Below are 115,343 nucleotides of genomic sequence, written 5' to 3'. Positions count from 1 at the left end.
AAAAATTGGTTAGCCGTCAGTCCTCAAAAGCACATCCATTTAAAACAAATCGATTCCACTTCAGAACATATGGAGCAATTATCGATACAGGCGTTTTTTCCTAAAACCAGTCGTTCAAGATTTTTAAATGCAAATCGAACCGTTGAATTTTTTCTATTAGAAGTTATAAAGGAATTAGAATGAGAAAAGCGGAAGCGCCCTCGGACCAAGCCAAAGTGCAGCTTGGTCCTGCGATGATTATTCGAAGTAGCTTTCCATAGTGTTCAGCGGCGTATGGCCTCCTCGAAAAAGCTAACGCTTTTTCTTCGTGCGAAGCCCATGCTGCCGAGGCCTTCCTTGTGGAGCGCTCCAACTGTGATAAAGGAAACACGAAGAGCGTTAGCGATTCGATGTTGACTTATCGTAGGTAGGTAAAAATCCTGAAGGGATTTTTACTCGCGGAGAGTGAAGGACACTAGCCGCTAGGGCGCTGGAGCTAGACAGTAATAAAAAAGAGATGCATTTCTGCATCTCCTTTGGAGTTTTTCTAGCTGTATTGTATCCTTTTATGCATTTTCGATGAGGGAGTCTTCATTAAAATCGTCAGGAATCATAGCGCCCTGAGCTTCGAGTTCGCGAACAACGAGACGGTATTCCTTAATGTCAATCTCATTGTGAATATAAGCCTTCTTAGCAAAATCCAATAATGCGTTAACGTCATCGGTGTTGTAGTCCCGACTTTGATTAAATTTGCTTTTAAGTGAGCGTATGACCATATGTAACTCCTCCTTCATCATTTTTTTAATAGTACCATGAAAATAAGGAATTCCTAGTTTTTAAAATATTTAAACTTTAGACAAAATTCTCGTGATTTTGACATTGAAATTTATTTCGTTTTATGCACCATTTCCTCATTTTAACCATAGTGTGTAGTGATGAAAACGCGGAGGAGATGTTTGCCCATGTTTGGTAAAAATAGATCAAATCATTTTATAAATCATGGATACTCGGGGCAAATGAATTACAGGAGACCGATATATGATTCAGCGAATTATCAAGTGTTTCCTCGTAATCAGCCAAATCCTTACCAAGCAGTGCAAGGTATGGAATGGCACCCATATCAACAACAAAACCCTTACTATCAGCAGCCTTATCCACAATCATATCAATCATATGAACCGGCCTATCATCCTGTGGGAATACCTCAGCAAGTGCCAAAATCAACTGGTCAATATTCTCCTAAAGATGCACAATTTCTCTTTCAAAATCCACTGCAACCCAAAGAAGAAATGGGACCAAATCACTACATGCCGCAAATGAATGATTACTCTATCATGAACCCTTATCCGAAACCAAATGCAATGCTAAAGCACCCTGGGGGAATACAATCGATTATGAATTCATTTAAATCACAAGATGGCACAGTGGACGTAAATAAGATGGTAAATACGGCGGGGCAAGTGGTTAATGCAGTAACACAGGTATCCTCATTGGTGAAGGGGCTCGGAGGAATTTTTAAAGCATAAAAAAGTAGAAAGACGGCATAAAAGCCGTCTTTCTTATTGGTATTTGTCGAAATTTTTTTGTTCGAGCATTTTTATTTTATGATTTAATCCTCAATATTTATCGTTTTCCCTCTTATGATTGGAATTCGTATGTTGAGTAACCCATCTCGATAGGAGGCTTTAACCATTTTTTCATTAATCACGATAGGTAATGGGATTGTTCGTGACAGCCTTTGCTGTGAAACTCTTTTTTGAAAAAGGTGGTTGTTTAGATCCTCTTTTGTTTCAATTTCTTGATTTTCGATGGAGATGTTTACTTGATTAGGTAAAATATTTAGTTGTATTTGCTCCTTTTTAACTCCAGGCAGCTCCGCGGAAATAATATACTCATCTGCGGTTTCCCGTACTTGGACAGGAAAAGCTCCCGCAGGAAACGGACTATTAAAAAATTCATCAATTGATTTTAGAAATCCTTTAACTGGTTTTTCATGAATGAAGTCATTCATAGTTCTAAGTAAATCCCGAAAATTTTCAGGTTTTTCCTTATTATTGTTATTTTGGCCACTCGGAGGCATGGATGACATAATGCTTTCCCTCTCTTTCCGAATTTTCTCACCATATCATATGCTCTTACCCCCTTTTGGTGCGCGTCATAAAAATGAGATAAAGTTATGAACCTTTTATAACAACTCTATGACTTGTGACAAATATCACATGAATATTTTTATAGGATTTGTATCCTTAAGCAGTAAATAAAAGGAAGGAGGAAGAATCATGTTCTGTAATCAATGTGAACAAACTCCATCAGGAGGATGTACAGTGGTGGGGGTTTGTGGAAAAGACGAAACGATTTCAAGTTTGCAGGATACCATTATCTATGGGTTGAAAGGAATTGCTGCATACCGGACTCATGCCAATCAATTAGGGTATAGTGATTCATTTGTGGATACGACCACACAAGAAGCACTTTATATGACGCTAACAAATTCCAATTTTAATGTTCAAGAACATATTGAAATGGCGATGAAAGTGGGGCAGGCAACAGTTCGGGTGATGGAAATGCTTGATGAGGCTCATACGAAGCGGCTGGGTATTCCTGAGCCAATTCGCGTAAGCCAAAACAAAATAGAAGGAAAAAGTATTGTGGTCTCTGGACATAACTTGTTTGCTCTTGAAGAATTATTAAAGCAAACAGAGGGTAAGGGAATTAATATTTATACGCATTCTGAAATGCTGCCAGCCCACGGATATCCAGCATTGAAAAAATATACTCACTTAAAGGGAAATATCGGAAAAGCATGGTATGACCAACGCCGTCTTTTTGAAAATTTCCCAGGAGCGATTTTGGAAACAACAAATTGTGTAATGCCAATTAAAGGTACATATGCTGATAGAATGTTCAGTTATGAAGTAGCTGGTCTTGAGAATGTTCAAAAAATAATGAATGATGATTTTTCACCATTAATCGAAAGAGCACTTGAACTACCAGAAGCCAATATTCATTCAGAAGAAACTCTGCTCACAGGTTTTCACCATGAAACTGTTCTTGGCCTAGCACCAGAAGTAATTGAAGCTGTAAAAGCAGGGAAAATTAAGCGCTTCTTTGTGATTGCAGGCTGTGACGCACCTGGAAATGGGGGAGATTATTATCGTGAACTTGCAACATCACTCCCACAGGAAACGGTAATTTTGACCACGTCATGCGGGAAATTCCGTTTTAACGCTGTGGACTACGGTGTTGTTCCCGGGACAAACATCCCTCGTTATATTGACTTAGGACAATGTAATAACTCAGGATCTACGGTAAAGATAGCGATGGCACTAGCAGAGGCATTTGGCTGCGAAATCAATGAACTTCCTGTAAGTATCGTCTTATCCTGGTTTGAGCAAAAAGCAGTAGCCATCCTTTTAGGATTATTCAGTTTAGGAATTCAAGATATACGTATTGGACCAAAGCCCCCTGAATTCATCTCTGAAGGTGTTTTGCAGGTTCTCCAAGACACATTTAACTTAAAATTAATCGGTAACGCACAAGAAGACATGGCGGATATGCTTCAGCTAACTAAAGCATAGAGAACAGAAAAACCGCAGCACCCAATGTGCTGCAGTTTTAAATTAAATTAATTTCCTCCATGAGGATTTCAATATCAAGTATCATATCCCCACGATCATCCACTTCAATCAATTTATCTTTTTTCATTTTTGTCAGTGTCCTGCTGATGGTTTCCCTCGTTGTGCCAATCATACTGGCAAGATCACGATTGGTAAATTCAGATTTCAACAGAATCGTTCCATCTTCTAATTCCTTGCCATGTTTCTGAGCAAGGCGAATTAAAAGTTTAATAATTTGCTCGTATGTATTGTTTAAAATTTGTTCTTCTAGTCGGTTTTGTAAATCAACGATCTTTTCACCTAATACCTTAAATACCTTAATACATAACTCAGGGTACTCAATCAGAACACTTTCAAATTTAGAAATAGGAACTGCGATAAGTGTTGATGGTTCAAGAACTTCAGCATAAGCCGGGTAATCACCCTTTCTAAAAAAGCCAACATGTGGAAACATTTCGCCCTTTTTCATAATGGCGACAATTTGTTCCTTGCCGTGGATATCACTTTTGTACACCTTGATTTTTCCATCATAAATAAAATATACATTTTCTAGGGGATCACCTTGAAGAAAAACATGGCTTTGCCTTTTCCACTCTCTTGCTATGGAAATATTTGCAATCTTTGTTAATTCATAGTTATCTAATTCCTTAAAAAGCATGAATTCAGAAAGTACTTTCTTAATCTCTTCAATCCTCATGTTCCACCTCCACAGATGAAATAAAATATCTTATACTATTGTAACAGACAAACAAATAATAATTAACGGCGGTTTTGTAAAAATAGTTGTTAAAATCCTAAAGCCGATTTTAACGTGGAAATAGTAATTTTGCCCTTTGGAATGGAGTTTGTAGCTCTTTTCTTATTAAAAATATGTTATTTTCTGCGGAAACTTTATTATAATTATTAAATTTTGTTTCAAAAACAACGAAGTATAAGAAAAGAGCCTAATTAATAGACTATTTCTGCGAACGTTTATTCGGTATAATAGAGTAATGAGGTGATCCCATGAAATTGAAAAAAAATCTGCAGGAAATTCTTGCTGATTTAAAAATAAAGGAAGATTTTAAAGAAAATATTGTTACGTGGAAGACATTAGAAGCAAAGGAAGCACAAACCGTTTCACTACCAGAAAACTTGCATATGGCATTAATACAGGCATTAAAAAGAAAGGGGATAGAAAAGCTTTATTCACACCAAAAATCCGCATTTGAGAAAATTATCGCTGGAAATAGTGTTGTTGCCGTGACGCCAACTGCCTCAGGTAAAACCCTTTGTTATAATCTTCCAGTTTTGCAAAGCATTCTATCAAACCCGAATGCTAGGGCGCTATATATGTTTCCAACAAAAGCTCTTGCGCAAGACCAAAAAAGTGAAATAAATGAAATCATTCAAGCTGCTGGTGTTGATATTAATAGTTATACCTATGATGGTGATACACCTGCGAACATCCGCCAAAAGGTCCGCAAGGCTGGGCATGTGGTCATTACCAATCCAGATATGCTCCACTCAGCAATACTGCCTCATCATACAAAATGGGTTTCCCTCTTTGAAAATCTTAAATTTGTTGTCATTGATGAGCTTCATACGTATCGAGGCGTTTTTGGCAGTCATGTTGCCAATGTTATTCGGAGATTAAAACGGATTTGCCGTTATTATGGCAGTAATCCTGTTTTTATCTGTACTTCCGCTACGATCGCCAATCCGCTAGAGCTTGCTGAAAACCTAACAGAGGAAAAAATGATCCTTATTGATAATAATGGTGCTCCTAGTGGAACGAAACATTTTCTTTTTTATAATCCGCCAATTGTTAATAAACCCTTAAACATAAGAAGAAGTGCAACACTTGAAGTTCGAAAAATCGCGGGTGAATTGTTAAAAAATAAAATTCAAACCATTGTCTTTGCTAGAAGCAGAGTAAGGGTTGAAATTATTTTAACGTATCTTCAGGAATTAGTGAAAAATCAATTAGGATCCAAATCGATCATGGGGTATCGAGGCGGCTATCTGCCTACAGAAAGAAGAAAAATTGAAAAGGGGCTACGCGCGGGGGAAATCTACGGAGTGGTAAGTACGAACGCATTGGAGCTGGGAGTAGATATTGGTCAGCTGCAGGTATGCATTATGACTGGATATCCAGGAACCATTTCCAGTGCTTGGCAGCAGGCAGGCAGAGCGGGAAGGCGGCATGGGGAAGCTCTTGTCATTATGGTGGCAAGTTCAAGTCCTCTTGACCAATATATAATACAGAACCCGGAGTATTTTTTTAATAAAAGTCCGGAGACGGCAAGAATTAATCCTGATAATCTGATCATTTTGATCGATCATATGAAGTGTGCTTCGTTTGAGCTTCCTTTTAAAGTTGATGAACAGTTTGGGAAAGTTGGAACGGAAGAGCTGCTTGAATATTTAACAGAAGAACGAATTCTCTATAAGAACGGTGATAAATGGTATTGGATGAATGATTCATTTCCTGCTCATAATATCAGCTTGCGCTCTGCTTCTCAGGAAAATGTGATTATTATTGATCAATCAGATATTGCGAATGCAAGAGTAATTGGAGAAATGGATCGATTTTCAGCAATGACTCTTCTTCATGATGAGGCCATTTATCTCCACCAAGGAACCCAATTTCAAGTAGAAAAGCTTGATTGGGATGAGAAAAAGGCATTTGTAAGGGAAGTCGATGTTGATTATTTTACGGATGCCAATTTAGCTGTTCAATTAAAGGTATTAGAAGAAGACAAGCTGAACAAACTTGAGTATGCCGAAGTTGGATACGGGGATGTTAGTGTTCGGGCGATGGCAACCATTTTCAAGAAAATCAAATTTGAAACACATGAAAATATCGGTTCTGGCCCCATTCATCTCCCTGAGGAAGAACTGCATACAAGTGCGGCATGGATTTCATTAAATAAATCATTCTCAGAAATGGGACAAGACCGATTAGAACAGGGGCTAGTTGGGACGGCACATGCTTTAAATCATATCGCCCCATTATTTGTTATGGCAGATCCCCAAGATATACATGTTATTCCACAGGTAAAAGCGGATCATAACGAAAAACCAACAATCTTCTTTTATGATCGTTATCCAGGTGGAATTGGTTTAAGCGAGAAAATTCATTCTGGAATGACCGTCGTATTCTCAGAAACAAAGAAGATGATCGACAATTGTAAATGTCAAACCGGATGCCCATCCTGTATCGGGGCAGAAACTGTTGGTGATACGGCTAAAAATGATACACTAAAAATTATTGAGGCATTTATAAATTCTTTTTAATAAACGAGGTAGGTAAACCATGTCATTGAAAAGTAAATTGAATCGCTTAAAACCACATATATCAGGTGGAGGACAAGAGACAGAGAGCAAGGTTTCTCATGAAACAGCAAAAATTGAGATTCCTTTCCTTCCAAAATGGGAAAGTGAAAATGTGACCCCTTATTTTTTGGACCAGGATTACTGTCTGATTCGTGAAGTAAAATTTCCTTTGTCACAAAAGCATGGTCTTTACCATTTTCATGATTTTCTTAAGGCGGTTGATATCTGGAATAAAAGTCCTGTTAACCATCCATTATCTGCAGAAGGGCACCGTCCGGAAGAATTATTCTTTTTTGATACAGAAACAACTGGGCTTGGCGGGGGAGTCGGTAATACCATTTTTTTACTTGGTTATGCGAGCGTAATCGGCGAAAATCTCGTTTTAAGGCAGCATATTCTCCCACATCCAGGTGCAGAAGTGCCTTTATATCAAAGCTTTCTAGAGCAGGTGAACTACAAAACATTAGTCACCTATAACGGGAAATCCTTTGATTGGCCACAAGTGAAAACTAGGCATACACTTGTTAGGGAGCATGTTCCTAAACTTCCAGCATTTGGTCATTTTGATTTATTTCATGCTGCTAGAAGACTTTGGAAACACAAATTGGATCGTCTAAAGTTAGCAGTCGTCGAAAAAGACGTATTAGGTATAACACGGGAAGATGATATCCCTGGGTATTTGGCCCCAATGATTTATTTTGATTTCATCGAAAGTAAACAACCGGATGGCATGTTAGGGATTATTAAGCACAATGAAATTGATATTTTGTCTCTAGTGACGTTATATACGCATCTAACCTTTCAACTCTGTGGAATGGATGACAAACAAACCCGTAAGGAATCGTTTGAAGTCGGACGGTGGTATGACTCCTTAGGAGAAAAGGACGAAGCAGCTAAGGTATTGACCAAGCTTGTAGAAGGAAGTGATACGACATCGTTAAAAGCAAAGCTGGCGTTAGCCTATCAGTCTAAAAAAGCACAAAACTGGGAACAAAGTTTACGATTGTTTTTAGAGGTGGCTGAGGGAGGAAATGAAGAATTGAGTCTGGAAGCGTGTATAGAAGCTGCTAAAATATATGAGCATAAAATAAAAGATTATAAGCTTGCTTTGGATTATTGTTTAAAGGCTTTAAATGTCTTGGATTATAAAAAGGTTCAAGCCGAAAAAGTTCAGCAGCAGTTTGAAATCAGACGGAAAAGATTGGAACGAAAATTCACTAAATTACCCAGGTAAACGGAGGATTAGGCAACTATTTTGGACTATGTAATTATTTTGATTAATTTTCGAGTATTTGTAACAAAATTTTAACATTTCATTCGATAATCCATATTGTTTCTTATAGGTGAAACATGTAAAATATTAAACTGTGAGTAAAAAACGACTATAATACAATAATGGGGCAGATACTATGTATAAAGCAATCTTGTATTTATTTTTTATTGTCGTTTGTTTGACTGCAGTACTTTTTTCAAGCTTAAAAGATAACTTATATTCCATGCTATAAAGAAAAAAGCGTAGAACTAAAAAGGAAATTAGACACGTATCACGAAGCTTATGAGCTGGACAGTTGTCTAAGTGAAGTTAATCTTAATTAGATTTATGAAAAATAGGTATTTTCCTTAGTACAAGAATTTCCCTTCTAACATAGGCTGTTAATGTAAACAGAATAAATATTTGAAGGGAGAGCTTAAATTGTATCTTGGAACTAATTTTGCACCGCCAGTCATTCATCCGACGCAACAATTCGTTAACCACACTTTTTCAACAACGGTAGTACCACATATTCACCCAAAACATTTAACAACTATTAATCATCATATGTTCCAGCATAAACACTATTGTCCAACTACAGCTTCTTGCGCTGAAGAATGCTGTAATCAGCACATCGACTGTTGTGGTGGGGGTATGCCAGCACCTATGCCAGCACCTATGCCAACAGCTGTTGCAGGAGCACAAAGCAATGCTTTACCAAACATGCCAAACATGCCGCAAATGGGTATGGGACCAGGCATGGGAGGACCGGGCATGATGGGACCAGGCATGATGGGTCCAGGCATGGGAGGACCAGGTATGGCTCCGGGTATGGGACCAGGCATGGCACCAGGACAATTCCCACGGCCTCGACGTTTCTTTGGATAAAAACCTAACAAGGGCAATTTTTGCCCTTGTTTTTTTCTTAAAGCAATATTGATCTATTCTTCTCTAAAAAGGTAAGATCATTTCAATCATCGTTCCCTTTTCATCACTCCAAAAATGAACCGTTCCTTTATGATTTTCAATGATTTGTTTAGAAATCATAATGCCTAAACCAGTCCCGCCTTGTTTAGTTGTAATGAATGGCTGACCGATTCGTTTTAATATATGTTGAGGAATTCCGATTCCTGTATCTTTTATAAGGATTCTAGCTTTATCCTCACTAAACTTTTTTATTTCAATGATAATGTTTCCGCCATTCGGCATTGCTTCAATGGCATTTTTCAAAAAATTAATGAAAACTTGCTTTAATTGGTTCTTATCACACCTAATGGTCAAATCCCCATTTTCATATACAATGTCTATTTGAACATTATTTAAAATCGCCTGGGTATCAATTAAGGTTTTTACATTATTGATTAATGCATTCATATTTTCACTTTCAAACTTCGCATCCAGTGGTTTGGCCAGAACCAATAATTCACTTAGAATAAGTTCGATCCTGTCCATCTCGGATTTTATAATATCGAAGTACAAGTTGTTAGTAGATTGTGCCTCCATAAGCTGGAGAAATCCTTTTATAGCAGTCAATGGGTTGCGAACCTCGTGTGCGATTCCAGCTGCAAGCTGTCCTGCAATATTCAGCTTCTCTGAGTTGATCATAAGTTCTTCTGTCATTCTTCTTTCCGTAATATCACGAAAGACTGTTACCACTTCTAATAGATTTTGCGTATCACTATCAATGATTGGCTTACATACTGATTCCATCCAGATGAAATCGCCATTCTTCTTACAGAACCGATATGAGCCTCTTGTGTTCTCATAATTGGTTAACAGCTTTTCTCTTTCCAAAGAAGCTCTTTCCAAATCATCCTTATAAAAAAGTATTGATAAATGTTTTCCTATTAGTTCTTCTGGTTTGTACCCAAGTACATACTCACAAGACGGGGAGACATAAATTATTTTTCCTAAACGGTTGGTGTTTAAAATAATGTCTACAACATTTTCTGTTAGGACTCGATAAAATTCCTCTATTTTTCTTATTTCAACTTTTTTGCGTTTATAATGAGTAATATCTTTCGCTACGACATAAACTCCTACAATTGCATCTTCTACAATAATGGGAACAATGATGAAGTTTGTATCAATTATATTCCCCGCTTTGGTTGATATTTTGCAATCGAAAGTTTGAATTTGACCTAAGACAGCCCTGTGAAAGTAATTAAATACCTTGTCCAAACTTCCGATATCAACGAGAAATTGAATTTTCTTTGTCATTAATTCTTCTTCTGCGAATTGTGTTAATTTCTCAAATCGTGAATTGACAAAAACAAATTGACCATGAAAATCCAGAACAAAAATGGCATCTGGATAATTGGTCAAAAATTTCCACCTTTTCTCAATACCTTCATTTAAAAGTTTTTTTAGTAAAAGTTTTCTCTCGTTCTTAATTTCTTCAACAGGACTGTTCATCTATTTTTATCAGTTCCTTTCCGCCGTTGAACATTAAAAAAATACCAGGAGAGTATCCCTGTATCAACTTCCGTTCAGTTCATATATTAAGTTAATTTTAAATGTAATTGTCAAAACTTTCAATATTTTTGATGTGTTTACCATTGACAAATTAATTACCCATCCTTACTGATATAATGTATAGGAGTTTATTAGCCATTTACAGGAGGAATTATATTGCTTGAACGACTATTAATTTCTGGCTACAAGTCACACGAGTTAGGAATTTATAAGGACAATCATCAAAACGTAAATTACATAAAAAAGGCTATAGAAAAAGAACTAATTACACTTTTGGATGCTGGATTAAACTGGGCCATTGTAAGTGGACAATCGGGGGTGGAACTGTGGTCCGCAGAAGTGGTCTTATCTCTAAAAAGAAGATATCCCCACCTTAAATTGGCTGTTATTACTCCATTTCTAGGACAAGAAGAGAATTGGAATTCTGAGAGACAGGAGTTATATCAAAAGATTATTTATCAAGCAGACTTTACCACAGCAATTTCAAAGCAGCCTTATCAAGGGCCATGGCAATTTGTCCAAAAAAATAAATTTTTAATAAAAAATTCAGACGGATTATTAATCTTGTTTGACAGTGATAACGAAAACGGGTCACCAAAGTATCTATTACGAGAGGCAGAAAAATTTGCTCAAACAACCAATTACAAAATAATAACCATTACACCATATGATCTTCAAATGGTCGTTGAAGAAGAAGAAGAATTAAAGCGGTCAGATTTTTATTAAAATCATAATTACGTTTGTATTTTATTCTAAAGAGAAAAGAAAAATTGACAAAACCACATATATTTGAGTAAATAATAGGTAATGATTGGCGAATACTGAGGTGAAATTGAATGTTAAGCGATAAGGTGAAATTAACAGCTAAGGATATATTAGAGAAAGAATTCAAGACCGGCGTCCGAGGCTATAAACAAGAAGATGTAGATAAGTATTTGGACTTAATTATTAAGGATTATGAAACGTTCCATCAAGAAATTGAAGAGTTGCAGCAGGAAAATCTTCGCTTACGTAAGCAATTGGAAGAAACATCTAGAAGACAGCCGGTTACACAGCCGGCAGGCACTACAAACTTTGATATCTTGAAGCGTTTATCAAATCTTGAAAAGCATGTTTTCGGAAACAAGCTATATAACGATTGACAGATTGTACCTATGCTTCCAAATTAATACCATTGATTAATAAGGATTAAATGCATATAATAAAAAAGTACTCATTAATTACGTTCGGGTAATCGCTGCAAGGAGCATTTGCTTCCTTGTAGAGGAAAGTCCATGCTCGCACGAGCTGAGATGCTCGTAGTGTTCGTGCCTAGTGAATTCATAAGCTAGGGCAGCCTGAGGGCTGACGGCCGGGAAAATACCTAAGTCCTTTTAGGATATGGTATGAATACCTATAAAAGTGCCACAGTGACGGAGCCTTTTCAGAAATGAAAAGGGTGGAACGAGGTAAACCCCACGAGCGAGAAACCCAAATAATGGTAGGGGCACTTTCTCTTAGGAATTCAACGAGGAGAAGGACAGATTCATTACGAATCTGTAGATAGATGATTACCACCTAGGTACGAGACGTCTAACGTCGTTTGCAGTACCATGGTACAGAACATGGCTTACAGAACGTTATTAATGTAAATAAAATCAATGGTATCGACTCTCCCATGAGGAGAGTCTTTTTACTTTTTTGAGAATATCGTTCTTGCATGGGCTTACCGATATTAGTCTATAATGGTATGATAGGCAAGCATACATAATAAGGTAAAAAGTTAAGGGTGGACGAAATGGGAAAATATCAATTAATTGCAACTGCTGCAATGGGTTTGGAAGCTATTGTAGCAAAAGAAGTACGGGCGCTCGGTTATGAGTGTGAAGTAGAAAACGGTAAGGTCATTTATACAGGTGATGAAAATGCGATTGCCCGCAGTAATCTGTGGCTTCGAACAGCAGATAGAGTGAAAATTAAGGTCGGTGAATTCAAAGCCTATACTTTTGATGAATTATTTGAAAAGACAAAAGCTTTACCTTGGGAAAAGTATCTACCGGAGGATGCTGAATTTCCCGTTACGGGGAAATCGGTAAAATCCAAACTTTTCAGTGTTTCAGATTGCCAAGCGATTGTGAAGAAAGCTGTTGTTGATCGGATGAAAAGCCATTATAAGAGAAATTCTTGGTTTGAGGAGTCCGGTGCCTATTTTCGAATTGAAGTTGCATTATTAAAAGACGTTGCAACCATCACGATTGATACGAGTGGTCAAGGTCTTCATAAACGAGGATATCGGGTTGATCAAGGGGAGGCTCCATTAAAGGAAACTCTTGCGGCAGCATTGGTTTCACTGACCAATTGGAAGCCTGACAAACCGTTTATTGATCCATTCTGTGGTTCTGGTACTATTCCCATAGAAGCTGCTATGATCGGTCAAAATATTGCACCAGGCTTTAACCGAGAATTCGTCTCAGAGTCTTGGAATTGGATTCCTGAAACGGTCTGGGATCAAGCAAGAACAGAAGCAGAGGATTTAGCAAAGTATGATCAGCAACTCGATATTACAGGGACAGATATTGATCACCGAATGGTTAAGATCGCACAGGAAAACTCTTTTGAAGCAGGTCTTGGAGACCTCATTCAATATAAGCAAATGCAAGTGAGAGATATCACCACGAATAAGGAATATGGTGTCATTGTCGGAAATCCTCCCTATGGAGAGCGGCTCGGTGAGAAAAAAGCAGTTGAGCAAATGTACAGTGAAATGGGACAGGCTTTTAGTAAGCTGGATACCTGGTCAATTTATATAATGACGTCAAATGAACAGTTCGAGCAATTTTATGGCAAACCAGCTACAAAAAAGCGGAAGTTGTTTAATGGTTTTATTCGTACAGATCTTTATCAATATTGGGGGAAAAGACCTCCCCGTACAATTGAATAATAATTAAAATTAAATTTGGAGCCTATCAAATAGGGCTCCATTTCATTCGTTTCTAGGAGGGGCTATATGCAAGACCGCATTCCATTTGTTGTTTCTAAAACTGAATCTTTTTATGACAAGCTGAGTGAGTGGATTGGTGACTTATTTTATGACACTTTGCCCGAAGCAGGGTTTGAATTACGTGATGAACAAATCTTTATGGCCTTCCAGCTGGAAAAGGCCTTTAAAGAAAAAAAAGTCATGTTTGCTGAAGCAGGGGTTGGAACTGGAAAAACAATTGTTTACTTGCTTTACGCGATTATGTATGCCAGATATACAAATCGGCCGGCTATAATTGCTTGTGCAGATGAGACATTAATTGAACAGCTCGTTAAAAAAGAAGGCGATATTGCCAAGCTTGAGAAAATACTAGGGCTCAATATCGATGTTCGATTGGCAAAATCAAGAGATCAATATCTCTGTTTGAAAAAGCTTGATTATGTGAGGCATGAAGACTTTAATGATGATATTGTCAGAATTTATGAGGAATTACCAGATTTTGTACATAGTGATGGTTCTATGCAAAAGTTTGAACGATATGGAGATCGCAGGGATTATCCTTCGTTGTCTGATGATACTTGGGGAAAAATCAACTGGGATATGGTTCAGGACTGTTTCTCTTGTGAAAAAAGACACCGTTGCGGACTCACATTAAATCGTGATTACTACCGACATGCAAAAGACTTAATCATTTGCTCCCATGATTTTTATATGGAACATATCTGGACAAAAGAGTCACGGAAACGTGAAGGGCAGCTTCCGTTACTACCTGAGCATTCTTCAGTTGTTTTCGATGAAGGACACTTACTTGAATATGCAGCACAGAAAGCGTTAAGCTATCGTTTTACCGATTCCACCCTTGAAACGCTTTTGACAAGATTAATGGAAAATGAAGTACGTGAAAAAACGTTATATACCATTGAAGAAGCCCTTTTGGAAAATGATAAGTTCTTTAGTGCGATTTCACAGCATGCGGTACCATCAGAAGGGTCAGAAAAACAAATGATTACCATGAGCCCTGTTCTCATAGAGTATGGTAAAAAGCTGCTAAATAGGCTGCAAGCAATAGAGGAAGAGCTTGTCTTTGAAAGTGAATTGTACGTTATTAATGATTATGATTTAAAAATTGTTGAAGAATATTTAGAGCAAATCACTTACTCGTTATCACTTTTCTTGAAAGAAATGAACGGAATTACTTGGTTTGAAGAAAAGGGCTATGAACGGACACTTGTCATTATGCCGAAAATGGTGGAAGAAGTAATGAGAGATGAAGTATTCTCTCAGAAAAAACCATTTATTTTCTCTTCTGCAACCTTATCAAATGACAAGAAGTTTGATTATATTGCCAATAGCTTGGGGATTAAAGAGTATTTATCCTTTTCTGTTAATTCACCATTTGATTATCAGGAAAAAATGGAAGTCTTTCTGCCAAAATTTAATATGAGCACAGTGGAGGAGAAACTTGACTATGTTGTCAGCAAGATTGTCCAATCAGAGGGTCGGGCACTGATTCTCCTAAATAATCAAAATGAACTAAAGAGTCTTAAAGTAAGGCTTTCAGGAAAGGTTCCCTATCCAGTTTATTTCGAAGGAGACGAAGAAATTAGTACGCTTGTTTCCAAGTTTCAAAATGACGAGCATGCGATTCTATGTACGATTCATCTTTGGGAAGGTTTAGATATCCCAGGAAGATCGTTAGAAAATGTAATGATTTTTTCGCTGCCATTTCCACCAAATGATCCGGTGTTCACAGCAAAGAGAAATGGGGTTACGAACGCATTTGAAGAGGTAGACTTACCTTATATGCTCCTTCGACTAAGACAGGGGATAGGTCGATTGATTCGAAGTGAACAAGATCAAGGTACGGTTCATATCATGTTAAATGAGGACATCAATCCATCGCTGTTGCAGAAAATTAAGGCTGTGCTTCCTACAGAGGCAGTCGAAGTATAGAAGAAAAAGTCAGCCAGAGCGGCTGACCTTTTTCTTTATCTTCCTAATAATCGAAGACCATCAGCTGTCATCTTCTCAGGTGACCATGCTGGTTCCCAAACAAGATTAACTTCTACGTTTTTTGTTTCTTCAATTCCTTCAATACTATAACGTACACCTCTTGTGATACTGTCATGAAGAGGGCAGCCAGGGGTTGTTAACGTCATCGTAACAGCAACATCATTCTCATCCGTTACATTAACATTATAAATCAATCCTAGGTCTACAACATTTATATTCAATTCAGGATCATATACAGTTTTTAACGCATCGATTACCTTATCTCTTAAATTCATCCTAAACACCTCATTATTTTTTTAATACTTTTAGAATACTAATAGCAATTGCGATAAATACAATGGATAGTACAAATTGTCCGATATTAAAAAGTAGAATGGTTTCTAAGATGATTGATAGAAACACAGCGATTACAGCTATTACAAATGTAGAAAATAAGGGAACAACAATTTTTTCGTTCATCATGTCTTTTAAGGATGGAACTAATTTCTTTCCAATTTCCTTACTATACTTATATGTCCACCAAAGGAATGGAACAATTTTATATAAATAACCCATAATACTAAGGACAATCCACAGCAATAAATATAAGTAAACGAACGGACCCAATAGGACTGAATTTTCTTTACTCCATAATGAGATAAAAGCTGCAAGGTGGATAATATTTCCTAACCCAATTGCCACTAAGGCAAATGTAAACGAATTATCGAGCTTTTTCTTTAACCTCTTTTTAATAATGATAGAGATATGCCAGCTGAAAACTGAAAACCCCGCAAGCAATAAGAAAAATCCTGCTTTTAATAGAAATGGACTCCCATTAAAGAATGATAGTAATGTAATGACAAGACCGGAAACATAAAGTCCATATACATAACGTGCATGTACCATTGGAAACCCGTGTGATAATGAAAACATCGGTACCATTTTATAAGAAAACCCAAAAATTAATAGTGTAAACCAGCCGGTTACCCCCATTAGAAGATGGCTCTTAAAGATAGCTTGGTAGTATTCTGCTGCAAAGCCTGTTTGAAGAGAATAAATTAAGGTAATTCCCAAGAATATTGTTAAGAATAAGCAAATAAGAGCACTGCCAACAAAGGCTGTAAGGATCTTTGGTTTTGCTTGTGTTCTTAATGTCATGAACATTTGAAATAAAAACATTAAGATTCCCAGCAACATTAAAATGCCTGGCAGGAGTGCGTTCTGCGGCGAAACATATAGCAACCATGAGAACGATCCAATTCCTATAGCAGTCACAAAAAACTGAATAAAGCCAAATTTTTCATTCCATATCTTTGTTAAGAATGCTACAGGAACAAGCTGATACATTGCACCCATCGCTGCCATTAGTGCCCAGCCTAAGACAAGCATGTGGGCTGCTGACCAAATCGCGGGTATCCGGAAACTGCCATTCACAAGCATTTGGCCATTTACCAACACAAGAAACTGTGATATCACGAGCGCAAATAAACTAAAAATAATAAATGAAAAAGGAAGCTTTATGTTTGTTTCACTTCCCGTAGTCTGTGGAACCATATTTGTACACCTTCTTATCGGAAGATTTCAATTTTAAAACTTCCGTCGTTTTGTGGTTCTGTTCGTTGCTTAAACCCGAGTTCTTCTAGCTGTTCATACAAAAACATCGGTCTGCGGTCATTGATGATTGTTAAGACTTCACCTTCACCAAGGTTTTCTAAAGCTGCAAGAGTCCTCATCATTGGCTGTGGTGGTTCTAAACCTCGATTATCTAATACCATTCTAATCACCCTTCATTATTCTGATTTCTCATTCTTTGTAAAGGTAACTTTCCAGTGCTTAGCTTCAATTTCCTTTGCTTCATGGCTAAAACCTTTTGCTTTCAATACCGCAAACAATGGAACAGGCTTGAAAGGAGCGTGGAGGATAAAAATATCATTATTCTTTACTTCCTTTATGGCCTCCATAATTTTTTGGAAAGGTTCAATCTTATTTTTTAAATCTTCTCTAACATCAAGCTCAATAATTTTTTTTTCCATTTCAAACATCTCCTTTTTTAATAAAATAACTCTTGCTTAAGACCCTCGCGGTCGATTAAATAAAAACCTTCTTCACGTTGATGAACATAGTCTTTCTTTTTTAAAAGGTTGATGGTTCTGCTGACTGTTTCTCTTGAGGTTCCAATCATATTGGCCAATTCGCGGTTCGTAAATTGTGTCGTTAGCTGAAACCGGCTGCCTGCTTGTTCACCATTTGATTGGCAAAGTCTGATAAGTAGTAATACAATTTGTTCAAACGTATTATGAAGGACCTGAGCCTTCAATCTTCCTTGGAGGTCAACAATCTTTTCACCTAACACTTTGAAAAGCTTTATACAGAGCTCTGGAAAAGCAATAAGCGTTTCTTCAAATTGATCAATCGGTATAACAATAAGATTTGCCTCTTCTAAGACCTCTGCATGCGCTGGAAAGTTTCCATCTCGGAAAAAGCCGGCATGTGGAAACATCTCTCCCGGTTCTAGCACGGAAACAATTTGTTCCTTCCCCGAAAAATCAGTTTTATAGATTTTAATTTTTCCAGAATGGATAAAAAATACCCTGTCAAGTGGATCATCCTGCATAAAAACATACATCTTCTGCTTGTAGAAACGTGTCAATGCGATTTTTATAAAAGGTTCCAGTTCCACATCGGATAGTTCTTTGAATAGAGGAACATCTGATAATCGCTTTTTTATGTCCTCTTGTTTCATTAACATCACCTTCATATTAGTAATTCTTGATACCATTTTATCAATGATTGGCTGAAATGAATGTGACCTCCATCATAGATGTGAAAATTATTCTCAATGAAAAAATCAAGTAAAAAAAATCCGCAAGAGCTAACTTTGCGGATTTTCCTCTTCACTCGATTCATAGCAATCAAAGCAATATAACTTTCGCTCATCAGATTGGACTCCGTTTAGGAAGCCGTCTAAGCAAAATATCTCTTTAGAGCAAGTCGAGCATATACCTACTAATTCTTTCATCGTAGTTTCTCCTTCCAGATATACATATAAGCAAAATCATCCCAAAGGTGTGATGATAAGCACTAAAGCATTACTATCAAATTTTTATAATGAAAAAGAAGTTAAACAAATAAAAGGAGTGAAAGCATTGCAAACTTATGCAAAGATTATTCACGTACCAGATTTCCCGCCGCGAGAAAAACACCCAACCATTTTCAATGGTTTTGATGAGCTAAAACCAGGTGAATTTATGCAAATTGTAAACGACCATGACCCTAGACCACTTCAATATCAGTTTATGATGGAAAGACCTGAACAATTTACATGGGAATATGAAGAGCAGGGCCCAGAAGTTTGGAAAGTTACAATCGGTAAAAAGTAAAATGCTAGTTTAATTTGAGAAACAGTCTAAACCTCTCTATAATATTTTTTAATTTTGTTATTCCGAAACATCCTCTTTCCCTATAAATACTTTACAACAGAATTTAGTTTCTGTTGTTTTTTTTATCCATTAATTCTCAGAAAAATGTGATAAAATGGGATGGTTAGGAAAAAGGAGGATTTATTATGAGCCTTACACCAGAGCAAATAGAAAAGAAGTTTTTAGAATACGTAAAAAAAATGAGTGCCTATAATGAGGCATTAGGACTAATCTTTTGGGACCTGAGGACAGGTGCGCCAAAGCAAGGGATAGATCAACGGTCAGAAGTAATTGGTGTTCTCTCATCTGAGGTCTTTAAAATGTCAACATCTGAAGAAATGGCAGCATACATAGCAATTTTATATAAGAACAATCTACCTGAAACTACTAGGAAAATTCTAGAGGAATGCAAAAAAGAATACGAACGAAACAAAAAGATTCCAGCAGAGGAATATAAAGAATATGTTATACTCCAATCAAAAGCTGAAACAGTTTGGGAAGAGGCAAAAGATAAGTCTGATTTTGAAATGTTTAAACCTTACTTAGAAAAGCTGGTCGAAACGACAAACAGATTCGTAGATTATTGGGGATATGAAGGAAATCGATATGATGTTTTGTTGGACCTATATGAGCCAGGAATTACCGTGGAAGTTCTTGACAACGTATTTGGGGATTTAAGGGATAAAATCGTCCCACTAGTGAAACAAATCGCAGAATCGCCGAATAAGCCGAAAACAGAATTTTTATTTGAAACATTTAAGAAGGAAAAACAACGCGCATTTAGTTTGGATATTCTTGAAAAAATGGGCTACAATTTCAATGCCGGCCGACTGGACGAGACGGTGCACCCCTTTGCGACAGGTCTAAATCCAGGGGATGTCCGGGTTACCACAAATTACGATGAACAGGATTTTCGTACAGCCGTTTTCGGTACCATCCATGAAGGCGGGCATGCCTTGTATGAACAAAATATTTCAAAAGAGTTAATTGGAACGCCATTGTGTACGGGAACTTCAATGGGCATCCATGAATCACAATCGCTATTCTATGAAAATATGGTAGGACGCAGTTTTTCTTTTTGGAGGAACAATTATGAGCTTTTAAAGAAATATTCAACCGGTCAGTTTGATCAAGTTGCAATTGAGGATTTTTACAGAGCCATTAATGAATCGAAACCTTCACTTATTCGAATCGAGGCAGATGAATTAACGTATCCACTTCATATTATTATACGTTATGAAATTGAGAAAGGGTTATTTAATGGGGAGATAAAGGTTAAGGATCTCCCAGAAGTTTGGAATAAATTATATCAAGAGTACTTAGGCATCACACCGAAAAATGACGCCAGTGGCGTTCTTCAGGATGTTCACTGGGCGGGAGGAAGCTTTGGGTATTTTCCATCCTATGCATTAGGATACATGTATGCGGCACAGTTTAAGAAGAAAATGCTCGAAGACCTGCCAAACTTTGACCAACTGTTAGAGGAAGGGAATCTGCTGCCTATTAAAGAATGGCTAACCAAAAACGTTCATCAATATGGTAAGCTTAAAAAACCGCTTGAAATTCTAAAAGATATAACAGGGGAAGGCTTAAATGCCCAGTATTTAGTTGATTATTTGTATGATAAGTATGGAAAGGTATATCAATTAAAATAACAATAATGAAAAGAGGGTGTCCAAAAGTTAGACTTTTGGGACACCCTCTTCTTTATAATTTACCAAGAACTCCAAGTCTTAAAACCTTCTGATCCCGGAGGTGCATTTTGAATAATATCAATAAACGGTATTGTGTAAGCGAACAAGATAAGTGCAGCTGTAATTCCAAGCCACAGCTTCCAGTTTTCAAAAATCATTGGTGCTTTTTCCTCCAAATTCTCTGCTTCGCCAACAGGGAATTCCTCGTCTCCCTTTGGTGCAAAGAAAGCAAGATTAACAAAAATGATAATCATTAGTATGATTCCAAGGAATAGAATGGATCCGCCAACCGCTTGCGCGATTTGGTATGGAATCCATTCCATAGCCTGAGCTGAGTCGCCATAAGTAGAGAAGGCAGAACGTCTAGGACCACCTAGTAAACCTTGGAAGTGCATGGCACCTGACATAAAGACCATACCGATAAACCAAACCCAGCCTTGAATAATTCCTAACTTGTTCATTGCTTTCGTTAATTTGCGTCCAGTTAAGTGTGGGACAAGCCAAAAAGTAATTCCAAAGAATGTCAACACAACAGAAGTTGCAGCAGTTAAATGGAAGTGACCTGTTACCCAAATCGTGTTATGAACAACTTGGTTCATTTGGTTGGAGGCGTTGATGATACCGCCTGCACCGGCAGGGATAAAGCTGGCCATCCCAATGAATGGAACTGTAAAACGAGCGTCATTCCATGGAAGAACCTTGAACCAGCCAAACAGTCCAGTAGCCCCTTTAGAGCGTCCATATCTCTCAAACGTTGCAAATAAAGAAAATGCCGTCATCAGCGATGGAATGATAACCATAAACGTTAAAACGACCTGTAAAAACTTCCATGCTGGATCAATTCCGGGCTCTGTCAATTGATGGTGGAAACCAACTGGAATTGAGAATAGTAAAAACAGAATAAAGGATAGACGTGCTAATGAATCTGAGAAAATTTTACCGCCAATAATTTTTGGTATGATTGCATACCAGCACATATAAGCGGGAAGAAGCCAGAAATAAACGAGCGGGTGTCCGAAATACCAAAACAATGTACGGCTGACAAGGACATCAACTGTATCTACCAAGCCAAGTGACCATGGAAGTAACTGGAATAATACGGTTGCAGCTACTCCCAATGTTGCTACAATCCACATGACTGTATTTATGATGGCCATAAAGCTTAACAATGGACTAGGTTTACCTGGATTATTTTTACGCCATCTGGAATAAGTCATAATCTGGGCAGCACCATCAAACCAGCTTCCGATTACTACGAATGTCATACCTAAGTAAAAGATCCAGTGAGCCTTCAGTGGTGCGTAGAATGTATAAAGAACAGATGCTTCTTTAAGTAAAACCATGGTTGCAGCCATGATGGTACCGATGGTCATCACCCAAAAGCCAATCCAGCCAATCCGTCTTGCAGCTGGTGAATGGGTTCCTGCAGTTCGGCTGACAGCTGCATATTGGAATCCCATGATGAAGAATGTTGTTAATACTAGCCCCATCAAAACACCATGTACAGTTAAAACTTGATAATAATCAATACCCCATGGAAGCTCGAATTTACCTGAACGGACGAGGGTCTGTAACAGCCCCATTAGACCGCCTAAAGCAAGAGCAATAAAGGCAACATAAAAGTGTGCCATCGCAAGCTTTCCATCACGTGGATCAACTTTTAATTTTGTTGTTTGGCTAGTCATTTTATTTAACCACCTTTATCTTAGAACTCATTAAGTGGTGACCGGTACCACAGTACTCGTTACATACCACTAAGTATTCGCCTTCTTTATCGAACGTTGTAACAATTTCGTTCACATATCCTGGCTCAAGCATCATATTGATATTGGTTCCTGCTACTTGAAAGCCGTGAATAACGTCCTTTGTGGTGGCAATAACTTTTACCTTCGCTCCCAGCGGTACTTCTACTTCTCCAGGATTATAGAAGAATGCAGAAGCAACATACACTAATTCATAATCCCATTCTTTTCCTTCTACTTTGTTTAATCCAGGTTTGTCAAACGGAGCCTCTGTATCTACCTTTTTTGGATCAATGGTTGTTAAACAACTAGGCGGCTTGTTACCCAAGTAAAAAGCGCTTACCCCTACAACGGATAAAAAAACAATAAGTGCGCCAACACCGAAGATCAACCAAATTTTTTCAAACTTATGCATATGCATGGTTTTTTCCCCTTTCTCTCTTTAAGGCTCTTTTCTTAAACACTGTTTCTTTTTGGAACAATTGTTCTAAGTTATCTTGGGATAATAGAAAATTGAATAAATTTAATTAGAAAAGAGCCTGCAAACTAACTCTAAAGCGCAAAATAACTATTTCCACGTTAAAATCGGCTTTAGGATTTTAACAACAACTTTACGAAAACAGTTATTATTAAAAACGGTCTAAAAATAAGAAATAGACACTTATCCATGTGACAACTATAAAGATCCCCAAAAAGAAAACGGATGCTAAAGTCCCTTTAAGAGAAGAGCTGTCTTCAATTTCTGTTTTTTTGTTTGTTTTAAGTTCCGCTTTCGCCATCCCACAAGACTCCCTTCAGAAAATTAAAATTAAATAATAAGTTCTCTTTCATAATACAAAACAATTGTGAAGAAAAAATAACAAAATTGACAGTTCACAAAAGGTTCATTCCTTATATATCCACTATGTTAATGTTATAAAATTGATATATCAGTGATATATATCACAATAGTAGTAGGGTAGTTGTGGATAAATTGTGAACTGTCACTTAGTGCCTGTGATATAAGTAATTGATTATGACTTATTTGATGAAAAAGCTTGTTTTTTTAGCTGTTGTCACAATTATGAAAATTTTAAATAGAATAAAAGAAGCATATGAGTTTTCCGAGAAGCGAGCGTGTTATTGATGGAAAAATATTATTGTGAACCATGCCGTCTCCTCTATGACAAAATACAAGATTGTAAAATCTGTGGGGTCTTGGCAGATAAAAAGATTAAGATTGAGGTTCAAACACAATCAGAAAAAAAATAAACGATTGTGTAGACGATGGTTGAGGTGATGTCGAATTTTTTGAAATTGGAAAAGTTTTCGTAATGAATACATCCACTATCCGGGTTATAATCAAAGAGCACAACAACAACAACCTTCAAAACGTTTGCTTCCCTCTCGCAGGGAAGCTTTTTTTTATACATAAATCTCCTTTATTTGGTAAAAATACCAATACATACATTAAAGGAGTTAGAACGAATGCCTTCGATTCTTTCAATTGCAGAAGCAGTTCCCCCTTATGAAATTAAACAAGAGCAAGCGATGGACTTTGCCAGAGAGCTTTTTACTGAGAGGTTCAAGGATATCGAAAGATTGCTTAAAGCCTTTCAAAATGGACAAATCGAAAAAAGGCATGTGGCAAAAAATATCGATTGGTATAAAGAAGAACAATCATTAGCAGAGAAAAACAATGCTTATATTGAATCGGCTGTCACTCTCGGTAAGCAAGCCATTGTTAACTGTCTAAAAAATGAGACATTTTTGTCTAGAGAAATAGATTGTCAAGAAATAGACGCCATCATCTATGTCTCAACAACGGGTATGGCAACTCCGAGTATTGAAGCTAGAATCATGAATCTATTGCCATTTCGAGCACATACAAAAAGAATACCAATATGGGGTCTTGGTTGTGCGGGAGGTGCTGCTGGCTTATCCAGGGCATTTGAATATTGTAAGGCATACCCTGAAGCGAAGGTATTAGTGCTCTCTGTAGAACTTTGCAGCTTGACTTTTCAACGGAATGATTTCTCAAAGAGCAACTTAATTGGGACGTCTCTATTTGCAGATGGAGTCTCCTGTGCATTAGTTTGTGGGGACGAAGTAAATCTTCGTTCCTCAAGTGCAAAAAAGACTGTACCCGAAATAATAAATACTCAATCTACCTTGATGCCCGATTCATTAGATGTTATGGGATGGGATATTCGCAATCAAGGACTGTTTGTTGTATTTTCAAGAGATATCCCAAGTATTATCGAAGAGTGGTTAAAACCTAATGTAAGTAATTTCTTAACAGAAAATGGGCTGGAGCTAGAGGATATTGAACATTTTATTGCTCATCCTGGCGGAAAAAAAGTCATAGATGCCTATATAAAATCCTTGGGAATTCCTGCGTCCATGACAGACATATCACTTGAAGTATTAAGGAATTATGGGAATATGTCTTCGGCAACGATTTTGTATGTTCTTAAACGATTTATGGAAAACGGTGGTGAAAAGAATTCATATGGACTCTGTACCGCTCTTGGACCTGGATTTAGTTCAGAATTGCTATTACTGAAATGGGGGTAACAGATGATTCTTTTTATTATTTTTGTTTCAGTGTTAATTATTCAGCGTTTACTTGAGTTAGTGATTGCTCGAAGAAATGAAAAGTGGATGAAAGAGCAAGGGGCCATCGAATATGGAAGGGGTCATTATCCTTTTATCGTGCTGATGCATGTATTGTTTTTTCTAGTTTTATTTTTCGAGACTTTTACCTTTTCACGTGAAATATCACCTATCTGGCCTTTGTTTGCGCCTGTGTTTGTTGTTGCTCAACTGATTAGAATCTGGGCCATTTCTTCTCTCGGTCGTTTCTGGAATACAAAAATCATTGTCTTGCAGAACGTGGAGGTCGTTAGAAAAGGACCTTATCGTTTTATCAAACATCCCAACTATTTAGTCGTGACGATTGAACTTTTGGTGGTTCCATTACTTTTTGGCGCATACATAACAGCCGGTCTGTTTACGCTATTAAATGTATTGATGTTGTCAATCCGCATACCAGCAGAGGAAAAAGCACTGCAGGAGCTAACAGAATATGGCGGCAACTTTGAAAAATGTAATCGATTTCTGCCGAAATTGTTAAATAAATATGACAATTAACTTTTTGTATTGAAAATGATTATCACCTGTGATATCCTATTTTTAAAGGTAATGAAAATCATTCTCATTCAATTTGAGCGGATAGGAAGGTGTATCTTATGGCTTTTGCATTAGTAGGTGGAACGGTAATTATATACGCATTTGTCATGAAACACGTCTTAAAAAATGTAACGCATTAATAGGATGTTTTTTTGAAGCCAAGGCGAGTGCCTTGGCTTTTTTTGTGTCTTTGGGAGCTGGAGTGACTGAATAGAATTCAGAGAGAGCATTTAGGTAAATGCAGGAGGGTTGGAGTGACCGAGCAGCAATCAGAAAAAGCATGTGGGTAAATCCAGAGGAGCTGGAGTGACCGAAGAGCATTCAGAAAAAGTATTTGGGTAAATGCAGAGGAGCTAGAGTGACTGAAGAGCATTCAGAGAGAGCATTTGGGTAAATGCAGGAGAGCTGGAGTGACCGAAGAGCATTCAGAAAAAGCATTTGGGTAAATGCAAGAGAGCTGGAGTGACCGAAGAGCATTCAGAAAAAGCATTTGGGTAAATGCAGAGGAGCTAGAGTGACCGAAGAGCATTCAGAAAAAGCATTTGGGTAAATGCAAGAGAGCTGGAGTGACCGAAGAGCATTCAGAAAAAGCATTTGGGTAAATGCAGAGGAGCTAGAGTGACCGAAGAGCATTCAGAGAGAGCATTTGGGTAAATGCAGAGGAGCTGGAGTGACCGAAGAGCATTCAAAAAAAGCATTTGGGTAAATGCAAGAGAGCTGGAGTGACCGAAGAGCATTCAGAGAGAGCATTTGGGTAAATGCATGAGAGCTGGAGTGACCGAAGAGCAATGTGAAATGCATTTTCGGTCACTCCACCATATATCAAATATTATTTATAATAAGTAGAATGTCTTGCCCCCATTACTTGATAATGTTCCTTCAAAATCCGCCGGATCTGTTTCCTAGATTCAATCACCTGACACCACTCAAAAATCAAATTTGTGGTTATTTTTATATTTGGAAAAAGTAGCTGAAGCTCCTTAACAGCCCGCAGTATGGCTTCCTCCACTGTCTCCACACACCCACATGAATGGCAGACTAATATATTTCCATCATACGAAATAGAAAAGGAATGGCATAACATGCAGCATGTTCCCTTTTTCAACTGTTGATAGTCGTATGGCGGTAATCGAGTGTATGGAGAAACTGTTTTATGGGCCTTCACTAAATCCTCGGCAAGCCTATAGTGGTCATCGTTAAGTATAGAAGTTCTCCCATTTAATTCATCAAAAAATTTATCGAGCTGAGTGGGATAAATAATCGGCTTGTTCAATGGTGCCTGATAGAGGGTGAATGCGGGATTGACAAAGAATACATTTGATTTTATAGAAGTAGAGTATTTTTTCTTTTGGAGAAACTGGCGAAGCAAGGTGTCACTTCTTTTAATTTGGTCCAGTGGATTCTGAATCTCCGTATCATTCATTGCGAAAAACTGATCGGACTTATAATAATAATCGCCCTCGAAGTTTTTCACTTCACAAGGAAAATGGGTTCCTTGGCTGATTATAAACGAATCTATTTGAAAATTGGTAGAATTCTTCTCCAGCAATAAATCATTTAAAATCAGAAACTTATTTGAATCAAGCCCTTCAGTAATTTGATCAAACATCAGCTCACCTTTGAATCCTTTTTCTAAGTTAGAAAAAATTTGTTTTGCTTTGCTTGGTAAAGTCATATGGTTATCCAAAATCCGAAAAATCTTCATCTCATCTGACTCAATACGCTCTTTATATGCCATAATCCACTTCCTTTCGTCATTCTTTAATCATAACTGAGTGGAAAAAATAAATGCGTGAATATTATGTTAACAAATTAAGAATTCACGATAGGAAAAGTTTGAATTATCGTATAAAATATAAAATATTACAAAGTTGTGAACAAGGGGAAGAAATCATGGTGCAAACAGCTAATAAAACAGAAACGATTCCATCGCTTAAAAATAAGATTCTTGCTTTATATGAATACCTTAATAAAGCGGGGGACGCAGAAAATGCAGAGAAGACAAAGCAATTAGCTAAGAAGCTTCAAAACCGAGAGTTTATGATTGCTTTTTGCGGTCACTTCTCAGCGGGAAAATCGACGATGATTAACAAAGTAGTTGGCGAAAATTTGCTGCCATCAAGTCCGATTCCCACTAGTGCAAACCTTGTGAAGGTTAAAACAGGTGAGGAATATGCGAAAGTTATTTTTAAAAATGAAAAGCCTCGGATGTATTTGGCACCGTATGATTATGAATTAGTTAAGAATTACTGCAAAGACGGCGACCAAATCGAGGAAATTGAAATCAGCCATGCGGACTCCCAGCTGCCCGCAAATACAGTGATTATGGATACGCCTGGAATTGACTCGGCTGACGATGCCCATAGGGTTGCAACTGAATCTGCCATCCACCTTGCTGATTTAGTTTTATATGTAATGGATTACAATCACGTCCAAGCAGAACTGAATTTCTTATTTACGAAGGAATTAACGGAAGCCGGAAAAGAAGTGTATCTTGTGATCAACCAAGTGGATAAGCACAAGGAAGAAGAGCTTACTTTCGGCAAATTTAAAGAAAGTGTAAAGGATTCTTTTGGTGCATGGGGCGTTAAGCCAGCGCGAATCTTTTATACTTCCTTAAAGTTTCAAGATCATAAATTAAATGAATTTAAGGCACTAAAGGCATTTATCGCGGAGAAATTACAGAATAAAGATCAACTTCTACAGCAATCTATTTTTCATTCCTTAAAAAAGATCGCTCAAGACCATCTTGACCATCAACGCAAAACAAGGGAAGACGAACTTCAGCCAATCTTTGATGTATTAGAGGAGCTTTCTGAGGAAGAAAAAAAACAGCTAACACAATCGTACCAATCACTTACCGTGAATCTTCTGGCCCTTAATAAAGGGGTAGTAGAAACGGAAAAGGAAATGGACGATGAAATCGCTAAAATTATGAAGAATGCTTATTTAATGCCGTTTCAAACCAGAGCATTAGCAGAATCATATCTTGAAGCTGCACAGCCTGAATTTAAGGTGGGATTCCTCTTTTCCAAACAAAAGACCTTAGAAGAGAAGAATGCCCGTCTTGACCGACTTTATCAGGACCTAGTCGATAAAACAAAATCACAGCTAGAATGGCATTTACGTGAATATTTAAATAGTGTCCTTAAAAATAATGGACTTGATAACCAAGAGCTGTTAAGTAAAGCTCAATCATTTTCCATCGATGTTCCTGTCGAATTGATTGTTCAAACGGTTAAACCAGGAGCTATGGTTTCGGGCGAATATGTGCTTCATTACACAGAGGATTTAGCGAATGGAATTAAAAAAATAGCGCGGGAAGGCATCTCAGAGTTTAAAGCCTCACTTATGCCTGCATTAGAAGAGAAAACAAATCAGTTAACAAAAATGTATCAAGAGGAGTTTGAAAATCTAGAACAGTATGTGACGGCGCTCGGTGAACGAACGAAATTTGAACAAGAGACTGCGAGTACGGAAGCCTCCGTATATAAATTGTTAAATGAAACCGTTGAAAACAAGTCAGACACTTACTTGCTTTTTCAACAGGAGGAAGAAGAAGCTGAAGTAATTCATGGTCAACACCGTTCTGAAACAAAGGAAATTCAGAAAAACAAGACGCTTCAGTCGGAAGCAAAGGTCAATTCTAATGTAACGAGGAAAAGTGAAACGAAAGAGGCAAGAAATCATTTGCAGAGTATGGTTGCAAGATTGAATCAATCCGCAATGCTGATTGACGGCCTGCCAGGTTTTCATAAGATGGCAAAGGAATTGGAGGAAAAAGCAGACCGGTTAGAACATAAAGGGTTTACAGTCGCATTGTTTGGTGCCTTCAGTGCGGGTAAGTCTTCATTTGCCAATGCCTTGATGGGAGAAAAGGTACTACCGGTATCCCCAAATCCAACAACTGCAGCGATTAATAAAATTAAGCCAGTAACTGCAGAGTACCAACATGGAACTGTGCTTGTGAAATTTAAAGAAGCCAACGCGATGCTTGAAGACGTAAATCGTTCATTAAAACTATTCGACCTTCAAAGCCCCAATTTACAAGCAGCTCAAGGCGAAATTGATAAAGTAATGCTCGAAAAGGGTCAAGAGGGTGTATCAGAAAAGACTCACTACGCATTTTTACAAGCGTTCAAAAAAGGATTTCATCTTCACGGGGACCAACTTGGAAGTGTCTTGGAGACGGATTTAAAGGAATTTGCAGACTTCGTTGCGTTAGAAGAAAAATCGTGTTTCGTGGAATGGATTGAGCTTTACTATGATTGTGAATTAACCCGCAAAGGAATCACACTCGTCGATACTCCTGGAGCCGACTCCATCAATGCCCGTCATACTGGAGTAGCTTTCGATTATATTAAAAACTCAGACGCGATATTGTTTGTTACCTATTATAATCATGCCTTTTCAAAAGCAGACCGAGAGTTTTTAATCCAGCTGGGAAGGGTAAAGGAATCATTCCAGCTTGATAAGATGTTCTTTATTATTAATGCGATTGATTTAGCTGAAAACGAGGAAGAAAAGGATACGGTTGCCGATTACGTAACAGAGCAATTAATAAAATATGGGATTCGAAATCCGCATCTGTATCCGTTATCGAGTTTATTAGCACTAAAAGAAAAGCTCGAACCAAACACAGACATTCAGTCAGGCATGGGGAATTTTGAAGGGGATTTCTACCATTTTATATCAAATGATTTAACAGAAATGGCCATTACCTCTGCTGGGAATGAATTAAATCGTGTTCAAGAGCTGATCGGTAAATTAATTCAAAGTTCAAAAGAGGATCATTCTGTAAAAGAACAAAGACGCATTGAATTAGAAAAACAAAAGTCCATAATGAAAGCTATACTGGAAAAACAAAGTTCAGACGGTTTACAAAAACGGATGACGCAAGAAGCAGAAGAACTTCTGTACTATATTAAACAGAGAGTATTTTTCCGTTTTGGTGACTTTTTTAAGGAAGCATTTAATCCAGCTGCCTTAAGAGACGACGGAAGAAATTTAAAGAAGGCATTACAGGTTGCATTGGATGAAATGCTAGAAAGTTTAGGTTTCGACTTTGCTCAGGAACTGCGTGCAACAACAGTCAGACTGGATGTCTTTGCAGGAAAAGTGTTAATGGACTATTATTCAGCCATAACACGCAGTATGATGGAAATCAATAAGGACATATCTTTTTCATCCTTTGAGATGAAACATAAAGGAGAAATAGAATTTCCATTAGCATTCCAGAATCTAAACAAACAGCAGTTTGCAAAAGCCTTGACATATTTCAAAAATCCAAAGTCCTTTTTTGAAAAAAATGAAAAGAAGCTAATGAGTGATGAACTCAATCACGTGCTAAATGGTCCAGCCGATGACTATTTGAAAGTAGAAGGTGAAAACCTAGCTGCTTATTACTCCGAAGTAATAAGTGACCAGTTTAAAAAATTAATAACGCAGATAAATGAGCAAGCCGAAGACTTTTACGTTAGCATATTTACTGCATTGGACGGCGGAGTTCCGATCGATTTGTTAGAAGAGATATATCAAAAGCTAGAAGAGTCAAAGAATTAATTTACTGGGGGATGCCAATGGATATTATCATTGACCAAGAATGGCTTCTGAAACATTTACATCAGGAAAATATCAGAATTGTGGATTGTTCATTTTCATTAGCAAATGCAGCAAAAGGCAGACAGGAATATGATAAAAATCATATTCCTGGAGCGATCCATTTTGACCTTGAAAAAGACCTATCTGGTGAGGTGAGTGAGCACGGCGGCAGACATCCATTGCCACCGATCAAAGAGTTCATTGATAAGCTTGAACATGGTGGTATTGATGAAAATGTGACGGTGGTTGTGTATGATCAAGGGGAAGGTGCTTTTGCCGCAAGGTTTTGGTGGATGCTGACATACCTTGGACATGAAAAAGTATTTGTCCTAGACGGAGGATTTAGCGGCTGGAAGGACGGAAACTTTCCCGTGTCGACAGAAGTACCAGTTTTTGAGAAAACTGCCTTTATGACAAAACTAAATCACGAAGTATTCGCAAGCATGGAGGATGTCAGAGCCGTGGCGGGGGCAGTAGACTCTCAAACGATTCTTATAGATTCAAGGGAAGAAAGACGCTATTTGGGATTAGAGGAACCGATTGATAAAAAAGCCGGGCGAATCCCTGGGGCGATAAACAAGCCGTGGTTTGAGGGTCTAAATGCGGGCTATTATAAACCTGCAGATGTGCAAAGAGAACGTTTTAATGACATTAGTCCAGATAAACAAATTATCGTCTACTGTGGATCTGGCGTGACAGCACTACCAAATTTTCTTGCATTAAAAGCAGCCGGGTTTGAAAAGGTAAAACTTTACTTGGGAAGTTTTAGCGACTGGATTTCCTATCGAGAAAATGAAATAGATTAAGTTTTTATGCTATAATAGTTTTTTAATCGATAGGGGGTCAAACATTGGAAAATCAAAAACCTTCACTTATGCTAGTTGATGGCATGGCGCTTTTATTTCGTGCTTTTTATGCTACGGCTGTTTCAGGCCAGTTTATGATAAATTCAAAAGGAATTCCAACCAATGGAATTCATGGTTTTATAAAACATTTATTTACTGCAGTATCTTCATTTAATCCGTCGCACGTAGCTGTTTGTTGGGATATGGGAAGTAAAACATTTCGGACTGAATTGTATAATGCCTATAAAGGGAACCGTGGTGAAGCACCTATAGAATTAATACCACAATTTGATTTAGTAAAAGAAGTAGTTGCCTCTTTTGATATCCCGAATATTGGATTAGCAGGCTATGAAGCCGATGATTGCATCGGAACCATTGCCTATCAAGCAAGGGAGCATGCAAATGTCTCAATTCTAACGGGTGACCAGGATATTCTTCAGCTTCTCGATGAAAGTATTTCAGTCATTTTATTGAAAAAGGGATATGGCAATTACCAAGTTCATACACCTGATACATTCTTTGAAGAAAAAGGGATTACACCTCGACAAATGATCGATCTAAAGGCTTTAATGGGAGATACTAGTGATAATTATCCTGGAGTCAAGGGGATTGGTGAGAAAACCGCTCTTAAGCTCCTAAAGGAATTTGAGCATGTTGAGGGGATTATCTCGAATCTCGATCGTCTTTCAAAATCTCACAAAACGAAAATTGAGCAGGATTTAGAAATGCTCCATTTATCACGCATCCTTGCGGAAATCAAGTGTGATGTACCTGTAACATGCACTCTTGAAGAGGCAGGTCTTAAGATTGAAAAAGAAAAAGCATTAAATAAATTAATGGAACTAGAGCTCCGCGGCTTGCAGCGTTTGCTGCCGCTCGAGGCATCGTTTGTTTCCTGAAAATTCGAGGCTGCCCCAACACAGGGCAGCCTTCTTATAATCTCCTATTTAATGACGGGGCATTTCTATTGAAGGATACATAAAAAACTTAGGAAGTGACAAGGATGGAGAAGCTAATAGACGCACATATTCATTTAGATCAATATGATGACATTGAAATTGCCGCGCTAGCTGAGAAGAACGAAACTATTGAAGCACTGGTTTCAGTTTCGATGAATCTGGATTCATGTAAAAGGAATCTAGTTTTATCGGAACGATTTCCTATGGTAAAACCAGCATATGGTTTTCATCCAGAGCAGCTTCTACCACCAGAAAAAGAACTTGGTGAACTAATAAACTGGATAAGAGTTAACAAGGACAAAATGATTGCTGTGGGAGAAGTAGGTCTGCCGTTTTTTATGAGGGAAGAAAATAAAGTCACAAAAAAAGATTATGGCCGCTATATTGAATTGCTTGAAATATTTGTGAATCTAGCGAAAAGATGGGATAAGCCAATCTCTCTTCATGCGGTCTATTCTGATGCCCCAGTTGTTTGTGATCTTCTCGAAAAGCATTCCGTTTCTAAGGCCCATTTTCACTGGTTTAAAGGGGATCAGCGGACAACAGAGAGAATGTTGGCAAACGGATACTTTGTTTCAGTTACTCCGGAGATTGCCATGGGAGAACCTGAAAACGTCACTTTAGTACGAAATTATCCGATTAAACAAATTATGGTTGAAACAGATGGTCCATGGCCCTTTGAAGGTCCATTTTCTGGGAAAAGAACCCACCCCTTTATGATGGAGGAGTCGCTTAAAACAATAGCGGAGATCAAAGGTATGGATATTCAGAATATATATACGCAAATTCGAAACAATACGAAAAGATTCTTTAATATATAGATCGCGGTCCAAAAGTGGTTAAATGTTTAAATCCCTAAAGCCCAAGGCTGTCCCAAAGAAGGACAGCCTTTTTCCATATTATTTGGTATTGCTTTTCTTCGCTGCATTTTCCAATTTACTCTTTGGATCTTCTGTCATTTCCGCATCTTGTCCATAGCCCTGTGGATTAACTCCTGGTGCCTTAACACCGCGATTTCTTGAACCATTTTTACTCACCGCTGTTCACCTCCCATTTTTTTAGTATTTCCACGTGAGAATAATAAAACTCAACTTTCTAAACAATAAAGATAAGAGGTGATAAAAATGAACAAAGGTGTTTATTTAGCCCTTTTTAGCATTGGCTTAGCACAGGGCATGAAAATTCCGATTCATTATTATAAAAAGAAAGAATGGCGACCAGACCTCTTTTTCCAAACGGGTGGAATGCCAAGCTCCCATTCTGCAGGAGTGTCAACACTCACTACTTATATTGCGTTACAGCGTGGTTTACCAACTTTTGATTTTGCCCTTTCATTGGTGTATGGGTTAATTGTCATGTATGACGCACAGGGAATCCGGCGTCAAACGGGTGAACTCACTTTAAAGGTAAATTCCATGCATGATTTAATGGAAAAAGTGGACAAAGAAGAAAGCGTTGAATTTAAACAAGAAGCTCCAAAAAAGTTAAAAGAAATGTTAGGACATCAGCCCGAAGAAGTAATTGGCGGAGCGCTTCTTGGTGCTTTGGTTGGAGTAGTTGGGCATAAATGTTCAGAAAAGAGTAGAAAATTGTCGAAATTTAGGTTAAAATCTGATAGTAGATGGTTTTAAATTGCTTGGAGAGGGATGGAGAAGCCAGTGCGGACAGTTGATGAGTATTTGCATTACTTGGAAGGAAAAGGTTTTCACTTTCATGAGGAGGCAATCGGGTTTATCTATTTTGGGAAACACTATACGGATGCTTCTGATGAATTAATAAATTCCGCAATAGAGATTACATTAAAGGCCCAGAAAAGCTTTGATGGCAGCTTTTATGTATCGTTATTAGAAACCCTTGTTTCGAGCAAAATACAAACAAGAAATGCGGCTTTAAAGTTCGTAAGAGAAAGAGAACTAGTCGCAATATAAACAAAATCCTCCTTAAATGGGAGGATTTTGTTTATTCGCTCGTGTTTGTATTTTTTCGAATGGCAGCCCTCGCCAATTCATCAGCTGTTTTATTTTCAATGCTGGGAATCCATTTCATAAAAAATAAATCAAACTGATTGGCTAAATCTAATGCTTTTTCTAAAAGTGGAGCATACAATTTATTTTTGACAAATTCTTTCTCGACTGCTTTATTGACTAATTCAGAGTCCGTGCGAAAGGATAGCACTGTATGAGTATAGCCTTTTTCTAAGCAAATCTCTAATGCTTTTATAAAAGCATGATATTCTGCCTCATGATTTGACATGATACCCAGCGGAATGGCGTATTTTTCTGCAGTCCCATTCCCTTTTATAAATATTCCAGCACCACTAGGTCCAGGGTTACCGGCACTGGCACCGTCAATATATACTTCAATCAAAAGCCGACCCTCCAGTTTCGTATTACATGAAAGTTTATCATAATTTAACACAAAACGTAGGAATATAATTTTCCTATTTCAACTTTGTTGAAGTGGGTATGCTAAGAATAGAAATTTTAACATATGGTAAGAAAGTGAAATCATTATCTTTTCAATTAGAAATGGGTTTCAAGTCAGAAATTTTTCAGGAAAGGTTGATAATCATGAAATATAGACTTGAGTGGAATTATAAAACAGGTGGAAATGAAAAAATTCAATTTACCTCTGATTGGATATCAACTGAATTGGCTATACAAGCTGGTGAAGAGCTTGAAAAGCTGGGGAAAGCTAGTGATATCTATTTTTATGATGAAGTGGGTACATCTTGGATTTTAAAAGAATTGAAAAAGCTCGTGACTGAGATTGAAGACGATCCTCATGAAGTTACCGTTTATTTTGATGGTGGTTTTCAAAAAGAAACCAACTCTGCAGGTCTGGGTGTTGTTATCTTTTTTAAACAAGGAAAAAAGAAATACCGTATCAGGGCTAACGAAAGGTTCGATGAAATGGAAACAAATAATGAAGCAGAGTATGCAGCCTTTTATTATGCCTTAACGATATTAGAGGAATTAGGTGTGCACCATTTGCCTTGTGAATTCAAAGGCGACTCACAGGTTGTACTGAAACAACTCGAAGGTGAGTGGCCGTGTTACGAAGATGTCCTTAATGGATGGCTTGACAGGATTGAGGAAAAAATCAAAGCACTCTCACTCACACCAAAGTATTCGCCCATTCCAAGAAATGATAATAAAGAAGCCGATAAATTAGCAACACAAGCGTTGGAGGGGAAGGAAATTTTCGCAAAAACGCAAATCATTTAGGATCTCCTCTAACCTTGTTGCTTTATAGAACAAAATTTGAAGTCATTATTAAGAAACGGGGTGCCAAAACTCGTGAAACATTCTGATAGAAAAGAACTGTTTAATCATGTTGAATCCCTATTAGGTCAATACTGTAACGGCTGTTTTGTACATAAACACTTTAAACAAGAAGGCGGCAGAAGGACAGCACATCGCTTTTGTATTTCGGAGTGTACAGTAGGGGAAAAGCTGCAGGAATATGGAAAAAAACTAATTTAAATGCAGTTTCTTGACTAAAGAATAGTTCCTCACGGGTTTATCCTCCCCGTTGGTTAATAAGAAAAAAGGCTGACACTACGTCAGCCTTTGTTTGTTATAATAGATTAAAGTTTTACCACGTTAGCAGCTTGTGGTCCACGGTTTCCTTCAACGATTTCGAAAGAAACTTCTTGGCCTTCTTCTAAAGATTTGAAGCCTTCGCCAGTAATCGCGCTGAAGTGTACGAATACATCGTCTCCACCTTCAACTTCGATAAATCCGAAACCTTTTTCATTGTTGAACCATTTTACTTTACCGTTTTGCATCTACTATTTCCTCCTAAGCCTTTCAGGACACCTTATTAAAGTGCCAAAGATAAATATTATCATGTACAAAAAAAGGTAGCATAATGCCATTCAAATAATGATACATGACACTTAAAATATACATGAATATTATTGGGCAGTCAAGGAATGAAAGTGCTTTTTTATCCATAAATCTTACTTCGGAGAAAATATTCTGAATAAATAAAATCCTATCCTAACATATATTTTTTTCAGCCTCATATTCTTATAAAAAAGGTATTAAAGGGTGAGGTGTAATGTACCGATTTTCGATTGAGGGTGAGGAATGGATTTTAAGATTCTCGCCGCAAGTCTTCATTGAAAACGAAGAAAAACAAGTAGTTTTGATGTCATTGCTTCAAATCAGAAATGATTTATCCTCTTATTCACATGGTGATGCCTTTCTCATGTTTACAAAGAAAATAGGTGCAATCGTTTTTGATGTTGAAAGAATCCCATCATTTATTTTGACAGTATCGAATATCATTCCAGAAGAAAATTGGTATATGCAGGATACAAATCTAAAACGAATACAATAAGCTGATAAAGTTTCGGAAATCTTTAACAATTGGCATCCTTAATCTAAGGTGCCAATTTTTTATTCTTTACGAAAGGTAATGGAAGTGGGAAAATGAATGCTGGATGCTTTATCAAAAGGAGCAATCATGATGAAATTAATTATTGCGGAAAAGCCAGATCAAGGTTCAACACTGGCTTCTATTTTTAAAAATAAAAAACAAAACGGTTTTATTGAAATCTTTCCAAATGAGACGTTTCCAAATGGAGCGTATGTGACTTGGGCCATTGGACATTTATGCCAGTTGGTGAACCCCGAGGCTTATGAGCCAGGATGGAAGAAATGGTCGTTGGAGAATCTGCCAATGATTCCTGCTCAGTTCCAATATGAAGTAACAAAGGATAAGGTAAAACAATTTTCTGTTATCCAAAAGCTTGTAAATAATCCTGCAGTAACGGAAATCATTCATGCAGGTGATGCTGGGCGTGAGGGTGAATTAATTATCCGTAATATTCTTCGAATTACAGGCTGTAAAAAGCCCATGAAACGACTATGGATTTCGTCTTTAACCCCTAATTCAATTCGTGAAGGTTTTAATAAATTATTAGCAGAAGATCACACTAGAAATCTATATTATGAAGCATACACTCGTGCCTGTGCTGATTGGGTAGTGGGAATGAATGCCTCTAGACTCTATAGTTTACTATTGCAAAAACAGGGATTTTCTGATGTTTTTTCGGTTGGCAGGGTCCAGACTCCCACTTTAGCGCTTATTGTTAAGAGAGAATTGGAAATTGAGAATTTTAAATCTGAACCATTCTGGGAAGTCATCGCACATTTTAATATCGAAGGGAAAAAATATAGCGGCAAGTGGCAGAATGATGGGGAAACACGGGTGAAAACAAAAGAATTGGCAGAGAAGATTGCGGCTTTCTGTCGCGAAAAACCAGCAGAGGTATCAGAGGTTCAATCCGAAAGAAAAGAGTTTTTCCCGCCATTACTTTATAATCTCTCCGCACTTCAAGCGGAAGCGAATAAACGATATAAATTTTCGCCAAAGAAGACGCTTGATGTACTGCAAAAGCTTTACCAGAAGGGCAATGTATCTTATCCCCGGTCTGATTCAAGATATGTAACGAAAGAAGAAGCCAATGCCTTTCCGGAAATTTTAAATAAAATAAGTCATATCAATGGTTACGATAAATTTTTTCCGCTGCCTATTGACTCCCTTGTTGATAACAAACGATATGTAAACGAAAAAAAGGTTACAGACCACTATGCCATCATTCCTACTGAACAGATTCCTAATTTTGAAAGACTAGATGCAGATGAAAAGAAACTTTACGACCTTATTGCAGCAAGTTTAATAGCAGCACATTATCCAAAAGCTATAGCAGAATATACTACGGTAACAACTTTAGTTGATGGACGAGCTGTTTTTCAATCAAAAGGGAAGGTTCAAATTGAAGAAGGTTGGAGGAAGGTAATCAATCAAAAGGAAAAAGAGGATGAACCTGCACTGCCTCTATTATCAAAAGGGGAACAGGGCAGTACGACAAAGGTGGATGTAAAAGAGAGCCAGACACAGCCGCCAAAACGCTATACTGAAGGTCAGTTAATCACATTAATGAAAACTGCCGGAAAGCATATTGATGACAAGGAAATGGAGAAAATATTATCCAAAACGGAAGGCTTGGGTACGGAGGCGACAAGAGCCGGAATTATTACCATGCTGAAAGATAGAAAATATATTGATGTAACCAAAAACTTAGTTTATGCAACGGCAAAAGCAAGAATATTGATAGAGGCAATTGGCCAGGAACTCCTTGCTTCCCCAGAAATGACCGCAAAATGGGAACAGAAATTAAGGGAAATTTCAGAAGGCGCTGCTTCTCCTAAGTCCTTCATGGAACAGACTAATAAAATGGTCTATCATCTCATTTCTTCAGGCGTTGGACATTCTGCTAATTGGACATTTTCAGACGATATTCGTGAAAATTTCACACCAGGCAAGAAGATGGGGAAATCGAGAGCTAGTACAAAATTGGGTCCTTGTAAAAAATGTGATGGTTCAATCGTGGATAAAGGGAGCTTTTACGGATGTTCTAACTATCAGAAAAACCAATGCAATTTTACGATATCTAAAAAGATACTCGGGAAAAACATTACCCAAAAGAATATTAAACTTCTTCTAACGGAAGGAAAAACAGAGTTGATAGAAGGTTTTACAAATAAAGATAAAATCTTTAATGCAAGGCTTTATCTTGATGAACAGGAGAAAAAGGTGAAATTCCTCTTTGAGAACCAAAAGGAACATAGCCAAAAAGTGTAACATTGTAATAATTCAACTTGTCACTAATTTTTTTCTATAGTAAACTTTTAAGAGAGTAATTTTTTGGAGGTACGGGATGCCAACACCTAGTATGGAAGATTATATCGAACAAATATATATGTTAATTGAAGAAAAAGGGTATGCCCGAGTATCAGATATTGCCGAGGCGCTGTCTGTTCATCCCTCCTCAGTAACAAAAATGGTACAAAAGTTAGATAAGGATGAATACTTAGTTTATGAAAAATATAGAGGTTTTAGCTTAACCACAAAAGGTAATAAAATCGGCAAACGTCTTGTTTTTAGACACGATCTACTTGAACAATTCCTAAAAATCATCGGTGTAAAAGATGAAAATATATATAAGGACGTCGAAGGAATCGAGCACCACTTAAGCTGGGATTCCATTGAACGAATCGTTGACCTTGTTCAATTTTTTCAAGAAGATGAATCAAGAATAGAAGCATTAAAAGAGGTTCAAAAACAAAATGAAGCTGAATAAGGAAAGCACCTGGCCTATCACCAGGTGCTTTCCTTTATCTTTTTAAAATAAATCAGGAAAATGATCAAAAGATGTTTCCTGCTCCGGGCTAAGCATTACTTTACCATCATGATTCTCGTATGCCTGAACACCTTTTATAATGCCGTCTGCTGCTTCTACTAATGCTTTTTGATATGAAATGACTCGACCTCCGGATGTGACAAAACTGATAATCTCTCCAAAATGGTTCCGATGCAATCCAACTACTGTTTCCACAAAGCTTTCCCCCTTTGCTCGATATTCTTTCTAATTTGCAATATAAATAAACGTAAAGGAATTCAAATTTAACAACGAATAATAAATAAAAAGGAGGCTTTTCTATGAACAATTTTATATGGGTAGATGAAGCAGCAAAACAATGGGATGAGCAGGCTGATAAATGGCATTCTAACAGCAAAGAAATGTGGGAGACCGGCAGTCGAAAAGACATTATTCCTTTTTTAATCAAGCACTTACAACCGGAGTCGTCACTTTGTGACCTAGGCTGTGGTGATGGTTATGCTTCCTATAAGTTAGCTGCAAATGGCTATCACGTTACTGGAGTCGATCTCTCTGAACAAATGCTTGATAAGGCAAATGAGAGAGCAAAAGACACGACAGCAAAATTCCTTAAAGCAGATATTTCAAGGGTGCCGGTAGAATCAAACTCTTTCGATGCCAGCATGGCAATCAATTCTCTTGAATGGACAGAGAATCCATTAGCAGTATTGCATGAAATGAAACGTATTGTTAAAAAAGATGGTTTGATTTGCATTGCGATTTTAGGACCGACCGCTATGCCGCGGATAAATAGCTATAGACGGCTGTATGGGGAAAAAGTAATTTGTAATACGATGATGCCATGGGAGCTAGGGAAATTGGCAGAAGAAAGTGGCTTAATCAAAATGGATGAAATTGGAGTTTACAAAAGGGGAGCTGACAAGCTGCCTTTAGAAAATCTATCATTAGATTTAAAGCAGGCATTGACCTTTATGTGGGTCTTCATGTTTCAAAATAAATAACGGAAGTGCAAAGGGCACTTCCGCTTTTCTTACTTTCCTGCTTTAACTTCTTGAAATAGGCTCTTTCGATTCTTTCAATCCCAATGAAAAGGTGTTTCTTGATACACATAATAGTTTAGCCAGTTCGAGAAAAACAAGTGTCCATGGGAACGCCAGCGATTGATTGGGGGTTGTGTTGGATCATTATTGGGAAAATAATTTTCCGGCAAATGAATTTCCAGTCCCCTGCTAATATCCCGATTATATTCCTGGGCTAAGGAATCAGATTCGTATTCCAAATGTCCAGTAATCATCACATGTTTTCTGTCCCGAGAGGCAATAAGCAATGCTCCTGCTTCTTCTGATGCGGCTAACAGTTTAAGTTCAGGGTTTTCATGAATTTCACCAATCGATACATCTGTATAGCGAGAATGGGGAGCATAAAACTGATCATCAAATCCGCGTAAGAGAAAATCATTATGCTCAAAAATTTGGTGCTCATAAATTCCTGAACATTTACGAGATAATTCAAATTTATCAATACCATAATGATAAAAAAGTGCAGCCTGTGCTCCCCAGCAAATATGCAAAGTAGAGGTAACATTGGTTTTGGTCCAATCCATGATTTCCTTAAGTTCTTCCCAGTATTTTACCTGTTCAAATTCCATTAATTCGACAGGTGCTCCAGTAATAATCATTCCATCAAATTTTTGATTTTTGACCTCCAGGAAGGTGGTATAAAATTGTTCGAGGTGCTGTTTACTGGTGTGCGTAGATTCATAGGAATCTGTTTTTAAAAATTTAACATTTAATTGCAGCGGGCTGTTCCCCAAAAGCCTTAATAGCTGAGTTTCTGCCTTTTCTTTGTCCGGCATTAAATTGAGGATAAGTATATTTAACGGCCGAATATCTTGTTGAATTGCCCTTTCATCGTCCATGATAAAAATATTTTCATTTTCAAGGATTTCTCGTGCTGGCAGCAACTTTGGAATGTTAATAGGCATGGTGCACTCCCCCTTTGTTTCTAATCTTGTTAAGTATATTTTTAAAATTCGGTCATTAACATTATAAACATTATCTTTAGTTCAGAAAAGAATAATTTCTTGTGAAAAATATTACACGAAAATAATCCGTGGTTTGATACAATAAAAGAGGTTACTAATTCTATGTGAATCGGGGGATCATTTTTGCAAATGAAAACATCATATAAGTCAGACATTGAAATTGCACAAGAATCAACCATGAAGCCGATTGTTGAAATTGCTAAAACAATAGGTTTATCAGAGGACGACCTCGAGCTTTTTGGGAAATATAAAGCAAAAATTTCGTATGAGGCGCTAACGAATATAGAAACAAATAAAGATGGAAAAATAATTCTCGTTACTTCCATCAATCCTACGCCTGCTGGTGAAGGAAAATCAACCGTTACAGTCGGTCTTGGTGATGCCCTTCAACGCATTGGTAAAAAGGCAATGATTGCTATGCGTGAGCCTTCATTAGGTCCGACAATGGGTATTAAAGGCGGGGCAACCGGAGGCGGCTATTCACAGGTATTGCCGATGGAAGACATTAATTTACATTTTACGGGTGACTTGCATGCGATTACTACAGCAAATAACGCTCTAGCAGCTTTGTTAGATAATCATATACAACAAGGCAATGAGCTTAAGATCGATCAACGCCGAATTGTTTGGAAACGAGCGGTGGATTTAAATGATCGTGCCTTAAGGAAAGTCATAATCGGGTTGGGCGGTCCACTTCAAGGAGTCCCGCGTGAAGATGGCTTTGATATTACAGTAGCATCAGAAATTATGGCAGTATTGTGCTTAGCTGCGGATTTAAAGGATTTGAAAGTACGATTAGCCAGAATGGTCGTTGCCTATAATGACAAAAAGGAACCTGTAACTGTTGGTGACCTTGAAGTGGAAGGTTCATTAACTTTGTTGCTAAAAGATGCAGTCAAGCCAAATCTCGTTCAAACGATTGAACATACTCCTGCGCTCGTGCATGGCGGTCCTTTCGCGAATATTGCCCATGGCTGTAATAGTGTAATTGCGACTCGTGCCGCAGCAAAACTTGCTGATTATGTCATTACAGAAGGCGGTTTTGGTGCGGATCTAGGTGCAGAAAAGTTTTTACATATCAAAGCAAGAAGTGCTGGTATAAAACCTGAAGCAGTAGTGATTGTTGCCACCATTAGGGCATTAAAAATGCATGGCGGGGTAGCAAAATCCGAGTTATCCAAGGAAAACATTGCTTCTTTAACGTTGGGATTTGCTAATTTGCAAAAACATATTGAGACCATCAGAAGCTTTGGGCTGCCAGTGGTCGTCGCGATTAACAAATTTATAAGTGATACTGACTTAGAAGTAGAAACTTTATTGGATTGGTGTAAACGGGAGGCTGTTCCTGTTGCCTTAACAGAAGTATGGGAAAAAGGCGGTGCCGGCGGGGTTGACCTTGCTAAGACGCTTTTAGAGGTAATAGAGAAAGAAGAAAATAACTTCCGTCACCTTTATGATTTATCCGATTCGCTTGAACAAAAAGTGAGGACCATTGTTCAAAAGGTTTATGGCGGTAAAGATGTTGAATTCTCGTCAAAAGCGAAGAAACAGCTGGAGGACTTTGAAAAGTTTGGATGGTCCAATTTAGCGATTTGTATGGCGAAATCTCAATATTCCTTGTCAGATGACCCAACGAAACTAGGCAGGCCTACTAACTTTACCGTGAATGTCAGGGAGTTTAAGCCATCGATAGGAGCAGGTTTTATTGTTGCCCTAACCGGAGATGTCATGACCATGCCGGGTCTTCCAAAAAAACCAGCAGCATTAAATATGGATGTAGATGAGAATGGGAAGGCCCTAGGATTGTTTTAAAGATAGAGGTGTAAACAATGTTTGATCCAACGGCTTTCGATAATATGAAAGTGGTCATAGAGGGAGCACTTTATGATTTAGACCTTGAAGGTAAAATAGCCGTCATTGACCGGAATGATTTTGTGAATACAGCCAAAATGTCACGAAGTTTTGAGTTGTACTTTACATTACCAGACTCACACGTAACTGCATTAATCGAAATTAGGTCAGAATTAATGAATTTAGCAGCAGAATTATTAACGGATTTCAATTTTCGAAAAGAGCCGGGCTGTTACATCAAATTACAGTTTCTCCATCAAGGGATTACCAATAAGGTACACTTGAAAAATATACTCAGCATTCTCATTGATATATGGGGTGATACAAGAAAAATTAGTCAATCCATTACGATTAATCATTCTGAATCAACGACCCATAATGTGAATAGCATTGTGTTAGACAGACTCGTAAGGGAAGACCAAATGGAGGATATGGTTGAGTTAATTGATACCATGGTGATCACGGTAGAGCAGTTGCAATCATACCTTGGTTCAATCACTTTAGCATGAATAGAGGGAAAAACCAGCTTTTTAGTTAGCTGGTTTTTTGCTATTTACAAGAAAACATTTTCAAGGTACGATGATTTTAACTAGATATTAGGACCTCATACCAATTAAAGGGGAGATTACATTGGTTAAAACGGCATGGGTTACGGACAGTACCGCTTTTTTAGATGAAGAATTAAAAAATCATCCTGATTTGTATACAATTCCAATTACTATGTTATTGGATGGGGAGGAATTCATTGACGGAGTTGATTTTACAGCAGCACAGCTTTTTGCGAGATTAAAAGAGTTAAAAACCCCACCCAAAACTTCTCAGCCATCGATAGGAGCGTTCCAAGAGTTATATGAAAAACTTTCAAAAGATTATGACCAAATTGCAGCTGTTCTTTTATCAGGAAAACTAAGCGGGACAGTTTCCTCGAGTGAGCAGGCAGCAAAACTTGTGGACATTCCAGTAAAAACCTTTGATTCCCATATATTAACCGCTCCAATGACGGCTTTATTAAAAAGAGGCATGGAGCTTGTCGAGGCTGGTAATAGCCTTGAGAGTGTCATGGAGCAATTAGAATCATTAAAAACTACCAATGAGACATATGTTTTAATTGGAAGTTTAGAGCAGCTTCATCGCAGCGGCAGGATGACTGGTTTACAATTTTTCCTAGGCAGTATGCTGAACGTGAAGCCAATCATTTCAATTGAAAATGGTGCGCTCAATACAAAGGAAAAAGTAAGAAGTGATAAGAAAGCAAAAGAAAAAATTCTTGATTACTTTACATCTTCCTACGAACAGAATAAATTTAAAGAAGTATATATTTTATATGGTTTACACCTCGAACAAGCAAATGAATGGAAGGCGGAAATAGAGCGGCAATATCCTGAACTAAAGGTTATATGCTGTCCATTGGGTGCGGTCATTGGTGTTCATGCCGGTGAAAACACACTTGGAATTAGCTGGCATAATGGACTGAAATAACTCTCTCTCTTTGTGAGCATACTAAAATGGCAGTTCATTTTAGATGAGGGGGTAATCATCATAAGTAAGAATCGAAACATGACACGTGAATTTACCGAAAAACAAGATCAAAAAAATGATGTTGAACTAAGCGGCGAGTATACAATCGGTAATACAAAATCACAAAGTCAGAAAAAAAGCGGCCGTCAAGCAAACAAAAAGTAACTCCGAATTCTTCGGGGTTATTTTTTATGATGGCTCTTTTCTTAAACTATGTTACTTTTTGGAAAAAATTTTATGATTGTGCTAAGTTTTCGCAGAAAATAAAGTAAATTTAAGAAGAAAAGAGCCTGTAAACTAAATTCTAAAGCGCAAAATAGCTTTTTCTACGTTAAAATCGGCTTTAAGATTTTAACAACAATATTTACGACAACAGCCTTTATGATAAAATAGCTAGGATGAAGGAAGGTGTTTCTTAGATGAACGAACAAATCATAGAGCAAACCATTACGTTTGTCCGGAATGAGCTTGGTGAAGATGCAACGGGGCATGATTGGTTTCATGTGGACCGCGTCAGACGGACAGCATTACATATTGCAAAACATGAACAAAAAGGGGATCCCTTTATTATTGAAATGGCAGCACTGCTGCACGATATTCCTGACGAAAAGCTCAATAAAAGTCCTGAAGCGGGAAAAAACAAACTGGATTCATTTTTTCAAACGATATCATTGCAAGAAGAGATACAAAACTCGATTATTCAAATTATCGAAAGTATTTCCTATAAAGGCGGAATAAAAACTGAGTTGGAAACAATCGAGGCAAAAATCGTTCAGGATGCGGATCGGTTAGATGCTATTGGGGCAATTGGAATAGCTAGAACATTTGCTTATGGCGGGAAAAAAGGACAGCCTATTTACGATCCAAGCCTTACGGTTCGGGAAGAAATGAGTTTAGAGGAATACCGCAAAGGCAAATCAACAAGCATTCACCATTTTTATGAAAAATTATTAAAATTGAAAGATTTATTGAATACTGAAGCAGCAAAAGAAATGGCAGAAAGCCGTCATCAGATGATGGTGTTATTTTTGGATCAATTTTATCTAGAATGGGATGGTCATGATCGATGAAAATGCTCACGGTAGAAAATGTTACGAAAACCTATGGGGAAAAACAGCTATTTAACAATATATCCATTACGATCGGTGAAAAAGAGCGAGTCGGTTTAATTGGAATCAATGGGACCGGAAAATCCTCATTACTAAAAATTATCGCAGGCTTAGATCAGCCGGATGAAGGTAAAATTATAACCAGCAAGGATTATTCGATTGCTTTCTTAGATCAGCAGCCAGAATTAGATTCAGCTAAAAGTGTTCTGGAGCAGGTTTTTCACGGCGAAGCACCCATTCTAAGGTTAATGCGTGAATATGAAAGAACACTATTGGTATTGGACTCTTCACCCAATGATACAAAGGTACAAGAAGATCTTTTCCGATTACAAAAACAGATGGATGCTTTAAATGCTTGGGATGCAAGTACAAATGCAAAATCGATATTAATGAAACTTGGAATTGAAGATTTTACTAAGAGAATCGGTGAATTATCTGGTGGACAAAAGAAACGTGTAGCCCTTGCTCAAGTGCTCATTGCTGAACCTGATTTACTTATCTTGGATGAACCTACGAACCACTTAGACTTTGACTCTGTGAAGTGGTTAGAGGATTACTTAAGCCGGTATAGTGGTTCTATCCTCCTGGTCACGCATGACCGTTACTTTTTAGACCGTGTTGCCAACCGAATGTTTGAATTAGATGGTGGTAATCTTTATAGCTACAAAGGAAATTATGCGGCATTTTTAGAAGCGAAAGCCATCCGTGAGGAAAATGAGGCTGCAACCTTTGAAAAAAGGCAGAACCTTTTTAGACGAGAGCTTGAATGGATGAGACGCGGTGCTAAAGCACGAACAACCAAGCAAAAGGCAAGGATTCAACGTTTTGATGAACTGGAGGATAAGCTTTCAGGAGGCAAACCAACCGGTGACAAAGTAGATATCTCCTTAAATGGCAGCAGACTTGGAAAACAGGTTTTTGAACTTAAGGATGCCTCGAAATGTTATGGAGAAAAGACAATCTTAAACCATTTTAATTTACTTGTGAAACCTGGTGACCGACTCGGCATTATTGGCAAAAATGGAGCCGGTAAGTCAACATTATTAAATGTTTTAGCCAAAAAACTTCCTCTTGATGAGGGCGAATTCATCATGGGGCAAACCGTAAAAATCGCTTATTATACCCAGGAAAGCGAAGACATGGATGAGAATAAGCGAATGATTGAGTACATTAAAGAAACTGCTGAAGTGGTAGAAACGTCAGATGGAAAAACTTTATCAGCAGCACTTATGCTTGAACGCTTTCTTTTTCCGCCATTTTCTCATGGTACGCCAATCCGTAAATTATCCGGCGGAGAGAAGCGGCGTTTATATTTGTTGAAGCTGTTAATGACCGCTCCTAACGTCCTGCTGCTCGATGAGCCGACAAATGACCTTGATACACAGACGTTGACCGTTTTAGAAGATTACCTAGAGGAATTCCCAGGTGTTGTTATAACTGTATCTCATGACCGCTACTTCCTAGATAAAGTAGTCGACCAGCTTCTTGTATTGCGCGGTGAGGGTAATATTGATTCATTCTTTGGGAATTACAGCGAATATTTAGAGAAAGAATCAGCCTCTGAAGCGCCGAAGAAGATGGAGACGCCTACAGCTCCGAGTTCAAAAGCTCCTGAAAAGGAAAAAAAGAAAAGAATGACTTTTAAGGAGAAAAAAGAGTGGGAAGAAATTGACGATGTCATCGCCAAAACAGAACAACGGCTTGAAGAAGTAGCCAATGAAATGGGGCAAACAGGCAGTGATTTCACAAAAGCGCAAGAATTAATGAAACTAGAAGCAGAATTAAACGGAAAGCTCGAGTATTTGATTGAAAGATGGGAATATCTTGCTGAAATTGCAGAAGGCGAGTAAAAAAGTGCGTCCTACGACGTGCTTTTTTTGTGTTCTTGGGAACTTAAAAAGGTATATCTGCGTATATTCAGATATATCTGCGATAAATGATTTTTATCTGCGTTAAATCGAATATTTCTGTGTAAATTGAAATATATCTGCGTTGCACCTTCAACAAGCCCATATTCTAGAATGAACTATCACTTATATGGTAAACTTGTTAAGAATAACTAAAGAATTAGGTGATCTTCTTGAAAATAAAGGCAATCGAACCAACCCCTAGTCCCAATACAATGAAAATAATCTTAGATCAAGAGCTTCCAATGGGGAAAAGTCATAATTATAAAAAGGAAACATCTGCTGAAGCACCTGCTGTTATCCAAGGAATTCTCCAAATAGAGGGGATCAAAGGTGTTTACCACGTTGCGGATTTCCTTGCTGTTGAAAGAAATGCAAAATTTGATTGGGGCTCTTTATTACCTCAAGTCCGCCTAGCGTTTGGTGAAACAGCAGAACCATCTGATTCAGCCAATATGAAAGTAGATGAACACTTTGGGGAAATCAAAGTGGAAGTCCAAATGTTTAAGGATATTCCGCTTCAAGTAAAACTGACAGATGGGACAACTGAAAAAAGGTTCGGAATGCCGGAAACCTTTTTAAAGGCTAGAGAACGTGCCCAGCTTCCTGACGAGAATTATATTTTGCTCCGCAGATGGGATCAACAAGGTGTGAGATACGGTGATTTCGATCAAATTGGACAGGAAGTAGTCGAAGAACTAATTGCTGCTTATCCACCAGAGCGACTTGAAAACCTCGTATCCAAAGCACAAACAACGGATTCTCCTGCGAAACAAAAGCCAGAACGAGAACGTAAAAAAGTTACGTTGGAATCTTTAGACAATCCGGACTGGCAAATCCGTTACCAGCTACTTGAACAAATGGATGATCCTGAGGTAGGGGATTTACCCGTTTTAGAAAAAGCGTTAACCGATGAGAAGCCATCGATTCGTAGATTGGCTGTTGTCTACCTTGGGATGATTGAAGATCCAGCCGTATTACCATATTTATATAAAGCCTTAAAAGATAAAACCGTTACCGTTCGCAGGACCGCTGGAGATTGTTTATCCGATCTTGGCTTCCCTGAAGCTAGTGATGAAATGATCAATGCACTACAAGATCCAAGTAAACTGGTTCGTTGGCGGGCAGCGATGTTTTTGTATGAAGTGGGGGATGAAACCTCATTACCAGCTTTAAAGGCAGCTGAAAATGACCCGGAATTTGAGGTTAGCCTGCAAATAAAGATGGCAATTGAAAGAATTGAAGGCGGCGAGGCTGCTAAGGGTTCTGTCTGGAAGCAGATGACGGAAGCTCGAAAGGCAGAAAGTTAATAGAATTGCATATAATAAATTAGAATAGTACACTGCAAATATAGAAAGTGAGGTTTTTATTATGTCAATGGCATATGAAGAGTATATGAAACAAATGGTATTACCAATGCGTGAAGAGCTAACTAGAACAGGATTCCAAGAACTCACAACACCCGAAGAAGTGGAAAACTATATGGAAAACGCGAGTGGAACCACGCTAGTAGTTGTAAACTCTGTTTGTGGATGTGCTGCTGGACTTGCACGTCCTGCAGCAACACAAGCGGTATTAACAAGTGAGAAAAAACCGGATCACCTCGTAACGGTCTTTGCTGGGCAGGATAAAGAAGCAACTGCAAAAATGCGCGAGTATTTCGATGGAATTGAGCCATCCTCACCGTCTATGGCATTGTTAAATGGCAATAAGGTGGTTCATTTCATTCCTCGTCATGATATTGAAGGAATGCCAATGGAAGCCATTATGGATAATTTAAAGGCTGCATTTGAAGCCAATTGCTAATTGCGAAAAGGGATGTCTTAGGACGTCCTTTTTTTTGGAGGATATATGGTCATGTTTGTGACAACAGCTGGAAGAACCAATCAACAGATGATTGAAATAGCAATGGAGACTGCAAGTAAATTAGGTGTTCCGTATATTCCTAGAAAAAAGAAATCAATTGAACTGCTGCAAAAGGAAACAACCAGCGACTGTATTGTAGTCGGAAAAGAAAGACTTGAATTATTCCACATGGCCTCAGCTTACCCCTTCTTCTTTCATCCGAATTCAGCGATGTTTCGCATCAAACGATTGATAAATGGTGAACATGACCCATTTTCGGAAGCAGCCCAATTAACAAAGGGGATGAGCTTTCTAGATTGTACCCTTGGCCTTGCTTCTGATTCAATCGTGGCTAGCTATTTGGTTGGCAACTCGGGGATGGTGACAGGCACCGAGGGTCAAAAGTATCTAGCTTTTATCGTGAAGGAAGGTCTGAAATCATGGGATTCCGAATATCCGGTCATGAATGAGGCAATGGCAAGAATCCAAGTGATACATAGCAGGGCTTTAGATTACTTAAAAATATTACCCGAGCATTCTGTTGATTGTGTCTATTTTGATCCGATGTTTGATGAGTCTATTCTCGAATCCGATGGAATTAAGGCTTTAGGTCAACTTGCACTCTACGAGGATCTCACAAAGGAAATGATAGATGAAGCTTTGAGAGTGGCTAAACATAGAGTTTTGCTAAAGGACCACTATAAAAGTCAGCGTTTTGAACGATATGGATTCCAGGTATACCGTCGAAAGACAGCTAAATTTCACTTCGGGGTACTTGAGAAATAAGAATTTTTCTACCATTTTTTAAGAATTGATTTTTCCATTTTATCTAGAAAAGAAGTATAATAAGTGGTAGGAATTAAAAATATCGGAAAAATCAGATGAATTCTTCCAGGTACAAAGGGGAAAATATAAATGAATAAATGGATTCGTAAATCGGCTGTCGTACTGATTTCGATTTTAACCTTTGGTTTAATTACACCCACACAATTAATAAATAGCGTAAATGCTGAGAAACCTACTGAGAGAGACACCATTGAAGCAGCGCCGTTAAGTCGTTTTGAGCAGCAAACCAGCCTTTATGAAAACTCAGAAGCAGACAAAGAAAGATTTATTGAAGAGCTTTTGAAACAGGCAGAAGAGCAATCTTATCAAAAATTCGGCACAAGAATTAAGCCTGTGATTGAAAATGAGTTTCGAGAAATCATCTTGCCAAATATTGAAAAAGCGTTACATGAAACAGCAGCTCAGTTCCCAACGGAGGATTTATTAAACTTAACAATCACTGAGTCTCCTGGTAAAGGACAATCCGAGAAGATTTTTAATATCAAGAACAATGGTACCAATAGTGATATCCTTCGTTTTCATGTGAGGAGGGATAATCCGCCGCAAGCAGGACACTGGTTTAACTTTCATTATCATACATACCATGACGGTTTTCAAAGTCACCATGAACTTGGCTCTATTTATTGGGATAAAAATACACCACCGAAATGGATGAGTTAATGATTTGCATCACCAGTAAAAAAAGTTTTATTATATTTATGAAACTTTTTTAAAAGAAACTCGTAAATAGACTATTACCTAAAATGGAGGAATGAAAAAATGGCAATTAGTTTATCAAAAGGTCAAAAAGTAGATTTAACGAAATCAAATCCTGGGCTAACAAATGTGGTTGTAGGATTAGGCTGGGATACTAATAAGTATGATGGCGGTAATGATTTTGACTTAGATTCATCCGTATTCTTATTAGGAGAAAACGGAAAAGTTACAAATGAAACAGATTTTGTTTTCTACAATAATCCAAAAGGTGCAAATGGCGCGGTTGTACATAATGGGGATAATCGTACTGGTGAAGGTGATGGAGATGACGAGACCGTAAGCATCAACTTAACAACGATTCCTGCTAGTATTCAACGTGTTACGTTTACTATTACAATTCACGATGCAGCAGCTAGAAACCAAAACTTCGGTCAAGTATCCAATGCCTATGCTCGTATTTTCAATGAAGCAAATGGCGAAGAACTAATCCGTTATGATTTAGGAGAAGATTTCTCTATCGAAACAGCTGTTGTTGTAGGTGAATTATACCGTCATAATGGTGAATGGAAGTTTAGTGCAATTGGCAGCGGCTACCAAGGCGGCCTAGCAGCATTAGCTACTGATTTTGGTTTACAGGTAGGATAAAAAAATACAGGGGAAACTTCCTATAATTTTATTAACATGGTACCGAGAGACCCAGCCTCACTGGGTCTCTTTTAGAGAAAAGAACTGCAGTCATGAACTATATTTTTAGAAATATCTGACATCAGTGCCTAGGCACGAATGCTTTACTACTGGGAGGAATTTTTTAATGTCGATTTTGCAAGGAATTTTTGATACGTACGCCCAATTTTTCAACTGGGAAATGTGGGGACAGGTTCTTACCGATCCAGTTTCATGGGGATTAATTGGAACCCTGGTTATTCTTGAAGGATTACTATCAGCCGATAATGCACTTGTATTGGCGGTAATGGTAAAGCACTTACCACCTGAACAACGTAAAAAAGCACTCTTTTATGGTTTATTAGGCGCTTATGTTTTCCGTTTTATTGCCATCGGTGTAGGGGTATTCTTAATTAAGCTTTGGTGGGTAAAGATTTTAGGTGCAGCATATCTTGCTTGGTTATCGATTAAGTATTTCCTTGATAAACGTAAAGCAGCACAAAACGAAGAAGAAGAAGCACATGGTATGAATCAAAGTGGGCTGCTAATCCGTCTGTTTGGTACCTTCTGGGGAACAGTTATTGCGGTAGAAATAATGGATATTGCATTTTCTGTTGACAGTGTCCTTGCAGCTTTTGGTGTTAGTGAACAGATTTGGGTATTATTAGTCGGCGGTATGCTCGGAGTCCTTATGATGCGGGGTATTGCTGGAGTATTCTTGAAGTTAATTGACCGTATTCCTGAGCTCGAAACATCAGCATATATCTTAATCCTATTGATTGCAGCAAAAATGTTCGTTGCCGTTTTCGATATTCACGTTCCACACTCAGCATTCTTTATCATTATCTTATTAACATTCGCAGCTACTTTTGTTGTTCATTATATGAACAAAAAGAAACAAGTTGGCAAAGAATCATAATTATTAAAGTACGACATAAAATGGGGAACAGACGAGAGTCCGTCCCCATTCTTTTTTATATTAGGCTGGTTTCGTAAAGAGTAGTGTTAAAATCTTAAAGCCGATTTTAACGTGGAAATAATTATTTTACGATTAAGATTAGTTTGCTGGCCCTTTTCTTATTAATTTATGCTATTTTTTACGGAAACATAGTACAATCTATTAATTTTTTATTCCAAAAAGTACAAAGTTTAAGAAAAGAGCCTTATATTAAAGGAGTAATTTAGAATGAAATTTTTTACCTATTTTTATGAAAATGAGCTAGAATCACTATTTTTCCAAAAACCAAAGGACTTTTCAAAGTTTAGTGACCGTGAGCTTTTATCTTTTGGTCTTGGCGCTACGCTCTACATGCCTGCAACTCGTCCAAATATTCATCAAGATATTCTCTCGAAAAAGCATGAAGGATTAACATCGCTGGTGATTGACCTTGAAGATGCTGTTGGTGATATTGAACTGAAAAACGCAGAAGAATTGCTAGTTGCAGAATTATTAAAATTACATAGTGAATTTAACAAAAAATATTTAACCATAGATGATTTACCGCTCATGTTTATCCGTATTCGAAACCTAGAGCAGCTTAAACTGGTGAAAGAAAACTTAGGCAGTGCCATTCAGTTGTTAACAGGAGTGGTCCTACCGAAATTTAATGCGGAGTCAGGGGAAGAATTACTAGCTGAGGTTTTGAAGATTCATAGAGAACACAAGCCTTTTTACGCCATGCCTATATTAGAAAGTGATAAAATTATACAAAAAGAATCCAGAATGACCGAGTTAATGTCCATTAAACATCTGCTAGATCGATATAAGGATCACATTCTGAATGTCCGAATCGGGGCGACAGATTTCTGCGGGTTATATGGAATCCGCAGAAGTGTCGATACAACAGTTTATGATATTGCGGTTTTAAGAGACTGTATTGCAGATATTATTAATGTTTTTCAACGTTCTGAAAGCCCTTATGTAATCTCTGGACCAGTCTGGGAATATTTCTCTTCTAAACCGAGGATGTTTAAGCCGCAGCTAAGACAAACCCCTTTTCGTGAACGTTACGGGGATGAAGGCTTGAAATGGCGGGCTGAATTAATCGACCAAAATGTGGATGGACTAATCAGAGAGGTGTTAATGGATATCGCCAACGGGCTTACAGGGAAAACCATTATCCATCCCACCCATATCAAAGCAGTCCAGGCTCTGAATGTTGTCACATATGAGGAATACATCGATGCATGTTCAATTGTGGAATCAGCTAACGATGAAAATGGAGTTAAGAAAAGTAATTTTTCAAATAAGATGAATGAAATAAAACCTCATTTATTTTGGGCGAAAAAAATCATTTTAAAATCACAGCTTTACGGGGTGCTACATGAAGGATACACAAATATTGACCTTATCAAAAAAGACGTATACGTATACCATTCTTGATGCGATTACCTGCAACATCGAAGTAAGAGATAACCCATACCAGTTACCGCTTGAAGGACTATTTACAATGGCAGCAAGAATCAATAAAAAACGATCGTTTTTGTTTGTTAGTAAAGTTCTTGGAAAACATTTGCCCATTGATCCAAAAAAAGGCCTGCTTACGGGTGCATTACTTGCTGCTCGATTTGCAGAAAGTATCAAAGGATGGAAATACCAGGAAACAGAAAACCTAATTAGATCATTTAGGGAGAATGAGACGGAGTTTCAGAGCGCTCCTTTTATACCTAAGTCTGTTAATCCAGTTGTTATTGGATTTGCGGAGACTGCTACTGCTCTTGGTCACGCTTTTTTTGATTGCTTTGAAAATGCAGAGTATTTTCATACAACAAGGGAAGAGATTGATAGTCTAACACCGAGTATTACCTTTGAAGAGGAGCATTCTCACGCTACCTCCCATCGCTGCTATATTCCATTGAGCATGATTCAAAATGACCGTGAAATTATTCTGGTGGATGATGAAATGACCACGGGGAAAACGGCCATCAATATTATTGAATCTATCCATGCCCAGTTCCCAAGGAAGGAATATACTGTAGTATCGATATTGGATTGGCGTTCAGAGGCAAACATACAACGGTATAGTCAATTAGAAAAATCACTCGGGATAAAGATAAACGTTGTAAGCTTAATTGGCGGTAACGTTCAAGTAAACGAATTTAGTAAACTTGAAGTTCACGAAAATCATGAGGCATGCTTAAATACGAAAAAACCATGTATTGAAATTCTATCACTATCTGCCTTTTTTAAGAGTGCAAATGTCGCTGCAAATAATCAGACTCCTCTAATTCAGGAGACCGGACGCTTTGGTATAGACAGCAGAGCGAACCTCGACCTTCATCAGAAAATTCATGATGCAGCAGTTGTATTAAGGCAGCACAGAAACGGTACGAAAACGCTTTGTTTGGGAACCGGAGAATTTATGTATATCCCAATGAAATTGGCGGCGGAAATGGGCAGAAATGTCTTCTATCAATCTAGTACAAGAAGTCCAATCTTTCCTAAGGATGTTGAAGGCTATGGTGCAAGACAGCGAATAAGTTTTCCTAATCCAGAGGACCAGGATATTGCTCATTTCGTTTATAATATTCCTCCTTTTGAATACGATGAACTTTTTGTTTTTATTGAAAGAGAAGTACCTGAAGGAAACCTTCAGCCATTCTTAAAACAAGTAGAAAAATTACAGATTAAGTCGATAAAAATCGTCTTTTTCTCGCATTAAACAGGGGTGAAAGAATGTCGATAATAACCAATCAGCCAGCTAAAATGGGAAGCTATTCGGAAGAAGATGTTCTTTTTCTATTAAAGGATTTAAGTCATATTGAATTGGAAGATTCAACGATTAACCGCGAAATTAAAGTTCAATCAGGTCAGCATTACAGTGAATCTCTGCCGATTGAATACCAGCCTCCAAAAGAATATGTAGATTTGTTTTGGCAATCGGCCTCGGAATATAAGCGAAAGGTAGCTCTCTGTGTCGGAATAGTGGCGGAGCAGATCTATCAAGCTAAGGGTAGCCAAGCGATACTTGTATCACTTGCCAGAGCTGGCACACCTGTTGGAATTCTAATAAAAAGATATATTAAATTACGTTATGGCATCTCTTTGCCACATTATAGTGTTTCGATCATCCGGGATCGGGGCATTGATGAAAATGCACTTCACTATATTCTCTCAAAACATCCAGAAGGAAGTATTCAGTTTGTGGATGGCTGGACAGGAAAAGGGGCCATTTCAATTGAATTAACAAAGGCTTGCAATCTATATGAAAAAAACTATCAAGTAAAGCTTGATGACACCCTTGCGGTGATTGCTGACCCGGGCCATTGCACAAGCCTTTTTGGAACGAGAGAAGATTTCCTCATTCCAAGTGCTTGTTTAAATTCAACTGTTTCAGGTCTGGTAAGCCGTACTGTTTTAAATGAGCAGTACATTGGTAAAAACGATTTTCATGGGGCTAAATATTACCGAGAGCTGCTGGCTAGTGATGTATCCAATGATTATATTGATTTGATTACGACTGAATATCCAGCCATTATCCATGAAGCGGAGAATATTGCGTTACAGCGAAAACATCAGGATATTAAAAATGCATTCTTGGGTATGCAGGATGTGAAGCAGATTCAAGTTGAATTTGGAATTGATAATACGAATTACATCAAACCAGGTGTCGGCGAAACAACAAGAGTTCTACTCCGGCGCATCCCATGGAAAATACTTATGCGTGATCCTGCTAGTCCTTATGTAAAACATATTCTGATGCTAGCAGCAGAAAAAAGCGTTGAGGTGGAAGCCTATCCGGAGATGAATTATTTATGTATGGGTTTAATAAAAAGCTTTAAGGGGACTAGTAAATGATAACAGCATCAGATCTTGACCGAACTCTTATGTATTCTAATCGGGCGCTAGAAGAATTCGGAAGACCGGAGGATAAAGCGTTAAAACCGGTTGAAATGCATAGAGGAAACTGGACAGGCTATATGACAGAAGCTTCCTTTTCCATGTTAAAAGAAATCAACAAGCATAGTTTGTTTATCCCTGTCACAACAAGAACGACTGAGCAATTTAAGAGATTTGTGATTTTTGAAAAAGAAATACCTTTAACCTATGCGGTGACCACAAATGGAGCACATGTTTTATATAATGGAGAGCCATTAAAGGACTGGTCTGAACAATTATACATTCAATTAAAGAATGGATGTTCACCTGAGGAAGAGCTGCAGTCTGCCTTGAAAAAGTCAGGTATCTATTTAGATGGGGAAAGAAAGCAGGCGGAGAAATTATTTTTTTACTATCTATTAAATTGCCTTCCGCCCCCATCAGAACTTTTGGAAATTCGTGAACTTACAGCAGCATATGGCTGGAAAATGAGCCTGCAAGGAAGAAAACTTTACTTTATCCCTAATGCAATTAGCAAAGGAAAGGCATTAGAATTTATTTGTAATCGAGAAGGAAAGGAAGCATTGGCAGGTGCTGGGGATTCTGTTTTAGATTGGGATTTCCTAAAAGACTGCACCTATCGTTTTGTCCCAAGTCACGGAGAACTGCTAAAAGTCAGGGGATCAGGTGGTATATCACTTACCGACCAGTGCGGCGTTGCTGCCGGAGAAGAAATTCTCCAGCAATTTCTGAATGTATTAGCACTTAAAATCTAACCATTTTTTAAATAAGGATAGAAGAAAAATATATAGATTGAATAGAATACAGCAAAAGAAGTACAAAAAAAGAATATAGACATACCAACCGTGACGAGAACGGGAGAAAGTAACAGTGTAAAAAGTAAGCATAACCAGAATAAATCGATTATAACGAAGGTTTTCGAGAGCATTAAATCCATCATTAAATTTAATTCCTCGCTTACTTCATCTATTCTTGGCCGCCTGTATAAAAACCTCATGAAGTCACCTACTTATCTGTCAGTACTTAAATCATATGTAAGGACAAGGAAAAAGGTGAAAAATGAGGAATGTACCTATTCGGAATTAAATAAACCGCTTTTTTCCAAAAACGAAACATTTTGTGATTACGTCCGTATAAACAATGAACCAATTAATTAACTGTGATATGATGGTAAAGAACACCCTTACATAATTTTACTGTAACAAAAAATCTTTCGCTTTTTTGAGGGAAGGGATATGAATGAATTTACCATACAACCAAATGAATGTCCGACCTTTATCCCTTTCATTTGAAAATTGGCTTGATACGCTGAAAATGCCCCTGTCAGAACGGCCAGAATTTTCATTTGACAAGGGAAGTATTCAGATTGGGCAAGTAGTGGGGAAATTTCTTGGAATTCCGATTGATAGTGATGAGTATTATAATCAGCTTTTTGATTATGTCACGTCGCCTGAACCAGGGTTAGTGTTATTAAGTGAGGAATCATTAAATAAAAACATTGATAATCATCACTTTCAATCGATTCAAAAGGTACTGAATATCAGCCAGGAACAGAAGCTTTCAATCAATCGGTTCACCGCTTTTCTCGACGGTGAACAGCTATTGTATAAGTCAAAAATCCCAGCCATCCATCGAAAAATCAGGGAAGCGATGATCAGTACGCTTGAACTCTTTACGCACCGTGAAAAGGATGGTTTAAAAAATCATGAACTAAGAAGGGTTCTAGTCGACGTGATAAAATGGTCGATGAACCATTTGAATCCTTTATTAGAGGAGATTGATTTGCAAAAGGGAATGCCGAAATTTTTATGGTATGGCGATATGAAAAGAAGTCAGTCTTATTTTGTATATTTTTTAATTAAGATGGGCTGCGATCTAGTGATTTTTCATCCTGAGGCCAAGGATGGTTTAGCTGGATTTCTTGACGAAGAAATCTTTACCCATCATTATCCAAACAAACAACCTGCAGAACCTTTTCCAAAAGAGAGAAGAAATCGCCAAACGACTGTCGCATACCGGGCATCCAGAGAGATAGAGAATATTCTCCATCAGGAAGGTGCAGGTTTATATAAACCGTGGCAGCTAAGGGATTACACACCTTCTTCCATTACTCTGAAAACCACTTATGATGAGTTATTTATTCTTGGGAAAGAAATCGCCATGGTGCGGCCAGGTTTTGAGGTTGAGAATGGACAGGTTAAGATTCCTTCACTCTTTGCGAAAATCCAGGGAGTAAGTAAAAATCGAAAAGAGTATTGGGATCGAATTCAAAGCCTCGCAGAATTCGATCATACCCTGTTGATTCGCCAACTGCCCTTTACATGGTCAAGCTCTAACGATTTTCGCTTTCACTATCGTAACGCTCTAGGCAGGGATGGATTATTGAATCCAGAAATGATGATGCAGGCGCACTATTGGCCGTATTCCCTTCTGCCGACTGGGTTGCAAAAAGGGATTGCCAATGCGATTCGACGAATTTGTGAGAAACCAGGTTTAAAGCCATTGCTAGGGGAAAATATGGAAGAGGTAAGCATCTTTTTATTTAGTCAGGCGATGTTTACACCAAAAGATGTCATCCAATTAATGGAAAAATTTGATTACTCCCAGCATGTACCGAAGTTAATCATTTATAACAATGAATGCCGCGGTATGCTGTCGAGAACGGATGCAGCGCTTCTCCTGCTTCTAAATCAATTTGGGATTGATATTATTATCTATAACCCACCAGGCCATAATGATATTGAAAATTTCCTTCATGATCGTTTATTTGATACCCACTGGCTGGAGGATGTAGTATTTGAATTAGAATATAAAGAACCTTTTAAGCTGAAGAAAGGGTTCTTCCAAGGAATTCTAAGAAATTTAAGGGGAGATTAAGCATGAATCTACAAAAACAGTCTGCCGACTTAATGACAGCAACTACAGAAGATACACTTAATGAAGCAAAGATTTCAGACATTAAGCTTGCCCTTCGGAAGGAAACAGAAGTTCAGAATTTGGCCAGGTCAATTGACGAAAGAGACCAAATAAAAATCTTGGAGTTCGGGAAAGAGCCTGCTGTTCAAATCTCTCGTTTCTCTGATCAAATCTTAGGGAATATGAGAACCACAAAAGTCGAAGATTCAGGCGAGCTGCTTAAACAGCTTACCAAAATCATGGATAAGTTTGACCCAAAGGATTTTCAAAAAACTTCACCTGGATTTTTCGGCAAGCTCTTTAAAAAGGGTGAAAAAATGATTGAAAAGGTATTTGGCAAATACCAGACTATGGGTTCTGAAATCGATAAGGTTTACGTAGAAATATCCAAGTATCAGCATGAAATGGTCGATTCAACGAAAATGCTCGAGAATATGTACGAGCAAAATTATCAATACTATATGACGCTGGAAAAATATGTAGTGGCAGGCGAAATGAAGGTAGAAGAACTTAAAAACAATCAGTTGCCACAGCTGGAAGCCCGGGTTGCCGCAGGTGACCAGATTGCTTCCATGCAATTGGATACCTTGAAAAATTCAATTGAAGCTTTAGAGCAGCGTATCTATGACCTTGAAATGGCAAAGATGGTATCATTGCAGACGGCTCCGCAAATTCGCTTGCTACAGCGAGGAAACACAAAGCTGATTGGAAAAATTAATTCAGCTTTCGTAACAACGATTCCAATTTTTAAAAATGGCCTCATTCAAGCTGTCGCTGCGAAAAGGCAGAAGCTTGTGGCTGACTCCATGAGTGAGCTTGATCGCCGGACCAACGAAATGCTGTTGAAGAATGCGTCAAACATTTCAAAACAAAGCACAGACATTGCAAGGCTCGCAGGTGGTCCAAGTATTAAAATTGAGACGATTGAAGAATCCTGGAACATTATTATTAAAGGTATGCAGGAAACAAGAGCCATTGAAGAAGAAAACAAACGCTTGCGTGTTGAGGGTACAAAGCGCTTAGAGCAGCTGCAGGATAACTTTAAAAAGTTGAAACAACAATACTAATTGATTGTTACTATAAAATTTATTTTATGAGGTGAATGTTATGGCTATTAGCTTACAAAAAGGTCAAAGAGTAGATTTAACAAAAGGAAATCCAGGACTTTCTAAAATCTTGGTAGGATTAGGCTGGGATCCTGTTCAAGCCGGTAAGAGTGGAGGCGGCGGTCTCTTCGGCGGTTTATTTGGCGGCGGCGGAGCAGGCGGAGGTGCCAACGTAGACTGTGATGCGTCGGTCATTATGCTTGGTGCGAACGATAAGATTCAAAACAATAAAGATGTCATATATTTTGGGAATTTACGGAGCGCTGACGGAAGCGTTCAGCACTCAGGGGACAACCTTACGGGCGATGGAGACGGTGACGATGAGCAAGTAATGATTGATTTAAGCCGCGTTCCTGCAAGCGTTCAAAAGCTTGTATTTGTCGTTAACATCTATGATTGTGTAAAAAGAAAGCAGCACTTCGGCATGATCCGTAATGCCTTTATTCGAGTGGTAAATCCTTCTAACAATAATGAATTAATTCGTTATAATTTATCGGATGATTATAGCGGACAAACATCATTAGTAGTTGGCGAAATTTATCGTCATAACACTGAATGGAAGTTCGCTGCTGTAGGAACTGGTACAACAGCAGCCAGCTTAAGTGAAGTAGTTCGTTCTTATTCTTAATTATTGGGGAACAGGCTTTGCTTGTTCCTTCTACTATTACGTTCTAAAGAGGTGAGATAGTTGGGTATCAATTTATCTAAGGGACAAAGAATTGATTTAACGAAAACCAACCCAGGATTAACAAAGGCTGTTATTGGTCTTGGCTGGGATACAAACCGCTATTCTGGTGGACACGACTTCGATCTAGACGCATCTGCGTTTTTAACAGATGCAAATGGCCGGGTTACCCAGGATTTAGATTTTATTTTTTATAATAATTTAGCTCATACCTCTGGCGGAGTCGAGCATACAGGAGATAACCGCACGGGTGAGGGTGACGGGGATGACGAACAAATCAAAATTGATTTCAGCAAGGTTCCTTCCCATGTCCACCGAATTGCCATTGCGGTCACGATTCACGATGCGGATGCACGTAACCAAAATTTTGGACAAGTCACCAATGCCTTTGCCCGGTTGTTTGACGAAGAAACCAATCGCGAAATTCTCCGCTTCGACCTTGGAGAGGACTTTTCTGTAGAAACTGCGGTCGTCATTTGTGAGTTATATCGTCACAACGCTGAATGGAAATTTAACGCTATTGGCAGCGGGTTTTCAGGTGGATTGGCCGCGCTATGCCGAAATTATGGATTAGAAGTATAAAGTTTTAAAGGAAAGCTGCCGAGCTGGCGGCTTTTCTTTGCGTTTTCGGGAGTTTCACAATGAAAATATGTTTATTGGAAAATATATCTGCGTTTATTTGATTTTATCTGCGATAAATCAAATATGTCTGCGATAATCGAAATATATCTGCGTTTCTGGGAATATATCTGCGAGACCCAATTTTGCCTTCAAAAAACAGTAATTTCCCCGAACTTATGCCATATATTTACCAAGTCTTTCGTCACATCTATCATGTTATAATTCTAGTAAGTATACAAAATACTAGGAGGATGATAACATGCGTAAATGGGTCGTTTCCTCCATCATTGCCGGTTTATTTCTGTCGATGATTACCACCTCACAAGCTTCATTTGACAGTATCATGTTAGGTGATTATCCAAGAAACTCTGAACTTTTTAAATTTATAAATACACAATCTTCCCTCGACCAACTAGATCAAATGATTGAATTACCAAAAACCCTTTTTGATGAAAAAGACGCTGCAGTAATCATTAATCGGATTGGCAATCTGCCAGAAGCTCTTTTAGAAAAGAGTAACAATCAAGGCATTATTATTAAACTTTTCACAGGAAAATTAACGGATAACCGAACTGCTCGCTATTTAGCGGGGCAAATACCTAGAGGCTATCATTCACAAACTACGTGGGATGAGGTGCCGGGAATTGGCGGCTCGCAAGTAGTTTTGGTGAAAATTGGCCACAGTGATAAAGGCAACGGGCACGGATCCGTAAACTTAGAACTTCATGAGTTTGCCCATTCGATTGATCATCTTGTCTATGAAAATATAAGTAAAGGGAAAGAATTTCAGTTGATTTGGGAAGAGGAGCGCGGGATCTTGTTCCCTGGTAACCCATATTTTATTCTGCATGTAGAAGAGTACTATGCTGAAACTTTTGCGATGTATTTCTTAAATGATGAGACAAAAAAACAATTACAAAATCTCGCTCCTAAAACTTATCAATTTTTTCAAAATCTTCACTAATGCTCTAATTATGGTAAAATGTAAGGTTTATGATAAAATGAATAACATATGTCAGACAAGGGAGTGTCGGTTTTGAAGCAGTATTTAGAACTATGTGAGCATGTTTTGAAAAATGGCCATGAAAAAGGAGATCGGACCGGAACGGGGACCATCAGTACTTTTGGTTATCAAATGCGATTTAATTTACAAGAGGGCTTCCCCTTATTAACGACTAAAAAATTACACTTAAAATCAATTATTTATGAATTGCTTTGGTTTTTAAATGGAGATACAAATGTACGGTATTTGCAGGAAAATGGCGTGCGAATTTGGAATGAATGGGCGGATGAAAATGGCGAATTGGGCCCAGTATATGGACATCAATGGCGCTCATGGACCGGTGCGGATGGAACGACAGTCGACCAAATCAGTGAGTTAATTCATCAAATCAAGACCAATCCTAACTCGAGAAGACTGATTGTGAATGCTTGGAATGTAGCAGAGATCGATAAAATGGCGTTAGCTCCGTGTCATTGCTTATTTCAATTTTACGTGGTAGATGGCAAATTATCTTGTCAGTTGTATCAACGTTCAGCAGATGTCTTTCTTGGCGTACCGTTCAACATTGCATCTTACGCTATGTTGACCATGATGATCGCTCAGGTATGTGATCTAGAACCTGGTGAATTTGTTCACTCATTTGGTGATGTGCATATCTATCAAAACCATTTAGAGCAAGTGAAAATGCAAATGGACAGGGAGCCTCGACCATTACCGAAATTAAAGATTAATCCAAATGTGAAGGATATTTACTCGTTTGAATTTGAAGATTTCGTATTAGAAGGATATGACCCACATCCACATATTAAAGGAGTCGTTTCTGTATGATATCCTTTATTGTTGCCATGGATGAAAACCGAGTCATTGGCAAGGACAACCAGTTGCCTTGGCACTTACCGGAGGATTTAAAGTTTTTCAAACGAACAACGATGGGGCACCCGATTGCCATGGGCAGGAAAACGCATGAATCTATCGGTCGTGAGCTTCCAGGCAGAGAAAATATTGTGATTACTCGGCAATTAGATTATAAAAGCAACGATGTAACAATATTCTACTCTATGGAGGAATTTGTAGAATATTGCAAAAATCAAGAAGATGAGATCTTCGTAATTGGCGGCGCTGAAATCTTTAAAGAAACGTTTCCGTTTGCAGACCGTTTATATATTACACATATTTCAGAAGAATTTGAGGGAGATACTTACTTCCCCGAGTTTAATGAACGAGATTGGAAGCTTGTTTCCAGTGAAAAAGGGATTAAGGACGAGAAAAATCCTTATAAGTATGAATTTAGAATTTACGATCGTATCGTGAAAGGCAGCCAATAATGTGCTGTCTTTTTTATGATGCAAGAAAATTCACTAAATAACCTAAACAAATTTCTTCCTTTTACTTTATACTATCTTATAACATAAAAAGGGGGCAGCTATGTTTAGGCATATTACATGTTTTATGTACTTGAGCGGTTATTTGATTTACAGCATCCCGACGCTGGCAAAATTAAAGAGGCTGAGTAAAGATCTGCCAGTTCACGAACGGGATAAAATAGCGATTGAATATCCGAAAAGATTTTCGAAAACATTTATGAAACTAACAGGTTCAAAAGTAACCGTTAATGGTTTGGACATTATTCCAGAGGGACCTGTTGTTTTTATTGCGAATCATGAAAGTGATATTGATATCCCCGTCTTGCTGTCAGCCATTGATAAACCATTCGGTTTTGTTTCAAAAATTGAAATGAAGAAGGTACCGATTATTTCATCGTGGCTTAAGGCGATTAATTGTATTCTAGTTGATCGAAAAGACACTCAACAAGCTCTTAACAGCATGCGGGATGGTGTTACATTACTCAAAGAAGGTCATTCTCTCGTTATTTTCCCAGAAGGAAAGAGAAGTAAAGGAGGACCTGTGCATCCCTTTAAAGTGGGTGGTATTCGACTTGCACAAGATGCAGGTGTGCCCATCATTCCAATTTCAATCAAAGGAACAGCCGATGTGTTTGAAAAGAATGGGAGGATCATAAAACCTGCAGAAATAACAGTAACAATCGGACGCCATATTGATCCCAATGTTCATTTTCAGAAAGATTATAATGAAATAACCGAAGAAGTCCGCCAAATTATTATCGCGAATCGAGATGGTCGGGGGATCGCATCATAGAAAAGAAGCATCGACACCGATGCTTCTTTCCTTTTTAAAAATAGACGCCATTTAATTCGTAATCAGCTAGTTTATCAAGCATTCCTTTGAATTCGTCTGGATGGCAGAAGTCCTCCTCATGGAAGTGTGCTTTCACCCATTGAATTAATTCGGCAGGGCTATTAAAGTATTCCCCACTGCTGTCACTCTTGCGAATCATATACCTCCCATTATCCTCGTCGATGGTGACTTCAACTGGGAGGGCACCATCAAAACTGCTGAGTGAAAATTCCATCTTCATCACATCCATTCTTTATAGATATCCAATAGTATATGTTTCCGTTGATAAAATTATAAACGGTAAAACGCACAATTGTCAAAATATTTACTCAATTTAAAGTTAGATTATTCATTGACTTAAGAAGCCGTTCTTGGTAAATTGTTAAGAGTAAATAGTAGAGAAATAAATGCGTAAAGTCACTTCTAGGTAATATTTCTTAGATAATGTGAAATTAATATGAATTTTCGCGAATAATTTACTCAAAACGGTATATCAATACTATAATCGTAGTAGAAAGATAATTAACCCAAAGGGGATGTAAACCATGTTCTCAAATATTGGAATACCAGGATTAATCCTTATTTTAACATTAGCTCTTATCATTTTTGGCCCAAAGAAGCTGCCTGAAATCGGCCGTGCCTTCGGACAAACATTGAAGGAATTCAAGAAATCAACACGTGAATTAACCGATGATGTAATGAAGGACATCGATGATGAAAAGCAAAAATTGACTAAATAAGGGTGTAAGATCCATTCTTGCACCTTTTTTTCTTCATTTTTCTTTTAAACTATAACAATGATGATAATCGTGTTTATGAAAAAATCATATTCAACCTTTGAAATTGGCAGGGGAATTACATGGAAGATAAAGAATTACAATTAGTGGATCACTTAGATGAATTGCGCAAACGGATTATTATCTCAGCGATAGCATTTGTTGTTTTTTTCATTGTTGGCTTTATTTATGTGACCGATATATACGATTGGTTAGTTCGTGACCTTGAAGTGAAGTTAATCGTGCTTGGACCAAGCGATATTATTTGGGTTTACTTTATGATTGCAACGATCATCGCAATTGCAGGCACCATTCCAGTGCTGGCAAGCCAAATATGGTTGTTTGTGAAGCCGGCACTTAAACCGCTTGAAAGAAGAATAACCCTTTCTTACATTCCGGCATTGTTTATTTTGTTTATTGTGGGACTGGCATTTGGATATTTTATTATCTTCCCAATGGTACTTGAGTTTTTAGTAAAAATGGGAGCAGATATGTTTGTAACGAACTTTACAGCAGATCGATACTTCCGCTTTATTATGAACATGACTCTTCCGTTTGGCGTTCTGTTTGAGTTACCAGCGGTAGTAATGTTCCTAACTTCCCTTGGGATTATTAATCCATTTGTTTTAGCTAAAATTCGTAAATACGCATATTTTGTTTTAATCTTAATTGCGATTGTTATTACACCACCGGATTTCATGTCAGATTTTGTTGTAACGCTGCCATTGTTATTGCTATATGAAATCTCTATAAATTTATCAAAGATTGTACACAAGAAACGAATGAAAAAGCTTGCGGAACAAGAAGCAGAATTTGCAGAAGAAGCATAAATAAAACACAAGAATATGTTTTAAAAAGCCCTCATTCTAACAACCGAATGAGGGCTATATTTATGACTGATTTTTTTCACTCATCCATTCCTGGAATTTTATGTACTTACGGTACTCATGAAAATCTTCTTTCTTTAAGCCATCCTCTATCGCCTGGCGAATCAATACTTTCCATTCCTCATCTAATTCATTATCCTTAACTTTTTGTGATATTGTTTCTTGTAAAAGATAATCAATACTTGTCTCTAATGGCTTAGACACTTTTGCTAGAAATTGAAGAGAGGGATTGGACTGTAAACCTCTCTCAAGCTGGCTCAAGTAAGATTTCGAAACATCAGCTAACCGACCTAATTCCGTTATTGAGTAACCCTTTTCTTGCCTTAGTCTTTTAATCTTCTTTCCTATCATATCACCTTCATCTCCTAATTTAGAAAAAGTCTCAGTTTAATTATACATTATAAAGAACAATAAGTTCTATATAAAATCCAAAAAGACGAGATATCATGTGAAAAACAAAGGAAAATAGCGATATCTTGTTCTTGATAAAGAATTTGAGCCTTTTCATAAGTTTTCAATATTGTTAATTTGTTTTATACTGGCTCTGTGTATTCTTTTTAAAGAATGAATTAAAATATGCAGGATACTATTAAGTAAATTTTTAATTCAGAATGAAAAGGGGGAAGATTAACTCTTATAGACAAGGAATCCTATTAAATGATCATCTAACCTCAATTCATAAAAAATTAGATACGGAGAGGGATTGGTATGAAAAAAAATAAATATATATTGATTAGTGCAATGATTATTTCCTCTATTCTACTCTTACTTTCTTTAAGTCAGGTCAGTAATACAAAAGCTGATGAATCAGAATATATGGTTGATATTTCAACGAATCCTTCTGAGATTTTATTTAATGTAGGGAATATGAAACCTGGTGATTGGGCTACCTCGGTCTTAGAGGTAAACAATAAAGGAAACCTTGATTTCAACTTCTCTGTTAATTCACATCAGGAATCCGGAGATTTATATTTGTATAATCAGTTTTTTCTAAGAGTTTCAGATAATGAGGGGACTCTATATGAGGGAAAGTTAAAAGATTTTGTGAATTTTCCTTTAGGGACGTTAGAAGCTGGAGTAAGTAATCCGTTAAAACTTATGGTAGAGCTCCCTTATGAAACAGGAAATGAAGCACAAGGAAAATCAACTTCATTTGTATTTGATTTTAATGCTGTTGGTCACGAAGAACAGATACCAATTGACGGACAATGCTTCGAACCACCTTTTAGTAATCGTAATTTTTCCCTGCAGCCAAAATCAACCGTCCCTATTAAGTTTCACCTAAGAGATTCGGAGGGGGATCTGGAAAAAGAACTTTCACAAAAAGTAAGATTAGAAGTGACGGGTCCTTCTCCTAATGGAGGCAACATTAAGTATGTATTTACACAAAAAAATGGAGAATTGGATTTTCAGAAAGTTGATCCACCACACTACCATGCACAGTTTTCACCATTTGATTACCCAGTAGTTGTGGGGCAATGGTATACGGCGACAGTCTATGTAAATGACAAGGAATATTGTAATAGGATTTTTCAAGTATTAGAGCAGGGTAACCGTTCAAATGCAAAATAAATGGGATTAATATGCTGAAGGCCTTGGAAAAGTTCAAGGTCTTTTTTTGTTTGTTAAATAACTTAACAAACTTTCCCTTCTTTCACCATACCAACTTAGCGAACAAAAAACCCTTTCCCAACATTAAAACACGACTACTTTAAAGGATAATATAAAGAACGAAAAATTCTTAATAAAATACAAAAAGATGAGAAAACGAGAGGAATAACGAGATATAATGAAAAAAATGTTCTTTATTGAGAAAATACCGGCGTTTTTGAGGTTTTTCAAGTTCGTTATTATGCCCTATACTCAACTTATAAGTTCGTTACAAAGAACAAAACGGTGAACTTGAAAAGGAAGTTGATGAAAATGAAAAAAAAAGTCACCAACTCCGTTCTTAATAAACTACGTCTGAAAAACTACATATTATTTGGAACGAATGAGGAGGGGAATACCATCCGAAAAACTCGTTTAAAGAAATTTAGAAATAAAAACAAAAAGCTGGTGGCGGCAGCAAAGATTGTTGCAATTTGGTATCTCCTTATTATTACCGGTTCATACCTCACAACTGACACTGGTGCTTATTTTAATGATGTTGAAGAAATAAGTGGGACGCTTGCTGCAGCCGAGGATTTTTGTGAAGGATTAAATGGGCAATCAGAATACTGGCATAATTTTTGTAAAGATAATGCTGGCGGTGGAAATGGTCCAGAACCATCTGACCCTGGTACTGGCGGTAAGGGTACTGATCCAGATAATCCTGGTCATAATAAAGGTGGATGTGATGATCATACAAATGCACCATGTTCCGAAGCTAAACAAATTAATGAAACACATACTAGTAATTCAATTACACTAACATGGATTAAACCTTCAAATGTTAAGTTTGTAAGAATATACAAAAACGGCAGTGAAAAGCCAGTCGTTGATAACTTAATAGAAGAAATATTTATTGATGAAAACTTACTACCTTCTACTAAGTATAGTTACAAGATTACAACAGTTGATAATTCAGGGAAAGAATCATCAGGTTTAAATATTGATGTTGCTACAAGTAGTGAAGATAATCCTAGTGCATTACCTGAAAATGTCACTGACCTAAAAGGTGTCCGAAATGGGAATAGTCAAAACATAGAATTATCTTGGAAAAACCCAACTGGTATCAGTCATGTAAGGATATACAACCAAGCTGATTCGACCCTTATTGAGGATAATGTAAAAGGTGAAAATATTAAATTTAAGTTTAATGGAGAAGGAACCTATAGAGTAACTACAGTAGATAGTTCCGGAAAAGAGTCATTAGGGGCAACTGTAACTGTTAAATAATCAATAAAAATTATCAAGAAAATAATTTGGTGGTGTTAACGTGACAGCAAAAAAAGTTTGGAACATTACGAGCAATTTAATTACAGGAATCCTTTTTCTACTACTGATCTTTATGATTTTTGTAGTGGTTTCCTCAAGGGCTTCAGGTGGAGAACCTAGTTTATTGGGATATCAACTGAAAACAGTACTTTCAGGTTCAATGGAACCTACATTCAAAACTGGATCAATAATCGCCATTAACTCTCTTCAGAATACTGATGACCTGAAAAAAGGTGAAGTAATCACATTTATGAAATCAGAGCAAGTAATCGTTACTCACAGAGTTATTGAAGTTATCAATAAAGAAAATCAAGTAATGTATAAAACAAAGGGCGATAACAACAAAGAAGCTGATACAGATCTAGTTTCTTCACAGAATGTCGTTGGAAAATATACAGGATTTACAATCCCCTATGCGGGTTATCTAATAGAGTTTGCAAAGTCTAAAATTGGAACTGCCTTATTACTTATTTTACCAGGTTTACTATTACTATGTTACTCAGGATTTACCATTATTAGAGCACTTAAAGAAATTGATAGTTCTAACAGTAAAAAAGATGTGCATAAAACAGTTTGAATTGGTTGTAACTCCTTATGTAAAAACATAAGGGTTCAATAAATAAAAATTACATACCTCGAAAAACGAGGGGGAAATGAGGAGGAAAAGAAAATGACGTTAAAAAAGAAATTAGGTTTAGGGGTAGCATCAGCAGCATTAGGATTATCTTTAATTGGTGGAGGAACTTGGGCAGCATTTAATGATGTAGAAAGAACAGCTAATCATATTGACACAGGGGTATTAAACTTAGGTGTTGACGCAGCAAAAGGTATAATTGATCTTAATAAACTTGTACCTGGTGATCGTATCGAAAGAGAACTTGTTCTTAAAAATGATGGTAATATTGATATTGCTGAAGTTTTACTAAAAATTAATGCTACTGGTTGGGCAGATTATAAGGTGGATGGAAAGGCCACAAATTCGAATACACAAGAGCAGTTTTTATCTCAATTCAAAGTTACACTGTTGAAAGCTGACGGAACTGACCTATTAACTGGCATTCCAAAAACTGGAGTTTTAGGTACTGACACATTTGTAACACTTCAGGATTTAGTAACTAGAGCGGATGGTACTTTCAAAGTTTCAACAGGTGATGGGCTTCCAAACAGACTAGTTGATTTTGATGGAACAGACTATGACACACTTTATGTTGGTATAGAGTTTATTAACGATCTTAGTAAAGATGGTGATAATGAATACAATCAAAATAAATACCAAGGAGAAGGTGTAAACCTTGAATTCGTATTTGAAGCTACTCAAAAACCAGGTGGCCCTAGAAATTAATTTAATTAATAATTAAAAATGTTATGAAAGGTGGGCTATATGCCTACCTTTCTAAATATAGTGTTTTAGGGGAGGAGAAAAAATGTTAACAAGAAAAATATTATTTCTTCTCATTGGTAATTTGTTAATAATATTCTCTTTTATTTTTTACCCTATTAGTTTAGTAAATGCCTCTACACTAATTCAGGAAATTGATATTGCTACATCACCTGAAAAAGTATTATTTGATATTTCTAAGCTAGTTCCTGGTGATTGGGCGACTAGAACTATTACTATAAAAAATAGCGGAAAACAGGATTTTAATTACCTTTCATCGGCAAAATTGATAGATGGTTCAGAAAAACTCTTTAATGAACTATTACTTACTATTTCAGACAAAGATAGTGAATTGTACAAAGGTAAGATAAGTGATTTTAAAAAACTAGATCCCCGGTATATTGGCAGTAATAAAAGTGAAATTCTGTCTTTTAAAATAGAATTCCCATCAAAATTAGGAAATGAATTTCAAGGTCTTGCATGCAATTTTGAATTTAAGTTTTATGTCGAAGGTACTTTAGGCGGTGTGCTTTCAGCTGATGGCCTCGAACTACCTAATACTAGTTCAGATATGTTTAATATTTTAGTAGCAGGTGCAGTATTAGTTTTAACAGGTTCTACAATTCAATTTTTTATTAAGAGAAGAAATAAGTTGGAAAAGCAAGTATAACAGGACTTTGGTTTTTGAAAGTTGAAAATCAAGGTCTTATTTAATTTATTAGTATACATATTTTTAATTTCTAATAAATGGTTAAACTTTACACTTCCCATCGTTTAATTAAACAACCAGATTTTACATTAATGCCCTTTTTTACTCTCTCAAAACTAAACTTCCCAAATATCCGAATTAATGAATAATGGATAGTTCGTTATCGAACACTGGCTCCCCCAGTGTTCTTTTAATTTTCACAATTAATTTCATGAAAATAGGGGAATTTATTTCTTAAAGAACAGTGAACCTGTATAATACATAGGAGTAAACCCTAGGATGTGAGTAGATGAGCAAGATTAAAATCGTAACGGATTCGACCATGGATATGACGATAGAACAAGCGGAACAGCTAGGTGTTGTGATCGTGCCTCTGTCAGTAACCATCAATGGCGAAACCTATTTAGACAGAGTGGAAATTCAACCTGCTGAATTTATGGAAACGATGAAGAATATAGATGAATTACCGAAAAGCTCCCAGCCTTCTGCTGGTACTTTTCTTGAAGTATATGACAAACTTGGCGAGGAAGGCTATGAGGTTTTATCGATACATATGACCGGTAAAATGAGTGGAACGGTTCGCTCTGCGGAAAGTGCTGCGCAGATGACCAAGACAAAGGTAACCGTCCTTGATTCCAAATTTATTTCGATTGCTCTTCAGTTCCAAGTTCGAGAAGCGGCTGAAATGGCTAAGCAAGGTAAGAGCATGGAAGAAATTCTTGAACGCCTTGCAAAGGTCTGTGAAAACACAAAACTATATATTATGATTGATACCCTCGAGAACATGGTGAAAGGCGGACGAATTGGGAAAGGGAAGGCATTTATTGGTTCGTTGCTCAATATCAAGCCAATTGCATCTCTTGAAGGTGCAGAATACAACCCGGTTGCTAAGGTTCGCAGTCATTCCCAAGTGGTGAAATGGCTTGCAAAACAATTTGCAGAAGATATCAAAGGGAAAACTGTTCGTGGTGTGGGTATTGTTCATGCTGAGGCCCACGAATTGGCGACTAGAGTGAAGGACTCCATTATCGAATTAACCGGCTACCACGATATCTCAGTTGGGTACACAGGCCCAACCATCAGTACACATACCGGACCAGGCGCTATTGCTTTAATGTATTACACGGAATAATAAATAGGGATGGCTGCCATTGGCACCATCCCTATTTATTTACCAACAATATTTCTGATGATTCGTGAACGTGATAGCCTAGCCGGTGCAAATGCTTCCGAATCCCACTTCGTTCCCATGTTCTCATAATCATCGTATTGAGTATTTTTTTCGGATAAAAGATCCCGATATTTGTGAGTTCCTCAAAGTTCATCCCTTGACGAACATATTTATCGATCGCTTCATCACGCTGGTCAATCATCGCTAAAAATTTGTCCATTGCCTCCATAAATTCCTGTTTCGTGAAAACTCCTTTTTGATGACCAGTTATATAGGTATTAGCGTCCAACTCTACTAGTTGTTTACCAGATTTAATGAACTTCTCGATATCTCCATCGCTCCCAAAATACCATGGACCGAAGGAAGTCATATCAAAGTCCCCGGCATAAACGATACCTAATTTCGGAAAATAGGGTGTTACATATCCTTTTGTGTGACCGGGTGTATGAAGAAAGTTAACTTTCACTCCGCTAAAGTTGTATTCTTCCTCATATTGATAGGTTCCAGAAATACCCCCAAGGTTTTGCACCCATTCCTTAGGCATATGATTCCTCAATACTTCAACACCTTCCGGACCCCATTCTTGATAAACTCCATTTTCAAGAGCAATTCCTTCAATTGATTGAATGGTTTCAAATTCCAGTGGGTTAATCCATTTTTCAACATTCGGAAACAAATGATTATGCAAGGTATGATCGGGGTGGTAGTGAGTATTGATAATTAAATCAACCCCATGTTGATCATTGAGTGCCTTAAGTTCAGTTGGGTCTGCTCCTGTATCGATAAGCACTTTATCTTTACTATCAATATATAAGCTTCGAGAAAAGGGAACCTTACTCTGATTTGGACCTTCAATGATCCAAATTGGGCCGATTTGCTGCATTTTTATCACCTCTGCTAAATTAACTTAATTTTCCGTCAGCTGAATGAATACCCATTCATGATACCATATCTTGTCAATTCATTAAACTTTCATGCTCTGCTGTCATCCACCATCTTTTTTTATGGGTAAAAAAGGCTGTTTTGGTAATGCTAAAAAAAATTGAATTAAAAGGTGTTGTCTATGTTTAAATGGTTGTCTGGTAAAAAAGCAGAAGAAACACCAAAAGCTCATAGTTTAGATTTGGAAGAATTGATGGAGCAAATAAAAGCGGAATTAAATGTCGGATCAGACCTTGTCTTTCGAACGTTGAAAAAGGACGGGGCGAAGCTTATTTTCTGTCTGATGAACAGTCTAATTGATGCAACAAGACTCGATGATATTGTCATTCGGTCCATTATGAACCATAAGGAAATAGAAGAATGGACGTGTGAAGCGATAGCAAAAGTGTTACCGATTGCCTCGATTACAGCTGTTAATCAGTTAGATGAAGTCGTTGGGGGAATTAACGAGGGAAAAGTGTATATTTATGCAGAAGGACAGCCATATGGAATCCTTGCGGATGTTGGTAAACAGCTTGTAAGAGGCCTAGAAAAAGCAGAAACGGAATCCCTTGTTTATGGTCCGAAAATCTCTTTTACGGAATCCCTGCAAGGAAACATCAATATATTGAGGAACAACATAAAGGAAGACAATTTATGTACGGAAGACTTAACAGTTGGCAAAAGATCAAAGACAAAAGCGAAGCTTGTTTATATTAAGGGGATTGCCGATGAAGAGAGTATAAACACGTTTAGGCAGAGGGTTCAGGATCTTACCGTGGATTTTGTTCCTGGGTCAACTGTACTAGGTCAGTATATTGAGAGTAATAGCTGGTCTGTATTTCCACAGTTGATGACAACGGAACTCCCTGATCGTGTGTCCATCGCATTATATAGAGGAAAAGTGGCCGTTTTAATGGACAGGAGTCCGGACGCTCTTTATGGTCCTACATCTTTTTTCGCCTTTTTTGAATCCACAGAAGATGTTTATATGCGCTGGAACATGGGTTTGTTTTTACGGATCCTTCGGCTGGTGGCAACTTTTTTATCAGTTTTACTAACACCGGCTTATGTAGCTGTTTTGACTTATCATTATGAAGTAATTCCTTCCCCATTACTCCTCTCGTTGGGAGAATCAAGAGCGAGGGTTCCTTTTCCACCTGTCTTTGAAGCGCTACTCCTCGAATTTGTTATAGAATTATTACGAGAGGCAGGGGCAAGGCTGCCGACCAAAGTGGGTCAAACCATGGGTATCGTTGGAGGTATCGTAATTGGGCAGGCAGCAGTTGAGGCAGGGTTTACCAGCAATATCCTGATTATCATCTTGGGGTTAAGTGCCCTCGGTTCCTTTACAACCCCTAGTTATTTAATGGGTACCGCGATTCGTATCATTCGGTTTCCAATCATATTGATGGCAGGACTTTGGGGTGGTATCGGGATCATGCTTGCCTTTTGCTTTTTTATTATCCACCTGCTCAGGTTGGAGACCATTGGCGGGCCTTATCTAACACCTATATATCCTACTAGAATAAAAGATATTGGGTATAGTTTTTTCAAACTGCCGCCGCAATACCTTTCCTTCCGCCCCTTAACCAATCGAACTGATGACAAAGAACGCTTTCCTAAAAAGAAGGCGAAGCAAAAAAAGGATGTAGATGAATAGGAGCGAACAACGATGAAGGTGAATTTACATCCAAAAGAAGGTTTGTTGATTAATGCATTTATGCTCGTGTTTATCATCCACTCGATACAGGTTGGAGTGGGAATGGCAGGGCTTCCGAGGATTGTATATTTAGAAGCAAAACATGACGCCTGGATTTCTGTATTCTTAGCCGGCCTGTTAACATCCGTTGTTTTGGTATTTATGATTCAAATGCTCAAACAGTATGATAGTGCAGATTTGTATGGTATTCATGTTGATGTATTTGGAAAATGGGCAGGACATTTCTTGAATGTTATTTACATGATATATATGACATCTACTTTTTTTATTATATTAATGAACTACGTTGAAATTGTTCAAGTCTGGATATTCCCGACATTGCCATCCTGGGAGCTTTCACTTGTCCTGATTTTGTTGGTGATATATGCAGTTTTTGGCGGTATCAGGGTAGTTGTTGGAGTTGCATTTTTTTCCGTTGTTGGAACCATTTGGCTTGCTTTTGTCCTATTTGTCCCCTTCAAATTCGGTGATTTTACACATTTATTTCCAATTATGAATGTGAATACGAAACAACTGCTAAGAGGGTCTTACAGTACCGCATTCTCCATGTTGGGCTTTGAGCTCATTATGTTTGTTTATCCATTTGTAAAAGAAAAACGAAAGGCAATGGTTTTTGCTCAAATTGGAAATTTCATTACAACCATCATGTTAACACTTGCAACACTCGTTTCCATTGTTTTCTTTGCTTCTAATAGCTTGGAAAAGACCATCTGGCCAGTTTTATCGATGTTTAAGATTGTTCGGCTGCCTAATCTGGAAAGGTTTGAATTTATTGCCGTATCTTTTTGGATGTTGATTATTCTTCCAAATATGTGCTTTTATCTTTGGGCAGCTTCAAAAGGTTTTTCAAGAATCTTAGGAAAAAAACAAAAATCGGGTATTTGGATTATTGCTATTGTTACCTTTGCAGGAACCTTCTTTATTCAGTCTAGATACCAGATGAATATGGTTACGGATGTAATAGCAAAGGCAGGTTTTTTCCTTGCGTTTTGCTATCCTGTTGTCCTTGCAAGTATTGTCTTCATAAAAAAATGGTATAAAAGGAGGGTTAGAAAGCATGCGGAAACGTCGTAAATGGCTAAAAATGTTGATGGGAATTAGTTCCTTATTCCTGCTTGCAAGCTGTGGAGTAGAAACAAAGCAATTGGAAAGATTGGGGCTCATTACGGCAATCGGATTTGATTTAAAGAAAGAGAACGAAATTAAGGGCACCGTATCGGTTACGAAATTTGATCCAATGGCCAAAGTTATGACCAACTTGATATCCGCAAATGCGAATACCCTCCAAACATTAAGGTCCGAGGAAAATCTAGCCACCGACCAAAGACTTGAAATGGGGCAGCTCCGGTGTGTCGTATATAGCAAGGAGTTGGCGGAAAAAGGAATTATCCAGCTTGTAAATGCTCTTAATCGTGATCCGACTGTGGGAAATATGGTTTATCTAACCATTGCTGAAGAAGATGCTTTTTCAGTCATTAATATGAGTCAGAAAAAAATAAAGATAAACATTGGGACATACTTATATAATTTAATTAGGCAAAATGTTGAAAGGGAACTCTTAATCTCGCCGACCCTTCATGAATTTAATCATAACTACTTTGACTACGGACAGGATCCAGTGCTGCCAATCTTACAAGTAAAGAAAGACAAAGTAGCCATTTCGGGGGTTGCACTATTCAATGATGACAAAATGGTAGCAAGATTAAATAATGATAAGCTCTTTTATTTAAAACTTTTAATAGATGAATATCGAACAGGGTCAAAGGAATTAGAATTTAATCCTGGCGAATTCGCAAAGATTATCAACCTACATGGCGGCAGGTCTTTTGAGAAAATCTATAATAAATTGTTTATCAGTATCGATAATTTGCGCAGCAACACAAAAATTAAGCTAGTGGACAAAAAGAACCTGCGTTTTAAAGTAGAGGTTAGCATGGATTCTAGATTACTGGAAACCACGAATTTTTTAAATTTAGGCAAACCCGAAAATATGAAGTTTATAGAGAAAAAAATAAATAAGGAAATGGAAAATGAAATAAAAAAACTTCTGTTATATTTCCAAGAAAAGCAAGTGGATCCTGTTGGTATTGGGAATGTGTACATGGCTCATGTCCGAGGGAAGCCTATTTCAGAAGAGAAATGGAAAAAATTATTCAAGAATGCTAAATTTGATATCCAAGTAAAAAATACAATCGCCCGAACAGGTACAATGGATTAATAAGCGGTTTTCTTTCTTCTTAAGTGAATATTTGTTACACTATTCACGAAAATAAGAAGGCTGCAGGTGATTATAGTGAAAAAACGATTTTTGGTTATTTTCTTGATTGGATTGTTTTTGTTAGCTGCTTGTGGACAAAAAGGGATTGAGAATCCGCTCAATTACACAGTGAATGATTTTACTGCAGTAACGGAAGAAAATAAGCCATTTGAAAAGAAGGATTTAGACGGAAAGATTTGGCTCGCTGATTTTATTTTTACTAATTGTGCAGATGTTTGTCCGCCAATGACAGCGAATATGACCAAGCTGCAAAAAATGGTAGCAGATGAAGAATTGAAAAATGTTGAGTTTGTCTCTTTTAGTGTCGATCCAACCGTTGACACACCAGAAGTGCTTTCGGCTTATGCAAAAAATTTCGAGTTAGATACAACCAATTGGACTTTTTTGACAGGTTATACGCAAGAGTTTATTGAAACGTATGCGAGAGAAACATTCAAGACATTAGTAAAAAAGCCGCAAGAGGGCAATCAAGTAATTCATCAAACATACTTTTTCTTAGTTGGACCGGATGGTAAAGTTAAGAAAATTTACGACGGATATAAAGAAGTGCCATATGATGACATGATGAAAGATATGAAGGCGTTGCAATAGACCTTTTTTAAGAGGTCTATTTTTTTGGGGATAAATAAGATATAGTACTAGCATGTTTTGAAATATTTTTGCTATGTTATAATATTATTAGGTAGAGGGTGGTGAAGTAAATGAAAAAAGTTTTCACCCTTCTCCTTCTTTCGACTTTTTTCTTAAGTTCCTGCAGTCCGCCCGATCGTTGGGATTTGCATAAAGAACGTACTGCTTCAGCTGTTGTTTACGAAGAGGTTCCAGTTGATTTTGTCCCAAAGGAGATAAAGATTGTCTCTGCTGGTGATTCCTTAACAGAGGGTGTTGGCGATAGTACAAAAAATGGAGGATATCTGCCTTACTTAAGAACTTTGCTCGAGGAAGAAAAGGGAATTAAGGAAGTTGATTTCTACAACTTCGGTGTCAAGGGTAATCAAACCACGCAATTATTAAAAAGGCTGCAAAAAGAGGAAATGAGAGATACTCTCTCTACAGCTGATTTGGTGATTTTGACAATTGGCGGCAATGACATTATGAATGTCGTGAAGGACAATATTTTTCATCCCAATGATAAGGGGTATGAATTAATTGCTGAGCGATTGAACGAAACGTTAGAAGAACGGACATTACCTGATCTCGTTAAGAAAGCGTACATGGTCAGTAAAGAGGAGAATTAGTTTTCTATGATAAATAAATGGAAAAGGGGATTCTTTCTTTTATTAGGGTTAAATGCTTTGATTGTAATCCTTCTAATATCTTTGATTTTTATACCTGCAGATGAAAATGGAAAAATTCATCCTGGTGTACCCAATAACAATAGTGTTTCTTTCGAAGTAACATCCAATAAGGATGATTTAAATCGATTAATTAACCAGTATATTAAAAAAGAAGCCGGCGATTCGCCGGTTGAATATAGTGTCCGCCTGGAGAATGAAGTGGAGTTGTACGGAGCCATCCAATTCTTCAGCCAAGAGTTGGATTTAAAGCTTACTTTTAAACCAGAGGCATTAGAAAATGGTGATTTAGTTTTAAAACAGCAGTCGATATCTCTTGGCAGCCTACATTTGCCCGTATCGTATGTACTAAAATTCATAAAAGAAAATTATAAGCTCCCTAATGGTGTAGACATTCAACCAAATGATAAACTTATCTACGTAAACATGCAGCAGTTAAAATTAAAAAGTGATGTAAAAATAAAAGCAAATAGGTTTGATTTGATAAAAGATGATATTGCATTTACCATACTCGTTCCCATTGAATAAGGTGACTCATTGAAAAGTGAGTCACCTTATTTATTTAATCCTTCAAAATCAGCGCCTGTAAAGCTGGTTCTCCATTTGAATGGCCAATCAAGGTGATGGTATAGGTTTCATTTGGACGGAACTTGGTTTTAGGCATTGAGAGGACAACTTGTTTCGTTCCTGCTTCTCTTAATTCCAAATCTACCGTCATTGGCATGATTCCCAAATATTCAGAAGCTTGTTTATAGGAGATGTTCGGGAAGACAACATCTCTGTCCTTCACAGCAAAATCTAAGGCTCCTGTGTCAGGGGATAAATGAAGGAAACGTATTTTTGATTCATTAAGAGGTACTTCAGGTTGATTGAGGTATGGCAGCAACCGCAATTTTTTTACAGAATCAATGATTGCATGCGTATAAGTCCTCCCAGGTTCCACGGTAATCTTCTTATTGAGCACACTATCCACCGAATTTCCCGTTGAGTAAATATCAATATGATACTTTCCAGGCTTTAAAGCTAAATAATTGCTGGCCACTCTGAATGGGAGGCGTTTCACTTGCATTTGCCCGTTTATATAAATATCAACATCGGGGGCATCGGGTGAGGTATGAAGGAATCTGACCCTTCCTTCAACTTGAGATTGCTGGTTGTTGCGCACCGTCATGGCCTTATTCATATATTTTAGATGTTTCAAATAGTAATGCATATGCAGGTTGGGGCTAGTGTATTTAAAGTTGTGAGCCAGTAAATCATACATTGCGGCTCTTTGAAGATATTCAGATTGATCTTTATTTCCAGGCATACCCTTCGCTCCTTTCTCTAGTACTTTACAAATTAATTTATTCAAGCATGTTTAGGTGGGTGTCTATATTTGGATTTTTTGTTTACAAATGGATGTTGATAACATATACTTAATACAAATAAGTCGGAAGGCGGGTGAAGTGTAATGTTAAATGAAAATACGTTAATTGCCGTTAATTTCAGTATCGTTTGCACAGCCCGCAGGTTCACCCTATAGAGGGGAATCTATACCCATTATTCCTTTGTGAATAAAACCATGGGCTGTGTTGCCTATGGTTTTTTATTTTACAATTTTTCTGGAGGAATATGGATGAATTTACAAACAATCGGACTAACTGAACAAATAAATAACGATTTTCTTGCAGGAAAACCTAGCGAAGAGATGATAATTGGCCGCGTAGCCTTGGAACATAAGCACATGTATCGGGTTTGGACGGAGCATGGAGATTTACTATGTGAAGTATCCGGGAAATTTAACTTTGAAGCGTTGAGTCGTGAGGATTATCCTGCTGTCGGGGATTGGGTCATGCTAAAACCTCGGGTAGAGGAAGGCAAAGGTACGATTTTTTCGGTTATGCCTCGCTTTAGCAAATTTTCACGGAAATCTGCTGGCAGGACGGCTGAGGAACAAATTGTTGCTGCCAATGTGGATTCGGTCTTTCTCGTGAATTCGCTTAATGATGACCTGAATTTACGCCGGATTGAGCGATATCTTCTCCTTACATGGGAGAGTGGTGCGAATCCCATTATTGTCTTGAGCAAAGCAGATTTATGTGAAAATCTCGAAGAGAAGCTTGGGGAAGTGGAGGCCATCGCCTTTGGCGGGGTTCCTGTTATTGCGATAAGTGCCGAATTGAAGACTGGTATTGAAAAGCTTGCACCATACCTACAGCCTGGAAAAACCATTGCCTTGTTAGGGTCCTCTGGGGTAGGGAAATCAACCTTAACGAACCTTTTATTAGGTGATCAAAAACAAGTGGTAAAGGAAATCCGTGAAGGTGATGACAAGGGGCGCCACACCACGACACATCGTGAACTCATTCAACTTCCTAACGGCAGCGTGCTGATTGACACCCCAGGAATGAGGGAATTGCAGCTGTGGGAAAGTTCAGAGGGTTTAACTGAAACGTTTTCGGATATCGATGAATTGGCAGAGAACTGCAGATTCAGAGATTGTAAACACCAGGATGAGCCAGGATGCGCTGTCGTTTCGGCGATTGAAGAAGGAATACTTCCAGCGGGACGGCTAACGAGCTACAATAAATTGCAAAAAGAACTCGCTTATATCGAACGGAAAGCCGACAAACGTGCTCAAACAGAAGAACAGAAAAAGTGGAAGAACATCACCAAACAAATGAGACATAAAAAGAAAATTAACTAGTTATATCAGCCGAACCTGGAGATGGGGTTCGGCTTTTTGATTGGTTTGGTGGGGGTAGATAGGGGATTCGCAGATATATTTGGATTAACGCAGATATATTTGGATTAACGCAGATATAATTGAATTTACGCAGATATATTTGATTTATCGCAGATATATGGAAAGAAACGCAGATATATCTCCATTCCCCACTTTTTAGACAGCAAATTGTATTTCTTTACAAAGTTTCGGTATACTCATAGTTAAGCAAATATATTCCAAAGGGGTGGGAACATGGAAGAGAATAAACAATTGGCTACGTTTGCCGGAGGCTGTTTTTGGTGTATGGTGAAGCCGTTTGATGAGCAGCCGGGAATTATTACTGTCCTATCTGGATATACCGGCGGACATGTTGAGAATCCTACATATCAGCAGGTTTGTTCCGAGTCAACGGGGCACTATGAAGCCGTTCAGATTACATTTAATCCGGAAATTTTTCCATATGAGAGACTGCTTGAACTTTATTGGCAGCAAATTGATCCAACTGATCCCGGTGGTCAATTCTACGATCGAGGTCAGTCCTATCAAACGGCAATTTTTTATCATAATGAAAAACAGAAGGAACTTGCAGAACAATCAAAACAAAACTTACAAGATAGCGGTCGTTTCATAAAACCAATCGTAACGCCAATCTTACCAGCAAAAACCTTCTATCCGGCCGAAGAATACCACCAGCATTACTATAAAAAAAATCAAGCACATTATGAAAGATATCATGTAGGGTCAGGGAGAGCCGGTTTTATTCAAACACATTGGGGGGAGAAAAATGAAAAATAAGGAACAATTAAAAAAGGAATTATCGCCGATTCAATATGAAGTAACCCAAAATAACGGGACAGAGCCTCCTTTTCGAAATGACTATTGGAACGAAACGAGAGACGGTATATATGTAGATATTGTTTCTGGAAAGCCGCTTTTTAGCTCACTGGATAAGTATGATGCGGGCTGCGGCTGGCCGAGTTTTACCAAGCCAATTGTAGAAGAAGAAGTGTTGGAAAAAGAAGATTATAGCCATTTTATGGTTCGGACTGAAGTAAGAAGTAAGACAGCTGACTCCCATTTAGGTCATGTTTTTAATGATGGTCCGGATCCAACTGGATTACGGTACTGTATCAATTCGGCCGCCTTACGCTTTATTCCAATCGAAAAGCTGGATGACGAAGGTTACGGAGCATATAGAAAGTTATTTGACGAAGAGTAAAAAGCCGCGATTTCGCGGCTTTATCCTTTTGCTTTGGAAGTAGAGGTCATTCCGCCAGAAAGGATAAATTTCATGGCGTCCTCTGGCTTAACATCAATAATTTCAACTTGTTCCTTTGGAATTAAAAAGGTAAATCCAGCTACTTGAAAGGTTTGCGGCACATAGACGGCTACATGATCCTTCAGAGGGCTGTAAAAATCCTCCAACTGTTCGGAAGTAATAAACCCCATACTTCTCATCTGTGTTCCTGGAATAACGACTAAAGCCACTTTTGAAAAAGACTTTTTCTCTCCCAAAAATGATTGGACGGTATCTTTTATCACCGAATAAATGGTTTTTACAACAGGAATTTTCTCTAGCCATTTGTCAATCAGTCTAATAATGCTCCCTGTAATAAATTTTGTAGACATCCATCCCAAGAGAGTAATTAATACAATCGTTGTGAGCAAACCTATTCCAGGAATGTAATCTTCCTGTAAATAAGGTCTTAATGTGTTTCCGAGCAAACCATCAAGAAACAAAAAAGTTTTGTAAATTACAAAAATCACAAGAATAATGGGAACAATCGTCAAAATACCGTTAACAAAGCTTTTCAATAAAGTTTTCAAACTATCACCTACAGATTTTTATCATTGATTCTCATAATATAGGCGAATGCACAGACGGGTCAAGTACCTATTACATAAATTAAGAGTGTTAACTGACAAAAACTCAGAGGAGTGAATAGGTATGTATGGTTATGGGTATGATGGCTGTGGCATGGGTTATGCAGCACCAGCAGTTGGTGGATGTGGCTTTGGTTATGCAGCACCAGTAGTAGGTGGCTGCGGATGGGGGCATGGCACATTCGTATTAATCGTAGTGTTATTTATCCTATTGATCATCATTGGTGCTAGCTATTGCTAAACAAAAAGATTCAGGTGAAAAGCCTGAGTCTTTTTTATTATTTTCTGAAAAAGCGTAAAACACGAACGATGTTTTGTTGAATTTAAATATAGTTCGTTTTTATTGTTGACTGAAAGAATGTTTTTTGATATATTTACCAATGGTTCAGTAAATACATACGTCTTGGAGGTTTGGACAATGGAAAATAGATATGATGTTATCGTAGTGGGTGCAGGGCCAGCAGGGATTTTTACCTGCTATGAACTTACGCTAAAAATGCCGAATGCAAAGGTGCTATTAGTAGATAAGGGACATGATATTTATCGGAGAAATTGTCCGATTTTAGATAATAAAATTGAAAAATGCCCTCCAGCAGCGGGCAGGAAAGAGTATGCAGGATGTTTACCTGCTTGTTCAATCACTGCTGGTTTCGGTGGAGCAGGTGCCTATTCAGATGGTAAGTTTAATATAACGAATGAATTTGGCGGCTGGATGACCGATTATCTGTCAGATTCTCAAGTCATCGATTTGATTAAATATGTTGATGAAATTAATTTATCTCATGGTGCAACAGATACCATTACAGATCCGCTGACAGATGAGGTTAAAGATATTGAACGCCGGGGCTTTGCAGCGGGATTAAAATTATTGCGTGCTCAGGTTCGACATCTCGGAACAGAGCAAAACTTAAAAATAATGAAAAGTATCTTTGAATACTTAAATGATAAAGTTGAAATGTCTTTTAAAACAGAAGTTCAAGATTTGATTACCGAAAAAGCACCGGATGGTCATGTTGTGAAGGGGATTAAGCTAAAAGGGAACAAAGATTTATATGCTGATAAGGTTGTTATTACACCAGGCCGTGATGGTTCGAAATGGCTGACTGAAATCTTGAATTCACGCCGCCTGAAGATGACAAGCAATCAAGTCGATATCGGTGTTCGTGTGGAGACATCCGACATCGTAATGCAGGAAATCAATGAACATTTGTATGAAGGTAAATTTGTCTTTAATACATCCGTTGGAACCAGAGTACGGACGTTTTGCAGCAATCCTTCAGGACATGTTGTGGTTGAAAATCATTCAGGTATCATGCTTGCGAATGGACATGCTTACAAGGATCCGAAGCTAGGCAGCCCGAATACGAACTTTGCCTTATTAGTATCGCATACATTCTCAGAGCCTTTTGATAAGCCGACTGAATATGCACACGAAGTATCACGCCTTGCCAACTCCCTTTCAAATGGCGGCTTAATTGTCCAAAAGTACGGTGATATTTTAAAAGGGCGTCGTTCGACAGAAAAAAGGATTAAAGAAGGTTTCATCGAACCGACATTGAAAGAGGCGGTTCCTGGTGACCTAGGGTTAGTACTTCCATATAACACCCAAAAGAGTTTAATTGAAATGACAGAAGCATTGAATCAAGTAACGCCGGGGATAGCTTCTGAACATACCTTGTTCTACGGAGTCGAAGCGAAGTTCTACTCTGCCCGGCCAAAACTCAATGACCGCTTTGAATCAGAAATCAGCGGCTTGTATGTTGGCGGAGACGGAGCAGGCATTACCCGCGGTCTTGCCCAAGCAAGTGCATGCGGCGTCTGGATTGCAAGAGACATCATTCGGAAAACATCAACAGAAGGAAAAAAAGAAGTTGTAATGGCCTCAACCCGCTAAATTAGCGGGTTTGTTTTTTGGAGTGAAAGCAGATATCTGCCATTAATCGGATATATCTGCGATAAATCAGATATTTCTGCGTAAAACCAAATATATCTGCGATAACCAAATTATATCAGCGTAACAGCATCACCATGGGATTTTTTCAGGATGGTAATATCGACCTTTGTTAGTCCCCGTACTAATCAGATTCATAGAACGCAAGATTCTACCAGCGGTGTCTGCTGAACTCAATTTAGCAAAACTTCGAAACTGCTGATTTGTAATTTTCGTGTTAAACAGTAAAAAGTAATCCTGTAAAGTTAGAATATGAGCGTCTTTCGAGAAGTTTTTACAAGAAGAACAATACCATTGCTTCCTCTTACGGAGCATTGGCAGGTGGTGGTAACACTCAGGACAAAGTACACCTATCGATATTTCGCTTAGCTTAATATCATATTTTTCCAAAATGTAATTTGTTGGTGGGGTGTTCTTTTTCAAAAGTAGCCTGCTAAGTTTTCGGAGGTCTTTTTCGGTGAGGAATTGCTCTGTGTAGTTATTCTCAATTTGAGGTAGTCTTCTGTCGAAACTGTGGGATTTACAAACGCGATTTCTTACTTCGGAAGGCGTTCCTTTAAATGTAAGAACTGCATTTTGATTATTGATAACAATAAGATAATCAACAGGGACGGGTGGGAAATTATTTTCCTTTAATAGCTTCTTTATGTAGGATTGATGTCTTTGGACCTGAGAAACCGGATCCTGATATCCCTTTATTTTTTCACCAACTGTTTGATAAAACTGGTCGTTTTCAGAATCGAAGGTTAATACTCCAGTCATGTTCTTGACTTCGATAATAAGTGCTAATTGTGGAGAAATAAGAAGATTATCAATTTGATAGGTGGATTTGCCTTCAGAGAAATTCAAATCGTGAAAAATAATGTATTTGCTGCCAAGGAGTTGTTGAATTTGGGTATCAAGGTATACTTCACTTTGGTAACCGGCTTCTCTCCCCGAAAGTTCCTCTGCAATTTGCGTTCGTTTTGAATGGTTCTTGGGAAGTCGTCTTAATAAAGCTCTTAATATTAATATTTTTAACGGAATGGACCGTAATTTTCCTATCAATCTCATCATTCCTTTCTGCAAGTAAAATAGTTCGGTGGAATTATTGATTTTCCTGTCGAATACTATAAAAAATTATCGGATATTGTCTATTTTGTGTCTTCGCATAAATGGTAACTTTCGAATAAAGAAGGATATCTGCGTAAATATCGATATATCTGCGGTAAACCGATTATATCTGCGTAAATCCAAATATATCTGCGATAAATGAAATTTATCTGCGATGCGCACGGAACGCTACAAATACCTCCTTCCAATTTGATAAACTATCTAAAAAGGAGGATACATATATCATGATGCCAAATAGATTGTCCCCTGGGGATGAAATTAGGGTGATTGCGCCATCGACGAGTATGGCACTTGTCAAAGGGAAGCAGGTGGAATTAGCGACAGAGCGTTTAAGCCAGTTAGGATTCAAAGTAACCTTTGGAAAAAATGTTGAAGATCATGATGAATTTTTCACCACATCGATTGAACAAAGACTGGAAGATCTACATGAGGCATTCAGAAATCGCGCTGTAAAAGGGATTTTAACAGCGCTCGGCGGCTATCATGCGAACCAATTATTAAACCATATAGATTATGAACTAATCAGATCAAATCCGAAGGTCTTCTGTGGATATAGCGACATAACAGCATTGAGCGCTGCCATTTACAAAAAAACGGGGTTGATCACGTATTCGGGGCCTTTTTTTTCAACGTTCGGTGTTAAACATGGCATAGATTACACGCTTCAATCTTTTTTAGAAGCGGTTACGAATGACGCACCATATGAAGTGGATCCTTCAGCTGTTTGGAGTGATGATAAGTGGTATTTGGACCAAGAGGAACGAACCTTTGTTGAACAGGAAAACTATATGGTCATTAATGAAGGTGAAGCAGAAGGAAAACTGATTGGCGGCAATTTAAGCACGTTGCACCTTTTGCAGGGAACAGAGTACATGCCTTCACTTAAGGATTCCATTCTATTTATTGAAGAAGACGATGAAGCACATATTCATTCCTTTGACCGCGTCCTTCAGTCGCTATTGCAGTTACCTGATGCTCCGGGAATCAAAGGGATTCTCATTGGCAGGTTTCAAAATGCATCCAACGTAACGGAAGCAGCATTAAGAATGATTATCAAAACGAAACAGGAACTAAGGAATATTCCGGTAATAGCCAATGTTAATTTTGGACATGTTCAACCTATAGCCACTATTCCGATGGGAGCACAAGCAGCCATTTCTGGAAAAGGATTGTCCACTAACATAACAATTTACACATGAAAAAAAGCAGGGAATTCTGATATGCCCCGTAAATTAGTAGAGTATCTAACATTTACGGGGCATATCATTCTTCTGCTCTTTACCCTATCGTCACTTTCTCCTTAGGAAAATGAATCTTTTCCTGGCTTGGATCTTTGCCTCTTAATATCAATAAACACGTAACAATCCCTACTCTTCCGATAAACATCAAAAGGATAATTAGTATTTTTCCAAATGTGGTTAATTCGGGGGTTAATCCCATCGATAATCCATTGGTTCCAAATGCAGAAGAAACTTCAAAAATAACCTGAATGACGGTTCCGTTCTCTGTAATGGAAAGAATTAAGATGGAGACTAAACAGAGTATCGCAGCTGTAGAAACCACTATAAATGATTTGATAACATCCTCATGATGCAGTTCTCTTCTAAATATTTTTATAGAGCCTTTCCCGCGTGCATAATAGAAAATCGCCAATAAAACAATTGCGAAGGTTGTGGTCCGGATTCCGCCGCTGGCGCTGCTAGGGGAACCGCCAATAAACATTAACACAGACATAAAAAGCTGATTGCTCGGTGTGAATTCATTTAAATCCATGGTCGCTAAACCTGCACTTTTGGTTGTGACGGAATTGAATACCGAGTAAAATAAGGATTGGTGCCAAGATTTTCCGGCAAAAAAATAATGGCTGTCGAGTAAATAAATAACCAGGCCTCCTACAACCGTTAAAATAACAAAGGTAGCTGTCGTTAATTTCGTAAATAAAGTGAAATGGTACCTTTTTTTAACCTTTAGACTCAAGAAGAATTCATATACCTCGACAATAACAGGAAAGCCGATTGCCCCAATGATCATCAAAAATATAATCACAGTTTGAACGAAGTAATCATCACTAAAGGGAATTAATGAATTCCCTGTAATATCAAATCCGGCATTCGTCGTGGCACTAATTGAGCCGAAAAATCCATGCTTAAATGCTGCAAAGGGACTTTCGAAATAATTTAAAAAGCGTAATCCTAAAATAATCCCGCCAATGATTTCAAATGAAACAATAATAATAAATATCCGTTTTGCCAGCTGTACCAATCCTGCTAAGTTAGATTGGTTTTGGTCGACCATGATCAACTGCCGTTCTTTTAATCCAACCTTTTTCCCAATCATCACCCAAACGAAGGTGCTGAGGGACATTACACCTAAGCCTCCTAATTGGAGAATAATACACAAGAGAAAAATTCCGAAATTACTAAATGTATCTCTTAAGGAGATTACACTTAGACCTGTTACACTTATAGCACTTGCTGAAGTAAATAAGGCATCGATAAAGCTAATCGCAGCACCTTCGCGATGTGCTAAAGGTATTTTCAGCAGCAGGGTAGAGACGATGAGTGCGGATAAGTAAAAAATAACGATTAATTGAATCGTTGATAATTCTTTCTTTTTTAATAGAGACCTATTTTTTATGTTCATTTGATCCTTCCCTTATGTAAATCTACCTGTAATTTTATATGAACGGTGTATAAAAGTAAAAGATGTTTTCCTACTAGAATTTTCTGCCATTTTTCTATATGCTAAGCATATCAGGACGAAGGAAGCCAACGAGAGGTGGGAGACTATGGATATTGAAATGCTGAAATCATTATATGACCAGAAAAAGTTTTATCAGGCTTTAGAACTTGTGAGGAATGAAATAAATCTTTTTAAAACAATGCGATTTTCAGAATTGAAGCAGGAGCTAAACAAAATTCATTCTGTTGAAGAATTTCAAGTATTGATTCGTTTGACTGATCATTTTTTGATGTACCAATATAGCTCTTTTATTGCTCGCTATGCTTATCGCCGTTTTCCTTCTATACAAACTATTACTTGGTACTGTGAGGAACTTCTTGACAACGGGAAGATATTAGAAGCAGACGACCTCATTTCAAAAACAATCAAGGAGAATCAAGATGATAGATTCCATCCTGTGGAGATTGAGCGTCTTTATTTTTGTAAGATTCGTTGTCTGCTAGAAATGAATAGATTTAACGAAGCAGAGAAGCTGCTTGAAACAGTAAAAGAGGCTGCCCTCCCGCTGCCCGACAAAATGGGCTATGTATTCATGCAGATTGGAAACAGAAGGAAAGCGGAGGAATATTTTCAACAAGGGTTGGATCATCCGGAAAAAGGTAGAATCTGTTATTTACTATTGTCTGATTTAAAAGCTTCAAATGGACAAATAATGGAGGCATTAGAGCTTATTAAGGAGGGAGAGAAGATCTACCCTGAAACGCCGGCCTTCCTGCTGGAAAAAGTAAAACGCTGCCATGACCTTGGCAACATGACAGAAATGCTTGAAATAATCCAAAAATTGAATGAAAAAATTCCAGAGCATTTGTATCGAAAATACTTCCGTTACTTAACCAAAATCGCTTACTACAATTTAATGGATTTTTCCCGCCTTTCCCAGGAAGAAAAAGGAGTGAACACTCTTTTTACTCTAAAGAATGAACAGGGTGAATTAAGTAAGCTGCCGATAAAACCTATTATTCAAAAAAGTAATTATTGTGTTCCTGCAAGCTTAGAAATGATCTTGACTTTTTATGGTCAGGACATCAACCAGGATGAGATTGCTCATCATATATTCAATTTTACAGGTTCAAAGCTGTCGACCACTGTTGCGTATCTGGAAGAAAACGGTTATGAATGCCGATACTTTATTGGAAATAAGGAAATATATCAAGAATTGTTGAAAAAGAATATTCCCATTCTTTTAAGTGTTGATTTTGAGAATTCTTCCCATGTTCAAGTCATGACAGGGTATGATAGCAGGTTCGACTTTTATCACATACAGGAGCCTAACTTGTTAGAACCGATGTATATGACAGCCAGTGATCTAGAAAAGGCAAATGTTTCAACAAGTTATATGTCCATCGTCTTTGTTCCAAATGATCGAGCCCATGAACTCTCTTTTTTATCAAAGGAAGAAGATGAGTATTTTCGCAGGCTGCATGCGTTAGGGGAGAAAATGGAAGAGGACGAAGAGGCATATAAAGAGACTTTTCTAGAATTCTTAAAGGCTAACATCGATGTTCCTTATTCTCTTATTTATATTGTTAAGCATTTCTCCTTTGAGGAATATAGTGATTTCATTGTTCAATGTGCAGATAAGCTATTGGTGTTATATCCCCAAAATGACTTTATGAATCTGCACGCAGTCCAGGCATACGTGCGTCTACATAGGATGGAAAAGGCAAGAGAGCAGTTAAAACAAACCTCAATGAAAACGTTCAGCCCACTCTATCATTTTCTCAATGGTAGAATTTCGCTTTACTTTGACGATATGAAGGCCGCGATTCATTCTTTTAGAAATTCTTTGCAGCTTGATCCCGATCAATACTATACATGGAGTTATCTCGCTCTCGCATACCTTTACTCTGGTGATGTAAAGAGAGCAGATTATTTTTCTTCTATTAGCATGGAGCTTGCTCCGAAAGAAAGATTTGTCCGTATTAATCATGCCGCGGTGTTAATTGAGAAGCACGAGTATGTGGGTGCACGGAAGATATATGATCAACTTATTCGTGATTTACCGACTGATGGACATGCTTGGTATGAACGTGCACGTCTTGACCAGAAACTTGGAAAAATAAGAAAGGCGCTGCGCGGATTTTTAATGGCGGTAAAGCTAGAAAACCATTTAGCTCATGCTGTTCTTGCAGCCGCTGATCTTTATGAATATGAGGTTGGAGATCCAGAAAAAGCGAAGGGAATATTACAATCAGGTTTAAATGCGGCTTCTTCTGCTTTGCTTTTGGTTCGGCTGGGAGATTTCTACCGTGAACATGAGGAAATCGATAAGGCTATTGAAAGTTATCAAGAAAGTATAAATTTATTTCCAGAGGAAGTGTTTGCCTATATCGGGCTGGCTGAAATCATTGGGAGTAAGGAAAGTAAAGAAAAGGCTATTCAATTTATTAAAACCCATTCTGACAGATTTAAAGAGGATAGTGAATTTCTGATTAATGGCGGGCGGATAATGGCGGACTGGGCTCTGGAAGAATCCTTAGAGTTAATTGAGAGAGGTATATGCTGTATTCATTCTAATCTTCATGAAGCATTAGATCTATATGTAAAAATAGTGGAAGAGACACCTTTTGTAAGTCGTGCGATAAATTTTCTAGAGCAGCAGTTTACTAAGTTTCCTAGTTTGATTGATTACAAATGCTATCAGGGAACCTTGCATGAGGTTAGACAGCACTATTCACTTGCACTCAATTGTTATAAAGCTGCTATAGAGGTTAGAGAAGATGCTTTTCCCTATTATCGAATGGGGGAAGTGTACGTAAAAAACGGAGCAAGTGAGCTCGCTTCTGAAGCATATAAAAATTGTTTATCATTGGATTCCAGCTTCGAATCTGCCTATTTGCGGCTAGCAGAAATAGCAGCGGCTAAAGGGGATTTTGAGGAAGAAGGAGAATATCTCCTCAGTCTGCTGGACTTTTCACCTCTTAGCGTAAATATAGAATATTTGACGATGATTTTGGATGAAGATCGAAATCGTCAATTACTTATACAGCTTCAATCTATGCCGAAAGAGCTTAATGAGGTTTGGAGACTGGACGCACAAGGATATGTACATGGTGCACTAGGGGAAATCGACAAAGAACAGGAAAAGGTAACTGCCGCACTCAATCTTAGCCCTGATTTTTTAGAGCTGCTTCACCATCAGGCAAAGATTAATATTAAAACAAAAAAGTGGGAAAAGGCTGCCTCCATCCTTACATTGCTTTTAAGTAAGGACCCTGAGAATGAAGAGATTTACAGAACACTGATCGCTTATACCGCTGCATCCAGTAAATGGTCAAGACTGCCCGTTTTTCTCTCAAAACTAGATGAAAAAAATAAGGATAGGAGTACAAGGTATTTATTAGCAGCCGAGGCAAGTAGGCAGTATATTATGGAAATGAGCTGGGAGGATGAAGAAGAAGGAAATGTATTTGGTCGTTTTGTCCGTAAGTTAAAAAATCGGACCAAGCAAATAAACTTGTTTGGCTCCATCATTGAGCTTTATGAGAGAGCTATTAAATTTAATGGAGATAATTTTTCAGCAGTAAGCCATTTTGCACGATTTTATGAGAATTTTGAACTGGTTGAGGACGCAATTAAAATTCTGCAAAAAGTATTAAAAAGTCATTGGGACGATCGAATTGCCTATCAGCTGGGAATGATTTACCTGAACAAGGAGGATTACATTTCAGCACTTCAACTATTTGAACGGCCATTAAACAGTGATCCTGAGGACACGCACCTTTCTTATTTGGTTGCCTATATTCATGGTGAAATGGGAGAAACGACGATAGCGGAAGATATGATGATGAAGATTTTAAAGGAAAATCCTTTCGAACAAAGTGTCCATTTACAGTTAGGCCGTTTGTTTAATAGACAGGGCAGATATCTTGAAGCAAAAGATGTCCTTGAAAAAGGGAAGGAATACCATCCCTATGATGCTGACATTTGTGATGAGCTTGAACGAACGAACAGTCATTTAGAAAATGAATTGGTACTAAATCACTAAAACAGATGTGCAAAAGCGCATCTGTTTTTTCTTATATAATCCAGCTCCGGCACCTAGCCCCTCGAGGTCGCTTCGGTCCTGCAGATGAAGTCGAAAAGCATGACTTCATCCACAGGCCCTCCAGCGCTTGTCGGGGCTGAACAAGGTGCTTCCGCTTTTTAGTTTAAAAAGATGAAAGTATTAAAAACCTAACTCATACAATGAACTAAAAGGGGAAGTGGTGTCAGGTTGGAACGCACGTATCTAATCAAACCTTTACTCGATGAAACCTTGCCAGTGATTCACCATGGCAAAGGTGTTTATTTGTATGATAGTGAAGGCAAGAAATATCTTGACGGCGCCTCAGGGGCTGTAACCGCTAATATAGGGCACGGTGTATCTGAAATTATCGACGCGATGCAAGAACAGGCAAAGAAAGTTTCCTTTGTGTACCGCTCGCAATTTACAAGTGAAAGCGCTGAAAAGCTGGCAAAGAAAATTGCAGAAATAACTCCTGGGGACTTGAATTGGTGCTTCTTTGTTAACAGTGGTTCGGAAGCGGTAGAAACAGCAATGAAAATGGCGATTCAATATTGGCAGGAAAAAGGGATCCAAACGAAAACGAAAGTTCTTTCCAGGTGGGTCAGCTATCATGGAATTACATTGGGAGCACTATCACTCTCCGGCCATACCGGAAGAAGGGCCCGTTTTGTTCCGCTGCTTGAGGATTTCCCAGTCATCAATCCCCCTTATTGTTACCGCTGCCCCTATGGTCTTGAGTCCTCTTCCTGCGGTCTTCTTTGTGCTCAGGAGTTAGAACTGGCAATCAAACGGATAGGTGCTGACCATATCGCCGCTTTTATTGCAGAACCTGTAATTGGTGCAGCAGGCGGGGCAATTGCAGCTCCGAAAGATTATTTTAAGGCTATTAAAAAAATCTGTGAAGAACACGACATCCTTTTTATTGCAGATGAGGTTATGACTGGTTTTGGGCGTACTGGTTCTGTATTAGCAATGGAACAGTGGGGAGTTATCCCTGATATTGTTGCTTTAGGGAAAGGAATGGGGGCCGGTTATGCTCCAATTGCAGCTGCACTTGCAAGTGAGAGGGTTATAGCGCCAATACTAGCGGGAACAAAAGTGGTTATGAGCGGGCACACCTTAAGTGCAAATCCGCAATCCTGTGCTGTTTCCCTAGCTGTACTAGAATACTTGGAGAAAAATAAGATTATCGGTGAGGTAGAATCCAAAGGAGACCTCCTCAAAAATCTGCTGAACGCATTAAAAAATCAATTTTCCTTTATCGGAGATATTCGCGGAAAAGGCTTATTGCTTGGAATTGAATTTGTCGAGGACACTGTGACCAAAACTCCTTTTTCTAGAAAAGCAATGGTTACCCAAAAAATCATTGCATTAGCAAAAGAAAAAGGGCTGCTTGTTTATCCTGCGGGCGCAGGGATTGATGGTGTGAATGGTGATGCCATTATTATTTCGCCGCCATTAACCATTACAACGGATGAAATAAAAGAACTAATTACACTTTTAACAGATACGTTTGAAGCTTTTTCAAAGCATTTAAAATCCGACGTTTGATGGGTGGTGTTGAGATGGAAAATCCATTTGGAAAAATAACAACTTTAAACAAGGTTTTAGAACTCTTTTATAACGGAATGACATTAATGTTTGGGGGGTTTGGCGGAGTTGGAACCCCGCCAACCCTTATTGAGGGAATCCTCGAAAAAGGGGTGAAAAATCTAACACTTATTGGGAATGATACCGGATTTCCTCATATCGGCATAGGTAGGCTCGTTAGTCAGGAAAGGGCAGATAAGGTTATTGCTTCCCATATTGGTTCAAATCCCATTGCTGGCAGACTTATTCATGAAGGAAAACTTGAGGTGGAGTTTTCACCACAGGGGGTATTAGCAGAAAGAATTCGAGCTGGCGGGGTCGGTCTTCCTGCCATCCTAACAGATATTGGAATGGATAATGAATTCGTATCCAAGAATAAGCCTCATTTCCTCCTCAATGGAAAGGACTACCTAATTGAAACAGCATTAACCGCAGATATTTCAATTGTTTATGCGAAAAAGGCAGACCCCTATGGAAATCTAATCTTTGACAAAAGTGCACGTAATACGAATCCACTTGTGGCGATGGCAGGAGAGATCACGATTGCCGAAGTGGAGGAAATCGTTCCGCTGGGCAGCCTCAACCCAGAAGAAATTATTACCCCAGGAGTGTTCGTCGATCATATTATCCCTTCGAAGGGAGTGAATTGGAAATGGGCTTGGGAGTAGATTTTCGCAACACCATAGCGAGAAGGGCAGCAGAAGAAATTCACAATGGAATGGTGGTTAACCTTGGTATAGGTATCCCTTCCTTAGTCCCGAACCATTTGCCAAAGGATATGATGGTTTTGTTCCATGCTGAAAATGGAATTACCGGTATGGGACCAAGCCCCCAGAAAGGGAAGGAAGATGAAAATTTATGTAATGCTGGAGGTTTTCCTGTTACCTTGAACAAAGGTGGTTCTTACTGTGATAGTGCCATTTCTTTTGGGATGATCCGCCGTGGAAGAGTCGATATCACGATATTGGGGTCCCTGCAGGTAAGTCAGCATGGGGATTTAGCTAATTGGATTGTTCCAGGAAAAAAAGTTCCTGGTATGGGCGGTGCGATGGAGTTGGCACAAAAAGCAAGAAAGGTGATTGTGTTGATGAATCATTGTGATAAAGCCGGAAATCCGAAAATTGTCACGTCCTGCACATTACCGCTGACTTCTACAGCTTGTGTTGATATGATCATAACCGAGTTAGCTGTATTCAAGATTACCCCTGAAGGATTACTGCTGACAGAGTTGTTTGAACCATATAATCTGCAAGAGGTAGTGAACAAGACAGAATGTAAGTTTACCATAAGTGATACTGTCCGAAAGATCATCTATTAATCTCACCCATTCTTCAAAAGAGGGAGTGAAAAGGTTGAGTAACCATGAGGAGTCCATCAAACAATGGCTTAAGGACAATCGTGCTAGAGGTACGAGGTTTTTACAAATACTTGTTCAAGAAAATAGTATAAGAGGGAATGAGAGTAGTGCACAGGCTGTTATTATTGAAAAATGCCGTCAGATAGGACTGACGCTTGATATTTGGGAAATTAATAGAAATGAGCTAGAGCAGCATGAGGCGTTCTGCTGTGATCGGGAGAGCTTTGAGGGTAATCCGAATGTTGTTGCCGTTTTAAAAGGAACCGGTGGGGGTAAATCTATCATCTTAAATGGGCATATTGATGTGGTTCCGGTCGGTGATGAGAAGAATTGGACACACGATCCTTTTAGCGGGCATATTGAGTGTGGGAAGCTATACGGACGTGGCAGCACTGATATGAAGGGCGGAACGGCTTCGCTCATCATGGCGATCGAGGCGATAATTGCGACAGGAACAAAGCTAAAAGGTGATGTAATTTTTCAAAGTGTAATTGAAGAGGAGAGCGGCGGGGCCGGCACACTTGCCGGTGTTCTGAGAGGCTATCGCGCTGACGGTGCCATCATTCCGGAACCAACGGGAATGAAAATTTTCCCCAAACAGCAGGGGTCAATGTGGTTTAGAGTTCGTGTGAAGGGCAGGGCTGCGCATGGCGGTACCAGATACGAAGGAGTTAGTGCTATCGAAAAAGCAGTCCTGGTGATACAAAAACTTCAACTATTAGAGAAAAATCGAAATATAAAAATTACCGATCCTCTTTTTAATAAAATACCTATTCCTATTCCAATAAATATAGGAAAAATCCAAAGTGGAGAGTGGCCGTCCTCTGTACCGGATTTGGCCGTGATAGAAGGAAGAATGGGTGTTTCTCCTGAAGAAACGATTTTCTCTGCCCAAGCGGAAATGGCTGCCGTTTTGAATGATTTGAATGAACAGGATGAATGGTTTCAGGAGAATCCACTTGAAATTGAATGGTTTGGGGGAAGATGGCTTCCTGGTAACCTAGAAGTTGATCACCCATTAATGAAGACACTTTCTGAGAGTTTTGTAGAGGTAAAGGGAGAAGAACCCGTGATTGAGGCAAGTCCATGGGGGACCGATGGAGGAATTCTATCGAACGTTGGAAATATACCTGTCGTTGTTTTTGGGCCGGGAATTACAGCTGCAGCACATGATGCAGATGAGCACATCCGTTTGGAGGATATGTTTGCAGCTAGCAAAATCATTGCGTTAACCTTGCTGAAATGGTGCGGTGTCAGTGAATAAGAAAACCTCCGATGGTATTTTTTGGTATAATATATAATCATGGACCATGGAGGGACGGAGATGAAAAAAGATTTGTGGATCGGCGGCGAATATCGAAGTGCTGCTTCTTATAATGAGTTAAAAAATCCTTATAATTTGGTACTGCTTGCGAAGATTGGAAGTGCCAGCCAAGAGGATGTACGTTTAGCAATAAGTGCTGCACATCAGGCTAAAACTATGATGGCGGAAATGCCTGCTTTTGAGCGTGCGGAAATATTAGAAAAAGTGGCACGATTTCTTAGAGATGACCTTGATGAGTGCGCGAGATTAATAGCTATGGAAGCAGCAAAGCCGCTGAAGGCAGCGCGGGCAGAAGTAAATCGAACGATCATGACGTATACCTTTGCAGCACATGAAGCGAGAAGAATTCATGGTGAAACCGTTCCAATGGATGCAGCCCCAGGGGGTCAGGGCAGTCTTGCCTTTACAGTTCGGGAACCATTAGGTGTAATCGCAGCGATCACCCCATTCAATTTTCCTATGAACCTAGTAGCTCATAAGGTAGGGCCAGCTATTGCTGCAGGGAATAGTGTGGTGCTGAAACCAGCCAGTCAAACCCCATTATCGGCGTATCGGATAGCTGAGTATTTTCACACTGCAGGTTTACCGGCGGGGGCATTAAATATTGTTACGGGAAGTGGAAGTAAAATTGGGGAAGTTCTAATGAAAGACGATCGAATAAAAATGATCACCTTTACAGGAAGTCCTGAGGTGGGGCGTTATATACGTGAACACTCTGGCTTGAAGCGGGTGACACTTGAGCTGGGATCGAATTCGGCAGTTGTTGTCGATGAGGGGGTTCAACTGAATAAAGTGATTCCTCGAATCGTCAACGGTGCATTTGCCTATCAGGGGCAGGTTTGTATTTCGATCCAAAGAATTTTTGTCCATGAAAGTATCATTGATGAGTTTACTGAGCAATTCGTTAGCGAAACCAGAAAGTTGAAAGCAGGGAATCCGCTTGAAGAAGATACGGATATTTCTGCCATGATCACACGGGGTGACGTGGAGCGAACAAAGCAATGGGTAGATGAAGCCATAAACAATGGGGCCGATTTGAGACTGGGAGGCAACGCTGAAGAAGGAATCTTCCAGCCAACGGTTTTAGTGAATGTACCATTAAAGGAGAAGGTCAGCTGTGAAGAGGTGTTCGCCCCTGTGGTGCATATTAATTCCTTCCGTGATTTTAGCGAGGCCATCGACCTGGTGAATGATTCAAAATATGGTTTACAAGCTGGAATCTTTACGAATGATATTCATAAAGCTCTACAAGCAGCCAAGAAATTAGAAGTAGGCGGGGTCATGATTAATGAAATCCCTACATTCCGTGTGGATCAAATGCCATATGGGGGAGTGAAAATGAGCGGTATGGGCCGAGAAGGCATTAAATACGCTGTTGAAGAAATGACAGAATTAAAGCTTATTAGCTTTAAAACAGAGTAGAAGAAAATGTCTGGCTGAATATCCAGTCGGACATTTTTGCTAAATGGGTTCATAAAGCCCGAAAACGCATGAGATTGGGAATACGGTCCTCATGAAAGGTTCATGAAGCCCGAAAACAAATGAAATTGGAGAGACGGTCCTCGTGAAAGGTTCATAAAGCCCGGAAACGCATGAGATTGGGAATACAGTCCTCATGAAAGGTTCATGAAGCCCGAAAACGCATGAGATTGGGAATACAGTCCTCATGAAAGGTTCATGAAGCCCGAAAACGCATGAGAATTGGGAATACGGTCCTCATGAAAGGTTCATGAAGCCCGAAACCACATGAAAGCACCAAAAACGGTCCTCATGAACTATGAAATTACCAAATTACCAACATAGTAATCTGACTTACCTAATTATGAATAGGATTGGAGCGACAAGGATGAACCAAACTGCCTCCACCATCTATATAAAGGAAGCCAATTTTTATCTAGAAGTGTATCTGGATCCTTTTAATAAAAGAATCCGTATTGATGATTACCGCGGCAATACAAATTTAGCACTCGAAAAGGCAGAAGAGCTGGCACGCGAGCACCAGTCAGAAAAGTTAATCATGAAAGCCCGTATAGAAGATACATTCTCTCTATATGAAAGAGGACTTCAGCCAGAAGCGGTGGTTGACCGCTATTTTCTTGGTTCTGATGCCCATTTTTTTTCAAAGTTTTATACGTTGGAGCGGAAGAAAAATGAACATTGGATTACCGAGGATCATATGATTCAAAGTATTTATCAATTAGATCCACCCATTGATAAACCCTCTCCATCAAAGGGTTATGAATTAAAAAAAGCAACTGTAAACTGCGCGGAGGAGCTTGCAGACTTGTATCGCCAAGTCTTTCAAATCTACCCGACGCCGTTACATGACCCAGAATATGTAAAAAAGACAATGGAAGAAGGGACAATTTATTATGTTTTCTTTTACCAGGGGAAGATTGTCAGCGCGGCTTCAGCCGAAGTGAATTCATTTTATAAAAATGCAGAATTAACCGATTGTGCCACATTAAAGGAACACCGGAAATATGGTTTGATGAAGATAATTCTCATTGAACTTGAGGAGGAACTGAAACGGAAAGGTGTTTATTGTTCGTATTCCATAGCTCGAAGTTTATCCTTTGGAATGAATGCGGTACTGTTCCAGCTCGGTTATAAGTATCGCGGTCGATTAATGAATAATTGCTATATTTATGACAAGCTTGAAAATATGAATATGTGGGTAAAGAATCTGGCGAACTGCTGATTTTTCGGCTTAAGGTGCCGGATTTTCGGCATATAGGGAGAGAGGTGAAGTTAGAGATGGTCCAATTAAATGCGCTCACCCAAGAAGTTCTGTCAGCCATTTTGAAAACTATTGATGAGGGAATCCATGTGGTGAATACAGAAGGTAAAACAATTTTTTATAATGAAGTAGCTGCAAGGCATGATGGAATGGATGTCAGGGAAGTACAAGGGAAACACCTTTTGGATGCCTTTCCTTCTCTAACGGAGAATTCAAGTACCTTGCTTCGGGTGATCAAAACAGGCAAACCCATTTATAATCAGACACAGGTCTATGTAAATATCCATGGAAAACAAATTGATACCATTAATACCACTCTTCCTATATTTTTGGATAAAGAGATCATTGGTGCTGTAGAGATCGCCAAAGACTACTCTAGAATGAAGCAATTAGCTGAAAGTTTATTGGATTTACAAAAAAGTGTAAATAAAAACAACAAGAAAAAAACGTCAAAAAACATATCCTATACACTTCATGACCTAAAGAGTATAAATCCGGTTTTTATAGCCATGAAAGAAGAGGCTGGTAAGCTGGCAAAATCAGATTCTCCCATCCTAGTATACGGAGAAAGCGGGACCGGAAAGGAATTGTTTGTCCAAGGAATTCATCATGCCTCTTATCGTACGAATGGACCTTTTATTGCGCAGAACTGTGCAGCGATTCCCGAAACACTGCTAGAAAGTATCCTTTTTGGTACAGCCAAAGGAAGCTATACGGGAGCTGTCGAAAGAAAAGGATTATTCGAGCTTGCAGATAGCGGGACTTTGTTTCTTGATGAACTTCATACAATGCCAATTGAGTTACAGGCAAAGCTGCTACGTGTATTAGAGGATGGAATGGTACGAAGAGTGGGAAGTGTACAGAACATTTCTGTTGATGTCCGCGTCATTGCTGCCATGAATGTCCATCCTGCTCATGCGCTTCAAAATCAAAAGCTTCGCTCCGATTTGTACTATCGCCTAAATGTGTTTACCTTCTCCCTTCTGCCGATTCGAGAACGAAAAGAGGATATTTTATTTTTGACCCATTATTTTATTCAGTTTTTTAATAAGAAATTACAAAAAGGTATAAAAGGAATACATCAGCATGTGGAAAGCTTTTTTAGGAGTCATTCATGGCCTGGAAATGTCCGTGAACTAAAACATACGATTGAGTACATGATGAATGTATGTGAAGAAGATGTACTTCAAATGAAAGACCTGCCAATTATGATGAAACAACAGGCAGTTGCCAAAGATCATGTTGAGAACAATCTTTCATTAAGAAAAAATGTTGAGGAGCTTGAGGTTCAATTGATTGACCGGGCATTGGATTTGGCAAAGGGAAACATCAATCAAGCGGCCAAGCTGTTGGAGATTCCCAGACAAACCCTGCAATATAAACTTAAAAAGATTAGGGAATAGCCGCCGAAATATCGGCTTTTTTTTAATTACTTTTTAAAAAACACCTAACCTTACCTATTGGCATGATTCTTGCATACTATCTAAGTAAAGCAAGGTAAGGAGGAATTACAATGAAACAGACATTATATAAGCCGGATCGGCATTGGAAGGATATAGAGCTGTGGAAAGATGTAAGTGAAGAGCAGTGGAATGATTGGCTATGGCAGCTAACAAATACCATTCGTACATTGGATGATTTAAAAAAGGTGATTCATTTAACTCCGGATGAAGAAGAAGGGGTACGAATTTCAACAAAAACCATTCCCTTAAATATAACACCGTATTATGCTTCATTAATGAACCCTGATGACCCGCGCTGTCCTATTCGGATGCAGTCTGTGCCGATTTCAAAAGAAATTCATAAAACCAAATATGATCTTGAAGACCCGTTGTATGAGGATGAAGATTCGCCCGTACCTGGATTAACCCACCGTTATCCAGACCGGGTTCTGTTCCTAGTAACAAATCAATGTTCCATGTATTGCCGGTACTGTACGAGAAGGCGTTTCTCTGGACAAATTGGCATGGGAGTACCCAAAAAACAGCTGGATGCAGCCATTGATTATATCCGTCAAACCCCACAGGTTCGAGATGTATTAATTTCTGGCGGTGATGGACTGCTTATTAATGATACAATCCTAGAATATATTTTGAAGAATCTCCGTGAGATCGATCATGTTGAAATTATTCGAATTGGAACTAGGGCACCTGTCGTATTTCCACAAAGAATTACCGAAAACCTCTGTAATATCTTAAAAAAATACCATCCGATCTGGTTGAATACTCATTTTAATACCTCGATTGAGATTACCGAGGAGTCAAAAAAGGCTTGTGAAATGCTGGCTAATTCCGGTGTTCCTGTCGGGAACCAAACGGTCATTCTTGCCGGCATTAACGACAGTGTGCCGATTATGAAAAAGCTTATGCATGACCTCGTGAAAATCAGGGTTCGACCATACTATATTTATCAATGTGATCTTTCTGAAGGAATTGGTCATTTTCGGGCACCTGTTTCCAAAGGTCTTGAAATTATTGAAGGATTGCGCGGTCATACAAGCGGCTATGCCGTTCCTACATTTGTTTTAGATGGCCCAGGCGGTGGCGGGAAAATTTCTCTTCAGCCGAATTATTTAATTTCCCAAAGTGCTGAAAAGGTTGTCCTTCGCAACTTTGAAGGGGTGATTACTTCTTATCCGGAACCCGAGAATTATAAGCCTGGTACAGCAGAAGGGTACTTTAAAAAGGTTTATCCAGATATGGAGGAGAAACGCTCCAATATTGGCATTTCAGGTATCATGAATGACCAGCACTTCAATTTAGTACCAGAGGGATTAACTAGATTAAATCGCCGTAAAGAATACAATCAGAATCCTAATCATTCTTCGTTAAAGGATAAACGCAGCAAGCGGGATGAACTGAAGGAAAAGAAATTTCAGGCACAGCAAAATAAACCAACAGCGGGTAAAAACGATAAAGATGTAAACTCGGCATCAGATGAATAGAGGGATGTATATGGATATCGTGTGTGAATGGTGCGGAAATGACGCCAAAAATAGTGAAAATATTGTTTATTGGGAACTTCCAGACGGTACGAGAGCGATTGAAATTACAGAAACACCAGCAGTTGTTTGCGAAACGTGTAAGATGGAATATCAAACAGATGAAGTAACAAAGGAAATTGAAGATCAGTTATTTTTAGTGGATACCAAGAAAATCGGTAAAAGCATTCGCTATCAAGAGTTAATGGCACTTCCAAGGTTGTTGAAGAGAAATTATTTTGATTTTTCTTCTTAATAAATAACCCCTATCACCTGATAGGGGGTTATTTGATGTTATTCTGTTTGAATAGGACTTGCAGCGTTTTTCCTAGCCCGTAGAAATTTAACTAAGTTTAATACAATGGTTTTCATAACTGCGTAAAAAGGGATTGCCAGTACCATCCCAAGCACCCCAGCCAGATTTCCGGCAGCAAGTAAAATAATAATAATGGTTGCTGGGTGTGTATCCAAGCTTTTTCCAAGAATGAGCGGTGATAACACATTTCCTTCGATCTGCTGCGCAATCAAAATAACAACGATAACTAATAAGGCTTTGGTAGGGGAATCAAATAAAGCTACAATCACGGCCGGGGCTCCCCCAAGAATTGGACCGATATAAGGAATAATGTTAGTAAAGGCTACAATCAGGGCCATAACAAGTGCAAATGGTAAATCAATAATTAGGTAGCCGATAAAGGCAAGCGTTCCAACTGCTAAGGCAACGGTAACTTGGCCCTGAATATAAGCTGAAAGCGTGTCACCTGTTTCTTTTAAAATGGATAGACCTTCTTCTCTATAAGGAGCCGGAAGAAATTTAGATAGTGCGGTTGGAAACCTGTGACCATCTTTAAACATATAAAATAACAAAAATGGGACGGTTACAAGTACAATGGCAATGTTCGTGATTACACCAAGAATGTTTGTTATGCCGCCGGTAATCGTGTTAGGAAGAGTATTCGCAAATTCAATCAGTCTTTCCTGAACTGTCTCAAAAATATCCTTTTGTTCGTCCATAATCCATTTGAATTCAGAAGATTTGACGACCGAGTCAAAGAAATCCATCGTTTTATCGGCGTAAACGGGAAGTTCGTTTGCAAGTGCGGTAAATTGTTTTGTGATAGCGGGTACTAAATTTCCAATCGCAAATACGCAAAGAGCGAAAAAGACTACGTAAATAATAATAATTGATAATAGTCTTGGTACTTTTCTACGCTGAAGGAAGGTAACAATTGGGTTAAGTAAAAAATATAAAAAGCCTGTAATCAGAATCGGGAAAAAAATGGTTGAAAAAAAGATTCCGATTGGCTCAAATAAAAATGAAATTTTAGTTGAGACCCAAATGATGGTTAAAATTAAAAGAATCTGTATTAACCAGTATTGAAATTTTTTCTTTGCCAATGTAGGTACCTCTATTTCTATAGATATTTGGTAAAATTATATCAATTTTGTGCAATTTATACCAATCATTCTTAAGGCCGGTTTTCAATTAAGTCTCTAGACGTAGAATCTCACATCCGTTATAGTATCAATTAGAAAAGCCTACTATGGAGAGAAAGGCGTTATTATGAGTAAATCCTTTTATCACTTTTTAATGAAATTCAGGCATCCATTACCAGAGAACGCAATTAGTGTCTTTGCCAATGATGCATATCTGGACCACAGCTTTCCAAAAACATCACAGGAATACAATGAAGTCAGTTCCTACCTAGAATTTAATGGTCATTATCTTGAGTCCATGACTGTATTTGATGAGGCCTGGGAGCTTTATATTCATTCGGAAGCTAAAGAATAAGTTTTAAAATCGTCTCTTTAAAAAGAGGCGATTTTTCTTTTTCCCTATTGTGCGCGGTCAGCAAGCGAGTGCATATACTATTGTAATCAAAATTCACGACTCATCATTGAGAGGATGGAGGATATGAAAAGAAGGAATATACCGAAGTATAAGGTCGGTGATACGGTCGTGATAACGATGTATGGTACAGTTGGAAAAATAACCGATGTCAAGCTGATTGACGGCAATTATGTATATGAAGTGAATAAAAGTGATGGTCTTTTTGTTGAATCAGGACTTCAGCTTCTTTCAGAATATGAAGGTACTTTGGTGGAGCAGGAACAAATAGATATTGAATATAAATTCTTTTTCGGGGATTTAGTTCAGGTCGCTGGTTACGGCGCAGATTTGTTTAAGATTGTCGGATTTCGTACAGAAATTTGGCGCTATAAAGAGGATGCGTGGGAAGATGTAATTTATGAACTTTCGAGAATTAGTGATGGGGAATGGCTAGAAGCTGGTGAAGAGGAAATGACTCTCGTAGCTGACGCCGAGAGTGCGGACACGTTTATTCAAAAATTAGGACTCCTCTATTTAGTTAATAATGAAGAGAAGCAGCAAGCTTCCATATCAAAGACACAAAAAAACATCGTTAGAAAAGCAGAACTTGAAGAAATCGAACGAAAAAAGGAAAAGAAACAGTTAATCGATCATTTATTAGATATTTTTAATGATTACAAAATTTTATATAATATGTTCCACGATCAGGAGTATTACCAAGTGATGCGTGTCATTCTAAGGAAATTGAAAAGTGTCGTAAATGATGATGGCAAAAGCCATGTCTAGCTTTTACCACCCTGATACTGTCCATAATAAATAAGTCACTAAAGGAAATCCACCCCATTTTATTAGAAAGAATAGCCAGTCTGTGATTTTCTCAAAGGCAGTGATGATTTTTCCATCCTCCTGATTCACATCGTCCAAAATAGCTTCAAATTTTGCTTGTAGGTTTGACATACAATCACCTCATCATCGTTCTTTTTATTCATCCTATGCTTGTCCAAAGGAAAAAAGACATATTTATCTTTTATTTTGCTCTCTATGTTTAAGTTGCAGAATATTTACCGATTCTTCTAGAAGTAAATAGCATGAAAGAGCAGAATTCATCATACATTCTCTAAAAAGGGGGCGATGCTGTGAGAGAAATTGAAGTATTTATTGATACGGAAGAGATTGCTGAATTTTTCTTTCATGAGCTAGTGAAAAGAGGATACGTTCCTACGGAAGAAGAGTTGGAAGAAATTGCTGACATTACCTTCGAGTATCTCATCGAGAAAAGTATTATCGACGAAGAAGTAGAAGATGAATAGGTAAAATATCATGTTACCTTATTCATCTTTTAAATAGGAAATAACAAAAGACGAGCATTGAATCTGCTCGCTTTTTGTTTGTGGGAATATTTTTTTCATATTTCATTTTTTGGTGAAACTTTACTTTTTCTTTCCCGTATTATGAATAGCAAAGATGAGGAGGAGTGAGGATGCTTAAAAAGATATTAAAATCTATTCTAGGAAGTAAACTTCATCATCAAAAATATTCACATTCAAGTAATTCTTGGAAAAAAATGAAACACCACAAACATAAGCACTTTGGTCATAACCACTATAAAAAGAAACATAAAAGTGGCAGCTTTTCTAGCTTCTTTAGCAGTTAACCTTTATGTTTAAAAGAATCACTTTAGGTGCTGCAAACTTGATCGAAAGGCGATTTCTGCAAAATGAAATCATTGCCGAACGCTATCAAATTATCAGCCATCTAGGTTCTGGAAGCTACGGAAATAGTTACTTAGTATTGGATCGAGTATCACAGCAGCAGAAAGTTTTAAAAGCATTACGTATCCATAAAAGAATCAAAAAGTCTGGAAAAAAAGGATTTAAGCTTGAAATAAACATACTTAAATCGTTAAAGCATCCTCAGTTTCCAAAATTTTATGAGGATGGAACATATAAAAGAATTCCCTTTTATACGATGGAGTATATAGAAGGGAAAAACTTCGAACAGTTAATCTTTCAAGATGGTCAACAATATACGGAAAAAGAAGCTTTTGGCATCGCCTATGAATTACTTAAACTTATTCACTATTTACATGAACATCATCTTATTCACAGAGATATTCGCATCCCCAATGTGATTATGAGTGGTTCAAAGATTTTTCTAATTGATTTAGGACTTACGAGAAAATGTGATCAAGAAAACGATAAAAAGCCCAAGCGAAATCTACGGAAAGAGGCCAATCGCCAAGCGGACTTTTATGGTCTTGGTCATTTCTTGTTGTTTTTACTTTATTCCAGCTACTCGTTCCCACAAGACCAGAAAGAAAGCAGCTGGGAAGAGGAAATGGATATTTCCTATCAAGCCAAACATATCATAAACAGGCTTTTACAAATTGAAGCTGGCTATGATAGCTGCGAACAAGTAAAATCAGATATCAAAAAAATTATTCGAGAAATAGGGAGGAAATAATCATGTCTTTATTTGACAAAGTATTTGCTAGTGTAGGAATTGGTTCTGCTAATGTTGACACAAAGCTTGAAAGAGATACGTATACGCCTGGTGAGACGGTGAATGGTGTAGTAGACATTAGAGGTGGGAAAGTAGAGCAGCAGGTAGATGATATTTATTTAACGTTAAATACTACCTATCTAAAAGAAGCTGATGATAAAAAGTATAATGTGACTGCTACAATTGATCGTTTCCGTATTACAAGCCCATTTGTAATTGGTAAAAATGAACGAAAAGAGATTCCTTTTTCGTTTCAGCTTCCACTTGATACCCCACTCTCAATCGGCAGGTCGAAAATATGGGTAACAACTGGTTTAGATATAAAAAATGCTGTGGACCCAGGTGATAAGGACTATATTCAGGTTGTTCCGAATTCCTTAATGAATGCTGTTTTTAATGCTGTTGATAGTCTCGGCTTCCGTTTACGTGAAGCAGATTGTGAACAGGCTTCAAGCCGCCTGCGCGGCCGCCTGCCATTTGTGCAAGAATTCGAATATGTTCCTGCATCAGGTCCGTTTCGCGGACGATTAGACGAACTGGAATTAGTATTCCGGCCATCTGGAAATGGCTCAATGGATTTACTTTTCCAGGTTGACCGCCGTGCACGTGGTCTAGGCGGATTATTTGCAGAAGCTGCTGGTTTGGACGAATCAAATGTAAGATTAACCGTTACATCTGCTGATATTCCAAATTTACAACAGCAAATTCAGAGTGTTATCCAAAGATTTTCTTAATTGTCGACAAAAAAAGACGGTCTTCGTTGAAGGATTCTGCCACGTCTATCTCTAATTATTAAAGTAACAACTTTTACTTTTATGATTGGAGGGGATAAGATGATCAAGGCGATAACGAGAAGAACGAATATTCAATATGATGTGACAATCTTTCAAACTCCAAAGTACAGAGAATATAAAGGGTACAAACAAGTTTACCGTACCCATATTCATGCGGACAGTCATGAAAATTGTCTGGAGGAAACATTTAGCACGTTTAATGTTACCGATCGAATACCATCGAATTATGAGGGAAGATTTATTTCTACTGGAGACATCATCTTGATTGATGAAGGTCGTAGAGGACAGCATTATTATCAGCTAAAGCCAGGCGGATGGCAGTCTGTAAACCGAATTCATATTAGGTAGAAAATATAAAACCTAAGGGGAAATCCTTAGGTTTTATTTATGTTAACCATTACTTTTGCGTCCGCCTGCAGCATTATGTTCCTTTGCATGTGCATTATGCTCTGCTTCAATCGCTTCAGGTGGAATATGATTATTTTTCTTTGGACGATTTGTTTGTGCTCTATGCTTTTTTCCCATAATGTAATTTACCTCCTTTGGATAATCTAAAAATAGCTTCCCACAAATAATAAAATTCATGACCTTTTTAGTGAATCCTTTTTCAATTGAAAAAGGTTTATGATATATTGACATGTGTGGAGTTTCTGGCTTCACTTTAATTGATTGGAGGATTTAGAAATGAGTGTACATATTGGCGCCAAAGAAAATGATATTGCTGAAACGGTATTACTGCCTGGAGACCCCTTAAGGGCAAAATATATTGCAGAAACTTTTTTAGAAAATGCTAAATGTTATAACGAAGTAAGAAACATGTTTGGTTTTACTGGAACCTATAAAGGAAAGAGAATATCTGTCCAGGGTACTGGAATGGGTGTTCCATCTATCTCAATTTATGTGAATGAATTAATGAATAGCTATAATGTTCAAAATTTAATTCGGGTCGGCACATGTGGAGCCATTCAAAAAGATGTGAAAGTACGCGATGTTATTTTGGCAATGACCAGCTCCACTGATTCCAACATGAATCGAATGACCTTTGGTGGAGTTGATTTTGCGCCATGCGCAAACTTTGATTTGCTCAGAAAAGCCTATGACGCTGGAGTGGAAAAGGGTCTTAATTTAAAGGTAGGGAATATCTTTACTGCAGACTCCTTCTATAATGACAATGCAGAATTAGAAAAATGGGCACAGTATCAAATTCTTGCCATCGAAATGGAGACAACAGCCTTATATACTCTAGCAGCTAAATTTAACCGGAGAGCTTTGTCGGTTCTAACGGTAAGTGATCATATTTTAACGGGCGAAGAAACAACTGCGGAAGAAAGACAAACAACATTTAACGAAATGATTGAAGTGGCTTTAGAAGCCGCGACAAAAGAATAGGAAATTCGACCTCTTTCGTCATATGAAAGGGGTTTTCTTATTGACCTTTTTGGCAAAAATAGATATATTGCAAAAAGGAAGAAGAAAGAAAGATGATAGGTGAGAAAATGGCTTGGAAAAATATTTTATTGATTGGTTTATTGACCATTCTAGTCAGCGGTTGTAATCAAATAAATTCCCTAGTAAATAAACTTCCATTCATCTCAGATGATTCTAGCAATAAACAGCAAACGAAAGAGGAAGAGGAATCCCAGATCAATGACCCGCTTAGTTTAGAATCCATTTTTTTTAATGAAATAAAAGAAGTGGATGGCAAAAATGTCATTCAAAACTCTACGAATGTTATGGCATTGGTTAACAAGGAGTTTTACTTACCAGCGGATTATATTCCCGAAGATCTTGTTAGACCTAACGTGGCGTTCTCCTTTGGCGATGTTGAAATTGAAAAGAGTTTAATGAGAAAAGAAGCAGCAGAAGCCTTGGAAAAGATGTTCACTGATGCTGCTAAAAACGGGATTGAACTGTATGCCGTTTCCGGATACCGCTCATACAGCCGGCAGCAATCCTTGTTCAATGCTGAAATAAATAGAGTGGGAATTGAAAAGGCAGAGCAAGCTGTAGCCAGTCCTGGTTCAAGTGAACATCAATCAGGGTTAGCAATGGATATTTCGAGCAGGTCCAATAAATTTTATTTGAATGAAAGTTTTGCTAATACACCGGAAGGTAAATGGTTAAAAGATAATGCTCATCGTTTTGGCTTTATCCTCCGATATCCGAAAGAGAAAAGGGACATTACCAACTATATGTATGAGCCTTGGCATTTCCGATATGTAGGTGTGAAGTCTGCGACGATTATGTACAAGCATAACTGGACGTTAGAGGAATATTTTAATGTAGTTAAGAAAATATAGTTAATGACTACCGGCACTCCCTTCTGATGGTTGTGCCGCTTTTATTTTATTGTTATTTTTTTATAAAAGATGTTATTCTAATCACTAGAGGCTAGTTTTACATATTATTTTTTGGAGAATGAAAGTGGTGAAAACTTTGGACGAAAAGAATGTTGAGCAAGGGCAGCATGAACAAGAACAATTAACAGAAAAAAAATCTGGTTACTTACACATTAAAAAATTTCATTTTATATTGATTTTATTTTTCCTTATCTTACTATCTACTGGTATTACAGTGTTTGCACTGTCATTTGGAGAAGAAAAGGTTATTACTGTAGGTACCGAAAGAAAAGAATTTGAAAAACTTTATTCAGCATATGACACGCTGAAAAGTGGATATTTTGAGGAACTCGACCAGAAGAAACTTATCAATGGGGCGATTGATGGTATGGTGAAAGCCCTTGACGATCCATATACGGACTATATGAGCGTGGACGAAGCAGAAAAATTCCATAGTTCAATTGATTCTTCTTTCCAAGGAATCGGTGCAGAAATTCAAGAAAAAGACGGTCATATTTTGATTGTTTCTCCTATTAAAGGCTCTCCTGCTGAGAGAGCTGGATTGAGACCAAATGATATCATTACCTCGGTAGATGGAAAAAGTCTGCAGGGAATGACTTCAACAGAAGCCGTATCGATTATCCGTGGGAAAAAGGGAACAAAGGTTGAATTGACGATCCAACGACCAGGCACAGATGCTCCTGTTAAGGTTCCAATTATCCGTGACGATATTCCAATTGAAACCGTTTATGGTGAAATGATGGAAGAGGGTATTGCAAAAGTGCAAATTACCAGTTTCTCTAGCAATACTTCGAAGGAACTTGTAGAAAAGTTAAATGAATTTAAAAATCAGGGAATGAGAGGATTAGTATTGGATCTTCGTCAAAATCCAGGTGGATTATTAGATGAAGCCATTAGCATCTCCAGCATGTTTGTTCCTAAAGGGAAATTAATCTTAAAAGTAGAGGACAGGAACGGAAAGACCGAAGAGTACCCTTCTAAAAACGACGGAAACCCTGATTTCCCTCTGGTTGTGTTAATAGACAAAGGCAGTGCTAGTGCATCGGAAATTCTAGCGGGTGCAGTAAGTGAATCTGCTGGTGTAAAGCTTGTAGGCGAAAATACCTTTGGTAAAGGAACCGTGCAAACTGCCAAGGATTTTCCTGATAAATCAAATATCAAATTTACAACGGCCAAATGGCTGACGCCAAATGGCAATTGGATTCATAAAAAAGGAATTAAGCCGGATTTTGAAGTCCCGCTTCCTGATTATGCTTCATTGCCGATCATCAATCCAGACAAAGAGTTGAAGCTGTCAGTCACATCAAACGAGGTAGAGACGGCTCAGAAAATGTTAAAAGCGATTGGGTATGATCCAGGTCGTGAGGATGGATTTTTTGATGAGAAAACTCATGAAGCAGTAGTGAGTTTTCAAATAGCCAATAATCTCCCTGCTGACGGGGTACTGAAAGGTGATTCCACCTTTAAATTAATGGAAAAACTTAGAGAGCAGATACAAACGAATGATACCCAGCTCCAAAAAGCAATTGAAGTATTAAAAGAAGAAATGAAATAAGGAAGAAGCCTGAACTCATCGGTTCAGGCTTTTATATCATTTATCTGGAAGAATATCTAATAAATGCCGTATTCTTTCTTTTTTACGTTCAATCAGCTCCGCAATAAAATGAGCATAATCCGTATTTTTTTGTGTGGCTAGTTCTTCATATAATTCTTTTAATTGGTCGAGGTGCTCTTTTAGTGTATATTCATTTACGCCAGAGCCTCCTGACTGAACCTTGCGCAGGATAATCTCTACTAGTTTATCATTCGTAGCTTCGAGTGATTTAGTTCCTTGCCGTACATAGATAGCGCCATAACGAAGCTCATTTCGCTGAATAATGGATGTATAAGGTACGTATTTGGGATCATATTCAATGATGAGTACCTGAAACCTTTTATCGCTTAAGTTTTGCTGGTCCCCGTCGAATTGAAAATCCTCGGTCCGATATTTTAAGTATTTTGGCAGTAAATTTGCCAGTTTATTGTCAATATCCGCTTTATCTAAAAAGTCATCTTCTTTTAGACCAGTTAACAAAATAGCACCCTCATCATTTTGATTCACACCGACAATAATACATCCTCCACCCGAATTAGCAATAGCTAGTATATGTTTTGCCATCTTAGAAAATTCCGTCCATTTTGTCTTAAAGTCTAAAAAATCCGTTTCACCCGTATTCGTTAGGAGAAGCTCTTTTAAAGATTCATGTGAAGGGTTTTTAACGAATTGCTTGAGACTTTTTGGATAGACATACTCATAGATCATGAGGAAATTCCTTTCTGAATATTCTTTTATTATTATTATAAGCCATTTCATACTAGTTGATAGCCCAATTTCCTATATAATAAAAGGAATATGTGATGGAAAAGGGGTAAGAAGGATGAATAATACGGAGATTTATATATTATCCGGATTTCTGGGAAGTGGAAAAACGACCCTTTTAAAAACATTGCTAGAGCATGAACGGCTATTAGGCAGAAAAACAGCGGTGATGATGAATGAGCTAGGGAAGGTCTCAATTGATTCTGAAGTTGCTCGAGATGAGGATATTGCCTTAAAGGAATTATTGGGAGGCTGTATTTGCTGTACCATTCAGGACAAGCTTGAGTCGCAGCTGCAAGGCTTATTACTCAAGGAAAAACCAGAGGTTATTTATATTGAAACCACAGGTGCAGCGCATCCGGTTGAAGTCCTTGACGCCATCCTTTCACCATTATTTGCTGATCAGTTTACTATCAAAGGGATTGTAACAACCGTGGATGGTTTAAGATGGAGGGATAGAAAGGCACTAAGCCCACAGCTCCAACAGTTACTGCTTGAGCAGGTTAGACACGCCGACTTTATTCTTATAAATAAAATGGATGAACTGTCAGAATCAGATCAGTCAAAAATTATTTTTGAAATACAAGGAATCAATCCTAAAGCGCGTTGCTTGTTAACGAATTATTCTCAGGTGTCCATCGCTGAATTAAGGAAGTTAACCTTATCATTTGCAAAACAGACTAGTTCGGAATTCACTCAACAAGCACTGAATCTAACTACATTTGTGTATCAATTCCAGGAACCAGTCAGCCATTCAGCTTTTGAGGACTTCTTAAAAGAATTACCAGAGACCATTTACAGGGTGAAGGGTTATATTAAATTCGATTCCTCGTCAAAACCCTATCTCTTCCAATATTCTTATGGAATGCCTTTTTACATGAAGGAAGAAATGAATTTACCCTTAAATTTAGTATTTATTGGCGAAAATATGAATTGGACAGAGATAGAAGAAAAGCTTAAAAGTCTAGAGCTGGAA

The 115,343-nt window shown here is 38.1% G+C and carries 120 protein-coding genes and 1 other RNA gene (2 of these 121 cut by a window edge); 91 read left to right on the top strand and 30 right to left on the bottom strand.

What is annotated here, in order from left to right:
* Nucleotides 1-183 carry the 3' portion of a DUF1798 family protein gene (locus AC2TFD_RS20980; RefSeq protein WP_335509899.1) on the top strand. It extends 171 nt beyond the left edge of the window, so only the last 183 of its 354 coding nucleotides appear in the window; its start codon lies off the left edge, out of view; its stop codon occupies nucleotides 181-183.
* A gap of 362 nt (nucleotides 184-545) precedes the next feature.
* On the opposite strand, the gene yppF is transcribed toward AC2TFD_RS20980, so the two are convergent.
* Nucleotides 546-755, bottom strand: a complete 210-nt coding sequence (gene yppF / locus AC2TFD_RS20975; protein ID WP_335520163.1) for a YppF family protein — start codon at nucleotides 753-755, stop codon at nucleotides 546-548.
* Nucleotides 756-941: 186 nt separating this feature from the next.
* Here yppF and AC2TFD_RS20970 point away from each other — a divergent pair, with 186 nt between their 5' ends.
* Entirely contained in the window at nucleotides 942-1,505 is a 564-nt protein-coding gene (locus AC2TFD_RS20970; protein WP_484673905.1) for a YppG family protein, read from the top strand.
* Nucleotides 1,506-1,588: 83 nt separating this feature from the next.
* On the opposite strand, the gene AC2TFD_RS20965 is transcribed toward AC2TFD_RS20970, so the two are convergent.
* Entirely contained in the window at nucleotides 1,589-2,068 is a 480-nt protein-coding gene (locus AC2TFD_RS20965) for an Hsp20/alpha crystallin family protein (RefSeq protein ID WP_335520160.1), read from the bottom strand.
* Nucleotides 2,069-2,258: 190 nt separating this feature from the next.
* Between AC2TFD_RS20965 and hcp the strand changes: the two genes are divergently transcribed.
* On the top strand, nucleotides 2,259-3,557 hold the full coding sequence (gene hcp / locus AC2TFD_RS20960) for a hydroxylamine reductase (protein WP_484673904.1): 1,299 nt from the start codon (nucleotides 2,259-2,261) through the stop codon (nucleotides 3,555-3,557).
* 37 nt (nucleotides 3,558-3,594) lie between these two features.
* Here the strand turns inward: hcp and AC2TFD_RS20955 are convergent, their stop codons facing one another.
* Nucleotides 3,595-4,293, bottom strand: coding sequence for a Crp/Fnr family transcriptional regulator (locus tag AC2TFD_RS20955; protein ID WP_335520158.1), 699 nt, complete (start codon nucleotides 4,291-4,293; stop codon nucleotides 3,595-3,597).
* Between the two features lie 308 nt (nucleotides 4,294-4,601).
* Here AC2TFD_RS20955 and AC2TFD_RS20950 point away from each other — a divergent pair, with 308 nt between their 5' ends.
* From AC2TFD_RS20950 to AC2TFD_RS20940, 3 genes are all read left to right on the top strand, one after another.
* Nucleotides 4,602-6,875 carry a DEAD/DEAH box helicase gene (locus AC2TFD_RS20950; protein ID WP_484673903.1) on the top strand — a complete coding sequence of 758 codons (2,274 nt, stop codon included), beginning with the start codon at nucleotides 4,602-4,604 and terminating at the stop codon, nucleotides 6,873-6,875.
* Between the two features lie 19 nt (nucleotides 6,876-6,894).
* A complete protein-coding gene (locus AC2TFD_RS20945; protein ID WP_335516937.1) occupies nucleotides 6,895-8,148 on the top strand; it encodes a ribonuclease H-like domain-containing protein in 1,254 nt (417 codons plus the stop codon).
* Between the two features lie 459 nt (nucleotides 8,149-8,607).
* The gene (locus AC2TFD_RS20940; protein WP_484673902.1) at nucleotides 8,608-9,054 is read left to right on the top strand and encodes a CotD family spore coat protein; all 447 of its coding nucleotides are present in this window, start codon (nucleotides 8,608-8,610) and stop codon (nucleotides 9,052-9,054) included.
* A 63-nt stretch (nucleotides 9,055-9,117) separates the two neighbouring features.
* Here the strand turns inward: AC2TFD_RS20940 and AC2TFD_RS20935 are convergent, their stop codons facing one another.
* Nucleotides 9,118-10,491 carry a PAS domain S-box protein gene (locus AC2TFD_RS20935; RefSeq protein WP_335567248.1) on the bottom strand — a complete coding sequence of 458 codons (1,374 nt, stop codon included), beginning with the start codon at nucleotides 10,489-10,491 and terminating at the stop codon, nucleotides 9,118-9,120.
* Nucleotides 10,492-10,797: 306 nt separating this feature from the next.
* On the opposite strand from AC2TFD_RS20935, the gene AC2TFD_RS20930 reads away from it, so the two are divergent.
* The 5 genes from AC2TFD_RS20930 (at nucleotide 10,798) to AC2TFD_RS20910 (ending at nucleotide 15,553) form a co-directional block, all read left to right on the top strand.
* Complete coding sequence (locus tag AC2TFD_RS20930) at nucleotides 10,798-11,367, top strand: SLOG family protein (RefSeq protein ID WP_484673901.1); 570 nt, start codon at nucleotides 10,798-10,800, stop codon at nucleotides 11,365-11,367.
* A gap of 110 nt (nucleotides 11,368-11,477) precedes the next feature.
* Complete coding sequence (gene gpsB, locus AC2TFD_RS20925; RefSeq protein ID WP_335516947.1) at nucleotides 11,478-11,783, top strand: cell division regulator GpsB; 306 nt, start codon at nucleotides 11,478-11,480, stop codon at nucleotides 11,781-11,783.
* A gap of 80 nt (nucleotides 11,784-11,863) precedes the next feature.
* An RNA gene (rnpB, locus tag AC2TFD_RS20920) (RNase P RNA component class B) lies at nucleotides 11,864-12,258 on the top strand.
* Between the two features lie 160 nt (nucleotides 12,259-12,418).
* A complete protein-coding gene (locus tag AC2TFD_RS20915; RefSeq protein WP_484673900.1) occupies nucleotides 12,419-13,561 on the top strand; it encodes a THUMP domain-containing class I SAM-dependent RNA methyltransferase in 1,143 nt (380 codons plus the stop codon).
* Nucleotides 13,562-13,627: 66 nt separating this feature from the next.
* Nucleotides 13,628-15,553, top strand: coding sequence for an ATP-dependent DNA helicase (locus AC2TFD_RS20910; RefSeq protein WP_484673899.1), 1,926 nt, complete (start codon nucleotides 13,628-13,630; stop codon nucleotides 15,551-15,553).
* Nucleotides 15,554-15,588: 35 nt separating this feature from the next.
* On the opposite strand, the gene AC2TFD_RS20905 is transcribed toward AC2TFD_RS20910, so the two are convergent.
* From AC2TFD_RS20905 to AC2TFD_RS20880, 6 genes are all read right to left on the bottom strand, one after another.
* A complete protein-coding gene (locus tag AC2TFD_RS20905) occupies nucleotides 15,589-15,888 on the bottom strand; it encodes a metal-sulfur cluster assembly factor (RefSeq protein WP_484673898.1) in 300 nt (99 codons plus the stop codon).
* A gap of 13 nt (nucleotides 15,889-15,901) precedes the next feature.
* Nucleotides 15,902-17,146 carry a hypothetical protein gene (locus AC2TFD_RS20900; protein ID WP_484673897.1) on the bottom strand — a complete coding sequence of 415 codons (1,245 nt, stop codon included), beginning with the start codon at nucleotides 17,144-17,146 and terminating at the stop codon, nucleotides 15,902-15,904.
* Between the two features lie 14 nt (nucleotides 17,147-17,160).
* On the bottom strand, nucleotides 17,161-17,367 hold the full coding sequence (locus tag AC2TFD_RS20895) for a DUF2249 domain-containing protein (RefSeq protein ID WP_484673896.1): 207 nt from the start codon (nucleotides 17,365-17,367) through the stop codon (nucleotides 17,161-17,163).
* Nucleotides 17,368-17,382: 15 nt separating this feature from the next.
* Nucleotides 17,383-17,625 (bottom strand): DUF2249 domain-containing protein, encoded by a 243-nt coding sequence (locus AC2TFD_RS20890; RefSeq protein ID WP_484673895.1) that lies wholly within the window; start codon nucleotides 17,623-17,625, stop codon nucleotides 17,383-17,385.
* A 17-nt stretch (nucleotides 17,626-17,642) separates the two neighbouring features.
* A complete protein-coding gene (locus AC2TFD_RS20885; RefSeq protein ID WP_484673894.1) occupies nucleotides 17,643-18,335 on the bottom strand; it encodes a Crp/Fnr family transcriptional regulator in 693 nt (230 codons plus the stop codon).
* 129 nt (nucleotides 18,336-18,464) lie between these two features.
* A complete protein-coding gene (locus AC2TFD_RS20880; RefSeq protein WP_335510198.1) occupies nucleotides 18,465-18,611 on the bottom strand; it encodes a hypothetical protein in 147 nt (48 codons plus the stop codon).
* A gap of 127 nt (nucleotides 18,612-18,738) precedes the next feature.
* Between AC2TFD_RS20880 and AC2TFD_RS20875 the strand changes: the two genes are divergently transcribed.
* On the top strand, nucleotides 18,739-18,972 hold the full coding sequence (locus tag AC2TFD_RS20875) for a DUF2249 domain-containing protein (RefSeq protein WP_335510196.1): 234 nt from the start codon (nucleotides 18,739-18,741) through the stop codon (nucleotides 18,970-18,972).
* A 185-nt stretch (nucleotides 18,973-19,157) separates the two neighbouring features.
* Entirely contained in the window at nucleotides 19,158-20,666 is a 1,509-nt protein-coding gene (locus AC2TFD_RS20870; RefSeq protein WP_484673893.1) for a carboxypeptidase M32, read from the top strand.
* A gap of 59 nt (nucleotides 20,667-20,725) precedes the next feature.
* On the opposite strand, the gene AC2TFD_RS20865 is transcribed toward AC2TFD_RS20870, so the two are convergent.
* From AC2TFD_RS20865 to AC2TFD_RS20855, 3 genes are all read right to left on the bottom strand, one after another.
* Nucleotides 20,726-22,390 (bottom strand): b(o/a)3-type cytochrome-c oxidase subunit 1, encoded by a 1,665-nt coding sequence (locus AC2TFD_RS20865; RefSeq protein WP_484673892.1) that lies wholly within the window; start codon nucleotides 22,388-22,390, stop codon nucleotides 20,726-20,728.
* Between the two features lies 1 nt (nucleotide 22,391).
* The gene (locus AC2TFD_RS20860; protein WP_335510190.1) at nucleotides 22,392-22,868 is read right to left on the bottom strand and encodes a cytochrome c oxidase subunit II; all 477 of its coding nucleotides are present in this window, start codon (nucleotides 22,866-22,868) and stop codon (nucleotides 22,392-22,394) included.
* A 208-nt stretch (nucleotides 22,869-23,076) separates the two neighbouring features.
* Nucleotides 23,077-23,226, bottom strand: coding sequence for a cytochrome c oxidase subunit 2A (locus tag AC2TFD_RS20855; protein WP_484673891.1), 150 nt, complete (start codon nucleotides 23,224-23,226; stop codon nucleotides 23,077-23,079).
* 688 nt (nucleotides 23,227-23,914) lie between these two features.
* Here AC2TFD_RS20855 and AC2TFD_RS20850 point away from each other — a divergent pair.
* A complete protein-coding gene (locus AC2TFD_RS20850; protein ID WP_484673890.1) occupies nucleotides 23,915-25,003 on the top strand; it encodes a type III polyketide synthase in 1,089 nt (362 codons plus the stop codon).
* A gap of 3 nt (nucleotides 25,004-25,006) precedes the next feature.
* Nucleotides 25,007-25,579: an isoprenylcysteine carboxyl methyltransferase family protein gene (locus AC2TFD_RS20845; protein ID WP_484673889.1), complete on the top strand. Its 573-nt coding sequence runs from the start codon at nucleotides 25,007-25,009 to the stop codon at nucleotides 25,577-25,579.
* An 868-nt stretch (nucleotides 25,580-26,447) separates the two neighbouring features.
* Here the strand turns inward: AC2TFD_RS20845 and AC2TFD_RS20840 are convergent.
* Nucleotides 26,448-27,356, bottom strand: a complete 909-nt coding sequence (locus AC2TFD_RS20840) for a nuclease-related domain-containing protein (protein WP_335567241.1) — start codon at nucleotides 27,354-27,356, stop codon at nucleotides 26,448-26,450.
* 155 nt (nucleotides 27,357-27,511) lie between these two features.
* Between AC2TFD_RS20840 and AC2TFD_RS20835 the strand changes: the two genes are divergently transcribed.
* The 4 genes from AC2TFD_RS20835 (at nucleotide 27,512) to AC2TFD_RS20820 (ending at nucleotide 33,844) form a co-directional block, all read left to right on the top strand.
* A complete protein-coding gene (locus AC2TFD_RS20835; protein WP_484673888.1) occupies nucleotides 27,512-31,180 on the top strand; it encodes a dynamin family protein in 3,669 nt (1,222 codons plus the stop codon).
* Nucleotides 31,181-31,203: 23 nt separating this feature from the next.
* A complete protein-coding gene (locus tag AC2TFD_RS20830) occupies nucleotides 31,204-32,025 on the top strand; it encodes a sulfurtransferase (protein ID WP_484676355.1) in 822 nt (273 codons plus the stop codon).
* 44 nt (nucleotides 32,026-32,069) lie between these two features.
* The gene (locus AC2TFD_RS20825; RefSeq protein ID WP_335519591.1) at nucleotides 32,070-32,963 is read left to right on the top strand and encodes a 5'-3' exonuclease; all 894 of its coding nucleotides are present in this window, start codon (nucleotides 32,070-32,072) and stop codon (nucleotides 32,961-32,963) included.
* Between the two features lie 104 nt (nucleotides 32,964-33,067).
* Entirely contained in the window at nucleotides 33,068-33,844 is a 777-nt protein-coding gene (locus AC2TFD_RS20820; protein ID WP_484673887.1) for a TatD family hydrolase, read from the top strand.
* 78 nt (nucleotides 33,845-33,922) lie between these two features.
* On the opposite strand, the gene sspL is transcribed toward AC2TFD_RS20820, so the two are convergent.
* Nucleotides 33,923-34,060, bottom strand: coding sequence for a small, acid-soluble spore protein L (sspL, locus tag AC2TFD_RS20815; RefSeq protein WP_306073616.1), 138 nt, complete (start codon nucleotides 34,058-34,060; stop codon nucleotides 33,923-33,925).
* A gap of 87 nt (nucleotides 34,061-34,147) precedes the next feature.
* On the opposite strand from sspL, the gene AC2TFD_RS20810 reads away from it, so the two are divergent.
* Both AC2TFD_RS20810 and AC2TFD_RS20805 read left to right on the top strand, forming a co-directional pair.
* Nucleotides 34,148-34,654 (top strand): divergent PAP2 family protein, encoded by a 507-nt coding sequence (locus AC2TFD_RS20810; protein WP_335519582.1) that lies wholly within the window; start codon nucleotides 34,148-34,150, stop codon nucleotides 34,652-34,654.
* A gap of 15 nt (nucleotides 34,655-34,669) precedes the next feature.
* A complete protein-coding gene (locus tag AC2TFD_RS20805) occupies nucleotides 34,670-34,951 on the top strand; it encodes a DUF6123 family protein (RefSeq protein ID WP_335519579.1) in 282 nt (93 codons plus the stop codon).
* A gap of 31 nt (nucleotides 34,952-34,982) precedes the next feature.
* Here AC2TFD_RS20805 and AC2TFD_RS20800 read toward each other — a convergent pair whose 3' ends face one another.
* Nucleotides 34,983-35,390: a reverse transcriptase-like protein gene (locus tag AC2TFD_RS20800; protein ID WP_335519576.1), complete on the bottom strand. Its 408-nt coding sequence runs from the start codon at nucleotides 35,388-35,390 to the stop codon at nucleotides 34,983-34,985.
* Nucleotides 35,391-35,593: 203 nt separating this feature from the next.
* On the opposite strand from AC2TFD_RS20800, the gene AC2TFD_RS20795 reads away from it, so the two are divergent.
* Entirely contained in the window at nucleotides 35,594-36,250 is a 657-nt protein-coding gene (locus AC2TFD_RS20795; protein ID WP_484673886.1) for a ribonuclease H family protein, read from the top strand.
* Between the two features lie 72 nt (nucleotides 36,251-36,322).
* Nucleotides 36,323-36,508: a zinc-finger domain-containing protein gene (locus AC2TFD_RS20790; RefSeq protein ID WP_335519570.1), complete on the top strand. Its 186-nt coding sequence runs from the start codon at nucleotides 36,323-36,325 to the stop codon at nucleotides 36,506-36,508.
* Between the two features lie 104 nt (nucleotides 36,509-36,612).
* On the opposite strand, the gene cspD is transcribed toward AC2TFD_RS20790, so the two are convergent.
* Nucleotides 36,613-36,813, bottom strand: a complete 201-nt coding sequence (cspD, locus tag AC2TFD_RS20785; protein WP_026563856.1) for a cold-shock protein CspD — start codon at nucleotides 36,811-36,813, stop codon at nucleotides 36,613-36,615.
* Between the two features lie 275 nt (nucleotides 36,814-37,088).
* Between cspD and AC2TFD_RS20780 the strand changes: the two genes are divergently transcribed.
* From AC2TFD_RS20780 to mntR, 3 genes are all read left to right on the top strand, one after another.
* Nucleotides 37,089-37,370: a hypothetical protein gene (locus tag AC2TFD_RS20780; protein WP_484673885.1), complete on the top strand. Its 282-nt coding sequence runs from the start codon at nucleotides 37,089-37,091 to the stop codon at nucleotides 37,368-37,370.
* A 129-nt stretch (nucleotides 37,371-37,499) separates the two neighbouring features.
* A complete protein-coding gene (locus tag AC2TFD_RS20775) occupies nucleotides 37,500-39,680 on the top strand; it encodes a DNA topoisomerase III (RefSeq protein ID WP_484676354.1) in 2,181 nt (726 codons plus the stop codon).
* A gap of 76 nt (nucleotides 39,681-39,756) precedes the next feature.
* Nucleotides 39,757-40,179 (top strand): transcriptional regulator MntR, encoded by a 423-nt coding sequence (gene mntR / locus AC2TFD_RS20770; protein WP_335519564.1) that lies wholly within the window; start codon nucleotides 39,757-39,759, stop codon nucleotides 40,177-40,179.
* Nucleotides 40,180-40,221: 42 nt separating this feature from the next.
* On the opposite strand, the gene AC2TFD_RS20765 is transcribed toward mntR, so the two are convergent.
* On the bottom strand, nucleotides 40,222-40,434 hold the full coding sequence (locus AC2TFD_RS20765) for a DUF3892 domain-containing protein (RefSeq protein WP_335519561.1): 213 nt from the start codon (nucleotides 40,432-40,434) through the stop codon (nucleotides 40,222-40,224).
* A gap of 104 nt (nucleotides 40,435-40,538) precedes the next feature.
* Here AC2TFD_RS20765 and AC2TFD_RS20760 point away from each other — a divergent pair, with 104 nt between their 5' ends.
* Entirely contained in the window at nucleotides 40,539-41,219 is a 681-nt protein-coding gene (locus AC2TFD_RS20760; protein WP_335567236.1) for a class I SAM-dependent methyltransferase, read from the top strand.
* Nucleotides 41,220-41,293: 74 nt separating this feature from the next.
* Here AC2TFD_RS20760 and metA read toward each other — a convergent pair whose 3' ends face one another.
* Nucleotides 41,294-42,202 (bottom strand): homoserine O-acetyltransferase MetA, encoded by a 909-nt coding sequence (gene metA, locus AC2TFD_RS20755; protein WP_484673884.1) that lies wholly within the window; start codon nucleotides 42,200-42,202, stop codon nucleotides 41,294-41,296.
* A 189-nt stretch (nucleotides 42,203-42,391) separates the two neighbouring features.
* Between metA and AC2TFD_RS20750 the strand changes: the two genes are divergently transcribed.
* From AC2TFD_RS20750 to AC2TFD_RS20635, 24 genes are all read left to right on the top strand, one after another.
* Nucleotides 42,392-44,074, top strand: a complete 1,683-nt coding sequence (locus AC2TFD_RS20750) for a formate--tetrahydrofolate ligase (RefSeq protein WP_484676353.1) — start codon at nucleotides 42,392-42,394, stop codon at nucleotides 44,072-44,074.
* A gap of 17 nt (nucleotides 44,075-44,091) precedes the next feature.
* Nucleotides 44,092-44,622: a hypothetical protein gene (locus AC2TFD_RS20745; protein ID WP_484673883.1), complete on the top strand. Its 531-nt coding sequence runs from the start codon at nucleotides 44,092-44,094 to the stop codon at nucleotides 44,620-44,622.
* A 121-nt stretch (nucleotides 44,623-44,743) separates the two neighbouring features.
* Complete coding sequence (locus tag AC2TFD_RS20740) at nucleotides 44,744-45,592, top strand: DegV family protein (RefSeq protein ID WP_335567233.1); 849 nt, start codon at nucleotides 44,744-44,746, stop codon at nucleotides 45,590-45,592.
* Between the two features lie 78 nt (nucleotides 45,593-45,670).
* Nucleotides 45,671-45,796 carry a hypothetical protein gene (locus AC2TFD_RS20735; protein WP_335512332.1) on the top strand — a complete coding sequence of 42 codons (126 nt, stop codon included), beginning with the start codon at nucleotides 45,671-45,673 and terminating at the stop codon, nucleotides 45,794-45,796.
* 254 nt (nucleotides 45,797-46,050) lie between these two features.
* Nucleotides 46,051-46,701, top strand: a complete 651-nt coding sequence (locus AC2TFD_RS20730; RefSeq protein WP_484673882.1) for an HD domain-containing protein — start codon at nucleotides 46,051-46,053, stop codon at nucleotides 46,699-46,701.
* Nucleotides 46,698-48,590 carry an ABC-F family ATP-binding cassette domain-containing protein gene (locus AC2TFD_RS20725; protein ID WP_335567231.1) on the top strand — a complete coding sequence of 631 codons (1,893 nt, stop codon included), beginning with the start codon at nucleotides 46,698-46,700 and terminating at the stop codon, nucleotides 48,588-48,590. Before AC2TFD_RS20730 ends, AC2TFD_RS20725 begins: the two co-directional genes overlap by 4 nt.
* A gap of 230 nt (nucleotides 48,591-48,820) precedes the next feature.
* Nucleotides 48,821-49,957, top strand: a complete 1,137-nt coding sequence (locus AC2TFD_RS20720) for a conserved virulence factor C family protein (protein ID WP_484673881.1) — start codon at nucleotides 48,821-48,823, stop codon at nucleotides 49,955-49,957.
* Between the two features lie 61 nt (nucleotides 49,958-50,018).
* Nucleotides 50,019-50,453, top strand: a complete 435-nt coding sequence (locus tag AC2TFD_RS20715; RefSeq protein WP_335512336.1) for a BrxA/BrxB family bacilliredoxin — start codon at nucleotides 50,019-50,021, stop codon at nucleotides 50,451-50,453.
* Between the two features lie 51 nt (nucleotides 50,454-50,504).
* Nucleotides 50,505-51,278 (top strand): class I SAM-dependent methyltransferase, encoded by a 774-nt coding sequence (locus tag AC2TFD_RS20710; RefSeq protein ID WP_484673880.1) that lies wholly within the window; start codon nucleotides 50,505-50,507, stop codon nucleotides 51,276-51,278.
* 129 nt (nucleotides 51,279-51,407) lie between these two features.
* Nucleotides 51,408-51,998 carry a YpjP family protein gene (locus AC2TFD_RS20705; RefSeq protein WP_335567228.1) on the top strand — a complete coding sequence of 197 codons (591 nt, stop codon included), beginning with the start codon at nucleotides 51,408-51,410 and terminating at the stop codon, nucleotides 51,996-51,998.
* 99 nt (nucleotides 51,999-52,097) lie between these two features.
* Nucleotides 52,098-52,679, top strand: coding sequence for a TerD family protein (locus AC2TFD_RS20700; RefSeq protein WP_335512339.1), 582 nt, complete (start codon nucleotides 52,098-52,100; stop codon nucleotides 52,677-52,679).
* Between the two features lie 166 nt (nucleotides 52,680-52,845).
* Nucleotides 52,846-53,616 (top strand): TerC family protein, encoded by a 771-nt coding sequence (locus AC2TFD_RS20695; RefSeq protein ID WP_335512340.1) that lies wholly within the window; start codon nucleotides 52,846-52,848, stop codon nucleotides 53,614-53,616.
* Between the two features lie 267 nt (nucleotides 53,617-53,883).
* Complete coding sequence (locus AC2TFD_RS20690; RefSeq protein ID WP_335567227.1) at nucleotides 53,884-55,080, top strand: HpcH/HpaI aldolase/citrate lyase family protein; 1,197 nt, start codon at nucleotides 53,884-53,886, stop codon at nucleotides 55,078-55,080.
* A complete protein-coding gene (locus tag AC2TFD_RS20685) occupies nucleotides 55,022-56,359 on the top strand; it encodes a phosphoribosyltransferase family protein (protein WP_484673879.1) in 1,338 nt (445 codons plus the stop codon). Before AC2TFD_RS20690 ends, AC2TFD_RS20685 begins: the two co-directional genes overlap by 59 nt.
* Before the next feature lie 14 nt (nucleotides 56,360-56,373).
* On the top strand, nucleotides 56,374-57,495 hold the full coding sequence (locus AC2TFD_RS20680) for a cysteine protease StiP family protein (RefSeq protein ID WP_484673878.1): 1,122 nt from the start codon (nucleotides 56,374-56,376) through the stop codon (nucleotides 57,493-57,495).
* Nucleotides 57,492-58,292 (top strand): HAD family hydrolase, encoded by an 801-nt coding sequence (locus AC2TFD_RS20675; RefSeq protein WP_484673877.1) that lies wholly within the window; start codon nucleotides 57,492-57,494, stop codon nucleotides 58,290-58,292. Before AC2TFD_RS20680 ends, AC2TFD_RS20675 begins: the two co-directional genes overlap by 4 nt.
* Before the next feature lie 484 nt (nucleotides 58,293-58,776).
* Nucleotides 58,777-60,414 (top strand): YceG family protein, encoded by a 1,638-nt coding sequence (locus AC2TFD_RS20670; protein WP_484673876.1) that lies wholly within the window; start codon nucleotides 58,777-58,779, stop codon nucleotides 60,412-60,414.
* 32 nt (nucleotides 60,415-60,446) lie between these two features.
* Nucleotides 60,447-61,520 (top strand): toxic anion resistance protein, encoded by a 1,074-nt coding sequence (locus AC2TFD_RS20665; RefSeq protein ID WP_335567293.1) that lies wholly within the window; start codon nucleotides 60,447-60,449, stop codon nucleotides 61,518-61,520.
* 40 nt (nucleotides 61,521-61,560) lie between these two features.
* Nucleotides 61,561-62,187: a TerD family protein gene (locus AC2TFD_RS20660; RefSeq protein ID WP_335514377.1), complete on the top strand. Its 627-nt coding sequence runs from the start codon at nucleotides 61,561-61,563 to the stop codon at nucleotides 62,185-62,187.
* Between the two features lie 60 nt (nucleotides 62,188-62,247).
* A complete protein-coding gene (locus AC2TFD_RS20655; RefSeq protein WP_335514375.1) occupies nucleotides 62,248-62,826 on the top strand; it encodes a TerD family protein in 579 nt (192 codons plus the stop codon).
* A 298-nt stretch (nucleotides 62,827-63,124) separates the two neighbouring features.
* Nucleotides 63,125-63,829 carry an anthrax toxin lethal factor-related metalloendopeptidase gene (locus AC2TFD_RS20650; protein WP_484673875.1) on the top strand — a complete coding sequence of 235 codons (705 nt, stop codon included), beginning with the start codon at nucleotides 63,125-63,127 and terminating at the stop codon, nucleotides 63,827-63,829.
* A 72-nt stretch (nucleotides 63,830-63,901) separates the two neighbouring features.
* Nucleotides 63,902-64,696 carry a thymidylate synthase gene (locus tag AC2TFD_RS20645; RefSeq protein WP_335520378.1) on the top strand — a complete coding sequence of 265 codons (795 nt, stop codon included), beginning with the start codon at nucleotides 63,902-63,904 and terminating at the stop codon, nucleotides 64,694-64,696.
* Entirely contained in the window at nucleotides 64,693-65,193 is a 501-nt protein-coding gene (locus tag AC2TFD_RS20640) for a dihydrofolate reductase (protein WP_484673874.1), read from the top strand. Before AC2TFD_RS20645 ends, AC2TFD_RS20640 begins: the two co-directional genes overlap by 4 nt.
* A gap of 100 nt (nucleotides 65,194-65,293) precedes the next feature.
* Nucleotides 65,294-66,025: a lysophospholipid acyltransferase family protein gene (locus tag AC2TFD_RS20635; RefSeq protein ID WP_484673873.1), complete on the top strand. Its 732-nt coding sequence runs from the start codon at nucleotides 65,294-65,296 to the stop codon at nucleotides 66,023-66,025.
* 34 nt (nucleotides 66,026-66,059) lie between these two features.
* On the opposite strand, the gene AC2TFD_RS20630 is transcribed toward AC2TFD_RS20635, so the two are convergent.
* Nucleotides 66,060-66,299, bottom strand: coding sequence for a hypothetical protein (locus AC2TFD_RS20630; RefSeq protein ID WP_335567218.1), 240 nt, complete (start codon nucleotides 66,297-66,299; stop codon nucleotides 66,060-66,062).
* Nucleotides 66,300-66,609: 310 nt separating this feature from the next.
* Between AC2TFD_RS20630 and AC2TFD_RS20625 the strand changes: the two genes are divergently transcribed.
* The gene (locus AC2TFD_RS20625; RefSeq protein ID WP_335520601.1) at nucleotides 66,610-66,804 is read left to right on the top strand and encodes a twin-arginine translocase TatA/TatE family subunit; all 195 of its coding nucleotides are present in this window, start codon (nucleotides 66,610-66,612) and stop codon (nucleotides 66,802-66,804) included.
* Nucleotides 66,805-66,923: 119 nt separating this feature from the next.
* Nucleotides 66,924-67,670, top strand: a complete 747-nt coding sequence (gene tatC, locus AC2TFD_RS20620) for a twin-arginine translocase subunit TatC (protein WP_335567217.1) — start codon at nucleotides 66,924-66,926, stop codon at nucleotides 67,668-67,670.
* A gap of 60 nt (nucleotides 67,671-67,730) precedes the next feature.
* Here tatC and AC2TFD_RS20615 read toward each other — a convergent pair whose 3' ends face one another.
* Nucleotides 67,731-68,078: a helix-turn-helix domain-containing protein gene (locus tag AC2TFD_RS20615; protein WP_484673872.1), complete on the bottom strand. Its 348-nt coding sequence runs from the start codon at nucleotides 68,076-68,078 to the stop codon at nucleotides 67,731-67,733.
* Nucleotides 68,079-68,435: 357 nt separating this feature from the next.
* Here AC2TFD_RS20615 and AC2TFD_RS20610 point away from each other — a divergent pair, with 357 nt between their 5' ends.
* The 6 genes from AC2TFD_RS20610 to AC2TFD_RS20585 all read left to right on the top strand — a co-directional run bounded on the left by AC2TFD_RS20610 (nucleotide 68,436) and on the right by AC2TFD_RS20585 (nucleotide 73,865).
* Entirely contained in the window at nucleotides 68,436-69,299 is an 864-nt protein-coding gene (locus tag AC2TFD_RS20610) for a hypothetical protein (RefSeq protein ID WP_484673871.1), read from the top strand.
* Nucleotides 69,300-69,650: 351 nt separating this feature from the next.
* Nucleotides 69,651-70,607 carry a SipW-dependent-type signal peptide-containing protein gene (locus tag AC2TFD_RS20605; RefSeq protein ID WP_484673870.1) on the top strand — a complete coding sequence of 319 codons (957 nt, stop codon included), beginning with the start codon at nucleotides 69,651-69,653 and terminating at the stop codon, nucleotides 70,605-70,607.
* Nucleotides 70,608-70,647: 40 nt separating this feature from the next.
* Nucleotides 70,648-71,223 carry a signal peptidase I SipW gene (gene sipW, locus AC2TFD_RS20600; RefSeq protein WP_484673869.1) on the top strand — a complete coding sequence of 192 codons (576 nt, stop codon included), beginning with the start codon at nucleotides 70,648-70,650 and terminating at the stop codon, nucleotides 71,221-71,223.
* Between the two features lie 93 nt (nucleotides 71,224-71,316).
* The gene (locus AC2TFD_RS20595; protein ID WP_484673868.1) at nucleotides 71,317-71,988 is read left to right on the top strand and encodes a TasA family protein; all 672 of its coding nucleotides are present in this window, start codon (nucleotides 71,317-71,319) and stop codon (nucleotides 71,986-71,988) included.
* Nucleotides 71,989-72,070: 82 nt separating this feature from the next.
* Entirely contained in the window at nucleotides 72,071-72,694 is a 624-nt protein-coding gene (locus AC2TFD_RS20590) for an LPXTG cell wall anchor domain-containing protein (protein ID WP_484673867.1), read from the top strand.
* A gap of 328 nt (nucleotides 72,695-73,022) precedes the next feature.
* A complete protein-coding gene (locus AC2TFD_RS20585; RefSeq protein WP_484673866.1) occupies nucleotides 73,023-73,865 on the top strand; it encodes a DegV family protein in 843 nt (280 codons plus the stop codon).
* Nucleotides 73,866-73,896: 31 nt separating this feature from the next.
* Here AC2TFD_RS20585 and AC2TFD_RS20580 read toward each other — a convergent pair whose 3' ends face one another.
* On the bottom strand, nucleotides 73,897-74,787 hold the full coding sequence (locus tag AC2TFD_RS20580) for an MBL fold metallo-hydrolase (protein ID WP_484673865.1): 891 nt from the start codon (nucleotides 74,785-74,787) through the stop codon (nucleotides 73,897-73,899).
* A 180-nt stretch (nucleotides 74,788-74,967) separates the two neighbouring features.
* Here AC2TFD_RS20580 and AC2TFD_RS20575 point away from each other — a divergent pair, with 180 nt between their 5' ends.
* The 6 genes from AC2TFD_RS20575 to AC2TFD_RS20550 all read left to right on the top strand — a co-directional run bounded on the left by AC2TFD_RS20575 (nucleotide 74,968) and on the right by AC2TFD_RS20550 (nucleotide 80,649).
* Entirely contained in the window at nucleotides 74,968-76,488 is a 1,521-nt protein-coding gene (locus AC2TFD_RS20575) for a spore germination protein (protein ID WP_484673864.1), read from the top strand.
* Between the two features lie 12 nt (nucleotides 76,489-76,500).
* Nucleotides 76,501-77,622: a GerAB/ArcD/ProY family transporter gene (locus AC2TFD_RS20570; protein WP_335517110.1), complete on the top strand. Its 1,122-nt coding sequence runs from the start codon at nucleotides 76,501-76,503 to the stop codon at nucleotides 77,620-77,622.
* On the top strand, nucleotides 77,606-78,766 hold the full coding sequence (locus AC2TFD_RS20565) for a Ger(x)C family spore germination protein (protein WP_484673863.1): 1,161 nt from the start codon (nucleotides 77,606-77,608) through the stop codon (nucleotides 78,764-78,766). Before AC2TFD_RS20570 ends, AC2TFD_RS20565 begins: the two co-directional genes overlap by 17 nt.
* A 75-nt stretch (nucleotides 78,767-78,841) precedes the next feature.
* On the top strand, nucleotides 78,842-79,417 hold the full coding sequence (locus tag AC2TFD_RS20560) for an SCO family protein (protein ID WP_335517116.1): 576 nt from the start codon (nucleotides 78,842-78,844) through the stop codon (nucleotides 79,415-79,417).
* 110 nt (nucleotides 79,418-79,527) lie between these two features.
* Nucleotides 79,528-80,064 (top strand): GDSL-type esterase/lipase family protein, encoded by a 537-nt coding sequence (locus AC2TFD_RS20555; protein ID WP_484673862.1) that lies wholly within the window; start codon nucleotides 79,528-79,530, stop codon nucleotides 80,062-80,064.
* A gap of 6 nt (nucleotides 80,065-80,070) precedes the next feature.
* On the top strand, nucleotides 80,071-80,649 hold the full coding sequence (locus AC2TFD_RS20550) for a YpmS family protein (RefSeq protein ID WP_335517121.1): 579 nt from the start codon (nucleotides 80,071-80,073) through the stop codon (nucleotides 80,647-80,649).
* 34 nt (nucleotides 80,650-80,683) lie between these two features.
* Here AC2TFD_RS20550 and AC2TFD_RS20545 read toward each other — a convergent pair whose 3' ends face one another.
* Nucleotides 80,684-81,430: a DUF4397 domain-containing protein gene (locus AC2TFD_RS20545; RefSeq protein WP_484673861.1), complete on the bottom strand. Its 747-nt coding sequence runs from the start codon at nucleotides 81,428-81,430 to the stop codon at nucleotides 80,684-80,686.
* A gap of 309 nt (nucleotides 81,431-81,739) precedes the next feature.
* Between AC2TFD_RS20545 and rsgA the strand changes: the two genes are divergently transcribed.
* The 3 genes from rsgA to msrB all read left to right on the top strand — a co-directional run bounded on the left by rsgA (nucleotide 81,740) and on the right by msrB (nucleotide 84,050).
* On the top strand, nucleotides 81,740-82,810 hold the full coding sequence (gene rsgA, locus AC2TFD_RS20540) for a ribosome small subunit-dependent GTPase A (protein ID WP_484673860.1): 1,071 nt from the start codon (nucleotides 81,740-81,742) through the stop codon (nucleotides 82,808-82,810).
* Between the two features lie 273 nt (nucleotides 82,811-83,083).
* The gene (gene msrA, locus AC2TFD_RS20535) at nucleotides 83,084-83,626 is read left to right on the top strand and encodes a peptide-methionine (S)-S-oxide reductase MsrA (RefSeq protein WP_484673859.1); all 543 of its coding nucleotides are present in this window, start codon (nucleotides 83,084-83,086) and stop codon (nucleotides 83,624-83,626) included.
* On the top strand, nucleotides 83,616-84,050 hold the full coding sequence (gene msrB, locus AC2TFD_RS20530; RefSeq protein ID WP_484673858.1) for a peptide-methionine (R)-S-oxide reductase MsrB: 435 nt from the start codon (nucleotides 83,616-83,618) through the stop codon (nucleotides 84,048-84,050). Before msrA ends, msrB begins: the two co-directional genes overlap by 11 nt.
* Nucleotides 84,051-84,070: 20 nt before the next feature.
* Here msrB and AC2TFD_RS20525 read toward each other — a convergent pair whose 3' ends face one another.
* Nucleotides 84,071-84,658 (bottom strand): DUF502 domain-containing protein, encoded by a 588-nt coding sequence (locus AC2TFD_RS20525; protein ID WP_484673857.1) that lies wholly within the window; start codon nucleotides 84,656-84,658, stop codon nucleotides 84,071-84,073.
* Nucleotides 84,659-84,779: 121 nt separating this feature from the next.
* Here AC2TFD_RS20525 and AC2TFD_RS20520 point away from each other — a divergent pair, with 121 nt between their 5' ends.
* Nucleotides 84,780-84,956 (top strand): YjcZ family sporulation protein, encoded by a 177-nt coding sequence (locus AC2TFD_RS20520; protein ID WP_335567204.1) that lies wholly within the window; start codon nucleotides 84,780-84,782, stop codon nucleotides 84,954-84,956.
* A gap of 177 nt (nucleotides 84,957-85,133) precedes the next feature.
* The gene (locus AC2TFD_RS20515) at nucleotides 85,134-86,609 is read left to right on the top strand and encodes an NAD(P)/FAD-dependent oxidoreductase (RefSeq protein WP_484673856.1); all 1,476 of its coding nucleotides are present in this window, start codon (nucleotides 85,134-85,136) and stop codon (nucleotides 86,607-86,609) included.
* A gap of 129 nt (nucleotides 86,610-86,738) precedes the next feature.
* Here the strand turns inward: AC2TFD_RS20515 and AC2TFD_RS20510 are convergent, their stop codons facing one another.
* Complete coding sequence (locus AC2TFD_RS20510) at nucleotides 86,739-87,713, bottom strand: nuclease-related domain-containing protein (RefSeq protein WP_484673855.1); 975 nt, start codon at nucleotides 87,711-87,713, stop codon at nucleotides 86,739-86,741.
* A gap of 290 nt (nucleotides 87,714-88,003) precedes the next feature.
* Here AC2TFD_RS20510 and AC2TFD_RS20505 point away from each other — a divergent pair, with 290 nt between their 5' ends.
* Entirely contained in the window at nucleotides 88,004-88,978 is a 975-nt protein-coding gene (locus tag AC2TFD_RS20505) for a S66 family peptidase (protein ID WP_484673854.1), read from the top strand.
* Nucleotides 88,979-89,057: 79 nt separating this feature from the next.
* Here AC2TFD_RS20505 and AC2TFD_RS20500 read toward each other — a convergent pair whose 3' ends face one another.
* On the bottom strand, nucleotides 89,058-90,422 hold the full coding sequence (locus tag AC2TFD_RS20500) for a TrkH family potassium uptake protein (RefSeq protein ID WP_484673853.1): 1,365 nt from the start codon (nucleotides 90,420-90,422) through the stop codon (nucleotides 89,058-89,060).
* Between the two features lie 145 nt (nucleotides 90,423-90,567).
* On the opposite strand from AC2TFD_RS20500, the gene AC2TFD_RS20495 reads away from it, so the two are divergent.
* The 10 genes from AC2TFD_RS20495 (at nucleotide 90,568) to AC2TFD_RS20450 (ending at nucleotide 104,777) form a co-directional block, all read left to right on the top strand.
* The gene (locus AC2TFD_RS20495) at nucleotides 90,568-94,509 is read left to right on the top strand and encodes a tetratricopeptide repeat protein (RefSeq protein WP_484673852.1); all 3,942 of its coding nucleotides are present in this window, start codon (nucleotides 90,568-90,570) and stop codon (nucleotides 94,507-94,509) included.
* Between the two features lie 228 nt (nucleotides 94,510-94,737).
* The gene (locus AC2TFD_RS20490; protein WP_484673851.1) at nucleotides 94,738-96,081 is read left to right on the top strand and encodes an aspartate aminotransferase family protein; all 1,344 of its coding nucleotides are present in this window, start codon (nucleotides 94,738-94,740) and stop codon (nucleotides 96,079-96,081) included.
* 14 nt (nucleotides 96,082-96,095) lie between these two features.
* Nucleotides 96,096-96,788, top strand: a complete 693-nt coding sequence (locus tag AC2TFD_RS20485; protein WP_484673850.1) for a CoA transferase subunit A — start codon at nucleotides 96,096-96,098, stop codon at nucleotides 96,786-96,788.
* The gene (locus tag AC2TFD_RS20480) at nucleotides 96,773-97,438 is read left to right on the top strand and encodes a 3-oxoacid CoA-transferase subunit B (RefSeq protein ID WP_484673849.1); all 666 of its coding nucleotides are present in this window, start codon (nucleotides 96,773-96,775) and stop codon (nucleotides 97,436-97,438) included. Before AC2TFD_RS20485 ends, AC2TFD_RS20480 begins: the two co-directional genes overlap by 16 nt.
* Nucleotides 97,439-97,472: 34 nt before the next feature.
* Nucleotides 97,473-98,741, top strand: coding sequence for a peptidase (locus tag AC2TFD_RS20475; protein WP_484673848.1), 1,269 nt, complete (start codon nucleotides 97,473-97,475; stop codon nucleotides 98,739-98,741).
* 60 nt (nucleotides 98,742-98,801) lie between these two features.
* Nucleotides 98,802-100,223 carry an aldehyde dehydrogenase family protein gene (locus tag AC2TFD_RS20470; protein WP_484673847.1) on the top strand — a complete coding sequence of 474 codons (1,422 nt, stop codon included), beginning with the start codon at nucleotides 98,802-98,804 and terminating at the stop codon, nucleotides 100,221-100,223.
* A gap of 424 nt (nucleotides 100,224-100,647) precedes the next feature.
* The gene (gene ablB / locus AC2TFD_RS20465; RefSeq protein ID WP_335567195.1) at nucleotides 100,648-101,502 is read left to right on the top strand and encodes a putative beta-lysine N-acetyltransferase; all 855 of its coding nucleotides are present in this window, start codon (nucleotides 100,648-100,650) and stop codon (nucleotides 101,500-101,502) included.
* A gap of 56 nt (nucleotides 101,503-101,558) precedes the next feature.
* Nucleotides 101,559-102,944 (top strand): sigma-54 interaction domain-containing protein, encoded by a 1,386-nt coding sequence (locus tag AC2TFD_RS20460; RefSeq protein WP_335567194.1) that lies wholly within the window; start codon nucleotides 101,559-101,561, stop codon nucleotides 102,942-102,944.
* Nucleotides 102,945-103,054: 110 nt separating this feature from the next.
* Entirely contained in the window at nucleotides 103,055-104,485 is a 1,431-nt protein-coding gene (gene kamA, locus AC2TFD_RS20455) for a lysine 2,3-aminomutase (RefSeq protein ID WP_484673846.1), read from the top strand.
* Nucleotides 104,486-104,495: 10 nt separating this feature from the next.
* Entirely contained in the window at nucleotides 104,496-104,777 is a 282-nt protein-coding gene (locus AC2TFD_RS20450) for a YokU family protein (RefSeq protein WP_335515374.1), read from the top strand.
* A 38-nt stretch (nucleotides 104,778-104,815) separates the two neighbouring features.
* Here AC2TFD_RS20450 and AC2TFD_RS20445 read toward each other — a convergent pair whose 3' ends face one another.
* The gene (locus AC2TFD_RS20445) at nucleotides 104,816-105,919 is read right to left on the bottom strand and encodes an AI-2E family transporter (RefSeq protein ID WP_335515377.1); all 1,104 of its coding nucleotides are present in this window, start codon (nucleotides 105,917-105,919) and stop codon (nucleotides 104,816-104,818) included.
* A 166-nt stretch (nucleotides 105,920-106,085) separates the two neighbouring features.
* On the opposite strand from AC2TFD_RS20445, the gene AC2TFD_RS20440 reads away from it, so the two are divergent.
* Entirely contained in the window at nucleotides 106,086-106,313 is a 228-nt protein-coding gene (locus AC2TFD_RS20440) for a YozE family protein (RefSeq protein WP_335515380.1), read from the top strand.
* A gap of 114 nt (nucleotides 106,314-106,427) precedes the next feature.
* Nucleotides 106,428-107,138: a hypothetical protein gene (locus AC2TFD_RS20435; protein ID WP_335515382.1), complete on the top strand. Its 711-nt coding sequence runs from the start codon at nucleotides 106,428-106,430 to the stop codon at nucleotides 107,136-107,138.
* A gap of 3 nt (nucleotides 107,139-107,141) precedes the next feature.
* Here the strand turns inward: AC2TFD_RS20435 and AC2TFD_RS20430 are convergent, their stop codons facing one another.
* Nucleotides 107,142-107,309 carry a hypothetical protein gene (locus tag AC2TFD_RS20430; protein ID WP_335515387.1) on the bottom strand — a complete coding sequence of 56 codons (168 nt, stop codon included), beginning with the start codon at nucleotides 107,307-107,309 and terminating at the stop codon, nucleotides 107,142-107,144.
* Nucleotides 107,310-107,488: 179 nt separating this feature from the next.
* On the opposite strand from AC2TFD_RS20430, the gene AC2TFD_RS20425 reads away from it, so the two are divergent.
* From AC2TFD_RS20425 to AC2TFD_RS20410, 4 genes are all read left to right on the top strand, one after another.
* The gene (locus AC2TFD_RS20425) at nucleotides 107,489-107,662 is read left to right on the top strand and encodes a YozD family protein (protein ID WP_081954691.1); all 174 of its coding nucleotides are present in this window, start codon (nucleotides 107,489-107,491) and stop codon (nucleotides 107,660-107,662) included.
* Nucleotides 107,663-108,011: 349 nt separating this feature from the next.
* On the top strand, nucleotides 108,012-108,815 hold the full coding sequence (locus AC2TFD_RS20420; protein ID WP_484673845.1) for a serine/threonine protein kinase: 804 nt from the start codon (nucleotides 108,012-108,014) through the stop codon (nucleotides 108,813-108,815).
* A 2-nt stretch (nucleotides 108,816-108,817) separates the two neighbouring features.
* Nucleotides 108,818-109,588, top strand: coding sequence for a sporulation protein (locus AC2TFD_RS20415; protein ID WP_335515393.1), 771 nt, complete (start codon nucleotides 108,818-108,820; stop codon nucleotides 109,586-109,588).
* Between the two features lie 99 nt (nucleotides 109,589-109,687).
* The gene (locus AC2TFD_RS20410) at nucleotides 109,688-109,996 is read left to right on the top strand and encodes a YodL domain-containing protein (protein WP_335515396.1); all 309 of its coding nucleotides are present in this window, start codon (nucleotides 109,688-109,690) and stop codon (nucleotides 109,994-109,996) included.
* 42 nt (nucleotides 109,997-110,038) lie between these two features.
* Here the strand turns inward: AC2TFD_RS20410 and AC2TFD_RS20405 are convergent, their stop codons facing one another.
* Nucleotides 110,039-110,173, bottom strand: coding sequence for a hypothetical protein (locus AC2TFD_RS20405; protein WP_335515398.1), 135 nt, complete (start codon nucleotides 110,171-110,173; stop codon nucleotides 110,039-110,041).
* Between the two features lie 159 nt (nucleotides 110,174-110,332).
* On the opposite strand from AC2TFD_RS20405, the gene deoD reads away from it, so the two are divergent.
* The 3 genes from deoD (at nucleotide 110,333) to AC2TFD_RS20390 (ending at nucleotide 113,563) form a co-directional block, all read left to right on the top strand.
* Nucleotides 110,333-111,037, top strand: coding sequence for a purine-nucleoside phosphorylase (gene deoD, locus AC2TFD_RS20400; protein ID WP_335515400.1), 705 nt, complete (start codon nucleotides 110,333-110,335; stop codon nucleotides 111,035-111,037).
* Nucleotides 111,038-111,129: 92 nt separating this feature from the next.
* Complete coding sequence (locus tag AC2TFD_RS20395) at nucleotides 111,130-111,948, top strand: M15 family metallopeptidase (RefSeq protein ID WP_335515403.1); 819 nt, start codon at nucleotides 111,130-111,132, stop codon at nucleotides 111,946-111,948.
* A 127-nt stretch (nucleotides 111,949-112,075) separates the two neighbouring features.
* The gene (locus AC2TFD_RS20390) at nucleotides 112,076-113,563 is read left to right on the top strand and encodes a lmo1851 family serine protease (RefSeq protein WP_484676352.1); all 1,488 of its coding nucleotides are present in this window, start codon (nucleotides 112,076-112,078) and stop codon (nucleotides 113,561-113,563) included.
* A gap of 36 nt (nucleotides 113,564-113,599) precedes the next feature.
* Here the strand turns inward: AC2TFD_RS20390 and AC2TFD_RS20385 are convergent, their stop codons facing one another.
* Nucleotides 113,600-114,310, bottom strand: coding sequence for an AlbA family DNA-binding domain-containing protein (locus tag AC2TFD_RS20385; RefSeq protein WP_335515410.1), 711 nt, complete (start codon nucleotides 114,308-114,310; stop codon nucleotides 113,600-113,602).
* 115 nt (nucleotides 114,311-114,425) lie between these two features.
* On the opposite strand from AC2TFD_RS20385, the gene AC2TFD_RS20380 reads away from it, so the two are divergent.
* Nucleotides 114,426-115,343, top strand: partial view of a CobW family GTP-binding protein gene (locus AC2TFD_RS20380; RefSeq protein ID WP_335515413.1) — the 5' portion only. It continues 12 nt past the right edge of the window; the window shows 918 of its 930 coding nt (coding positions 1-918); it begins with the start codon at nucleotides 114,426-114,428; its stop codon lies off the right edge, out of view.

It is taken from the genome of Neobacillus sp. plas4, from assembly GCF_057221695.1.
The sequence above is the reverse complement of the archived record's forward strand: the minus strand, read 5'-3'. Positions and strand labels throughout refer to the sequence as shown.

Bases quoted from the DNA above. Each gene is read 5' to 3' on its own strand.
- yppF (WP_335520163.1), bottom strand. From the start codon at position 755: ATGGTCATACGCTCACTTAAAAGCAAATTTAATCAAAGTCGGGACTAC.
- AC2TFD_RS20970 (WP_484673905.1), top strand. From the start codon at position 942: ATGTTTGGTAAAAATAGATCAAATCATTTTATAAATCATGGATACTCG.
- AC2TFD_RS20965 (WP_335520160.1), bottom strand. From the start codon at position 2,068: ATGTCATCCATGCCTCCGAGTGGCCAAAATAACAATAATAAGGAAAAA.
- hcp (WP_484673904.1), top strand. From the start codon at position 2,259: ATGTTCTGTAATCAATGTGAACAAACTCCATCAGGAGGATGTACAGTG.
- AC2TFD_RS20955 (WP_335520158.1), bottom strand. From the start codon at position 4,293: ATGAGGATTGAAGAGATTAAGAAAGTACTTTCTGAATTCATGCTTTTT.
- AC2TFD_RS20950 (WP_484673903.1), top strand. From the start codon at position 4,602: ATGAAATTGAAAAAAAATCTGCAGGAAATTCTTGCTGATTTAAAAATA.
- AC2TFD_RS20945 (WP_335516937.1), top strand. From the start codon at position 6,895: ATGTCATTGAAAAGTAAATTGAATCGCTTAAAACCACATATATCAGGT.
- gpsB (WP_335516947.1), top strand. From the start codon at position 11,478: ATGTTAAGCGATAAGGTGAAATTAACAGCTAAGGATATATTAGAGAAA.
- AC2TFD_RS20915 (WP_484673900.1), top strand. From the start codon at position 12,419: ATGGGAAAATATCAATTAATTGCAACTGCTGCAATGGGTTTGGAAGCT.
- AC2TFD_RS20910 (WP_484673899.1), top strand. From the start codon at position 13,628: ATGCAAGACCGCATTCCATTTGTTGTTTCTAAAACTGAATCTTTTTAT.
- AC2TFD_RS20905 (WP_484673898.1), bottom strand. From the start codon at position 15,888: ATGAATTTAAGAGATAAGGTAATCGATGCGTTAAAAACTGTATATGAT.
- AC2TFD_RS20900 (WP_484673897.1), bottom strand. From the start codon at position 17,146: ATGGTTCCACAGACTACGGGAAGTGAAACAAACATAAAGCTTCCTTTT.
- AC2TFD_RS20895 (WP_484673896.1), bottom strand. From the start codon at position 17,367: ATGGTATTAGATAATCGAGGTTTAGAACCACCACAGCCAATGATGAGG.
- AC2TFD_RS20890 (WP_484673895.1), bottom strand. From the start codon at position 17,625: ATGGAAAAAAAAATTATTGAGCTTGATGTTAGAGAAGATTTAAAAAAT.
- AC2TFD_RS20885 (WP_484673894.1), bottom strand. From the start codon at position 18,335: ATGAAACAAGAGGACATAAAAAAGCGATTATCAGATGTTCCTCTATTC.
- AC2TFD_RS20880 (WP_335510198.1), bottom strand. From the start codon at position 18,611: ATGAAAGAATTAGTAGGTATATGCTCGACTTGCTCTAAAGAGATATTT.
- AC2TFD_RS20870 (WP_484673893.1), top strand. From the start codon at position 19,158: ATGAGCCTTACACCAGAGCAAATAGAAAAGAAGTTTTTAGAATACGTA.
- AC2TFD_RS20865 (WP_484673892.1), bottom strand. From the start codon at position 22,390: ATGACTAGCCAAACAACAAAATTAAAAGTTGATCCACGTGATGGAAAG.
- AC2TFD_RS20860 (WP_335510190.1), bottom strand. From the start codon at position 22,868: ATGCATATGCATAAGTTTGAAAAAATTTGGTTGATCTTCGGTGTTGGC.
- AC2TFD_RS20855 (WP_484673891.1), bottom strand. From the start codon at position 23,226: ATGGCGAAAGCGGAACTTAAAACAAACAAAAAAACAGAAATTGAAGAC.
- AC2TFD_RS20850 (WP_484673890.1), top strand. From the start codon at position 23,915: ATGCCTTCGATTCTTTCAATTGCAGAAGCAGTTCCCCCTTATGAAATT.
- AC2TFD_RS20845 (WP_484673889.1), top strand. From the start codon at position 25,007: ATGATTCTTTTTATTATTTTTGTTTCAGTGTTAATTATTCAGCGTTTA.
- AC2TFD_RS20840 (WP_335567241.1), bottom strand. From the start codon at position 27,356: ATGGCATATAAAGAGCGTATTGAGTCAGATGAGATGAAGATTTTTCGG.
- AC2TFD_RS20835 (WP_484673888.1), top strand. From the start codon at position 27,512: ATGGTGCAAACAGCTAATAAAACAGAAACGATTCCATCGCTTAAAAAT.
- AC2TFD_RS20820 (WP_484673887.1), top strand. From the start codon at position 33,068: ATGGAGAAGCTAATAGACGCACATATTCATTTAGATCAATATGATGAC.
- AC2TFD_RS20810 (WP_335519582.1), top strand. From the start codon at position 34,148: ATGAACAAAGGTGTTTATTTAGCCCTTTTTAGCATTGGCTTAGCACAG.
- AC2TFD_RS20805 (WP_335519579.1), top strand. From the start codon at position 34,670: ATGGAGAAGCCAGTGCGGACAGTTGATGAGTATTTGCATTACTTGGAA.
- AC2TFD_RS20795 (WP_484673886.1), top strand. From the start codon at position 35,594: ATGAAATATAGACTTGAGTGGAATTATAAAACAGGTGGAAATGAAAAA.
- cspD (WP_026563856.1), bottom strand. From the start codon at position 36,813: ATGCAAAACGGTAAAGTAAAATGGTTCAACAATGAAAAAGGTTTCGGA.
- AC2TFD_RS20780 (WP_484673885.1), top strand. From the start codon at position 37,089: ATGTACCGATTTTCGATTGAGGGTGAGGAATGGATTTTAAGATTCTCG.
- AC2TFD_RS20775 (WP_484676354.1), top strand. From the start codon at position 37,500: ATGAAATTAATTATTGCGGAAAAGCCAGATCAAGGTTCAACACTGGCT.
- mntR (WP_335519564.1), top strand. From the start codon at position 39,757: ATGCCAACACCTAGTATGGAAGATTATATCGAACAAATATATATGTTA.
- AC2TFD_RS20760 (WP_335567236.1), top strand. From the start codon at position 40,539: ATGAACAATTTTATATGGGTAGATGAAGCAGCAAAACAATGGGATGAG.
- metA (WP_484673884.1), bottom strand. From the start codon at position 42,202: ATGCCTATTAACATTCCAAAGTTGCTGCCAGCACGAGAAATCCTTGAA.
- AC2TFD_RS20750 (WP_484676353.1), top strand. From the start codon at position 42,392: ATGAAAACATCATATAAGTCAGACATTGAAATTGCACAAGAATCAACC.
- AC2TFD_RS20745 (WP_484673883.1), top strand. From the start codon at position 44,092: ATGTTTGATCCAACGGCTTTCGATAATATGAAAGTGGTCATAGAGGGA.
- AC2TFD_RS20735 (WP_335512332.1), top strand. From the start codon at position 45,671: ATGACACGTGAATTTACCGAAAAACAAGATCAAAAAAATGATGTTGAA.
- AC2TFD_RS20730 (WP_484673882.1), top strand. From the start codon at position 46,051: ATGAACGAACAAATCATAGAGCAAACCATTACGTTTGTCCGGAATGAG.
- AC2TFD_RS20725 (WP_335567231.1), top strand. From the start codon at position 46,698: ATGAAAATGCTCACGGTAGAAAATGTTACGAAAACCTATGGGGAAAAA.
- AC2TFD_RS20715 (WP_335512336.1), top strand. From the start codon at position 50,019: ATGTCAATGGCATATGAAGAGTATATGAAACAAATGGTATTACCAATG.
- AC2TFD_RS20710 (WP_484673880.1), top strand. From the start codon at position 50,505: ATGTTTGTGACAACAGCTGGAAGAACCAATCAACAGATGATTGAAATA.
- AC2TFD_RS20705 (WP_335567228.1), top strand. From the start codon at position 51,408: ATGAATAAATGGATTCGTAAATCGGCTGTCGTACTGATTTCGATTTTA.
- AC2TFD_RS20700 (WP_335512339.1), top strand. From the start codon at position 52,098: ATGGCAATTAGTTTATCAAAAGGTCAAAAAGTAGATTTAACGAAATCA.
- AC2TFD_RS20695 (WP_335512340.1), top strand. From the start codon at position 52,846: ATGTCGATTTTGCAAGGAATTTTTGATACGTACGCCCAATTTTTCAAC.
- AC2TFD_RS20690 (WP_335567227.1), top strand. From the start codon at position 53,884: ATGAAATTTTTTACCTATTTTTATGAAAATGAGCTAGAATCACTATTT.
- AC2TFD_RS20685 (WP_484673879.1), top strand. From the start codon at position 55,022: ATGAAGGATACACAAATATTGACCTTATCAAAAAAGACGTATACGTAT.
- AC2TFD_RS20680 (WP_484673878.1), top strand. From the start codon at position 56,374: ATGTCGATAATAACCAATCAGCCAGCTAAAATGGGAAGCTATTCGGAA.
- AC2TFD_RS20675 (WP_484673877.1), top strand. From the start codon at position 57,492: ATGATAACAGCATCAGATCTTGACCGAACTCTTATGTATTCTAATCGG.
- AC2TFD_RS20670 (WP_484673876.1), top strand. From the start codon at position 58,777: ATGAATTTACCATACAACCAAATGAATGTCCGACCTTTATCCCTTTCA.
- AC2TFD_RS20665 (WP_335567293.1), top strand. From the start codon at position 60,447: ATGACAGCAACTACAGAAGATACACTTAATGAAGCAAAGATTTCAGAC.
- AC2TFD_RS20660 (WP_335514377.1), top strand. From the start codon at position 61,561: ATGGCTATTAGCTTACAAAAAGGTCAAAGAGTAGATTTAACAAAAGGA.
- AC2TFD_RS20650 (WP_484673875.1), top strand. From the start codon at position 63,125: ATGCGTAAATGGGTCGTTTCCTCCATCATTGCCGGTTTATTTCTGTCG.
- AC2TFD_RS20640 (WP_484673874.1), top strand. From the start codon at position 64,693: ATGATATCCTTTATTGTTGCCATGGATGAAAACCGAGTCATTGGCAAG.
- AC2TFD_RS20635 (WP_484673873.1), top strand. From the start codon at position 65,294: ATGTTTAGGCATATTACATGTTTTATGTACTTGAGCGGTTATTTGATT.
- AC2TFD_RS20630 (WP_335567218.1), bottom strand. From the start codon at position 66,299: ATGGAATTTTCACTCAGCAGTTTTGATGGTGCCCTCCCAGTTGAAGTC.
- AC2TFD_RS20625 (WP_335520601.1), top strand. From the start codon at position 66,610: ATGTTCTCAAATATTGGAATACCAGGATTAATCCTTATTTTAACATTA.
- tatC (WP_335567217.1), top strand. From the start codon at position 66,924: ATGGAAGATAAAGAATTACAATTAGTGGATCACTTAGATGAATTGCGC.
- AC2TFD_RS20615 (WP_484673872.1), bottom strand. From the start codon at position 68,078: ATGATAGGAAAGAAGATTAAAAGACTAAGGCAAGAAAAGGGTTACTCA.
- AC2TFD_RS20610 (WP_484673871.1), top strand. From the start codon at position 68,436: ATGAAAAAAAATAAATATATATTGATTAGTGCAATGATTATTTCCTCT.
- AC2TFD_RS20605 (WP_484673870.1), top strand. From the start codon at position 69,651: ATGAAAAAAAAAGTCACCAACTCCGTTCTTAATAAACTACGTCTGAAA.
- AC2TFD_RS20595 (WP_484673868.1), top strand. From the start codon at position 71,317: ATGACGTTAAAAAAGAAATTAGGTTTAGGGGTAGCATCAGCAGCATTA.
- AC2TFD_RS20590 (WP_484673867.1), top strand. From the start codon at position 72,071: ATGTTAACAAGAAAAATATTATTTCTTCTCATTGGTAATTTGTTAATA.
- AC2TFD_RS20585 (WP_484673866.1), top strand. From the start codon at position 73,023: ATGAGCAAGATTAAAATCGTAACGGATTCGACCATGGATATGACGATA.
- AC2TFD_RS20580 (WP_484673865.1), bottom strand. From the start codon at position 74,787: ATGCAGCAAATCGGCCCAATTTGGATCATTGAAGGTCCAAATCAGAGT.
- AC2TFD_RS20575 (WP_484673864.1), top strand. From the start codon at position 74,968: ATGTTTAAATGGTTGTCTGGTAAAAAAGCAGAAGAAACACCAAAAGCT.
- AC2TFD_RS20570 (WP_335517110.1), top strand. From the start codon at position 76,501: ATGAAGGTGAATTTACATCCAAAAGAAGGTTTGTTGATTAATGCATTT.
- AC2TFD_RS20565 (WP_484673863.1), top strand. From the start codon at position 77,606: ATGCGGAAACGTCGTAAATGGCTAAAAATGTTGATGGGAATTAGTTCC.
- AC2TFD_RS20555 (WP_484673862.1), top strand. From the start codon at position 79,528: ATGAAAAAAGTTTTCACCCTTCTCCTTCTTTCGACTTTTTTCTTAAGT.
- AC2TFD_RS20550 (WP_335517121.1), top strand. From the start codon at position 80,071: ATGATAAATAAATGGAAAAGGGGATTCTTTCTTTTATTAGGGTTAAAT.
- AC2TFD_RS20545 (WP_484673861.1), bottom strand. From the start codon at position 81,430: ATGCCTGGAAATAAAGATCAATCTGAATATCTTCAAAGAGCCGCAATG.
- rsgA (WP_484673860.1), top strand. From the start codon at position 81,740: ATGAATTTACAAACAATCGGACTAACTGAACAAATAAATAACGATTTT.
- msrA (WP_484673859.1), top strand. From the start codon at position 83,084: ATGGAAGAGAATAAACAATTGGCTACGTTTGCCGGAGGCTGTTTTTGG.
- msrB (WP_484673858.1), top strand. From the start codon at position 83,616: ATGAAAAATAAGGAACAATTAAAAAAGGAATTATCGCCGATTCAATAT.
- AC2TFD_RS20520 (WP_335567204.1), top strand. From the start codon at position 84,780: ATGTATGGTTATGGGTATGATGGCTGTGGCATGGGTTATGCAGCACCA.
- AC2TFD_RS20515 (WP_484673856.1), top strand. From the start codon at position 85,134: ATGGAAAATAGATATGATGTTATCGTAGTGGGTGCAGGGCCAGCAGGG.
- AC2TFD_RS20505 (WP_484673854.1), top strand. From the start codon at position 88,004: ATGATGCCAAATAGATTGTCCCCTGGGGATGAAATTAGGGTGATTGCG.
- AC2TFD_RS20500 (WP_484673853.1), bottom strand. From the start codon at position 90,422: ATGAACATAAAAAATAGGTCTCTATTAAAAAAGAAAGAATTATCAACG.
- AC2TFD_RS20495 (WP_484673852.1), top strand. From the start codon at position 90,568: ATGGATATTGAAATGCTGAAATCATTATATGACCAGAAAAAGTTTTAT.
- AC2TFD_RS20485 (WP_484673850.1), top strand. From the start codon at position 96,096: ATGGAAAATCCATTTGGAAAAATAACAACTTTAAACAAGGTTTTAGAA.
- AC2TFD_RS20480 (WP_484673849.1), top strand. From the start codon at position 96,773: ATGGGCTTGGGAGTAGATTTTCGCAACACCATAGCGAGAAGGGCAGCA.
- AC2TFD_RS20470 (WP_484673847.1), top strand. From the start codon at position 98,802: ATGAAAAAAGATTTGTGGATCGGCGGCGAATATCGAAGTGCTGCTTCT.
- ablB (WP_335567195.1), top strand. From the start codon at position 100,648: ATGAACCAAACTGCCTCCACCATCTATATAAAGGAAGCCAATTTTTAT.
- AC2TFD_RS20460 (WP_335567194.1), top strand. From the start codon at position 101,559: ATGGTCCAATTAAATGCGCTCACCCAAGAAGTTCTGTCAGCCATTTTG.
- kamA (WP_484673846.1), top strand. From the start codon at position 103,055: ATGAAACAGACATTATATAAGCCGGATCGGCATTGGAAGGATATAGAG.
- AC2TFD_RS20450 (WP_335515374.1), top strand. From the start codon at position 104,496: ATGGATATCGTGTGTGAATGGTGCGGAAATGACGCCAAAAATAGTGAA.
- AC2TFD_RS20440 (WP_335515380.1), top strand. From the start codon at position 106,086: ATGAGTAAATCCTTTTATCACTTTTTAATGAAATTCAGGCATCCATTA.
- AC2TFD_RS20435 (WP_335515382.1), top strand. From the start codon at position 106,428: ATGGAGGATATGAAAAGAAGGAATATACCGAAGTATAAGGTCGGTGAT.
- AC2TFD_RS20430 (WP_335515387.1), bottom strand. From the start codon at position 107,309: ATGTCAAACCTACAAGCAAAATTTGAAGCTATTTTGGACGATGTGAAT.
- AC2TFD_RS20420 (WP_484673845.1), top strand. From the start codon at position 108,012: ATGTTTAAAAGAATCACTTTAGGTGCTGCAAACTTGATCGAAAGGCGA.
- AC2TFD_RS20415 (WP_335515393.1), top strand. From the start codon at position 108,818: ATGTCTTTATTTGACAAAGTATTTGCTAGTGTAGGAATTGGTTCTGCT.
- AC2TFD_RS20410 (WP_335515396.1), top strand. From the start codon at position 109,688: ATGATCAAGGCGATAACGAGAAGAACGAATATTCAATATGATGTGACA.
- AC2TFD_RS20405 (WP_335515398.1), bottom strand. From the start codon at position 110,173: ATGGGAAAAAAGCATAGAGCACAAACAAATCGTCCAAAGAAAAATAAT.
- deoD (WP_335515400.1), top strand. From the start codon at position 110,333: ATGAGTGTACATATTGGCGCCAAAGAAAATGATATTGCTGAAACGGTA.
- AC2TFD_RS20395 (WP_335515403.1), top strand. From the start codon at position 111,130: ATGATAGGTGAGAAAATGGCTTGGAAAAATATTTTATTGATTGGTTTA.
- AC2TFD_RS20385 (WP_335515410.1), bottom strand. From the start codon at position 114,310: ATGATCTATGAGTATGTCTATCCAAAAAGTCTCAAGCAATTCGTTAAA.